The sequence below is a fragment of the Streptomyces platensis genome, from assembly GCF_008704855.1.
GTDB lineage: Bacteria > Actinomycetota > Actinomycetes > Streptomycetales > Streptomycetaceae > Streptomyces > Streptomyces platensis.
Genome location: NZ_CP023691.1, coordinates 4,234,652 through 4,346,681, shown reverse-complemented (window position 1 = coordinate 4,346,681; position 112,030 = coordinate 4,234,652). Strand labels below are relative to the sequence as shown.

Genomic DNA, 112,030 nt, shown 5'->3' with positions numbered 1-112,030 from the left:
GGGCTGGTCCGCGGCCGGCTGGTCGGCGGCCGGCTGGTCGGCCGTCGGCGTTGCGGGCTGCGGCTCGGCCGTCTTGGGAGCTTCCGTCTTCGGGGCGTCCGTCTTGGGCGCTGCGGCCTTCGGCTCGTCCTTGGGCTCGTCCGTCGGCTTTGCCCCGGCCGCGGGCTTTGCCTCGGCCGCCGGCTGCTTCACGGGTTCCGGCGTGGCCGCCACCTCGGGCTCCGCTGCCACCTCGGGTTCCGGCTCGACGGCGTCGGCCGCCGGCTCGGCCTTTGCGGCCGGCTTCGCCTCGGGCTCTGCGACGACCTCTGCCTTCGCCTCGACCTCGGGCTCCGTCTTCGCCTTACCCTCAGCGGCCTCGGCCTCAGCGCTCGGGTTGTCGAAGGCCTGGCTCACGAGATCGGCGACGGTGTCGCCGGTGGCCGGCTCGGTGGCGGGGGCCGGTGCGACGTCCGCCGCGGGCTGGTCCTTGTCGCTCGTACCGGCCGCAACGGCCTGCTCGGCGGAGTCCGACGTGGCCTCGGGCGCAGCCGCCTCCGCCGCAGGCTCCTCAACCGCTTCAACCGCCACGACGGGCTCAGCCGCCTCGACCGCCTCGCCCGATACGGCCGCCGCGGTCTCCTCGGATGCCGCGGCCTCCTCCCGTACCGGGGAGCTCTCCGCCGCCCGCTCTGCCCGCTCCGCACGGTCCGCGCGGCTGCCCTGGGCGGGGAGGGTCGGGGTCGTCGGTGCCGGGTCGGCGGCGGGGGCCTCCGTGGGGGCCGTCCGGGCGGCCGGGACCTCGGCTTCCGGGGCGGCGGGGGCCGGTGTGGACTCCTCGCGGGCCTCCGGGATGGTCGCGGACTCCGGCTTGTCGGCGCCGCTCGGGGCCGCGCCGGTTTCTTCACGGGTCGCCTTGGAGCGACCGAAAGCGTTGCGCAGCAGACTCCGAATGCCCATCGGCGAACCTCTCTTGCGGGTGGTGGGTGCGGCGTATGTCCGTGACGCACGGACATGTCCCTGACCAGGACGGATACGTAAGGGTAGCGGCCGGGACCGGCCTCATCGTGGGACCCCGCGCCTTGTGTGGTGGGCCATCCGGGGGCTGTGGCGGGCCAGCGGGTTTCGGCCGGGGCGCCAGAGTTCCGCCGCGGAGACATCGGTCCTGCGTACGGGGTTGATCACCAGTGCGCACACCGCCGCGGCACATGGCCCCGTGCGGAATTTTCGATACCGGACTGAATCCTTTCCGCGCTCCGCGCCACCGTCGTAGGCGGCTCTTTGCCCTCCCTGGACCTGGGATTGACCCCTCGTACGGTGCCGGGCGGGCCTGCCGTCCCCCCGGATTCACCGCCTGTTCATGTTTGCGTCGTCATGTGGCGGATCGGCCCGTTTAGCGTCACGGCGAACCATGACCGCGAACCGGACGACGGCGCTCGCATCCTTTCGTCCGCGCCGCACACCGTTCGACCTCGTTCGACTCCGCTAAAGAGGGGGAAATGTGCGCAAGTTCCTGCCGTTGATCGGCTCGCATCCTGGTGGGCGTTCGGCCATGACGTGCCGTTACCGCTGTGGTGACGCCTGCTTCCACGAGACGCCGAACACGAGCGGCAACGCCTACGTCGGTGACGTCATCGCCGGGGCGCTGTCCCGGCGTTCGATGGTGCGGGCCGCCGCGGTCGTGACGGTGGCGGCGGCAGCCGGCGGCGCCATGGGCGGCGTGGGGGCGACGCCGGCCGTCGCGGCGCCGGGGGCCGGTCAGGTGTCCCGGGCGGGGAAGAGCCACAAGGCGGCGCGCGGGCTGCGGTTCGCGACCGTGGCGCCCAACACGGCCGACGCGGTGGTCGTCCCCGAGGGGCACGCGCAGAACATCGTCATCCGGTGGGGCGACCCGATTCTGCGCGGGGCGCCGGCCTTCGACCCGGACCGGCAGTCGGCGAAGGCGCAGGCGGGGCAGTTCGGTTACAACAACGACTACATGGCCGTCCTGGACGTGCCGGGTGAGCGGCACCGGCAGCTGATGGTGATCAACCACGAGTACACCGACGAGCAGCTGATGTTCGCCGGGTACGACGCGGAGGCGCCGACGCGGGAGCAGGCCGAGATCGGCTGGGCGGCGCACGGGCTGTCCGTACTCGTCGTCCAGGAGGAGCGGCACAGCGGGCGGCTGACGGCGGTGTCCCGGCACCGGCTCAACCGGCGGATCACCGGCACCACGCCGTTCGAGGTCACCGGCCCCGCGGCGGGCAGCGACCTGCTGAAGACGTCCGCCGACCCCGAGGGGACGCGGATTCTGGGGACGCTCAACAACTGCGGCGGCGGCATCACACCGTGGGGGACGGTGCTGTCCGGCGAGGAGAATTTCAACCAGTATTTCGCCAACGGGGGCAGTGTCACCGATCCGGCGGCGGCGGCCCGTCTCAAGCGGTACGGCATTACCGGCGCCGCGAGCCAGCGTAAGTGGGAGCGGTTCGACAAGCGCTTCGATGTGACGCGGGAGCCGAATGAGCCGCACCGCTTCGGCTGGGTCGTGGAAATCGACCCCCACGACCCCGAGTCGACACCGCGGAAGCTGACGGCGCTGGGACGGTTCAAGCACGAGGCGGCCGAACCGCGGCTTACCGCGGACGGCCGGTCCGTTCTCTACATGGGCGATGACGAGAAGTTCGATTACTTCTACAAGTTCGTCTCCGCCCGGCGGATGAAGCGGGGAACGTCACGGGCCGCGCGGGAGCACAACCGGACGCTGCTGGACGAGGGGACGCTCTATGTCGCCAAGTTCACCGGTGACAGTGCTGCGGGGGAGATCGACGGCTCGGGCAAGCTGCCGAAGGACGGCGAGTTCGACGGGTCGGGGGAGTGGATTCCGCTGGCGAGCGGCGACACCTCGCATGTGCCGGGAATGACGGCCGAAGAGGTCTATGTCTTCACCCGGATGGCCGCCGACAAGGTGGGCGCCACGAAGATGGACCGCCCGGAGGATGTCGAGCCCAGCCCGCGGACCGGGCGGGTCTATATCGCCCTGACCAATAACAGCGACCGTGGGAAGACGGGCAAGGCCCCGGCGGACGAGGCCAATCCGCGCAAGGAGAACAAGCACGGGCAGATTCTGGAACTGAGCGAGCGGTGGGACGATCCGGCGGCGGACCGTTTCGACTGGCGGCTGTTCCTGGTCTGCGGTGACCCGGAGGACCCGGCCACCTATTTCGGCGGATTCCCCAAGGATCAGGTCAGCCCGATTTCCTGCCCGGACAACATCACCTTTGATGTGCACGGAAATCTCTGGATATCGACCGACGGAAATGCGCTGGGCAGCCATGACGGGCTGTTCGGGGTGGCGACCGCGGGAGAACGGCGGGGTGAGGTCCGGCAGTTCCTGACGGTGCCCACGGGGGCCGAGACCTGCGGGCCGGTCGTGCAGGAGCGGCGGGTGATGGTCGCCGTGCAGCACCCGGGTGAGGTGGACGGGGCCAGTGTGGAGCGGCCCGCGTCGCAATGGCCGGACGGGGAAGGTGAGTTGGTCCGTCCCTCCGTGGTGAGCGTATGGCGGAAGGACGGGCGGGACATCGGTATGTGAGGGAAGGCAGGCGCCCATGGGGGCGGGGGCCGGATCCCCCGTGCCCGTGGGCGCTGTCACGAGCCGCGGCCCCACGCTCCGTCCCGCGACGCACCCCGGCGGTCCCTCCCGTCCCGCCACATCACGCCGCGGAAACGATGTGGCAAGAGCAGGGTAAGAAGTGTGTCGCTCAGGTATCCGATGCGCAGGTGTGCCCGTCTTCTCCGGTGACCATTGTCCGGAGCCGTCCGTTGTGCCTAAGGCGGCCGGTTAAGAAGGCAAGAACCCTTCCGAGGGTGACGGGAGATGTGGGCGCATGGGGCTGACCAGTCAGTCGCTCGAATACACGGTGATCGTGCTGGCGGTGCTCTGTGTCGCCGCCACGGTCTGGCTCTGGCCCCGGCTGGCGCGGCGCGGCGTGACGGCCGTCCTCGGCCGGCTGGGCGCGATCGTGGTCACCCAGGTGTCGATCGTGTGTGCGCTCGCCCTCGCCGTGAACACGAACTACGAGTTCTACGGCAACTGGGACGAACTGCTGGGCAACACCGACGAGGCGCCGGCATCCCTGAGCCAGGGCGGCGGCCAGTACGCCTCGGTCGGCAACCTCAAGGGCGGACTGGTCCAGCCGGCCGGTCCGCAGGGGCTCGACCGGGTGAGCGGACTGCCCAAGGGGCCCGCCGACCGGGTGGGCAAGGTCGAGTCCGTGAAGATCATCGGCCGTCGCAGCCGGGCCATCAACCCGGGCTTCGTCTATCTCCCGCCGCAGTACTTCCAGCAGCAGTTCCGCCGCCAGCGGTTCCCCGTCATGGTCGTCATCAGCGGCTACCCCGGCGGGATCATGAACCTCGCACAGCACCTCCAGGTGCCGCAGAACGCCGGCCGGCTGATCGCGCAGGGCAAGATGCAGCCGACGGTGATCGTGATGGTCCGGCCGACGATCGCCCCGCCGCGCGACACCGAGTGTGTGGATGTGCCGGGCGGTCCGCAGGCCGAGACCTTCTTCACCAAGGACCTGCCGGACGCCATGAAGTCGGCCTACCGGGTGGGCCGTGACCCCAGCGCCTGGGGCGCGTTCGGCTACTCCTCCGGCGGCACCTGCTCGTTGCAGCTGGCGATGCGCAACCCGAAGGTCTACACCTCGGCGGTCTCGCTCTCCGGTGACTACGCGATCAAGGACGACCTGACCACCGGCAGCCTCTTCGGCCCCGGCCCGGAGGGCGCCCGGCGCGAGCGCGAGCACGACCTGCTGTGGCGGCTGAAGAACCTCCCCGCGCCGCAGATCTCCGCGCTGGTCGCCAGCAGCCGTAAGGGCGAGGCGGACTACGGCGACACGATGAAGTTCCTGCGGGCGGCCAAGTCGCCGATGACGACCGAATCGATCATCCTGCCGCAGGGCAGCCACCAGTTCACGACCTGGCGGCGGGAGGTCGTGCCGGCCCTTCAGTGGCAGAGCCAGCAGCTGACGTTCCCCCAGGACACGGAGGCGCTCCCGCCGCGCAAGCCGGGCGTGGGCAAGGGCGGCGCCCCGGGGCAGCGCACCACGCCGTCCCCGGCACCGTCCGCGTCCGACGACAACAAGGGCCGCCGGCGGGTGGAGGCGGAGCGCCCCCAGAGGTGAGCCGCGAGTGAGCTGAACAGGGGCGCCGGAGCTGTCCGGCGCCCCTGTTGCCTGTGTGCGCCGCGGGCCGACGGCGGGTGGGGAGCGGACCGTTCCGCATGATCCGGGGTGCCTCGGGTAACCGGAATTCCCTCGGACGCACCGTCCGTCACGCACACCGGGGAGTTCTCGTGGCGCGTACGCGAGAGGGCGAGAAGGCGGCATGGTCACCGGTGGCCGCACGGGCCCCGCTGGCCGTCCGGGTCCTGCTGCTGGTGCTGGCCTTCGCCGCGATGGTGGCGTTCGCGGCGGCGCTGGCGCGGGTCACGCTGACCCCGTCGGCGGCGTCGGTGCCGCTGACCCGCCCCAACCTCCGCCCCGGCGACTCGATCCGGGGCTATCTGGGACAGCCGCACCTGGCCGACACGGTCAAACAGCTCGGCGGCAATGTCGTGCTGGGCCTGCCGTTCGGGGTGCCGGCCGTGCATCCGCGGCGCCGGCACTGGTGGCACCGGATCGGCGGCAAGGGGACGGCGGGGCCGGTCAAGGCCTCCGGGACCGGGCCGGCGTGACGTAGGGCCCGTTCGGCGCCGTGGTGGCGCGCGCCCCGGCCGCGTTACGGGCGGTAGACCATGCCCGGCTGCGGCTTCGCCGGGGAGAGCAGCTGGGAGACCGTGACGATCGTGTAGCCGCGCTTCTTCAGCTCCTTGAGGATGCCGGGGACGGCCGGCACGGTTCCCCGGTAGATGTCGTGCAGCAGGATGATGCCGTCGCGCTCGGTCTGTTCGAGCACCCGCTTGGTGATCAGGGCCGAGTCGTTCGTCTGGTAATCCTTGGCCGTCACGCTCCACAGGACCTGCGCCAGGCCGAGGTCCTTGCTGATTGTGGAGACCGTCTCATCGGTCCGGCCCTGCGGCGGGCGCATCAGCTTCGGCGTCTTACCGGTGATCTTGCGGACCGCGTCCTGGAGGCGGGACATCTCGCGCTTGGCCGATGGGGCGGGAATGTCGGTCAGAATCTGGTGCGACCAGGTGTGGTTGGCCAGCTCATGGCCCTCGGCGTCGATCCGCTTCACCTCGGCGGGGCGCTTTTCCACGTGGTTCTCGCCGAGCATGAAGAAGGTCGCGTGGACCTTCTCCTTCTTGAGGATGTCCAGCAGGCGGTTGGTGTTCTCACTGGGGCCCGCGTCGAAGGTGAGCGCGACGCACTTGGCCTTGCGGCAGTCGACGGGGTCACCGGCCGTGCCCCGCGGGGCGTTGCCGTCCTCGGCCGCGGCGTCCGCGGCGTCCTTCGCCTTGACGTCGGCCGCCGGTGCGTCGGCGCGGGCGTCGGCCGGGGCGGTGACGTCGTAGGTGGCGCAGCCGCTGAGCGCGAGGACCAGGGACGTGGCCGTCAGCAGACCGGCGAGGAAGGTGCGGCGGGCCGCGGATATCGACTTCGGCATACGGGTCTCTCTTCGGGTGCGGTGATTGCGACAGCAGGCCCGTGACCTGCGATTTTGGGCATGCCGAAGTCGACGTGTACGGGGCGTGGCCCCGCCGCGCCGACCGCTCCGGAACAGCTGTCGTAGGAACCCTGGGGACTATACATAGGCAGTACACACTGCATGTATACGCGGGTTGTGTACGTGCCGGATGTACGGGAAGGAGGCGCGGGCGGAGGGGGCGGGAGCGGGTGGGAGGTACGGCGGCGGAGGCCGTCCGCGTCCACCCCGATCGGACGCGTCCGCCGCGACACTCCGCCCCCACCGCGGTGGACTCGTACCGTGACCGCACCGCCGCCGGACGACTGCCTGGCGCACAACGACTGGATCTGCGGCGACTACCTGAGCACCCGTCGGCAGATCCTCCTCGACGCGCTTCTCCAGCACCTCCAGCTGACGGTGTTCTCGGTGGCGCTCGGGCTGGTGATCGCGGTCCCGCTGGCGCTGCTGGCCCGGCGCAGACGCTGGACGGTCGGACCGGTGCTCGGCATCACCACCGTCCTCTACACGATCCCGTCGCTGGCGATGTTCTCGCTGCTGCTGCCGGTCTACGGGCTGTCCGCCACCCTCGTGGTGGTCGGCCTCGCCCTCTACTCGCTCACCCTGCTCGTACGGAACATCCTGGCGGGGCTGGACGGGGTGCCCGCCGAGGCCACGGAAGCCGCCCGGGGCATGGGGTACGGGCCGATGCGCCAACTGCTGACCGTCGAACTGCCGCTGGCCGTGCCGGCGGCGATGGCCGGGCTGCGGATCGCCACGGTCTCGGCGGTCGCGCTCACCACCGTCGGTGCCATCGTCGGATACGGCGGACTGGGCAATCTCATCTACGCCGGCATGAACGCGTTCTTCAAGGCACAGGTGCTCACCGCGTCCGTGCTCTGTGTGGTTCTCGCGGTGGTCTTCGATCTGCTGCTGCTCGGCGTGGAACGGCTGCTCACGCCCTGGCGCCGGGCGAGCCGGCGGGCAGTGCGGTCCCGGGCCGCCACCGGACCGAAGCGCCTGGTCGCGGCCCTCGGGCGGCGGACATGAACACCGTCTCCGCGGTGTGGAGTTGGCTGACCACCGCCGCCAACTGGTCGGGTGAGAACGGCGTCTGGCACCGCCTCGAACAGCACCTCGTGCTCACCTTCTCCTGTCTGGTCATCAGCGCCCTGATCGCGCTGCCGGTCGCCCTGACCCTCGGCCATCTCGGCCGCGGCGGGGCGCTGGCCGTCAACCTCGCCAACATCGGTCGCGCGGTGCCGACCTTCGCCGTCCTCGTCCTGCTGCTGCTCACCCCGATTGGACGACACGGGCAGTGGCCGACCATCATCGCGCTGGTGTTGTTCGCGATTCCGCCGCTGCTGACCAATGCGTATGTCGGGATGCGTGAGGTGGACCAGAACGTGGTGCGGGCCGCCCGGGGCATGGGGATGACCGGCACCCAGCTGGTGTGGCGGGTCGAGGTGCCGCTCGCCGCTCCGCTCGTCCTGACCGGTATCCGGATCGCCGCGGTCCAGCTGGTGGCCACCGCCACCCTCGCCGCGCTGGTGGGCGGCGGCGGGCTCGGCCGGATCATCACCGCCGGGTTCAACCTGGCCAGCACCCCGCAGGTGGTCGCCGGAGCGGTGCTGGTCGCGGTGTTCGCGCTGCTGATGGAGGCCGCCTTCGAGCTGGCCCAGCGGTGGGCGCCGGGGTGGGCCCGCGGACGGGCTCGATGAGGGCCGCTGGTGCGGCCATGGCGGCCGTCGCCTTCCTCGGGCTCGGGGCCTGCACCAGCGGCCCCTCTCTGGAGACCCGCGCCGCGATCACCGCCTCCCCCGGCGACAGCCACGAACTCACCATCGGCTCGGCCGGCTTCACCGAGAGCGAGCTGCTGGCCCAGATGTACGCGGCGCTGCTCGATCACGCCGGCTACCGGACCCATGTGGTGACCGTAGGCAACCGCGAGCTGTACGAACCCGCCTTGGAGGTGGGGCAGATCGATGTCGTACCCGAATACGCCGCCACCTTCGCGGACTGGCTCAATGCCAAGAACAAGGGCTCCAAGGCGGCCCCGGTGGCCTCGCCCGACATCGAAACCACCATGGCGGCGCTGCGCCGGCTCGCCGGCCCACGCGGACTGACCGTGCTCCCGGCCGGCCGGGCCGTCGACCAGAACGCCTTCGCGGTGAGCGCCGACTACGCCCGCAAGCACCACCTCAAGACCCTCAGCGATCTGGGCCGCGCCAAGCTGCCGGTGCGTCTGGCCGCGGGCGATGAGTGCGTCCAGCGGCCGTTCTGCGCGCCGGGGCTGAAGAAGCGCTACGGAATCAACATCACCACCATCGACCCGAAGGGCGTCGGCACCACACCCGCCAAACAGGCCGTGCAGAACGGGCAGGACCAGATGGTGCTCACCACCAGCACCGATGCCACCCTCGACCGGTTCGGGCTGGTGCTGCTCACCGACGACAAGAAGCTTCAGAACGCCGACTACGTCCTCCCCGTCGTCAACCGCGCCCGGGCGGGCGGCGCAGGGCCGGCCGCCGCGCTCAACCGTCTCCACAAGGTCCTGACCACCGCCGATCTGGCGTACCTCAACGAGCAGGTGGACAGCTGGCGGCGGCTGCCGGCGGATGTGGCGCGCAACTACCTGAAGTCCAAAGGGCTGTTGCCCAGGAGCTGATCCCGCCCGGGAGGCGCGGCCGGTGCGGTGGACAGTGACCGTGCCCGTGACGCAAGCGGTGACCGGGCCGGTGTTTCACGTGAAACGCCGCGCAGTGAGGCAGGCCGGGCGTTTCACGTGAAACGCCCCTCCGGCGCATTCACTCCGTGGGCACCGAGTCCACCTCGGCCCGCTCCCGCGGTACCCCCTGCTCGTCCGAACCGATGGTGCGGCGCAAGGCCTCATGGAGCTTGGTCGGGGTGAGGACGCCCAGGAACCGGTGGCCGTCCAGGACCGCGATCCAGCCGGCGTCGTGCTTGAGCATCTCGCTGAAGGCCGCCTTGAGGGTGCCGGTCACCGGCACCCAGGCCTCCATCCGGCGGGCGTGACCGGCGACCGTGCCGTCCCCGCCGGTCAGTTCCTCGGTGGCCACCCAGCCGTGCAGTGCGCCGTCCTCGTCGAGCACCACCGCCCAGCGGGCGCCCTCGGTCCGCAGGCGCGCCCTGGCGTCCGCGGCGGGTTCGCCGAGCCGGACGAACGGCGGGCGTTCGAGGTCACCACGGTCGATACCGGTGACCGACAGCTGCTTCAACGCACGGTCGGTACCGACGAATTCGGCGACATAGGGGGTCGCGGGGGCGCCGAGGACGCTCGCGGGGGTGTCGTACTGCTCGATCCGGCCGGCTCCATAGACCGCGATCCGGTCGCCGAGCCGGATGGCCTCCTCGATGTCATGGGTGACCAGCAGCACCGTCTTGTGCAGATCGGCCTGAAGCCGCAGGAACTCCTTCTGGAGCCGGTCGCGGACGACCGGGTCGACCGCGCCGAACGGCTCGTCCATCAGCAGCACCGGCGGGTCGGCGGCGAGCGCACGGGCCACCCCGACCCGCTGCCGCTGGCCGCCGGAGAGCTGCTCGGGGTAGCGCGGGCCGTAGACGGCCGGGTCCAGGCCGACCAGATCCAGGAGTTCGGCGGCCCGCGCACGGGCCTTGGCCTTCTTCCAGCCGGTCAGAACGGGCACGGTCGCGGTGTTGTCGAGGACGGTGCGGTGCGGGAAGAGCCCGGTCTGCTGGATGACATAGCCGATCCCGCGGCGCAGGGTGACCGGGTCGACGCCGGCGATGTCCGCACCGTCGACGTAGATCCGCCCGTGCGTGGGGTCGATGAGCCGATTGACCATCATCATGGTCGTCGTCTTGCCGCAGCCGGACGGCCCGACCAGCGTCACCAACTCCCCCTCGCCGACCTCGAAGGAGAGGCCGTCGACGGCGGTGGTCCCGTCGGGGTAGCGCTTGGTGACCGAGTCGAACCGGATCATCGCCCCATTGAATCCCCCGGCCCGCGACCGGACCCGTCATGCGGGCAATCGGGTGGGTGCGCCCTGCGCCCGGCGCCCGGCGCCCAGTGTCCGGTGCCCAGCGCCCAACGTCCGGATGCGGGTGACGGCCCCTCAGACCCCCGCCCGCCGGGCACCCGGCTCCGGCTCGCCGCCCGCCCCCGGCCCTTCCGTCCCCGCCCCGTCGGTCATCCGGTACCCGCCGCCCGGCACCGCCTCGATCACCGGCGGGTCGCCGAGCTTGGCCCGCAGGGCGCCGAGGGTGACGCGTACGGCGTTACCGCCGTAGCGGGTGTGTTCCTCCCACACCTCCTCGATCAGCTCCTCGCCGCTGACCACCGCGCCCTGTGCGCGCAGCAGCACTTCGAGCACCCCGAACTCGGTACGCGACAGCGCCAGCGGGTGGCCGTCGCGTGCGGCCACCCCGTGCGCGGTGTCGACGGTGATGCCGGCCCGCTCGATGACCCGCGGCTCCGCGCGGCGGGCGGGCCGGCCCAGCGAGACGACCCGGGCGAGCAACTCCTCGGGGGTGAACGGCTTGGCCAGCCAGTCGTCCGCGGCCGGCGCCGGGCCCGCCGCCCGGTCGTCCGGCCCGGCCGCGGTGAGCAGCAGCACCCGCGTCGGCAGCCGCTCTGTCACCACATACCGGCGGAGGGCGTCGCCGTGCGGTGCGGGCAGCTCGCCGTCCAGGACGAGCACGTCGTACCCGCCGAGCCGCAGTCCGGCCAGTGCCGCGCGGCCGTCGTGGGCGATGTCCACCACGATCGCGGCGCGGCGCAGCTCCGCGGCGATCATGTCCGCGAGGCACTCCTCGTCCTCCACCACCAGAACGCGCATGGCGTCATATGTACCCGAGGCGGAGCCGCCGGCGAGCCGAACTCCGTGCGCCGCGACGCCGGGACCGGGGAATTCACCAGGCTGGCGCCGAGCGGCACCCGGCACCGGCCCACTGCACCGCACCGGTGACGCGGACCGCCGACCGTGCCGCGGCGGCCCGGGCGACCGCGGCACGGTGAACCTGGGCCGGACAGCCCCGGGGCGCGGGGCCGTACGAGTTGCTTCCGCCGCACCGCCTCTCCTCCTGCCGCCTCCGGCCCGGCCGGCGTGCTTACGATCCACTTCGGCCACCGGTCGCAAGGTGGAAGGGAGCGCCACGATGAGAGCCGTAGCAGTCAGCGCATTCGGTGAACAGCCGCAGCTCATGGAGCTGCCGCAGCCCGAACCAGGGCCCGGTGAGGTCTTGGTGCGGCTGGCCGCCGCCGGACTCAACCCCGTCGACTGGAAGCTCGCCGACGGGATGTTCGGCGATGCCGTGCCGGCCGAGTTCCCCCTCGTCCTGGGGTCGGACGGGGCGGGCGAGGTGCTCGCCATCGGCAGCGGGGTGCGGCGGTTCACCATCGGCGACGCGGTGTTCGGCCAGTTCCAGCGGCCGGAGCGGGGCGGGGGGTCGTACTGCGAGCTCGCCGTCGCCGACGAGGAGCGGATCGCGCACGCCGCCCGCAGCGTCACCTACGCCACCTCCGCGGCGGTGCCGACGGCCGGCATGACCGCGTACAACCTGGTCGAGGAGACCCGGATCGCCGAGGGCCGAAGGGTGCTGATCGTCGGCGCGACCGGCGGCGTCGGCACCTTCGTCACCCAGCTCGCGGCCGGCCGCGGCGCCGAGGTGATCGCCACCGCCCGCCCGGCCAAGGCCGAGCTGATGCGCACGCTGGGCGCCGCCGAGACCGTCGACCACACCGCGGGCTCGATCGCCGACCAGGTCCTCGCGAACCATCCGGACGGTGTCGATGTGCTGATCGACATGACCAGCGGCCCCACCGAGTTCGCCGGTCTGACCCGGACCGTGCGCGACGGGGGCACCGCCGTCTCGCTGATCGGCTCGGCCGACGCGGACGAGCTCACCGAGCACAACCTCCGCGGCTTCAACTTCGTCAACCGCCCCTCCCCGCAACTGCTGGAGATCCTCGCCGGTCATGTCGACGCGGGCCGTCTGACGGTCCTCGTGGGCCGTGAGGTCTCCCTGGAAGAGGCGCCGGACGCCCTGGCGACCAGCCGCACCGGCCGGGCACAGGGGAAGACGGTCCTGGCGATCTGAGCGGTGGTCAGGAGCGGGCGCGGGCCGCGGACCGGCGGGCACGCAGCGCCCGGACCGCCGGTGGCCCCGCCGCGGCCAGCGCAGCGGTCAGCGTCCCCGCGCCGATGACCAGCCAGACCCCGGTGCGCAGCGGTCCGGTGAGCGCGTCGGCGTAGGCCCCCGCGGCGGGCCGGGAGACCATGGCGGGCAGCGCGTCCAGGGTGCGGCTGCGGACCAGCGCCAGCGCCGCGGCCAGCAGCCCGGCGGCCGCCGCACAGCCCAGCCCGGCCCAGATCAGCGCCCGCCGCCGGCGCCGCGCCAGCAGCAGCCCGCCGGTCAGACACAGTGCCGCGGCCGGCGGCAGCAGCAGCGCCCCGGTGCGGACGACCTCGTAGACGGCCCGGATCCGGGGCACGTCCGGGGCCTTGAGCAGCACGATCTCCACTCCGGCCCGCGGCACCCGCCGCAGGAGGTCGAGCCCCATGCCGTTGTGGGACAGCTGCCGTTCGACGCGTTCCACGACCGGGGTGAGGTCCAGCGTGACCGGGGACCGGCCGGACGCGGCCAGCCGGCCGTCCAGCGTCCGGTGGGCGGTCCGGTGCACCCCGTTCCACACCGTGCGAAAGCCGCGGCCGGTGACGACCTGCCGCACCTGCTTCTCCACGAACTGGCGGATCCCGCGGGTGAAGTGCCGGCGCACCGCGGGACGCTCGGCGCGCGGTACGGCCTTCAGCAGCCCGTCGAGCCGGACATGCGCCATCACGGCGTCCGTCACATCGTCGACGACCGCCTCCTGGACGGCGGCGTTCCCGGCCAGTGGCGCCACCGCCGCCACATAGCCGTCGGTCTCGGTCAGCTCGGCCCGCGCCCGGATCGCGGCCAGACTCAACGGCAGCAGCACCGCCCCCATCAGCAGCAGCACCCCGCCGGCCAGCGCCCGCACGTGCCGTCGCAGCCCGTGCGAGGACCGCGGTGTCATCCGCCCGCCCGCGCGTACGGGTGCGCTCGCTGACATCGCGTCCGGTCCTTCCTGCACGGCGGCTGGGGCGCGTTCCACGGACCGGCCGGGCCGGCGGAGCTCCGCAGGACGCGCGCTACGGCCATCTCCCAGGCAAAGGGGAACCTCCGCCGCCCGCGACCGGGGCCGGTGCCAATGGGTGACCGGACGCGGCCCTCGCCCCGGCCCGCCCGCGCGGCCCCCGCCTCAGCCCGCCCGCGCGACGCGCTGCCGCCGGACCGCCCGCACCACCCCCGGCCCGAGCAGCGCGGTGGCCCCGGCGCCCACCGCCCACCCCATCCAGCTGCCGCCCTCGCTCTCCGGGGTGCTCTCCGGCAGGTCGTCCACATCGCCCGAGCAGGCCGTGGGGGCGTAGGACTCGCCGACGTAGACACAGACCGTGGCGGCGGGGCGCCGGGTGCCGGGGGCGGCGGACGCGGCGGGGTCGGCGGGTTCGGCGCGGCCGCCGAGCACGGCCGTGGCGGTGAAGACCTGGATGTCGTGCGCGGGCAGATCGGCGCGCCAGATCACCTTCTGCTCGCCCACACCGTGCCCTTCGACGCGGCCGCCGGGTGCGGTCGCCGAGGTCGTGGTGGCCGGCATCCGCTGCTCGATCCGGGCGCCGTGCACTTCCGAGGCGCCCAGGTTGTGCACGGTGATGCGGTAGTCGAGCCGTTTGCCGGACTCGGTGTCGTCGGCGCCGTCGGTCACCGACACCGTGACCGAGACGGCGGGCGGGGCCTTCCGGGCGGACGCGGCGGCGGACGGTGCGTGGAGCGTGGCGGCGCACAGCAGCGCGCAGACAACGGCGGTTCTCATGCCGTCATCCGAGCATCGCGGCCGCCGCGACCGGCGGCAGGCGGCCCGCGCCCGGGCCGGGTTCACCCGAGTGACGGGGACGCGGGAGCGGCGCGCGGCTCCGGCCGCCGCGGCGCACCCACGGCCGGAGGCCGCTCAGTGCCGGTGCGGCCCCGGCCGGTGCACCGGACCGTGCGCGTCCTCGCAGTGGCCGGCCCGCTGCTCCGGGCCGGGACCGGGCCGTGGACTGAGCGTCAGCAGCTCATCGGGTGCGCCCTGTTCGCCGACATGATCGACCTGGAGGGTGGCGTGGGTGATGCCGTACTCCCCGCTCAGCAGCTCCTGAAGGCTGCGGCGGACCTTGTGGCAGTCGCCGCCCGGCGCCACCAGGATGTGCGCGGAGAGCGCCGGCTGCCCGGAGGTGATCAGCCAGATGTGCAGGTCATGTACCTCGACGACCTCGTCCGCGGCCGCCAGGTGATCGCCCAGCGCGTCCGGGTCGATGCCGGCCGGCGCGGCCTCCATGAAGATCCGGCCGGACTCCCGCACCAGCCCCGTACCGGCCCGCAGCATCAGCGCGACGACCACCAGCGAGGCGATCGCGTCCGCCCGCTCGAAGCCCGTGGTCAGCACGACCAGACCGGCGACGGCAGTGGCGACGAACCCGAACAGGTCGGTGAGGATGTGCTGATAGGCGCCCTCGACGTTCAGGCTGGAGCGGTTGGCTTTGGACAGCAGCCAGGTGCAGATCAGATTGACCACGATCCCGGCCAGCGCGGTGATCAGCACCAGCCCGCCGGTCACCTTCGGGGGTGAGATCAGCCGCTCGACCGCCTCGTACGCCAGCCAGACCGACAGCAGCAGCAAGGTGATGCCGTTGGCCTGCGCGGAGAGGATCTCGGCGCGCTTGAGCCCGTAGGTGAAGCCCCCGCGGGCCGGCCGCGCGGCCAGCCGCATCGCGATCAGCGCCAGCACGATCGAGACCGCGTCGGTGAGCATATGGGCGGCGTCCGAGATCAGCGCCAGGGACTGCGCCACCACACCGATGACGACCTCGACCGCCATGTACGCGGTGAGCAGGATCAGCGCGGCCCGCAGCCAGCGCCGGTCCGCGTCCGGTGAGACTCCGTGCGCATGGCTGTGGCTGTGCCCGTGGCTATGGGCGTGCTCGGTCATCGGCGCGCTCCTTCCTGGCTCCTCGCTGCGAAGCAAACCGCACTTCGGCGAAAGATCCAAAGGCTGCACCGGTGACCGTTGTCATTACCGTCGAACGGACGATCGTGCCTGGTCAGAGCGGTGCGGAGGAGGGCGGGAGCGGAAGCGGGAAACGGAGTTCGGCCATCCGCTCCGGTGGGCGCGGTGAGCCGCCGCGGACCCTCCTGCCGGGTAGCATCCGGCGCCATGAGCAACGCTACGGGGGAGACCCGGCGGCCCGCACCCGGCACGGGACAGCTGCTGGCGCCGCTCGGCCTGCTGGCCGCCGTCGCCATCCTGTCCACCCACCACGACGGCCTCACGTTCTGGCTGGGCGCCCTGCTCGGCACCGTCGCCGTCCTCGGCTACCTGGCCTGCTTCGACTCCCCGCGCGGCATCTGGCAGTGGCTGCCGGCGCTGGTGGGCTTCTGTGCGGCGTTCCTGTTCGCGGGCCAGTTCCTGATCGCCCTACTGGCGTGAGGGCGGGGGACCTCCCCGCGGGACGGTGCGAGACGACCGGTCAGTAAAGTTCGGCTCCCGTCCCCCGGACCGGTCCCCGTCCCCTCCCGACCTCGAGGTATCCGGCAGTGAGCCCCGCACCACCCGCCCCGGCCGCTCCTGAACCCCTGTCCGTCGTCGGCATCGGGGCCGACGGCTGGGACGGCCTGCCGCCCGCCTCCCGGCAGGCCCTGAGCGCCGCCGAGGTGCTGATCGGCGGCGCCCGCCAGCTCGCGCTGCTGCCCGCGCAGTGCACCGGCGAGCGCGTCCCGTGGCCGTCGCCCCTGCGCCCCGCCGTCCCCGGCCTGCTCGCCGCGCATGCCGGACGCCGGGTGTGCGTGCTGGCCAGCGGCGACCCGATGTTCTACGGCATCGGACGGACGCTGACCGAGGTGATCCAGGAGCAGGCGGCGACCGGCGCGGGAGCGGCGGCGGGCGGCCCCCCGGCCCCTGAGCTGCGCATCCTCCCGCACCCCTCCTCCGTCTCCCACGCCTGCGCCCGCCTGGGCTGGCCGCTGGAGGACACCGAGGTCGTCACGCTCGTCGGACGGCCCGCCGAGAACCTCCTTCGCGTCCTGTACGACGGCCGCCGGGTGCTGGTGCTGTCCGCCGGCGCCCGGACCCCCGCCGAGGTCGCGGCCCTGCTGCGCGCCCACGGCTTCGGCCCGACCCGGATACGCGTACTGGAGCAGCTCGGCGGCCCCGGGGAGAAGACGGCCGAGGGGACCGCCGAGGACTGGGACCTGCCGCCCGGCGATCCCCTCAACGTCCTCGCCCTCGACTGCCGCCGCGCGCCCGGCACCGTGCCGCTCTCCGCCGTCCCCGGCCTCCCCGACGCCGCCTACGAGCACGATGGCCAGCTCACCAAGCGCCATGTCCGCGCCGCCACCCTCGCCGCCCTGGCGCCCGCCCCCGGTGAACTCCTCTGGGATGTCGGCGGCGGCTCCGGTTCCATCGCCATCGAGTGGCTGCGGGCGCACCGCGGCTGCCGCGCCGTCAGCGTCGAGCGCGACCCCGTACGGGCCGAGCGGATCGGCCGGAACGCGCGCACGCTCGGTGTCCCCGGACTGCGGGTCGTCACCGGCCCCGCGCCCGCCGCGCTGGACGGTCTGCCGACGCCGGACGCGGTCTTCATCGGCGGCGGACTGACCGCCCCCGGCCTGCTGGCCGCGTGCTGGGCGGCGCTGCCCGCGGGCGGCCGGCTGGTGGCGAACACCGTGACGCTGGAGTCCGAGGCGCTGCTCGCCGACTGGTACCGGCAGCACGGCGGCGAGCTGGTCCGGCTCGCGGTCGCGCACGCCGTGCCCGTCGGCGGGTTCACCGGCTGGCGGCAGGCGATGCCGGTCACCCAGTGGTCGGCCCTGAAGCCGCAGGCCACCTCCCCGTCCCCGTCCTCCCTTCCCCAGGAGACCGAGCAACCATGACCGTCCACTTCATCGGCGCGGGTCCCGGCGCCGCCGACCTGATCACCGTGCGCGGCGCCCGTACGCTCGCGTCCTCGGGGGTCTGTCTGTACGCCGGCAGCCTGGTGCCGCGGGAGCTGCTCGCCGAATGCCCGCCCGGTGCCCGGCTCATCGATACCGCGCAGCTGGACCTCGACACGATCACCGCCGAGATGGTGCGCGCCCATGAGGAGGGCCACGACGTGGCCCGGCTGCACTCCGGTGACCCGTCCGTCTTCAGCGCGGTCGCCGAGCAGATGCGCCGGCTGGACGCGGCCGGTGTGCCGTACGACGTGGTGCCTGGCGTCCCCGCGTTCGCCGCGGCGGCGGCCGCCCTCAAGCGTGAACTGACCGTCCCCACCGTCGGCCAGACCGTCATCCTCACCCGCGTCGCCCAGCGCGCCACCCCCATGCCGGAGGGCGAGGACCTCGCCACCCTCGGGCGCAGCGGTGCGCTGCTGGTGCTCCACCTGGCCGCCATGTACGTCGACCGGGTCGTCGCCGAACTTCTGCCGCACTACGGCGCCGACTGCCCCGCCGCGGTCGTCGCGATGGCCTCCCGCCCCGACGAACTCGTCCTGCGCGGCACCCTCGCCGATATCGCGGATCAGGTGAAGGCCGCGGGTGTGGTCCGTACGGCCGTCATCATGGTCGGCCGCACCCTGGGCGCCGAGCAGTTCCGCGACAGCCATCTCTACTCGGCGGACCGCGAGCGGCCGCATCTGCCGTGTGACGGGCCGTCGGACACCGAGCCCGTCACGCCGTCGGACACGCCGGTCACGCCGCCGGTCACGGAGACCCCGTAGCGGACGCGTACGAGGCGTACGCCCGCGCCCGCGGACATACGTGAACCCCGGAACTGGAGGTTCCGGGGTTCACGTATGTCAGGGTGGCCCCGCCGGGCCGGAAAGCGGTGCTGCTCAGAGGCTGTTGGCCTGCACACCGGCCATGGCGCCGAGGTGCGCGCCGGGCAGGTCAGCGGCGATGGACCCGCCGGCGCTGACGGCGGCGTTGCCGATGCTCACGGCGGCACCGTGGCCGGCAACCTCGGCGCCGGCGCCGGCGAGGCCACCGGCAATGTTGTCGAGCTCGGTGTCGGCGATCTCGCAGGTGTCGATCTCAGAGGTGAAGCCGTGACGCATGGCGTGCCCTTCCCTTAAAAGCTATGGATTCCGAACGCACGCGGCCGAATTGCCGATAAGGCGAACAGGGTCGTAAACGGCCCCTGGGCGCCGGAAATGTGACGCCTTGATGACGGCCCGTGTGCAGGTGAAATGCAATCACGCCGCAGTGTGGCGCGGCAACTGGCGATTCATTTATCCACCGGTATGCAATTGTCGGCAGCTATCGCCCTGACCTGCATCTTTGCCCACTTCTTGGTGGTGAATCAACCGTGTGGAGGCTATCGGGAAACTGTCTCGGGAAAGTCCTGCATGAGCGCCCGCCGGGTATATCTGCGGGTACCGTCCGGCGAATCCTCGGTGAGTGTGATGAGGCGAGATGTCGGCATTCCCGGATTTCCGCGGCGGCGTGCCGCTTCGGGTGATTGCCGAGCCCCGCCCGAGGCGTCCCCGCCCGAGGCATCCCCGTCCGAGGAGCCGCCCGTGCGGCGCTGCCACCGACCGCGCGCCACGCCCCCGCCGGGCCCGTCCGGATGGCTCTGCGACCGCATCAGGGTGAATACCCGTTAGCCCCCCACCAGGGGCCGGTAAGGAAGCCTGGACACCCAAGGGGGGCCGAAGCAAAGGAGTACGCCACGATGCGTACCAGACTGGCCGCCGGCGTCGTCGGCGCCGCAGCCCTGCTGACGCTCCTCGGCGGCAACGTCGCCGCGGCCGACGGCAAGGGCCATGTCGCACAGCCGACGGACACCCCGGGGCAGGCGCACGACAGCTCGCCGTGGATGCACGACACCCCGCTCCGGACGAACGACCGGCCGGGCCGCCTGCACGACCGTCGCGAAGGGCGCTACGACCGCCGGGAGGGCCGCTACGAGCGCCCCGGACGGTTCCGCGACAACCCGCTGCGGCTGACCACCTGCGCCCTCGGCACGGCGCTGGGATCGCTCACCGGCAGCTCGGAGGACTGCCTGGCCGGCCGGTTCGGCCGCGGCGACCGGGACTGACGGCTCACGCCGACAGGGGGGAAGCCCGTCACCGCTGCGGGCTTCCCTGCCGGCCCTCCCCCGGACCCCGCGGTTCCGCCCGCCCCACCACCATCCCGGCCCGGTCGATGCAGATGACATCGACCGCGACCGGCGCGCCTCGCAGCACGGCCAGCGACTCGTCCCGCGCCGTCGCCGCCACCAGATCCCCCAGGGGAACCCCCGCCGCCGTGCACAACTGGAGTGCCGCCAGGCCCGTGTTGGCCTCCGCGACCGCCCCCGCCAGCGCCTCGTCCGCGCCGCCCCGCCGCGCGAGCTCCGCCAGGAAACCCTTGTCCACCTGGGACCGCGCCGAGTGCAGATCCAGATGCCCGGCCGCCAGCTTGGACAGCTTGGCGAACCCGCCGCAGATGGTGAGCCGCTCCACGGGATGACGCCGGATGTACTTCAGCACCGCCCCCGCGAAGTCGCCCATGTCCAGCAGCGCGTCCTCCGGCAGATGGTGCAGCGCGACGGCCACCTTCTCCGACGTCGACCCCGTACACCCGGCCACATGCCGCCGGCCCGCCGCGCGCGCCACGTCCACCCCCCGCCGGATGGAGTCGATCCACGCCGAGCAGGAGTACGGGACCACGATCCCGGTGGTCCCCAGGATCGACAGCCCGCCCAGGATGCCCAGCCGCGGATTCCAGGTGCTCCGGGCGATCTCCTCCCCGTGATCGACCGAGATCTCCACCTCGACATCGGCGGTCGCCCCCGTGCCGCCGTGGCGCGCGGCGACCTCCGCGAGATGCTCCCGCATCAGCTGCCGCGGCACGGGATTGATCGCCGGTTCCCCCACGTCCAGCGGCAGCCCGGGCCGCGTCACCGTCCCGACCCCGGGCCCGGCCTTGAAGACGACTCCCGAGCCCGCGGGCAGTGCCCGCACGGTGGCCCGGACGAGCGCCCCGTGGGTGACGTCCGGATCGTCGCCCGCGTCCTTGACGACCCCCGCCATGGCCGTGGTCCGCCCCGGCGCCAGCTCCTCCACCGCCAGGGCGAAGGACGGCGTCTGCCCCTTCGGCAGCGTGATCGTCACCGGATCGGGGAACTCGCCGGTCAGCAGCGCCGTGTACGCGGCCGTGCTCGCCGCCGTCGCACAGGCACCGGTCGTCCAGCCGGGCCGCAGCCCGGTGTGCGCGAGCTGCGCACTACGCCCGCCCGCGGCCTTGCCCGGACCCTGCGGCCCCGTACCCTGCGGTTGCGCCTCAGCCACGGAGGAACCCACATCCCATGCCCGACGCAGCTCGCCCGCCACGCCACGTACTGATCCTCGGCGGTACCACGGAGGCCCGCCGCCTGGCCGCCACCCTGGCGCCGGAGCCCGCCCTGCGCGTGACGACCTCGCTCGCCGGCCGGGTCGCCGCACCACGGCTGCCCGACGGGGAGGTGCGCATCGGCGGGTTCGGCGGCCCCGAGGGCCTCACCCGCTGGCTGCGCGAGCACGCGGTGGACGCGCTCATCGACGCCACCCATCCTTTCGCCGGCACGATCAGTTTCAGCGCGGCCCGGGCCGCCGCCACTGCCCATGTTCCCCTGCTGGCCCTCCGCCGGCCCGGCTGGGTGCCGGTACCCGGCGACGACTGGCACCAGGTCACCTCCCTGGACGAGGCCGCCGCCGCGCTCCCGGGCCTCGGCAGCCGCATCTTCCTCACCACCGGCCGCATGGGCCTCGCCCACTTCGCCCACCTCACCGACCCCTGGTTCCTGGTCCGCTCCGTCGACGCCCCCGAACCCCCGCACCCGCCCCGTATGGAGGTGCTGCTCGACCGTGGCCCCTTCACGGTGGAAGGCGAGCGCGCACTCCTCCGGGCCCACCGCATCGACGTCCTCGTGACGAAGGACAGCGGCGCCGCCGCCACCGCCGCCAAGCTGACGGCGGCCCGGGAGGCCGGGATCCCGGTGGTGGTCGTAGGGCGCCCACCGGTGCCCGACGGGGTGCCGATGGCAGCGAATCCGGACGAGGCCGTGAAGTGGATCCACGCCGTTACCGCTCCGCTTTCAGCGCGGCCGGTTCACACTGAGCCGATTGGCTTCCCGCACCCTCTCGACTAATTCTTCCCGCCGCTTTACGGATTCCTCTTGCCCGTCCTCGGTGCCGGGGTCGTGGGCGGCCGAGGGGTCGCCCGTGTCCTCGCTCATGGGGCGCACTTCCCCACCGCCTGCGCGAGCCGTCGCGCGAGCTGCGGCGGACACCGCCCGAGGTCCACCAGCGGCCGCGGGAAGTCCCCCACCAGCGACACCCCGTCCAGGGCCAGGGACGGCAAGGTGCTGCCGGCCCCCTTCAGCGCCGCCCGCAGCCCGTCCCGCGCCTGCTCGGCATCCCTGATCCTCCCGGCCGCCGCAGACCGCTCCGCCATTCCCATTCTCTTCTCCGTTCGAGTCCTGACTGGTCTGTCAAGGCCCTTTCCCAGTCCTGGAGTTGTCACTCCGGGCCGCTCTCAAAAGGGAGTTGGCGTTGTCGTCGACACGGGCCACAGGGGGGCGGCGAATGGTCGAAAACAATTCCGGCGAGGAAGAGGGCTCGGCCCGCTGGGTCCTCGCCTGTGAACTCCGCCGGCTACGGGAGGCCGCCGGCAGATCACTGGCCCAATGGGCCAAGGACACCCACTACGACCGCACCTACGTCCACCGCCCGGAAACCGGCGAACGCTTCTCGAAACGGTCATGGAGGCGCTGGACACTTCATAGGTGGCGTGAAGGACGGGCGGCTCGGCTGAGCCGGCCGCTAGGGTACGGGTACGTACCCGTACCCTAGCGCTGGGACAAAGGAGCATGAGGATGTCCGATGCCAATGTCCGCATCCCCGAGGAGGCCAAGGACCGGCTCGCCGCGATCGCGGCCGCCGAGGGCCTCTCGCTGCGTGCCTATCTGGCGCGCCTGGCCGAGACCCTGCTGACCCCGGCTGAGCGCGCAGAGCGCGCGGCGAAGGCGCTGGCGGCGCTGAAGAGTTGGAACGGATATGCCCCCACTGCGGCCCAGCAGCAGGACCTGGACAGCGAACTCGACCGGCGCCTGGCCCAGGTGACCGGCCGATGAGCGACGCCCTGCACATCGTCCTGGACGACACCGCGATGATCGCCGCCGGTCAGGGCAACGTCCTTGCCTCCCGCCTCATTCACCGTGCCCATGCCGAACCCGGCTGGTGCCTCTACGCACCGACGTGCGCACTCGTCGAAGCCGACCGCGCACGACCTGGCACGGCCGAGCACCTCGCTGCCCTACCCGGCGTCACCGTCTTGGACCTGGATCTGCCCGCAGCTTTGGCCTTAGCGGGTCAGGAGACCTGGGCCGCAGCCCACAGCCACCACGCAGCCCAGCCCACGCCCGACCGTCCCGACGGAGCGATCGTCGCCACTACCTCCCCGAAGCGATGGCACGGAGAGACGGTCCGCGTCCTGGATCTCAACGCCTGACCGCACCCTCCGGCGCATCCATCCGGGATCATCCGGAGCTGCGCTGCCCACGGGTTGCTGCCACGATCACGAACGTGACGCTGATCAGGAGCGCCCAGGAGCCGAACTTTTCCAGGGCGACCGGTTGCCACCCGTGGAGTTGGTGCGGGTAGCGCCAGGCGCCGAGGTAGGTGGCGATGTTCTCGGCCAGCCACAGGAAGAAGAGCAGTAGTTGCTGTACGCGGGCCATATTCGCGTGCATGCCGCGAGAGACGCGCCCCTGGCGGGAGGGGTTGCCAGGGGTGGATCCGGCGTCGGGCCCGCGCCCCGTACGGGCTCCCGTGCGGCCCCCGGTACGGGCCCACGGCCCCGGCCGGACCCATGCCCCGGCCGGGGCATGGGCACCTGTCACGGCGTGGGCCGGAGCCCCTTACCTGGCGGGTCGGCTCACCCCTCCGGGTACCGCCGCGGCGTCCACACGACCTCGGTGCCGTTGTCGCGCCGTACCGCCTGGGTCTGGGACGAGCCGATGATCAGCAGGGTGCGCATGTCGACCTGGGTGGGGTCCAGGTCGGCGAGGCGGACGGTGCGGACCGACTCCTCGGTGCCGCCGATGTCGCGGGCGAGGATGACGGGGGTGTCCGGGGCGCGGTGTTCCAGGAGGAGTTCGCGGGTCTTGCCGACCTGCCAGGTGCGGCTGCGGGAGCCGGGGTTGTAGAGGGCGAGGACCAGGTCGGCGCCGGCCGCGGCATGCAGGCGTTCGGCGATGACCTCCCAGGGCTTGAGGCGGTCGGAGAGGGAGATGACCGCGTAGTCGTGGCCGAGTGGGGCGCCGACGCGGGCGGCGGCCGCGTTGGCGGCGGTGACGCCCGGGAGAACCCGTACGGGGATGGCGCGGTACGGGTCCTGGCAGGCGACCTCCAGGACGGCGGTGGCCATCGCGAAGACGCCCGGGTCGCCGCCGGAGACCACGGCCACCCGGCGGCCGCGCCGGGCCAGGTCGAGGGCGAGTTCGGCGCGTTCGGACTCGACCTTGTTGTCGGAGGCGTGGCGGCGCTGGCCGGGGCGCAGCGGGACGCGGTCCAGGTAGGTGGTGTAGCCGACGAGGTCCTCGGCGGCGGCCAGGGCGCCGCGTGACTCGGGCGTCAGCCAGAGCGGACCGGCCGGACCGGTACCGACGACCACGACCTCGCCGGGGTGGGGGGAGGAGTCCACTTCGGCGGGGCCGGATGGTTCGCCGGCCGTGGCGGTGGCCGTGGCGGCGGTCGTAGCCGAGGCTGTGGCCGTGGCCGGAGTCGTAGCCGAGGTCTCCGCCTCCGCCGTGGCCTCAGCCTCCGCCGTGGCCGTGCCCGCCGGTGGCAGGTCCGCGATGCGGCTCGGTACGACGCTGACGGAGAAGTACGGGACCGTCTCCGCGTCGATGTCCGCCAGCCGCTCCGTGCGTTCGCCGGACATCGTCGCGCGCTCGACGTAGTGGGCCTCCGGGAGCCGGCCGGCGCGTTCCATGGCGCGGCGGACGGTGGGGAAGGTGCGGCCCAGCTTCATGACGACGGCCGTGTCGGTCGAGGTCAGGCGGGCGGTCAGTTCCTCCTCCGGGAGCGTGCCGGGGAGGATCGTCAGGACCTCGTCGGCCTCGGCGAGCGGCTTGCCGAGGCGGGCCGCGGCGGCGCTGATGGAGGTGACGCCGGGGATGACCTCGGTCGGATAGCGGTGGGCCAGCCGCTTGTGCATGTGCTGATAGGAGCCGTAGAAGAGCGGGTCACCCTCGGAGATGACGGCGACCGTGCGGCCCGCGTCGAGGTGCACGGCGAGGCGGGCGGCCGCGGACTCGTAGAACTCGTCCAGCGCGCCCCGGTAGCCGCCGGGGTGATCCGTCGACTCCGTGGTGACCGGGTAGATCAGCGCTTCCTCGATGTGGCCGTCCCGGAGGTGCTTGGCGGCGATGGAGCGCGCGATGGAGCGTCCGTGCCGGGCGCTGTGGTAGGCGATGACGTCGGCCTCGGCGATGACCTCGACCGCCCGGACCGTCATGAGGGACGGGTCGCCGGGGCCGAGGCCCACACCGTAGAGGCGACCGGTCAGCTGCTGCTCGCTCACGCTCACTCTTCCTCGCTTGCCAGGGCGTTGATCGCGGCGGCGGCCATGGCGCTGCCGCCCCGGCGACCGCGCACGACGATGTGGTCCAGCTCCGACGGGTGGGCGATCAGCGCGTCCTTGGACTCCGCGGCGCCGATGAAGCCGACGGGTATGCCGATGACGGCGGCGGGGCGGGGCGCGCCCTCCTCGATCATTTCGAGGAACCGGAAGAGGGCGGTGGGGGCGTTGCCGAACGCGACGACCGCGCCTTCCATCCGGTCCCGCCACAGCTCCAGGGCGGCGGCGCTGCGGGTCGTCCCCATCCGGGCGGCGAGGTCCGGCACCGACGGGTCGGCGAGGGTGCACAGCACCTCGTTGTCGGCCGGCAGCCGCTTACGGGTGACGCCGCTGGCCACCATGTTGGCGTCGCAGAGGATCGGCGCACCGGCGCGCAGCGCCTCGCGGGCGCGGGCCACCACCTCGGGGGTGAAGGCCAGATCGCGTACCAGGTCGACCATGCCGCAGGCGTGGATCATCCGGACCGCGACCCGGCTGACGTCGGCGGGCAGGCTGCCGAGGTCCGCCTCGGCGCGGATGGTGGCGAAGGACTGGCGATAGATCGCCGCACCGTCCTTCTCGTAGTCGAACGCGGTCACTGTGGCCTCGGGGTTGTCGGGTACGGGACAGTTCTGGAGGTGGGGCATGGCGCTGTGGGTCGTGGGTGGTTCATGGGGGGCATGGCGGTGGGGCCTGGCGCTGTGCGGCGGGCAGTTCTGGCGGTGGGGCCGGGGAATGCGAGGCCGGGTGGCTCATGAGGTGGGGCCGGGGGCCGTGGGGGGTGCCGCCGGGGCGGGTGGGTTCTTCGGCCGGACGACCGACACCCGGTAGCCGTCCGCCGTCGCCAGCACATCGACCCAGGCACCGTGCGGGTGCCCACAGCGACGCTCACATCCGGACCAGTAGACGGGGAGGTGGTGACGGGGGGTCGGGTTGTCCGGTCCCGGTCCCGGTCCCGACGCCGGTCGTGGTCCTGGTCCTGGTCCTGGTCCTGGTTCAGGTTCCGGTCCCGGATTCGGCCCCGGTTTCGGTCCCGGCCTCGGTTCGCCGGGGAGGCGGACGGGATCGGTGCCGGCGCCGAATCCGGGGCCGGTGTCGGTGTCGGTGCCGGATACGGACATGGATACGGGGACGGAGGTGCCCGCCGTGACCGCGGCCGTCGCGTCGGCCCGTACGTCGGTACGGGACTTGGCGCAGCCGGGACGGCCGGTGCAGGCCCCGATGCGGTGCCAGGGGGAGTCCGGGTCGGTGATCAGCCCGGCGCCGGCCAGTTCACGCAGACGGGCGGCCGCCACCTCGGCGGACAACCCCGGGACAACGATGCCGCGCCAGGGAGTGAGCCGGAGAACGCCGTCCCCGTCCGCCTCGGCAACGGCGGCCAGCAGCCGCCACTGAGCGACGGACAGCCGCCCCAGCGGCGCGAGGACAGAGAGCGCCCGGACGCCGTCGCGCCCCTCGATGATGCCGGGGGCGGAGGAGTCGGCGTACGGGACGGGGGTGGGGTACGGCGTGGTGGTCGCGTACGGCGCGGAGGCGGCGGCCAACGCGGAGGTGGCCAACGCGGAGGCGGAGTACGGCGGGGAGCCAGGTGCGACCGGTTCGTCAGACGCGCGCGCCTCGGCCCCAGCCACCTGCGCAGCATCAGCCACGTCCGCCGCCACGACCACATCCGTCGCCCCGGCCACAAACTCAAACCCAACCCCCGCCCCCCGCAGCCGCTCCGCGACGCCCCGGGCCGTCAGGGCATGGCCGGCCGGGAGTTCACGGACCCGCCAGGCGCCGGTGCCGCTCGCCTCAGCGGTAGAAAGGAATGCCTCGGCGGCGGTGAGGGCGGCGCGTGGGGCGTCCGGGCCGGCGATGCGCAGGGCCGCCGGGTCGTCGCCGACCCGCAGCAGGGCACTGCCTCCGGGGCGGGCCGGGTGTCCGGGCCCGGACCGGTCACCGTGGTCAGCCGGTGCCCCGGTCCCGGTCGGTTCTGCGACCAAGCTCACATCGCCGCCGAGCGCCGCCACATCGCCGCGGCCGTCGTCCAGGACGAAGAGGAAACGGCCGGACAGCGCGGTCGCGGACTCGCTCGTGCAGAGCAGTCTGTCCAGCTCACGGGCCCACAACCGCACGTCAGGAGGGGTGTGCCGGTCCAGTCCGGCCAGAGGGGAGGCGAGGATGTTGCGGAGGCGTTCGTGGCGTTCGGAGGGCAGCAGGCCGGCGTCGCGCAGCAGGGCGGCGAGCCGGCTGCCGCAGTCGTCCGGGAGGCCGCGGAGTTCCGCGTTGCCGCGGGAGGTGAGGGAGAGATGGCCGTCCCCGAGCCGGTCCGCGGCGCCGGCCAGCGCCTCGGCCTGACGTGCCGTCAAGTCTCCGGCGGGCAGTCGCACTCGGGCGAGATGTCCGTCGGCGGCGGAGTGCAGCCGCAGCGCTCCCGGGCAGGCGTCACCGCGGTCCCGTATGGGCGGTTCGGACCCGTGGGGCCGTGTCGAGGGGGAGGGCGGCATGGCCGCGAGCATACCCACGGAGGCGGGTGGCCCATCCGGGCCGGATCCGGCCAAGCTCACGGCCCGGATCCGCATACGGAGGCCCGCGCGCCCGTCCCGATACGGGAGGTCCGGAGGCCCGCTTACCTAGCTCGGCCGCAGCCCTTACTATGCAGGTCGGTGGGTCGGACGGCCCGCCGACGCCAGCGACGGCGCAGGGCCTTACGGCCCCAGGGAGGAAGCCCGGTGTGAATCCGGCGCGGTCCCGCCACTGTGAACCCGGCAGCTGCCGGGCGAGCCAGGAACTCCCGCCGTCCATACGACCACCCGGGGCGCGGATACCCCGAGGAAGGCCTGCGCTCGCATGCTTCTGCTGCTGTCGACCTCCGACACCGACCTGCTCAGCGCCCGCGCGGCCACGGGCCCCGTGCCGTACCGGCTCGCCAACCCCGCCCGCCTCGACGTCGCCGAACTCCCCGCGCTGCTGGAGGGCACCGACCTCGTGGTCGTACGCCTCCTCGGCGGCATCCGCGCCTGGGAGGAGGGCCTGGAGGTGCTGCTCGCCGAGGACCAGCACCGGCCGGTCGTCGTGCTCACCGGTGAACAGGCCCCCGACGCCCAGCTCATGGAGCAGTCCACGGTCCCGGTCGGTATCGCGGCCGAGGCGCACGCCTATCTCGCGCACGGCGGTCCCGCCAACCTCGACCAGCTCGCCCGCTTCCTCTCCGACACGGTGCTGCTGACCGGCCATGGCTTCGAGCCGCCGGAGCCCGCCCCGTCCTGGGGCCCGCTGGACTGGGAAGGGCGCAACGACAGCGGCCCGCTGATCGCTGTGCTCTACTACCGCGCCCACCACATGAGCGGCAACACCGCTTTCGTCCGGACCCTGTGCGAGCAGATCGAGGCGGCCGGCGGGCGCGCCCGGCCGCTGTTCGTGGCCTCCCTCCGGGCCCCCGAGCCGGAGTTGATCGAGGCGCTGGGGAGCGCCGACGCCCTGGTCACCACGGTTCTCGCGGCGGGCGGCAGCAAGCCCGCCGAGGCCTCCGCGGGCGGCGACGACGAGTCCTGGGACGCGGGTGCGCTGGCCGCCCTGGACGTGCCGATCCTTCAGGCCCTGTGCCTGACCGGGCCGCGCAGCGCCTGGGAGGAGAACGACGAGGGACTGTCGCCGCTGGACGCCGCCTCGCAGATCGCGGTCCCCGAGTTCGACGGCCGGCTGATCACCGTCCCGTTCTCCTTCAAGGAGGTCGACGAGGACGGACTGCCGGTCTACGTCGCCGACCCCGAGCGCGCCGCCCGGGTCGCCGGGATCGCCGTCCGGCACGCCCGGCTGCGCCACATCCCGGCCGCGGAGAAGCGCCTCGCGCTGGTGCTGTCCGCCTACCCGACCAAGCACTCCCGTATCGGCAACGCGGTCGGGCTGGACACCCCGGCCAGCGCCGTGTCCCTGCTGCGCCGCCTCCGGGCGGACGGCTACGACTTCGGCGACGAGACCGCCGAGCCGGTCCCGGGCCTGGAGTCCGGCGACGGTGACGAGCTGATCTACGCCCTCATCGAGGCCGGCGGCCACGACCAGGAGTGGCTCACCGAGGAACAGCTCGCCCGTAACCCGGTCCGCATTCCGGCCGCCGACTACAAGCGCTGGTACGCCACGCTGCCGCAGGAACTCCGGGACTCCGTCGAGCAGCACTGGGGGCCGCCGCCCGGCGAGATGTTCGTCGACCGCAGCCGGAACCCCGACGGCGACATCGTGCTGGCCGCGCTGCGCCGCGGGAATCTCCTGATCCTCATCCAGCCGCCGCGCGGCTTCGGCGAGAACCCGATCGCGATCTACCACGACCCCGATCTGCCGCCCTCGCACCACTACTTGGCGGCGTACCGCTGGATCGCGGCCTCCGCCGACGACGGCGGTTTCGGCGCGGACGCCATGGTCCACCTGGGCAAGCACGGCAACCTGGAGTGGCTGCCCGGCAAGAACGCGGGCCTGTCCGCGGCCTGCGGCCCGGACGCCGCCCTCGGTGATCTGCCGCTCGTCTACCCCTTCCTGGTCAACGACCCCGGTGAGGGCACCCAGGCCAAGCGCCGGGTGCACGCCACCCTCGTCGACCACCTCGTCCCGCCGATGGCCCGCGCCGAGTCCTACGGCGACATCGCGCGCCTGGAGCAGCTCCTCGACGAGTACGCGGCCATCTCCTCGATGGACCCGGCCAAGCTGCCCGCGATCCGCGCCCAGATCTGGACGCTGATCCAGGCCGCCAAGCTCGACCACGACCTGGGGATGGACGAACGCCCCGACGACGACGGCTTCGACGACTTCCTGCTGCACGTCGACGGCTGGCTGTGCGAGGTCAAGGACGCCCAGATCCGCGACGGCCTCCATGTGCTGGGCGGCGCGCCGAGCGGCGAGGCACGGGTCAACCTCGTCCTGTCCATCCTGCGCGCCCGCCAGATCTGGGGCGGTACGTCCGCCCTGCCCGGACTGCGGGAGGCGCTCGGCCTGGACGAGTCCGCGGCCACCCGTACGACCGCCGACGAGGCCGAGGCCACCGCCCGCGGCCTGGTACAGGCGATGGAGGACGCGGACTGGGACCCGGCAGCGGTGGCCAAGACAGCCGAGGGGCACCCGGCCGCGGTCGCCGACATCCTCGACTTCGCCGCCCGTCAGGTCGTCCCGCGCCTCGCCGCCACCACCGACGAGATCGACCACGCCGTACACGCCCTCAACGGCGGCTTCGTCCCGGCCGGCCCCTCCGGCTCCCCGCTCCGTGGCCTGGTCAACGTGCTGCCGACGGGCCGGAACTTCTACTCGGTCGACCCCAAGGCCGTGCCCTCCCGCCTTGCCTGGGAGACGGGCCAGGCGCTCGCCGACTCCCTGCTGACGCGCTACCGCGACGACAACGGTGACTGGCCGCAGTCCGTCGGTCTGTCGCTGTGGGGCACCAGCGCCATGCGGACGTCCGGCGACGACGTGGCGGAGGCGCTGGCGCTGCTGGGTGTCCGCCCCGTATGGGACGACGCCTCGCGCCGGGTGAACGGGCTGGAGCCGATCCCCCTCGCCGAGCTCGGCCGCCCCCGTGTCGATGTCACGCTGCGCATCTCCGGCTTCTTCCGGGACGCCTTCCCGCATGTCATCGGCCTGCTCGACGACGCCGTACGACTCGCCGCCGGACTGGACGAGCCGGCCGCGGAGAACTTCGTCCGCGCTCACACCCAGGCCGACCTTGCCGACCACGGTGACGAGCGCCGCGCCACCACCCGCATCTTCGGCTCCCGCCCGGGGACGTACGGCGCGGGCCTGCTCCAGCTGATCGACTCCCGTGACTGGCGCACCGACGCCGACCTGGCCGAGGTCTACACGGTCTGGGGCGGCTACGCCTACGGCCGCGGGCTGGAGGGCCGGCCGGCCCGCTCGGAGATGGAGACCGCCTACAAGCGCATCGCGGTCGCCGCCAAGAACACCGACACCCGCGAGCACGACATCGCGGACTCCGACGACTACTTCCAGTACCACGGCGGCATGGTCGCCACCGTCAAGGCGCTCAAGGGCAAGGCGCCCGAGGCGTACATCGGTGACTCCACCCGCCCGGAGACGGTCCGCACCCGCACCTTGGTCGAGGAGACCTCCCGGGTCTTCCGCGCCCGGGTGGTCAACCCCCGCTGGATCGAGGCGATGCGCCGCCACGGTTACAAGGGCGCCTTCGAACTCGCCGCCACCGTGGACTACTTGTTCGGTTACGACGCCACCACGGGCGTGGTCGCCGACTGGATGTACGACAAGCTCGCCCAGACCTACGTCCTCGACCCCGAGAACCGGGCCTTCCTGGAAGAGGCCAACCCCTGGGCCCTGCACGGGATCGCCGAACGCCTCCTGGAGGCGGAATCCCGCGGCATGTGGGAGAAGCCGGACGCCGAGACGCTGGCGGCGCTGCGCCAGGCCTTCCTGGAGACCGAAGGGGAGCTGGAGGGCGAGGACTGACCCACCGCTGGGCGGGCCTGCCATGGCCCGCCCCGGCGGGAGGCCGCGGCCGGTCACGACGGGTGGCCGCGGCCGGAGTCCGGCAGCTGACCGGGGCGGTGGCCGGCCGTCGGACCGGAGCACCGGCTCCGTCAGGCGGGCTTCGCGGTGATGTCCCCGTTGCTGGTGGTCAGCTCCAGGCGGTAGCGGGCCGCCGGGTCCTGGGCGATGCCTATGTGCTCCTCCCCGCTGCTGGTCTCGGCGGCGACCCGGTACGGGCCCTTCGGCAGGCGCAGCCTGATGGCGCCGTTGGAGGTCTTCGCGCGGACGTTCTGCGCGGTGGCGGGGGTGAGGTCGATCGCCCCGTTGGACGTCTCGGCTGAGATCTGCGCGCCCGACAGTCCACGTCCGGTGATCTCGCCATTGGTGGTGCGGGCATCGACCGCGCCGCTCACCCCGTCCAACTGGATGTCCCCTGAGCTGGTGCTCAGCTTCACCGGGCCCACCTTGGCCAGATCCACCGCCCCGGACGAGGTCTTCCCGCTCACCGGGATACCGGCCGGCAGCTCGACCGTGTAGTCCACGGTGCAGCTCTGGCCGCAGCCGGAGAGCACCAGCACACCGTCCTTGACGCGGTGGGTGGCGCCCTGCGGACGGTCGCCGTGGTACGAGACCGCGCGGTGGACCGAGACCGTGCCCCCGCCCTTGCCGCCGTGCACCGTGAGGCCGCCCGAGCCACTGTCCAGGCGGACGGCCGTGATCTTCTTCGAGACCTCGGCGTCGTCCCTGAAGGTCTTCCCGGGCAGCACCCCACAGGCGCTGAGGCTGCCTGCCCCGATGGCGGCCACCGCGACGACGCCGATGAAACGGACCCGCATACGCATGAACTCCCCCGGAAAAATGGCTGGTTGGCGAGGTGCGGGCCGGTGCCGCGCAAGCTCCCCCGCTGTGTCGAGGCTATGGCCGCGATCGCGTCCGGACCATGAGGAAAACCCCCGGATCGAGGTGTGGTGAGCCCCAGGTGCGACTCGCGGACGCGGGTGCGACGATTTTTGTGGGGGGCGGTTCCTGTGCTGCTCATGGGGTGGACGAGGAGGCTTCCGGTGACTGCCACGAAGACATGGAACGCCGAGATCAGCATCACCGAGACCGACAGCGAGGTCAGAGCCGAGGCCAGGCTGCGTGGCAAGGAAGGCGGGCAGATGGTCGGCCAGGGAGCGGCTCGCTGCAATCCCGCCGATGAGAACGTCCCGGCCATCGGCGACGAGCTGGCGGTGGCACGGGCGATGTCGGACCTCAGCCATCAGCTGCTCCAGCGGGCCGCGCACGACATCGAAGTGCACACGGCCCGGCCGGTGGAACGGCTGCGCGCCTGAGGCCCCGGCACACCGGGCGCAGGCCGGACAGGTGCGGCCGGCGCCGCGTCGGCATGCCGGGCCGCGCCCTGCGGCGCGGCCGCGCCCGGACCAGCTGTGTCCCGACGAGCGGTGTCCCGAACCGCGGGGGGCCGGACGCGCCCTAGCGGCCGTCCACCGCGAAGTCCGGCCCGATCGTCAGCGTCACCGCGCCCGGAGCCGCGTCGGCCGACTCCTTCGCCTTGATACCGGGGAGGCGACCGGTGACCACCGCGCTCCGGTCCTTGAGGGCGGCCGGGTAGGTGAGCGTGGTCTTGTCCGTCGCCGGGGCGTTGCCGGTGCCGATGACCGTGAAGCCGAACTTGCGCAGCTGCTCGGCAGCGGCCGCCGCCCGGCCGGGAGTGCCGGTGCCGTTGAGCACCCGGACCTGCACGGAACGGGCGGTCACCGGATTCTTTGCGGCCTCGGCGAGCTTCTTCTTCCCGGCGGCGCCGATCTCCCGGTCGTGCGCGAGATCGCTGAACAGCCCGCCGGCCTGCGGGTATTGCCAGACGACATTGGCCTTGTCGGTGGGGACGTCCGCCTCGCGGTAGTAGTTGGGGACGGTCAGGAAGGTGAGGCGGTCGCTGGGGATGTCCTGGACCGTCGAGGCCAGGTCGTACAGGGGCTTGATGCCGTCCAGGTCCTTGTCGGTGGTGATGGACTCGGTGGCCGCCTTGAGGAAGTCGTAGAGCTCGCCGGGGCTGGTGAGCTTGGACTGCGCCTTGGCGCCGAGCGCCTTCATGAATTCCTGCTGGCGGCCGATACGGCCGAGGTCGGAGCCGTCACCGACGCTGTAGCGGGTGCGGACGTAGCCGAGCGCCTTCTCGTCCCGGACGTTCTGGCAGCCCGCCTCCATGTCGAGGTGGGCCTTCTTGTCGTGGATGGCGTGCTCGGGGCAGACCTCGATGCCGCCGAGGGCGTTGACCATCCCCTTGAAGCCCTGGAAGTCGACCGAGGTGAAGTGGTCGATCCGCAGTCCGGTGTTCTTCTCGACGGTCTTGATGGTGCAGGCCGCGGCCTTGCGGATATCGCCGGAGTCACCGCCGATCGAGAACGCCTCGTTGATCTTGAAGTGGTGGGGGGACGACTTCGAGCCGTTGCCGCGCGTGCAGGCGGGGATCTGCACCCATGAGTCCCGGGGGAAGGAGACCGCGGTGGCCCACTTACGGTTGGCGGCGATGTGCAGCACCATCAGCGTGTCCGACTGCATGGTGGTCAGGTCCTTGCCGTACTTGGCGTTGGCGCCCGCGCGGCTGTCGGAGCCGACCACCAGGACGTTCTTGGAGCCGGGGCTGAGGTTGGCCGGCCGGTCGCCGTCCACGTCGATGTCCACGCCGCGGATGTTGCCGTCCAGTTCCTGGTAGACCCACGCCCCGACGCCGGCCGTGGCGAGCACCAGGATGCCGAGCACACCGCCCGTCCAGGCGAGGATGCGGCCCCGCCGGGTGATCCGGAGCGTGCCCGTCCGGCCTGCCTTACGGGAGCCTTCCCCGGCCGGGCGGTCGGAGCGGGAGGGCTTACGGCGCGAGCGGGGCACGGACGCGTGGGAGCCGTCGGGCGCGCGGGAGCCGTCGCCGGTGGGAGAGGACGAGCCGGGTGCGCCGTCGGCGCCCTGTCGGGCCGTCTGCTGGTGCGTCTTCCTGTCATGCACGCCGATGGCCCTTCTGGTCCTTCTGATGCTGGTGATGCGGGCGGTGCGGTACGGAGGTGGGGGTGATCCGGCCCATGGTCCCGGCTCCGGCGGTCGGTGGGACCGGCGGTGTCTGCGGGGCGAGGCGGATCAGATACCGGCGCTGGGCAGCAGCAGGATGGACTCGGGGTCGTAACGCCGCCACTGCGGACACGCGCCGGGCAGGGCGCGCAGCCGGCACCACAGCTCGCCCGCGCCGTCCGTCCACCAGGCGTTGATCCGGCCCAACGTCCATCCGCCGTCCGGGTATTGGACCTCCACCGGCTGATAGACCCATCGCACCTCCGCCTCTGGAGGCGAGCAGTCCCTGGTCAGGAGTCCGCACCTCGTCGCCATCTCCCCCTCCGGCCACGCCTGTTGCGCATGTGTGCGCACTCTACCGGCAAGGTCTACAGCCTTGTAGAAGTTGTCCGATGTGGAGTGCGTCGGGTCCGGTGGGCCGTGTCCGGCCCGGTGAGGTCAGGGATCAGTGTGCCCTCAGAGCGGCGTTGCCGCCTTCAGAACGACGAACAGCGCAACCGCTGCGTTGAGCGCGGAGATTGCGGAGGCGGCCGTGCCCGCCGCGGCGGCCGGCGCCGCCAGTCCCGCCGGGGTCAGCCGCCGGTCGCCGAGGGACGGGGCCCGTGGGGGGCCGGGCCCGTGCCGGGGTCTGCGGACGCGGCCTGGTGGCCGGTGGTCGCCGGGGCGTCGGCCGGGGCGGGGCCGTCGGCCGTGGCGCGGTCGAGGAGCGCGCGCAGCAACTGCTCGTCGTGCGCGGACAGCGCGGAGACAAAGCTGGCCAGTACGGCGTCCCGGTCCGGTTCGCCGTCCAGTACGCGGCGCATCCGCAGCGCCGCGAGACCGGCCTCGTCGGCGGCCGGGATCCAGACGTACGCGCGTCCGGACCGCTCACGGGTGACGGCCTGCTTGGCGTGCAGCCGGGACAGGATCGTCATCACGGTCGTGTACGCGAGGTCGCCGCCGAGCCGTTCCTGTACCCAGGCGGCGGTGGCCGGGCCCGATGCCTCGTGCAGGGCGGCCAGCACCTGGGCCTCCAGCTGGCCCTGGCCGCGCCGGCGGGCGCGCTCCCGTCCGGAGCCTTCGCGTTCCCCCGGACCAGGGGTGTCCCCGCCGTCCGGCGCCTTCCCGAAGGACTGCCCGCCCACTGTCGTCGCCTCCCGTCGCGCCGGGTGTCCCGCCGCCCGGGACGCCCGGCATCTTACTGAGTGGCCGGATCCGGGCGGTGGTTCGTCCGGCCCGGAGCCTGCCGCGCCGATCCCCGGCGCTTTACTTCTACACTCCTGTAGATTTTGAGGCTCATCCGGAATGCAGGCAACACCTGGAGGGAAGCCATGGGAGTCTCGCTGGGCAAGGGCGGCAACGTCTCCTTGTCGAAGGAAGCACCCGGACTGACCGCGGTCACGGTCGGCCTCGGCTGGGACGTCCGCACGACCACGGGCGCGGACTACGACCTGGACGCCAGTGCGCTGCTGTGCACCGAGGCGGGCAAGGTCGCTTCGGACGCGCACTTCGTCTTCTACAACAACCTCACCAGCCCGGACGGCTCGGTGCGGCACACCGGCGACAACCTGACCGGCGAGGGCGAGGGGGACGATGAATCCATCGACGTCACGCTGTCGGGAGTGCCCGCCGAGATCGCGAAGATCGTCTTTCCGGTCTCCATTCACGAGGCGGAGACCCGGGGGCAGAGTTTCGGCCAGGTCCGCAATGCGTTCATCCGCGTGGTCAACCAGGCGGACGGGGTGGAGCTGGCCCGCTACGACCTGAGCGAGGATGCCTCGGCCGAGACGGCGATGGTCTTCGGCGAGCTCTACCGGCACGGCGAGGAGTGGAAGTTCCGCGCGGTGGGCCAGGGCTATGCGTCGGGCCTGGCGGGCATCGCGACGGACTTCGGCGTCAACGTCTGAGGCGGGACCGCGGGCGGGGGTGGGCGGCCGCCGTCGGCGTCGCCCCTCTCGGGTCCTCTGGCCGGGGCGCCCACGCACACGTCCCATGGCGAGCACTGTCTACAGCCTTGTAGAAGATGCCTGGCCACGGCCCCTCGCCAGGGAGTGCCGGGCTATGACCCTCTATAACGGGATTTGCCCGGCTGGTGCGGGGTACCGTGAAGACACCAAGGGACTCGGGGACCACAACACCGGGCGCGTCGCTGCTGCGGCCCGCCCGAGTGAGGTGAGCACCATGCAGACTCTGTGGACCGTGGTCGTGCTGCTGGCGCTGGTGGCGTTGGGAGCGCTGTTCATCGCCCGGGTCAATGCCCAGGGGGCCGGGCGGATGCAGGCCCATCGGTACGCGGACTGGAAGCAGTCCGTACGGCAGCGGATGCACAAGCGGCCGCATGGCGAGGCCGGCTCCGAAGCACCTGCGGCCGGCCCACCGCCGCCCTCGGGCAAGGCGGGAAGCGACCTGTGACGTCCACCGCCCGCTCCGTCCCGTCGGCGCAGGACTACGACGGGACCTCCCCGTTCCCTGACGACGGCACCGAGTCCCCGCCGAGCAGCGGCCGGCGGATGTACGTCACCGTGACCGGCATCATCGTCGTCGCCCCGTTCGTCGGCCTGGCCGTCGGGATCCCCCTCCTCTGGGGCAGCGTCGTCCGACTCACCGACCTCGTCCTCCTGGCCGTCTTCTACGTCGTCAGCGGTCTGGGCGTCACCATCGGCTTCCACCGCGGCCTCACCCACGGCAGCTATACGGCCGCACCCGCGCTGCGCATCGCGCTCGCCCTCGCCGGCTCGCTCAGCTTCCAGGGCGATGTCATCGACTGGGTCGCCACCCACCGCCGCCATCACGCCTACACCGACCGCCCCGGCGATCCGCACTCCCCCTACCGCTACGGCACCAGCCTGCGCGGTCAGCTGCGCGGACTGGTCCACTCGCACATCGGCTGGCTGTTCGGCGACGACCCCACCTCGCACCGCCGCTTCGCGCCCGATCTGCTCGCCGACCGCGGCATCCGCGCGGTGGACCGGGCGTTCCCCGTGCTGTGTCTGCTCACGCTCGGCCTGCCGTTCGCGCTGGGCTGGGCGCTCGGCGGCTCGTGGGTCACCGCGCTGACCGCCCTGCTGTGGGCCGGGTTCATCCGGATCGCGCTGCTGCACCATGTCACCTGGAGCGTCAATTCGCTCTGCCATGTCATCGGCGAGCGGCCCTTCCGCACCCGGCGCCATGACCGGGCGACCAATCTGTGGCCGCTTGCCCTGCTGTCGTTCGGCGAGAGCTGGCACAACCTGCACCACGCCGACCCGACCTGCGCCCGGCACGGCGTCGACCGCGGCCAGGTCGATGTATCCGCCGCCGTCATCCGGTTCTTCGAGCGTCTCGGCTGGGTCTGGGACGTGCGCTGGCCCGATCCTGAACGGGTGGCGGCCCGCCGCCTCAGGAGCACCGCATGACCACCCCCGGGGACCCTCCCCACCCCGCTCAGACCGAGCATCACGCGCCACCGCCCGTCGCCCGCCTGACCATCGCCCCCCACACCGATACGGCCCGGCGCCTGGACGGTCTCTGGTGGCCGCACTCGACGGATCTGCTGGCCGAACTCCCGGAGCTGCTGGCCGCGTTGCCGTTCGACTGGCCCCGGATCACCCATGCCACGGTGAACGGCACCGGCTGGCCCGCGCTCCCCTCCCACACCCTCGTCGCCGGCCATGTCGTCCGCCTCCGCAGAACCACCGGCCGCCAAGGCCCGGACACCATCTGCCTGGTCTCCTCCGGCCACGGCCGCTGGGACCTGCTGATCATCCCGCCCACCACCCCTGAGCCCGAGGCCGTCCGCATGATGGCGGAGATGGCCCGCACGGGGGAGCCGACACCGGCCTGAGGGGGAAGGCGCGGCAAGCGGGGCACGGCCCCAGGGCCGTCAACTCGCCCTCCTCTGCGGCCGTTTCACGTGAAACCGCGATACCGGCCTGGGGTGATGTGAGGCGGGTCCGAGGCGCCCCCAGGTGCTACGGGGCGGCGCGGGGAGGTGGCGAGCGAGAGCGCCGTACGGCCCTCGGCGGCCGGCCCCTGACGCCCTCAGCCCCGGGCCCGGCTACTGCGTACGGGTGGTGTTCATCAGAAGAACGCCGCTCCGGGGGCGTCGGTACGTGAATCCGCCCATTACGTACTCATCATAAGAAAACGCAACAGAAGCGACGCCATCCAAGTGGTGCACCGGTAGCGGCGCAACTGAAGCGAAGCAACAGAGGAAGCACAACGCAGTAGACGCAACGGATCTCTCGGGGAGATCCCGACCGAAAGCGAGGGGCCATGGCTGCGACCAAGGTCATGAAGTTCTGGGCGGTATGCCTTGCCGTGCTCGGCAAGCTGCTGGCATCACTGGGAGTCTCCGCGGCGGCGTCGGCCGCGCGCCGGGACGCCGCACTGTACGAGCGGACCCTGGGCAAGGGGAACGCGGGCGCCGAGACCCCGGGCGGTGATGCCTCGGAGGCGGAGCGCGCCGCAGTACCGGAGCATCATCCGGAACGGCGGACTCATGCCGTGCCCGCCCCGCGCACCGTACCGCTGTACGGCCAAGCCACCGCAGCACGAAGAGGGTTCGCCCGTCCGGAGCTGCCGCCGACGATCAAGCAGCGCATCAGGGCCGAAGCGCATGGCACCTCGCCGGGGATGCGCAGCCGTCTCGCCTCCGGTACCGAGTCGCTGACCGACGCCGATCACACCGACCCGGCCGGGACCGCGCCGGACGCCGACCGTGCCGACGCGCACGCGCACTCCGCGGTCATTCCGGCGGCCCGCAACCGTGCGCACACCGCCCGCTTCGTCTGAGCCGTACGGCGCACGCACGGCGTGATGCACGCGGCTGCGTACGCACACCACGCGGCAGTCCGGAGACATCAGCCATCACAGCAGCACGCAGCGGTGAGCCCCAGAAACTGACGCTGAAGCAGAGACGGACACCAGCGGCAGAGTTGGGCGCAGCAGCCGAGGCGGACATAGCGACAGAGTTGGACGCACACGCAGAGACAGCCACAGAGACAGCCACAGAGACAGTCACAGAGATAGCCACAGAGGCAGCCACAGAGGCAGACGCAGGCTCGTACGCAGACCTGGATGCAGGTCTGGACGAGCACGTAGAAGCCAGCGTGTTCCACGTGAAACCTACGCAGAGGTGAACGACCCGAAGGCGCCGGGACGGACGAAGACCCGCAACAACGGGCGACCCGGCCGGCGACAGCCGTAGCCAGAGCAGCAGTGACCACCTGAGAGACTGCGCGACCACAGACCTGAACCACCGGTCACACCCCCGGAGTTCTCCCGTTCCGCCCCTGACAGGGGGCCGGTGCCCGGACCTCCACCCAGCTCCCGCCCGAGCTCCGCACACGCATGCGTGTCGGGCTTTCGTCGGCGGTGAGCGGGAATTGCCGCCATTGCGCACCTCCGCTGCGCACCTCCGTCGCGCACCCCCGCGAGCCCGTGATGTGTTTCCGGGCGGCGGTGCGACGCCGATGAGTGCCCCTGAGGGCCCCGGCGACCGTGCGTCCACGTGCCCCGGCTGACCCGGCTTTTCGCTGCGCTGCGCCGGCCCCTCGCGGGCGGTGTCCGCATTGCGCGCATCCCCGCTGAATGATCTCCGGATGACTGGTGAAGACCGGTGGAGGAATCCCCATATTGGTCGACTTCCTCTTGACTGCTTGGTAAAGTCCGAGCACTCATTGTGACTCGGCGATTTGAAGCAGCCGCCCGGGGTCATCCACCGTTCGAAAACCGGAGGGTTTGTGGAATGCCTGAGCTGGCGGACACGGGGAGGCGAATCAAAGAGTTGCGGGTCAGTGCCGGAATGACACAGCACGATCTGGCCGGGCCCGAAATGTCATCCAGTTATATCTCGCTGGTCGAACACGGGAAGCGTATTCCCAGTGGCCGGGCGCTCAAGATTCTGGCCGAACGCCTCGGGGTCGGAGTGGCGGAAATATCCGGAGACCCCGCGCCCGCCGAAAACACCGGTGTCCGCCGGCTCGACCTCGTCGGACGACTGGTGGCGGCCCGCCGGCAATGGGACGGCGGCGACGTCGAAGGGGCCCTGTCGGAATTCCGTGCACTCGCCGACATGGAGCCGGCCCATCGGCAGGACGATGTCTTCACCGAGGCCCAGCTCGCCATCGCGGAAATCCTCGGCACGCTCGGCCGCCCTGACGAGGGCGCCGAGGTCCTGGAGCGGATGCTGACGGAGCTCGCCCCCGAGCCGTACGCCGAGCCCCGGCTGCGCACCCTGATCGCGCTCGCCGACCTGCTGGAGTCGGCCGGCCGGGTCCAGGACGGGCTGCGCCACGCGCTGACCGGCCACCTCGAATGCACCGCCCGGCGCCCCGGCACCGGTTTTCACTCGCTGCTCGCTCTCGATGTGCTCACCCGCTGCGCCTATTGGAGCGGCTGCCCGGACTGGGCGCCCGATACCGACCACGGCCGGCCCTCGGCGGACGGGGTGCTCCCCGGGCCGCGTGCCTCGGTCGATCTGCACCGGGCGCTCGACCTGCGCGACCGGGGCGAGCCGGAGCGCGCCACCGCGCTGCTGGGCGAGTGTGCGCGCCGGGTCACCCCCGCCGCCGGATTCCCGCTGTGGGAGAAGATCAACGGCCATTACGCCCTGCTGTTGCTGCACCGCGGCGAAACGGCGGCGGCCCGCAGCCTCATCGAACGCGGTCTGGTGGTCGCCTCGGTGGCCCAGGAGCCGGGCTTTCCGCTGTGGCTGACGACGGCGGAGGCCGCCGGGGCGGAGGCGGCCGGTGACCCCGCCCGGCTCTTCGCCCTCGGCGAGGAGCTGGCTGCGCTCCCCGACACCGGCCGCAGCCATGAGAAGGCCGCCGCACTCGGCGAGATCGCGGCGGCGTGTGTGCGGGCGGGCGACCGGGAAAGGGCCGCCGGATATTTCCGGGCTTCCGCCGAGCTCTTCCGGCGGGCCCAGGCATACCGCCACGCCGAGCGGGCCCGGGAACGGCTGACGGAGCTCATCGACATGCGGGACTGACGGCCGCCGGGGCAAGCGCCGCGGCGGCGCATATTCCGTTGTTCCGCGTAATGCGTGCTATTTCTTCGTCTTCTTGCCGAGTCCCAGTAAGGCGAAAAGGGCCTCTGCGGCGCCGATGATTGCCAAAATCAGCCCGGCCTTGTGGAGTGAGATCACCGAGTTCTCCACTTCCTCTGTGCTCAGCCAGAGGGCCAGACCTACGATCGCCACAACAATGCCTATGGCAATACCCTTCATGGGTTTTCCTCGTCCCGTGTGATGGTGTCGGACTCCGTGGGCGTATTCCGTGTCGGACTCCGCATCGGACTCCTTGTACGGACCAGGTTCCCGTCCCGCCGACGCATTTGGATCATCCGCAGGTAGGCATTTTCCGCCCGTCGACTGTCACTTTCTATGTACTACCGCTCCGGTCAGGGGCGGATAAGCGTTGTCCCGTAACCGCTCTTCGAGTCGGTGCGACCAAGGTTGGCTGGGGCCTGGTGCACTTGTGAGACTGAAGCGCCGCGTCGGCTACACCACCCTCAGAGTGCCCCAAGACGGCGGGGCCCCAGAGGAACACCGAGCACTCTCGTCCATCGGCGGCCCGTGCGGGTCTGGCTCAACCCAGAGCACGGACGAGACCTGCTCCGGCTCGGCTACGAGCTGTGCTGGGCCACCACATGGATGGCGGATGCCAATCGATGGATTGCCCCGGTGCTCGGTCTTCCCGAACTTTCCTTCGTCGACTTCGGTGACGCCTTGCTTCAAGACCGCCCCGACGCGCCTGCGCGAGGATGACTTCCGGCTCTTGCCGGCTGCGCCCGTTCTTTGGTTACTTCAGGAGCCACCGGCTGAGCCTTTCCTCAGCCCATCGATGAGCTCTGCCGGCGGACTCCGTGATGATTGCGGGACAACTCTTAGACACCGTCGATGTCGCACAAATCGCAAACCACATAGACGCATACATGCCGAGCGGATAGAGTGATCACACTCTTGTGCTTCAGGGGTATGACCGCAAGTACCGCACAACAGGGGGATATTTACATGAAGAACTCCAGGCGTAGTGCCACCCTTGGCGCAGCCATCTCGGCCGTCGCCCTCACCGGTCTCGCCATGGCGCCCGCCGCTCACGCTGAAAACATCAAGTGCGATATTAGCCATATGAAGAGCGGCTACTACTCGGTCTGCAGCCGCCACTTCGGCGATAATCACACAGGCCGGGTGGAGGTCGATATGACGGACAACTCCGAGTGGCGGGCCATGGCATATTTCAACTACAAGACCGGGACGCTCGAACTCTTCAACTACACGGATCGCAAGATTCGCTACATGCTGCAGTGGAAGGACAGCTCCGGGAAAGCCCACACCTCAGTGGATCAGGTGCTCACCCCTGGTAACACCGAGGACTGGCACATGTCGTTCCGCAAGGGTACTCGAATCGGGGTCGCCGTCGGCAGTACCAGTGTGGGTAAGGCAGCCATGGGCAGCTTCCGTGCCGGCTGAAGCAACTTAGCGAGACAGGTAGACGCTCCGTCAGTCCCTGGACTGACGGAGCGTCGTCACGTGACCGGGAATACAAGCAACCGGCCTTTCCTGCCTATCCCAGATGAATGCGAAATGCGCCGGCGCGTTCACGCTTTTTGTGGCGCCAGCCACAAGGGGTCGGGCCAGATTTTCCTGGGCGTGGCCTGGTTTGCTCGGTCACTGGACACCCCACAAGCCACCGGATGAGCACGTCACCACTCCATCAGACAGTTCTGCACCCGGCTCCGCGATCATTGCGGGTCAAGCCTTAGGGGGCGGATAGGGGAGGCCCGGGGAAAATCAGGGGCCGGGCGGGGCCGCTCCTTTGAGAGCGCTCCCTTTTACCCCCGCCCGGCTATCCCGTGCTGCTGCGCCAGAATCGCCGCCTGCACCCGGCTGCGCAGCTTCAGCTTCGACAGGATGCGGCTGGTGTGGGTCTTGACGGTGCCCTCCGCGAGGTCGAGGGTCTCCGCGATGGCGCTGTTGGCCAGCCCGCGTCCGATACAGGCCAGCACCTCCAACTCCCGCTTGGTGAGGGTGTCGAGGGCCTGCGCCGTTTCGGCCGGAAGGGTGGGGTCCGCGGCCGGCCGGCCGGCGAACTCGCTGATCAGCCGTCGGGCGATGGCCGGAGTGAGGAAGCCCTCCCCGTGTGCCACCGCCCGTACCGCGCCGACCAGTACGGCCGGTTCCGCGTTCTTCAGGAGGAAGCCGCCGGCCCCGGCCCGCAGCGCCCCGAAGAGGTACTCGTTGAGGTCGAAGGTGGTCAGCACCAGCACCTCGGCGAGGCCGCGCTCCACGATGCCGCGGGTGGCGGCGACCCCGTTGAGCTGCGGCATCTGGATGTCCATCAGCACGACATCGGGCCGCAGTTCCTCGGCCAGCCGGACCGCGGTCGCACCGTCGCCGGCCTCCCCGACCACGGTGATGCCCGGGTCGGTCTGGAGCAGCAGGACCAGCCCGGACCGTACGGCCGCCTGGTCATCGGCCACCACCACCCGGATGCCCGGGGGCCGGCCCGCCGGATCTTCCGCCGGTGCCGTCGCCGGTCCGCCGCTCGGCTCGTCCGCCGCTGACTCCCTCACTGGCTGTGCCATCTTTCTCGTCTCCTAAGGGTTTTGGGCCAGCGGGAGCACCGCCCGCACCCGCCACCTGCCGGGGGCGGTGCGGTCGGGTCCCGCGTCGAAGCTGCCGCCGACCAGGGCGGCCCGCTCGGACATCCCGGCGAGCCCGGCGCCCGCACCGGTCATCAGCTGCTCCACCGGGCGCTGCCGGGACCGGCCGTCGGGGCGGGCCAGCGGGCTGTCGACCGAGATGGTCAGCTGCTCGCCGCCGGCCTCGCAGCAGATCCGCACCCGCCCCGCCGATGCGTGCTTGAGGACATTGGTCAGCGCCTCCTGCACGATCCGATACGCCGTCACCTCGATCACCGACGACACCTCGGGGAAGGTCTCGGGGAGGTCGGTGTGCAGGGTCAGGGCCGCCGCGTCGGCGGCCGGCCGGGCCTGTTCGACCAGCGCCCCCAGCGCGTTCAACTGCGGCCGGTCCCAGTCGTCGGCCACCCCCCGGTCGGACCGCAGCAGCACCACCATCCGCCGCATTTCGGCCAGTCCCTGCACACTGTTCTCCCGGATCACCGAGAGCGCCTGGAGCACCGGATCCTCCTCCGCCGTACCGTCCTTCTCCCGCTGTGCCTCGGTCAGGGAGAGCACGGCGCTGGAGTGGATGGCGATGGCGCTGAGGTGGTTGGCCACCAGGTCGTGCAGCTCACGGGCCATCCGGGTGCGCTCGGTCTGGAGCACGGTCTTGCGGTCCAGCTCCGCCAGCCGGTCGATCTGGGCGGCCCGCTGCCGCTCGGCATCCGCCCGCTCCTTGTGGTTCCGGATCAGCACCGCGGTCCATACGGGCGAGATGAGCACCAGGGCGATGAGGACGCCGGTCGTCACACCCTCGGAGCGGTCGCCCAGGAGGACCAGGGCGACGGTGGCCGCCAGAGTGGCCGCGATGGTCCCGAACTGAAGGACCCGGCACAGCCACGGGGCTCCGTACAGGGCGGCCGCATAGAGCAGATCCGTATAGACGAGGAGGGGGCCCAGGCCACCGCCGGCGGCCATCTGCACGCCGACGGTGAGCGTGCCGACGGCGACCGCGGCCAGCGGCACGGTGCTGCGGAAGGCCGTCGCGGTGCACAGCACGAGCACCGGCAGCACGGCCTGCCAGACGGGGAGATCGCCCCCCGTGACCCGTGGCCCGCCCAGGACATACAGGATCAGGCAGCCGGCGAAGAAGCCCACTGCCAGGCGCAGGTCACGGAGCGGCAGGGGGCGGCCGCGCGCGTGCGTATTGGTGAAGGGACGTAACCACACACCAGGACAGTACGACGGCGCATGACTCGTTCTCCTGGCCCTCGCGCCGGAATTCGGGCCGGTCCGCCCTACATCGAAGTATGTAGCCCGACATCAGCAGGAGGGATGACCCGAACGCTCCGGGGGGCTGGAAACCTGGGGCTGTCCCGTCCGGTCGATGGAGGCGGAAGAGGGGGGAGGGGCCATCGATATGGCGGGAAGTCACTGACCCGGTAAGGCCTCGGCACCGCTCAACTGCGGAGGACGGAAAGTACGTGGAAACGAACGCCGCTCTTCTCGAACTCTGTCCCCAATCCCCTGACCAGGACGTGGTCGCCCCCCGGCCGCGCCCCGGCCGGGCCCGCCCGGCCCTGCTCGCTCCCGGTCACCCGGACCCCGTCGCCACCCCCGTCCCGGTCTTCGTCGTCCCCGTAGGGCCCGCCGCCGCTCCCCACGGCCCGGGCACGGGGCTCTCCCCCGACGACTGTGCGGGCCTCAACGGCCATTCCCGGGCCACCCTCGGCGGCGCGGCCGGCCGCCGGCTGCGGGACCGGCTCCCCGAGCAGGTGAGCGCCGCGATGGCCGCCGCCGGCCACTGGGAGCTGTACGGAACCCGCGGTCTGCTGGTCGTGGCCTGCGGGGACGACGCCCGACGGATGGGGTTCTCGGTGGAATCGGTCCGCCCCGAGACCTCGCCCCCGTACACCCCGTACGAGGTGCTGACCGCCCATGAGGCGGGCCTGGTGGCCGGCTGCCCCGCCGCCGGGCGCGACCGCCTCGTCACCCGTTACTGGGTCCGTAAGGACGCCGCCCTCCAGGCGGTCGGCCGTGGGCTGTCCCTCGCGCCCGAGCGCATCGAGGCGGGCTTCCCCGGCGACCACGGAACGGTCCGCGTCCCCGGATTCCACGGCGGTGAAGTCCTGGTAGCGGTACGGAACTTCGCCTTTTCCCCCGCCTACGAATGTGCCGTGGCCGTCCCGGAATCCCTCGCGCTCGCCCCGGCCTTCTGCTATTCGGCCGGGTAATTGGCCGGATTCCGCAGGCATCCCGCGGCCACCCGGGTGAAACCTCCGCATGTCGCGGCGCCGCGTCACGGCAAAAACCATATTGCCGGGTTAGTTGGTGCGTGCCCACCGGTCGTGGCGAGTACGGCGTCACGGCGTTGCCGGAGCACTGCGGAGGATTGCCGTCATGCCGTCGCCCCTCGCCAAACGGTCCGTCGAAACGCTCCTGTCCGTGCTGCTGGTCGTGCTGACTGTCCTGGGGGCGGCCGGCCCGAGTGCCGCGGCGGCCGGCTCACCGGCCGGTCCGGGGCCGGATTGGGAGCGCATCGCCGCCTGTGAGAGCAACGGCCGCTGGCACATCAACACCGGCAACGGCTACCACGGCGGGCTCCAGATCGACCCCGCCACCTGGCGCGCCTACGGGGGCCGCCGTTACGCCCCGCGCGCCGACCTCGCCACCCGCGACGAGCAGATCGCCATCGGTGAGCGCATCGTCCGGGACCGCGGGCTGTCCGCCTGGCCCAACTGCGCCCGGACCACCGACAGCGGCGACAGCACCTCCCGTGCCGCGGAGCAGACCCCGCCGGACGATCCGGCCCCGCAAGCGGCCCCCCGCACCCGCAGCCTCACCTCCCCCGGCCACACCACCGCCCGCACCTATGTGGTGCAGCCCGGCGACTGCCTCTCCGTCATCGCCGAACGCGCCCACACCCCGGGCGGTGCCAAGGCCCTGTACGACCTGAACAAGGACACCCTCGACCAGGGTCCCGACCAGATTTACCCCGGGCAGCGGCTGCGGCTGCGGGCCTGAGGGCGGTGCGGCACTCGGCTGCCGGGTGCTCCGGAGGGCCGTCACGGTGAATCCGCTGATCGGTGCGGGTGAATGAGCGGGACGGGCCGTTGCTCAGGCTTGGTGGACGGGGGGATGGCCGGTAGCAAGACCGCGGGGTACCAACCGCGAGGTGCAGGAGCACACAGTGAAGAACATGGCACGCATCAATGTTGTGATCGCAGGAGCTTGCGGTTTGCTCCTGGCGGTCGGCGGGGCGTCGCCCGCCCAGGCCTGGGACGGGCCGTTCGACGGGGACGGCGTGTGGAACAGCGACACCTTTGCCAACTTCCATGCCGGATTCAGCTGCCGCAACCGCGCCAGAATCTGCATCAACGGGCCGTTGAACAGCGGAAACGTCCGGAACTCGCAGAACGTTCACCTGTCCGGCAACAACAGCAACAGCGGTAGCCCGACCAACGTCAACGGCAACACCAACGACGATGCCGGCGGCACGACCGGAGCCGAGAACAAGACCAGCAACAACCTCCAGCACGTCGGACGCGGCGGCAGGCAGAAGCTGTGACCCGCCGCTGATGCGACCCTCCGGCCCCGGCGCGTCCGGGGCCGGAGCCGTGTCCGGACCGCGGGCCGGCGCCGGGGCGCCGCACGGCCGCGGGAACACGGAGAGCGCCCGGCGGAATCCGCCGGGCGCTCGGGGAACGGCTGTCGAAGAGGGGCCGTAGCCGTATCAGGGGGCCGTCCGTATCAGTGGAGGAAGCCTCCCAGGATGCGCTGCACGCTGTTACCGCTGCCTCGCGAGGCGCCGGTCACGGCGTTGCCGCTGTTGGTCGACCCGTTGGTGTTGGCGATGTTGCCGCTGGCGTTCGGGTTGCCGTGGTTGAGGAAGTTGCCGCTGTTGAGGCTGTTCCCGCTGTGTACCGGCCCGTTGATGCAGGGGTGCGGCGAACGGAAGACCGGTGACTTGTAGTTGAAGTCGGCGAGGCGGTTGTTGCAGACGACTCCGGAGACCATGCCGGCCACGGTGCCGACATCGGCGCCCACGATGGTGGCGAGCAGGGAGTCGCTGGGAATCACCTGGGCCCGGGCCACCCCGCTGCCGAGCAGCACCAGCCCGCACGCCCCGACGATGCTGCCCGCCTGCGCAATTTTTCTCACGTCGCTCCTCGCCTCTTCGTCCTTCGGATGCCAGACGTATCGTGCTGCCGCGGTCAGTCCCCATCGGCGTTCAACCCGCGGGAGTGAAACCCCCGGGGGCCACAATCAGCCGGGTGGCCCAACACCTCGCGGAGCTTTGGGGGACGGTTCGGCCGGGGGCAGGCGCCCGGCCGTGCGCGCGCAGGCGAAGATCATCGGTGGCGGTGCCCGGGGCGGGCGGGGCCGCCACGGTGCCCGGGGCAGGCGGGGCCGCGGCAGGGCATGCCACCGGGAGCCGGCCGGTCATCCGGCGGCCGGCACACCGGGGCTCAGAGCACCAGCCGCTCCGGCATGGGCTGCTCGACACCGTCCAGCTCCAGCGTGCACCGGGGCATGGAGGGGACGAGATGCGGCTGGCGCAGCAGGACCCGGAAGGGGTGGGCGGGCTCTTCGGGGAGTTCGCCGGTCAGCACGTTCATTCCGGCGCGGTGTTCCTTCTGGTACGCGACCACCTTGCCGTCGACCAGGAGCTCGATCTCGCCGGACCGGCCGGGTCCGACGTTCACGGTGATCGAGTGGTCCCCCTGATCCAGATGGAAGTGGTGTCTGTGCCCCATGACGACCTCCGGCAGTTCGTCGGTCACGACCGGCCGCGCCGTCGGTACCCACCGCGAGCCGGTCCGTTCTTCCAGCGTAAGGGGCCTCCCCCCGGGTTCCGCGAGCGACAATTGGGGTGAGTGCCGGGCGGCCGGTTCACGGAGCGCGGGTCGGCGAGACCTGCCCGGGAAACGGGCGCCGGGCCGGCAGGAGACGACCATGAACGGCTCGGTCCGGGTGGGACAGGTGGTCGGGGTACCACTGCGTATGCACTGGAGCGTGCCGCTGCTGGTGGGCCTGTTCGCGTACGGACTCGGCCGGCAGGGCCTGCCGGTCTGGACGCCGGGCCGCTCGGACGCCGTGTACGCCGTCGGCGGGGTCGCGGGGGCCGCGCTGCTGATGGGCAGCCTGCTGCTGCACGAGACGGCGCACGCCGCGACCGCCCTGCGGAAGAAGATCTCGGTGCAGGACGTGACGCTGTGGGCGCTGGGCGGGACGACCCGGATGGGGCGGCCGCCCGATGCGGCGGCGGCCTTCGCGGTGGCGGTCAGCGGGCCGCTGATCAGCCTGGTCATCGGCGGTGTCGCACTGGGGGCCGGGATCGGGCTGCACGGGCTGTCCGGCTGGGCGGTGCCCTCCGTCGTGCTGGCCTGGCTGGGCTGGGCGAATCTGTTCCTGGGAGTGTTCAATCTGCTGCCCGCGGTGCCGCTGGACGGCGGCCGGGTGGTGCAGGCGGTGCTGTGGTGGCGCACGGGGGACCGGGAGCGGGCGGACCTGGCGGCCTCCCGGGGCGGCCAGATCATGGGCCTGCTGCTGGTGGCCGCCGGCTGGATCTCCGTGCTGCGCGGGGCGCCGGGCGGGCTGTGGATCGTCTTCATCGGGCTCTTCATCATGATCGTCGCCGGTGCGGAGCGGCGCCGCGCGGCCCTGCACCGGGCACTGCGGGGACTCCGGGTCGGCGAGGCGATGACCGGTCCGGTGGCCACCGGCGCCGACTGGCTGACCGTCCAGCGCTTCATCGACGAGGTGGCCGTGCACTCCCGGTACTCCGTGCTGCCGCTGCTCGACTTCGAGGGCCGCCCCAGCGGCATCGTGCAGCTGCGCCGGCTCGCGACGGTACCCGCCGCCGGACGGGAGACGCTGCGGGTGCGCGAGGTCGCGACCCCGCTGTCCCAGTGCGCGGTCGCCGCGCCGGACGATCTGCTGACCGAGGCGCTGGACAAGCTCAGTCTGCGGACCGGCGCCCGCATCCTCGTCGTGGACGCGGGGCATCTCGTCGGGATCGTCACCGGGAAGGACATCTCCCGTCTGATGCAGCGCGAGACCCTGGGCGGCAAAGAGAGCGCCTGACCGGCCTCCCGGGGCGTCGCGGCGGGCGCGCGCCGCCGTCCGCCGGCGCCCACAATGGTGGTACGGAACGCCCCCGGGGGATACGGGGCCTGCCGGAGCGGAGGCCCGGAACGGGACAGGGGTATGGAGTACGTCACCGTGACCGCGCTGAGCCACCCCGGGCTGCTCCGCGAGCACAACGAGGACAGCCTGGTGGCCGGCCCCTGGACGCTCTGCGCCACCATGACCGAGAACCCGCAGACCCTGGTCTTCCCGCTCGGCACCCCGCTGGTCGTCGCGGTCGCCGACGGCATCGGCGGGCAGCCGGCCGGTGAAGTGGCCAGCGCCCTGGCCGTGCGCCAACTGGCGGCGCTGGGCCCGTCACTGGACACCGGGGAAGCCGTCCGGGACGCCCTGAACCTCTGCAATGACGCGGTGTACGCGGCCGGCCGGGACCCGGAGCTGAACACCATGGGCACCACGGTCGCCGGCGCCGTCGTCCTGGCGGAGTCGCTGCTGGTGTTCAACGTCGGCGACAGCCGGGTGCTCGACGCGACGGCGGACGGGCTGCGCCAGGTGAGCGTGGACGACAGCCCGCCGCTGTCGCCGGGGCGGCGCACCACCTCGCTCGTCACCCAGGCGCTCGGCGGCACCCCGGACTTCAGCGCCATCACCCCGCATGTCCGGGAAGCACCGCTGTCCGCGGGCGACCGCTATCTGGTGTGCACCGACGGGCTGACCGACCCCGTCCCGGAGGACGCCCTCAACGACCTGCTGCAACTTCACAGCGGCGGCCGGGCCGCCTTCGAACTGTGGAAGTCCGCCATCGAGGCGGGCGGCCCCGACAACATCACGCTGGCGCTCATCACCATCGGCGAGTAGCACGACCGGACCGGCCCGAACGGCCCACGGTCCGCGGCGACGCATCCTCTGGTTAACCCCACCCCCGAGGTCATGGCTGCCGGATGGGCAGCGGTGAACCGCTCAACCACCCTTGCCCCATGACGACTTACGCCCATCGCGCCTTTCTTCTGGCGCTCTCCGTCGCCACCCTCGCCACCACGGTGACGGCGGCCGCCCCGGTGGCCCGCGCCAATGCTCCCGGCACCAACGGGCCCGCCCTCACCTGGCGGCCCTGTGCCGAGCCCGGTGGCCTCAGCGGCCAGGAGTGCGCCCAGCTGCCCGTACCGCTCGACTACCGCGACCCGGACGGCCCGCAGATCGGCCTCGCCGTGACCCGGGTGCGCAGCGAGCGGCCCGCGGCGCGGCGGGGAACGCTGCTGGTGATCCCCGGCGGACCGGGCGAGTCCGGTCTGCGCCGGCTGAAGACCGAGGGGCCGGCGCTCCGGAAGGCGATGGCGGGGGCGTACGACCTGGTCAGCTTCGATCCGCGGGGGTTGGGCGGGAGCACCCGTACGGGCTGCGCCCTCGACGCCGCCGACCGGCACCTGGTCACCCTGCGGTCCTGGCCGGGGCCGGACGGCGAGATCGCGGCGAATGCCGCCCGCTCCCGGCGGATCGCCGAGGCCTGCCGCCGCCACGGCGGCGCGGTGCTGCGCAGCTTCAGCACCGCGAACGAGGTGCGCGACATCGACCGCCTCCGCCGGGCCCTGGGCGAGGAGAAGCTGTCGGCCTGGGCGCACTCGTACGGGACCTACGTCGGTTCGGTGTACGCGCAGAAGTACCCGCGGCACACCGACCGTTGGGTACTGGACAGCATTGATGACCCCGACCCGTCCCGGGTGGGGCGCGGGTGGCTGGCGAACATAGCGGCGGGCGCGGACGACCGCTTCCCCGACTTCGCGGCCTGGGCCGCCGATCCGGCACGGGAGAGCGAGGGGCTGCGGCTGGCGCGGCGGCCCGAGGACGTCCGGCCGCTGTTCCTCGCGCTGGCGGCGAAGCTGGACCGCGAGCCGAAGGAGTCCAGCACGCCGGGCGTCCCGCTGACCGGCAACCGGCTGCGGCAGGCGCTACAGAACGCCCTGCAGAGCGACGGTCTGTTCGCCGAGGTGGGCCGGCTCGTCCGGCAGGCCCAGGACCCGGCCGCCGAGCCGGTGCTGCCCGCCGCCGTCGCCGGGCCGATGCCGGACCAGGATGCGGCGGTCGTGATGGCGACCGTCTGCAACGATGTGCGCTGGCCGGCGCCGTCGGTCCCCGCCCACCGGCGCGCGGTGACCGCCGACCGCGCCCGGCACCCGCTCACGGCCGGGATGCCGGTCAACATCACGCCCTGTAACTTCTGGAAGGCCCCGGCGGAACGGCCCACCCGTATTACCGCCGACGGCCCGTCCAACATCCTGATGGTGCAGAACCGCCGGGACCCCTACTCGCCGTACGCCGGCGCGCTGAATATGCGCCGGTCCCTCGGCGACCGGGCCCGGCTCGTCACGCTCGAACACGGGGGTCACGGTGCCTACTTGTCCCACGGCACCGCCTGCGGCGACCGCACCGTCACGGCCTTCCTGACGACGGGCCGCCGCCCGCAGACGGACACCCGCTGCACCGACTGAGCCCCGGTGCGGCGGACAGGGCTCTAGGGCGTGCCTTTCGGATCACCCCGGGGCCGCGACGTCTGGCACGGCACCTCGCGGCGTTGTCGCCTCACCCGAGTACGCCCAGTACGCGGCAGAGGCTCCGCCTTGCGATGCACCGCACCAGACGCCGCGGCCTGATCCGGGCTGATCCAAAAGACACACCCTAGGCGTGGAGCCGGACGCCCTCAAGGGCGGTGTCGAAGACCGGCCGGTAACGGCTCCACTGGTCGTTCGGGGCGCACAGGTAGACCACGTACTGGGTGCCGTTGGAGCCGCTGAAGGCCACCTCCACCGCCCGGAACTCCCGTGCCGAGCCGTTGAAGGTGAACTCCCAGTAGCCCGCGGGCCGGCCGCGGAACGTCGTGGGGTCCATCCGGACCCGCTCATAGCCCGGGTTTTCCCGGCGCGTCTGGTCCTCTTCGGTCTCCCGCCAGTGCTGGACCGGAGCCTTCGCGCCGGCGAATGGGACGATGTTGATCCGCAGGCCCACCTTTCCGGACGGGTCCACGTAGGCGACGTCACCGCCCGGAGGATGCTTGCGGGTCCAGCCGTCCGGTACGGGGAGGGAGAAGCCTTTGCCCGGCTTCTGGATGTGGTATCCGGAGGGCACCGGCGGAGGTGCAGAGGGGCGGGGAGCCGAAGGGTGGCCGGCGGTCTTGGAGCCGGGCGGGGTGGCGCTCGTCGCCTCGGCACCGCCCCAGGGCCACAGCAGCACGCCACCGGTCACGGAAGCGGCGACCGCCATGGCCGCGGCACTCCACAGCGCCGTACGGCGGCCGCGCCTGCCCTTGCGGGCGGGAACCGCGGGGACCTCGGCGCGCTGCGTCCTGGTGGGCTGGTCGTCGAGCAGGATCCCCGTGCCGGTCGTATGGGCGCGCAGGAGGCGCTCGGCCTCATGAGCGGCCATGCGCTCCCCGGGTTCCTTCACGAGCAGACCCGCGATCACCGGGGCCAGGTCACCGGCGTTGCGCGGGGGCGGGTACTCCTCGGCGGCGATGGCGTACGCCGTCTCGATGGCGGTGTCCCGGCTGAACGGGGGCCGCCCCTCGACCGCCTGGTAGAGCGTCGCCCCGAGGGACCACAGGTCACAGGCCGGGCCGGGTTCGGCGATGTTGCTGCGGAGGCGTTCCGGCGCGAGGTACTGGATCGACCCGACCAGTTCGCCGGTCCGGGTCAGGGAGGGCGTGCCGGACTGCACGGCGATGCCGAAGTCGGTCAGCACGATCCGCCCGTCGTTCCCGAGCAGCACATTGGCGGGCTTGACGTCCCGGTGCAGCACCCCGGCGTCATGGGCGGCGCGCAGCGCGGCGGCCATGCTGGAGCCGATCCGGGCCGCTTCGGCGGGCGGCAGCGCCCCCTTGCTCTTCACCAGGTCGCCCAGGGTGACCGAGGGGATGTACTCCATGACGATGCACGGCAGGCCCTCGTCGTCGACGACGTCGTGCACCACGATCACATGGGGGTGGGTGATCCGGGCGGCGCTGCGGGCCTCGCGGCGGGTGCGCTCGTAGAGCGTCTCGATCTCGTCGTCGTTCAGATGCGGCGGTACCAGCAGCTTCTTCACCGCGACCGGCCGCCCGAGCAGCTCGTCCTCGGCCCGCCACACCGTGCCCATGCCGCCACGGCCGACCCGCTCCACCAGCCGGTACCGCCCGGCTACGAGCCGTCCCAGATCGGACACCGTGAGTTCGCCTCCCCCGCACGGGTTGAACAGTCTGCGGGAGCACCATAGCCCGCCTGTTCGAGCGTGCCGAGGGGTGGCGTTCCCGGGTTCCGGAGCTTGGGCGGGGCCTGCCCGGCAAGGCCGCCGGGCGCGGGGGCAACTGCCGCGGGAGCCGCCCTCGTTCGGCACCGGGCAGGCGGGCGGGGGACCGCCGGCGCCCCGCGAAGGGCAGTACGCGGAAGGCGCATGGTGCCGTGCGTGACGCCACGATGGCGCCAGTGGTGCCATTCCTGCGCCACGATGGCTTGCGGTGGCGCCATCATGGTGCCATGATGGCGTCATGGACCTCACGCCCTACGTCGACAATCTCCGGCACGAGCTCGCGGTCGCCGCGGACACGGGCGGAGAAGAAGCCCGCGCCCTGGCCGAGCGGCTCACCACCCCCCTGGAGTCGGCCGTCCGGCTCACGCTGCTGAACGCCCTCTCCTCCGCCATGACCGAGATCACCCGCGATCTGGCCCCCGGATCGGTCGATCTGCGGCTGCGCGGGCTCGACCCCGAGTTCGTGGTGACCGCACCGCCGGTCCAGGAGCCGTACGGGCAGCCGGAGTTGCACGAGTCGGCGGCGAGCGAGCCGCGGGCGGTCGCGCCCCCGGCCGTCGCGGACGCCGACGAGGGCGGCACCGCCCGGATCAACTTCCGCCTTCCCGCCCCGCTCAAGGCCCGCGTCGAGGAGGCCGCAGGACAGGAAGGCCTCTCGGTCAACGCCTGGCTGGTGCGGGCCGTCGCCTCGGCCCTGGAGCCCGGCGCCCCCAGCCGCCCGGGCGGCCGCGGCCCCCGCTATGCGGGCAAGCAGGGCTACACGGGGTGGGTCCGCTAGGGCTCGCTCGCCGCACGCTGACTCACCCATCCACCCGCGCACTCACTCCTCCATTCCTCCATTCCTTCACCCGCCCGTTCGGCGGGAACACCCACCAGCCATGAGGACGGCACAGCCATGCCTGCTTTCGACACACCCGAACCGCTCTCCGTCACCGTCGAGATCGACCTCGGCTCCGTCCGGATCGCCGCGAGCAAGCGCACCGACACCGTTGTCGAGGTGCTGCCGGGCGACGCCACCGCGGAGGCCGATGTACGGGCCGCGCAGCAGACCAAGGTCACCTGCTCCGGCGGCAAGCTGCTCGTCAAGGGTCCCAAGAAGCGCTCCCTCTTCGGCAAGTCCGGCTCCGTCGCCGTCACCATCGAGCTGCCGACCGGGTCGGACGTCCTGGGCACCTCGCCCATGGCGGACTTCACCGTGGATGGCCGGCTCGGCGAGTGCCGGCTCAAGACCTCGCTCGGTGACCTCCAGGTCGATGTGGCGGAGGCCGCCAATCTGCGGACCCAGTACGGCGACATCCGGCTGGACCGCGTGGCGGGCGACGCCGAGATCTTCGGCTCGGGCCGGATCGAGGTCGGCGAGATCGCGGGCGCGGCGCTGGTCAAGAACAGCAACGGCGCGACCATGATCGGCGAGGTCACCGGCGCCCTGCGGGCGAGCGCGTCCAACGGCCTCATCTCCGTCGGTGTCGCCCACGCCGGAGTCGAGGCCAAGTCGGCCAACGGTGCCATCCGGATCGGCGAAGTGGCCCGTGGCCAGGTCGTACTCCAGGCCGCCGCCGGTGATCTGGAGGTCGGCATCCGTGCGTCCACCGCCGCCTGGCTGGACGTGACCACCGGCCTCGGCAGGGTGCACAACGACCTCGGCGCCGCGGAGGGCCCCGGGGACAGCGCCGAGACCGTAGAGGTACGCGCCCACACCAGCATCGGCGACATCCTGATCCGCCGCTCCTGAGCTCCTGACCAGGTCCGGCCGCTGGCGGCCGGCCACCACCACATCCAGAACGCGGAACTCTCATGATCACGACGTCCACGACCGCCGTCGCGACGGCGATCGACGCCACGGGGTTATCCAAGTCCTACGGCGACAAGGTGGTGCTCGACGGCATCGACCTGCGCATCCCCGAAGGCACGGTCTTCGCCCTGCTCGGGCCCAACGGCGCGGGCAAGACCACCACCGTGCAGATCCTCTCCACCCTCATCCCTGCCACCGCCGGCCAGGCACGGGTCGCCGGCCATGACCTGGTCCGTGAGGCGGACGCCGTACGCGCCGCGATCGGTGTCACCGGCCAGTTCGCCGCGGTGGACAACCTGCTCACCGCCCGGGAGAACTTGCTCCTCATGGCGGACCTGCACCATCTCGACCGCCGCGAAGGCCGACGGCGCGCCACCGAGCTGCTGCGCCGCTTCGACCTCACCGAGGCCGCCACCAAGCCCGTCGCCACCTTCTCGGGCGGTATGCGCCGCAAGCTCGACCTCGCGATGACCCTGGTCGGGAATCCGCGCATCATCTTCCTCGACGAACCGACCACCGGACTCGATCCACGCAGCCGGCGCACCATGTGGGAGATCATCCGCAGCCTGGTCGCCGACGACGGCGTCACCATCTTCCTGACCACGCAATATCTGGAAGAAGCCGACCAACTCGCCGACCGTATCGCCGTCCTGGACCACGGAAATCTGGTCGCCGAAGGCACCGCGGACGAGCTGAAGCGACGGATCCCCGGCGGCCATATCCGCCTCCGCTTCGCCGACACGCCCCAACTCGACGCTGCCGCCGCCCTCTTCAGCGCCACCGCACACGACAGCGAAGCGCTCACCCTGCACGTCCCCGGAGACGGCAGCGTGCCCGCCCTCCGCGCCGTCCTCGACGCCCTGGACCAGGCGTCGGTCCGCGCCGAGGAACTGACCGTGCACACCCCCGACCTCGACGATGTCTTCCTCACCCTCACCGGCCGCGACCGGTCCGCCAGCGAGGCCAACTCCCCGAAGGAGAACGCCCGATGACCACCCTGACCTACGCGGCCCGCGATGCCCGGACGATGCTGCGGCGCAATCTGAAGCACGCTCTGCGCTACCCCTCCATGACGATCTCGGTCGTCGCCATGCCTGTCCTGATGCTGCTGCTCTTCACCTATGTCTTCGGCGGCGCCCTGGGGACCGGTATCGGCGGGACGGCCAGCGGCAGCGCCGACTACATCGACTATGTGGCCCCCGGCATCATCCTCATGGCCGCGACCTCGGGCGCCCTGGTCACCGCGGTCGGCGTCTGTTCCGATATGACCGAGGGCATCGTCAACCGCTTCCGCACCATGGCGATATCCCGGGCCTCGTTCCTGACCGGGCATGTCGTCGGCAGTGTGCTCCAGACACTGGTCAGCATCGCCTTCGTCATCGGCGTCGCGCTCCTCATGGGCTTCCGGCCGCACGCCACCCCGCTCGGGTGGCTCGCCGCCGCCGGCCTGCTCACGCTGCTCACCCTGGCGCTGACCTGGCTGTCGGCCGCCATCGGCCTGGTGGCCAAGAACGTCGAGACGGCCAGCAACATCCCCTTGCCGATGCAGTTCCTCCCGTTCCTCGGCAGCGCCATCGTTCCGCCGGAGTCCATGCCCACCGGGCTGCGCTGGTTCGCCGAGTACCAGCCCTTCACCCCGGTCATCGAGACCCTGCGGGGCCTGCTGATGGGCACCGAGGTCGGCGGCGCCGCGATAGGCGCCGTGGCCTGGTGCGTCGGCCTCACCCTGGTCGGCTACCTGTGGGCCCGTACGGCCTTCCGCCGCAGCGCCACCCGCTGAACGGGCGCTCCAGAACCCGCTCCAAAGACCGCTCCACAAGCCTCTTCGCACGCATCACACGCTCCACGGGGCACTACACCCATCACGCGTCGCGCACTCACCGCGTACTCATCGCGGACGCACCGCGGCTCGCAGCCCGACTCACCGTGAGCGCCCGCACTTCACCGCGGGCCCACCGCAGTTCGCCGGGGGCCCGCAGCCCGCCCTCACCGCGCGCTGCACCGCATTCCTCATCGCGCTCTTCACCCTGCACTCCGCCCGGCAACGCTTCGCCGTGCCGTCATCCTTCATCGGAGGACCTCATGCAGCACGAACAGATCGCACCGTCTGACCTGTCCGCACCATCTGACCTGTCCGCACCCGCGACCGGGCAGACCGCTCATCAAGCGGCGGCGCAGCCCGAGCCGGTGACCCTGCCGCTGACCCGCGCCGCGGGCTGCCCCTTCGATCCGCCCGCCGAGCTGGCGGAACTGCGCGAGCAGCAGCCGCTGCGCCCGATGCGATACCCCGACGGGCACGTCGGCTGGCTGGCCACCGGCCACGCCGTGACCCGGGCGATCGCCGCCGACCCCCGCTTCAGCTCCCGGTACGAGCTGCTGCGCCTCCCCCTGCCGGGCGGGCCTCCCGGTCCGCTGCCCCCGGCACAGATCGGCGACCTCACCGGGATCGACGCACCGGAGCACACCCGCTACCGGCGGCTGCTCGCGGGCAAGTTCACCGTCCGCCGGATGCGCCTGCTCACCGAGCGGGTCGAGCAGATCACCGCCGACCACCTCGACGCCATGGAGCGCCAGGGACCCGTGGTCGATCTGGTGCAGGCGTTCGCGCACCCGGTCCCGGCCCTGATGATCTGCGAACTGCTCGGTGTGCCGCAGTCCGACCGCGCGGGATTCCAGGAGCACGCCGCGGTGCTGAGCAGTCCGGATGCCGGCCTGGAGGCGCAGATGGCCGCCCTGACCGCGCTCACGGAATGCGTCGGCGAACTGGTGCCGGCCAAGCGCGCCCACCCCACCGATGACCTGCTCAGCGATCTGACCACCAGCGAACTGACCGATGAAGAACTCGCCGGTATCGGCGGCTTCCTGCTGGCCGCCGGTCTCGACACCACCGCGAACATGCTCGGGCTCGGCACCTTCGCCCTGCTGAGCCACCCCGAGCAGGCCGCCGCCCTGCGCGCCGATCCCGGCCTCGCCGACCAGGCGGTGGAGGAACTGCTCCGCTATCTGAGCATCGCCCACACCGGCGTACGGGCGGCCCTGGAGGACGTCGAGCTGGACGGCCAACTGATCAAGGCCGGCGACACCGTCACCGTGTCCGTGTCGGCCGCCAACCGCGACCCGCTGAAGTTCCCCGACCCCGACACCCTCGATCTTCAGCGGAAGGCGACCGGGCATCTGGCCTTCGGCCACGGCGCCCACCAGTGCCTGGGCCAGCAGCTGGCGCGGGTCGAGATGCGGGTCGCCTTCCCGGCGCTGTTCCGCCGCTTCCCGACGCTGCGGCTGGCCGTCCCGCCCGAGGACGTGCCGCTGCGCGACGCCATGAACATCCACGGGGTGTACCAACTCCCCGTCACCTGGGACAAGGAGTAGTCCGGTGCATCTGAGCATCGACCGCGACCGCTGTATCGGCGCCGGGATGTGCGCCCTGACCGCCCCCGAGGTGTTCGACCAGGACGCCGAGGACGGCCTGGTCGTGCTCCGGACCGCCGCGCCGCCACCGGGTCTGCACGCCGGGGCCCGGCTGGCCGCCGGACTCTGCCCGGCAGCCGCCCTCACCGTCACCGAGCAGGACGGGGCGGGCAGTTCGCCTCCGGGCGAGCAGTAGTGGTCCGCCGCGTCGCACGCCGCCGCGCCGCCGCGGGGCGGGGAACCCGTCCGCTCTCCCGTACGTCTTCCGGCGTGTTGGCGTGATCGGTCCCTGGAGGAACCCGGTGGAACACAGGATGTTGGGGCAGCGGTACGAGCTGGTGGAGCAGCTCGGGCACGGCGGGATGGGGACGGTGTACCGCGCCGTCGACCACCGGCTGCGCCGCACCGTCGCCGTCAAGACCCTCTCCGCCGAGCTGGCGATGCAGCCCGAGTTCCTCACCCGCTTCCAGCGGGAGGCGCATGCCGCCGCCGCGCTCAACCACCCCGGTGTGGCCACCGTCCATGACGTGGGTGAGGACGCCGGCGGTGGTGCGGCCGAGCCCTATCTGGTCATGGAGTACGTGGCGGGCCGGACCCTCAGCCAGGTGCTGAGGGACGGCCCGCTGGCCGTGGCGCAGGCGGTCGACATCACGGGCCAGGTGCTGGCGGCGCTGGACCACAGCCACCGGCACGCCATCGTGCACCGGGACATCAAGCCCGCGAACGTCATGCTCACCGCTTCCGGCGCGGTGAAGGTCGTCGACTTCGGCATCGCCAAGGCGCTGAGCGAGGTGGCCACCCGGCTGACCGGGACGGGCGTGGCGGTCGGCACCCCCGCCTATCTCGCCCCCGAGCAGATCAACGGGGCCGCGACCGACCACCGCACCGATCTGTACGCCGTGGGCTGTCTGCTGTACGAGCTGCTGACAGGGCGTCCCCCGTACACCGGCGACTCACCGTTCTCCGTCATGCACCAGCATCTGGCCGCGGAACCGGTACCGCCCTCCCGGCTCCGCCCGGAACTCCCGCCCGCAGTGGACGCGGTGATCGCCCGCGCACTCCACAAGCGCCGGGAGGACCGCTTCGCGGACGCCGCCACCATGCGCACGGCCCTCACCGCGGCCCCTCACGCCGCCCCGGCGCCCCCTGCCCTCGCCCCGACCCCCACCGCACTCGATCCCGCGGCGGCGGGGCCTGCCCCGGCGGTGGGCCCCGCCCCGCTCGCGCAGCCCACCCCGGACGCAGCCTCCGCCCCAGCCGTGGACTCCGCCCCAGCCGTGGACTCCGCCCGGGCAGTGGCTCCGCCCGCGCCCGCCGGGAGCGCACCGTCGCCGCGGCCCGTCCGCCGCCGACCGGCGCGCGTGGTGTTCCGGCCGACGGCCGAAGGCGCGGTCGCCCTGCTCGGCTGCCTGCTGTGCCTGGTGATATCCCGGACCGACATGATCGAGGTCGGCCAGTTCTCCCGGGTCGCACTGCTCGCCGCCGTCGCCGGATCGGTGCTGCTGCTGTGGTCGGCCCGGCTCGCCTGCGCGGTGGCCTGGGGCCCGGTGGCGGAGGCCGTGGCCGTGTGGTCCGAGCTGGCCCGCGCCAACATCGGCTGGGAAACCCACTACGTCATCATCGCCCTGGTCCTGGGCGTGGTCTCCGCACTGTGCCTCGCCGCCGGTTACAAGGACGAACACACCGGCGGCTTCGCGCTCATCGCCTTCTGGTTCACGTCCCTGGCCGCCCTCTGGTTCTTCCTCGACGACCTCCGCAAAATCGGCGTCTTCTACGTCCTGCTCCTGGCCGTCACACTCGCCATCGCCGCCCAGGTCCTCAAGACCCGCACCCGGCCGACGCCGTCGGAGCGCGGCGACGCGGCCGGTCCGCCCGGCGCGGAGCCGGGCGGGGGCGCCACACCCGCGGGCGCCCCGGCCGCAGCGGCCTCCGGAGGCCGCGGAAGGCGGCGGACCGGCTAGCCGGCCCCGAGGCACCGGCATCAGCCGACGCACACCCGTCCCGGGGGCCTTCTTGGAGTGTCCGGCCCCTCCGGCTCCGTACACCGGCTCACCGGCCGGGCCCCGGCCTGTCGGCTCAGCCGACGCACACCAATCCGAGCAGACACACATCCGTCGGCGTGGAGGGCTCGGCCTCCGGTGCGGACGGGCTGGTCGGCGCCGTGCGCGACGGCGAGGTGTTCCCGCCTGAGCCGCCTGAGTCGCCAGAACCTCCGGAGCTGCCGGAACCTCCGGACGCGGCCGGGGCGCTCGTCGCGGGCGCTGCGGCGTCGGTGTGGGCGGGGTGCGCCGCCCTGTCCTGCGTGGCCTCGGTGGGTGCGGCCGGGAGCGGGGGTGCGGCGGTGTGTGACGGGGTGACGGACTGCGGCTGCCGGGCCGTCGTGGCGGGCGGCGGCGTGTTGGCGTCGCGGCGTGCGTGCCGGCCGGACGGGAGCGACGGGCGGGCGCCGGGGTGCCTGGAAGCCTGGCTGTCCGACCGGTCCGTCGACGAGGCGGCGGGCTCCGTCCGGGGCGTGGTCACGCTCTCCGGCTCCGGCATCGAGGACGCGTGGGTGCCGTTGGTGGCGGGCTTGTTCTGGAGCATGCTGACGGTCAGACCGCCGCCGACCAGCGCGAAGGCAGTGGCGGCCGCAGCCCGGCGCCGGTGCTTCTTCCACCGCGCCAGCTGCCGGCGCCGGGCCGCCCGGCCCTGCCCGGTGGGTGCGGGGATCTCGGCGTCGCCGGGCGCCTCCGCGTCCGCGGCGGCAGCGATTTCCGCCGTATCCGCCGGCGCGGCTGCGGAGGCGCCACCGGCGAACGGCGCGTCACCGGCGCCCGGCGCGGCATCGGCGTACCGACCCTGCCGGGGCCCCGGGGCGGGGGCTTCCTCCGGCGGCCAGGACTCCCACATCGCGGCGGCGCCCGTCGCGCTCTGCCGACGGTGGCTGGGCGGGGCTATGTCCGGGGCGTAATCGCCGCATCCTGGACATACGAGCGCCCCGTTGAGGCTTCGGCGGCACGACGAGCAGTAGTCCATCTGCGATCTTTCTGTGCTGGCTGCGCCGCCAGGGACGCCGGCGATCTGATCGAGCTGATCCAGTTCGCACGCGGGATCGAGCGGGCAGTAACGCTAACGACACCCGTCGAGGGCGACGCGAAGGCCATGTGACGCTTCGGTGCAGATTCCCGGGTGGCCCGTCCCGCACTCCGGACATGTCACGACGCGCCCCCGGTCGAGGGCCGCACCCCCCAGCCGACCGGACGGAATCGAAACCCCTAATCAAGTTTGACTAAGGCTGAGGTGGGGCATACCCTCCACCATTCATCACTAGTCAAACTTGACGACTGGTTTGGTCCGGGATGGGGCTCTCGCCCACGCGCCACACCCCCGGCTGCCGAACCGAAGACCGTGAGGAGTCCGTATGACCTTCCTGCCGGATGCCGGCTATGTCCCGACCGCCGAGGACCGTGCGAGCCTGGACGCCTGGTTCGCGGAGTACGACGCACAGAGCGCGCAGCGCGACGTCCAGCGCATGGCCGACATGGCGGTGTTCCCCCTCAACCTCGTGAGTGACGACGCGGCCGGCAACGCCCGGTCGGCGCAGTGGGACCGCGAGCAGTACATCGCGACGATGGCGCAGGTCATGGGCGACGGCAGCGACGACATCAGCTTCGAGTCCACGCGGACGCCCGTCTTCCTCTCGTCCGCCATGGCCGTGGTCTTCTCGGACTCGACCATGACGATGGCCGGCGAGACCCGGCAGCTGCGCTACGCCGACATCCTGGTCAGGCGGGACGGCACGTGGGCCTTCCAGACCATGATCCAGAGCGGTTGGGGAGCCAACCTGTAACGCCGGGGCCGCTACCGCTCCATGCCCCCGAAGAACGCACCAGCCGCTGCGGCAACGCAAGCCCCGCCTGGCCCAGTTGGCGCGGAATCGGGAGACCCCGGTCACCTCCTCGGCCGGGAACACACCAGCCCAGGTCGCCGACCTGGGCTGGTGCCATGGAGCGGCTGGGGAGCGTGGCCCGCCCCGGGAGCAGCCCCCCCGAATATCCGCATGCGGGTGCCCGGCGCCCGCTGCTAGCTTCTCGGGCATGGCAGTCTTCAGCAATTTTCTCTGACGGGTTCGTCGGCAGACGCCGCGCGCCGTTGGCCAGTGGCCCGGCGTCGGTGGCGTCTGCGCGTCGTCGCGTCGCTGCGTGCGCCCGGTGCGGACGAGCGGCGGTGTCCTGAACCACCGAGCCGAGAAAAGAGCTCTAGCTGTGCCTGTTCAGCCTTCTTCCCGCACCGTGCTTGCCGATTGGTTCCGTGAGCACGCCACGACCCTGACCACCCTTGATCCGGATCAGCCCCTCGACGACCTCGAAGGGCTCCGGGAGATCGTCGGCGACGCCCGGGTGGTCGCGGTCGGTGAGGGCGCCCACTTCGTCGAGGAGTTCTCCCGCGCCCGCCAACGGGTGCTGCGGTTTCTCGCCGAGCGCTGCGGATTCACCGTCTTTGCCATGGAGTTCGGCTTCAGTGAAGCCTTCCCGCTCGACCGGTGGCTGCGCGGCGAGGGGGACGACGGCGACCTGGCGACCGTGAGCCGGGCCGCCGCCGAGTGGGGCGCCGCAGATCTCATGCGGTGGTTGCGCCACCACAATCGCACCAGCGCCCACCCCTTGCGCTTCGCCGGCATCGACGTCCCCGAAGCCGGCGGGGCGCTACGGCCCGCCCTGGAGCCGGTGGCCGACTATCTGCGCGAGGTCGACCCCGACGCACTGCGTCTCGTCGAGACGGCCCTGGAGGTCAGCGACCGGTTCCTCAGGGGCTGCGGATCCGGCGCCGCGGCCGGGCCGGCGTGGGCCGGCCTCCCGGAGGCTGAGCAGAACGAGCTGACCGCCACACTGGCGCGGCTGTTGCTACGGCTGCGCGCCGCCGAACCGCTCTACGTCTCCCACAGCGGCCGGCGCCGTTTCGACATCGCCAGGCGCCGGGTGGAAGCGGCCTGCCACACCGACTACATGTTCCAGGCGATGCATGCCCTGCTCTCCGGCCGGGGCTTGACGGCGGACCTGTCGGTGCGCGAGATCTACATGGCGGAATCGGTGCGCTGGCATCTGGAGCGCGCCGAACCGGGGGCGCGCATCGTCCTCGCGGCGCACAACAGCCACATCCACAAAACCGAGATGCAGTTCCCCGGCGGCCTCACCGCGTTGCCCATGGGCCAGCACCTTCAGCGGATGCTCGGCCCGGACTACCGCACCGTGGCCCTGGTCCACACCGCCGACCATGTGCCGGAGATGTACCCCGACCAGAGCGCCGCGGTGGGCTTCACCCTCGCCGATGCCCGCCTTGAGCCCGGCGAGCCCGGCAGCGTGGAGGGCGCCCTCACCGACGCCGGACTCGCCGGCCGGATCACCCTGACCGACCTGCGCCACTCACCCCGCGACGCCCAGGGAAGGCCGCTGCTCCACAGCATCCGCTCCCAGAGCTCCTCCCTGAGCACCCCGGTCCCTGAAGCGTTCGATGCGGTCATCGCCGTCCCGACCGTCACCCGGGACCGCACCGTGCGCTTCTGACCGGCCCGAACCCCCTCAGGTGGGGCTTCCGTACGGAGGCCCCGCCTGTCTGTCCCGCCTGCGCCCGTGCGACGCCGCCCACCCGGACCGTGCGAGACGTTCCTCGGTGCTACGACGCCGACTCGGGTGCGACCGGCGACTCCGGTCCTTCGTCGCCGGCGGACCCGGTGGCGTCGGCGGTGTCGTCGTCCTTCGGCTTCTCGGAGGTCAGATGGAGTCCGACCACACCGCCGATGATCACGAGAATGCAGAGCATCTTGCCGAGCGTGATCTGTTCGCCGTAGAGCAGCGCGGCGAAGAGGACGGAGCCGACGGTGCCGATGCCCGTCCAGACGGTGTAGCCGATGCCGACGTCGAGGGTTTTCAGGGCGAGGCTGAGCAGATAGACCCCGCCGCCGCCCGCTACGACGGTGATGACGGACGGCACCAGCTTGGTGAAGCCGCCGTTCGCGGCCGAGCCGAGCGCGAAGATCACCTCGAAGACGGCGGCGACCAACAGCCAGGCCCAGGCGGCCGGGAGACTCTGCTTCTTCTCCGCGCCCGTGTTCTCCCTGGTCATCGTCACACCCCCGCGAGCGACTTGAGACCGACGACCCCGCCGATGATGGCGATGAAGCAGAACACCTTGGCCGGCGTGATCTTCTCCTTGAAGATCAGCGCTCCGAAGATCACCGTGCCGACCGCGCCGGCCCCGGTCCAGATCGGGTAGCCGACCCCGACATCCAGCGTCTTGAGGGCAAGGCTGATGAAGTAGATGCCGCCCACGACGCCGACCACGGTGATCAGGGACACCTTCAGCTTGGTGAAGCCGTGTGAGGCGCTCGCGCCGAGCGCGAAGACGATCTCGAAGACGACCGCGAGGGATAAGTAGATCCAGGCCATGGTGGAAGAAAGTCCAACAGGAGTCGAAGAGGACGTCGTCATACGCGCCGTGGTCCTTGACGAATTCCATCCGGGTGGCGCCACGCGCACAGCGCCTCCCGCAAGCGTGATCAAGAACCACGTCCGCTCCAACAGTGCCTGACGCCACCGGATTCCCAGCCGGGAGCCGGGCGGCGCCTTCAGACGGGAGGCAGGAAGGGCTTCCCGTCATATACGGCCACAGCTGTCGTCCACACTGCGAGATGCGGTTCCCAGATCCCGAGACGCCTCCTAAAGTCATCCATACCGTCACGGCGGCCCCCACGTCTTCCGGGGGCCTGCCGTATCGCTGACCCGCGACCGCGGGGACGGATGACGACGGCGTAGCCCGGTGACGGTGTTCATCGGCCGTGGCCCAACGGCCCCCGGCCGGGCAGGACGAGGGGAGAGACGGGTATGGCCACGTACACCCACGGACAGCATGAATCGGTACTGCGCTCGCACCGCTGGCGCACCGCGCAGAACTCCGCGGCGTATCTGCTCGGTCATCTGCGTCCAGCCGCACGGCTCCTGGACGTCGGCTGCGGGCCGGGCACCATCACCGCCGACCTGGCCGAGCTGGTCGCCCCCGGCCGGGTGACCGCCGTCGACGCGGCTGCGGGCGTGGTGGAGTCGGCGGCGCAGGTCGCCGCCGAACGCGGGCTGGACAACATCGAGTTCGGCACCGCCGATGTGCACGCGCTGGAGTTCGCCGACGACACCTTCGACGTGGTCCACGCCCATCAGGTGCTCCAGCATGTGGCCGACCCGGTCCAGGCGCTGCGCGAGATGCGCCGGGTGTGCAAGCCGGGCGGCATCGTGGCGGCCCGGGACGGGGACTACCACGGCTTCGTGTGGTACCCCCAACTGCCCGCCCTGGATGAGTGGATGGACCTCTACCAGCGGTGCGCACGGGCCAACGGCGGCGAGCCGGACGCCGGGCGGCGCCTGCTGGCCTGGGCGCGGGCCGCCGGGTTCACCGACATCACCCCGAGCACCAGCACCTGGTGTCACGCCGACGACGCGGACCGCGCCCACTGGGGCGGCATGTGGGCCGACCGCATCCTGGACTCGGCCATCGCCGACCAGGCCCGCCGCGACGGCCTCGCCACCGAGGACGACCTGCGCCGCATCTCGGCGGCCTGGCGTACCTGGGCCGCCGACCCGGACGGCTGGCTGAGCGTCCTGCACGGCGAGATCATCTGCCGCGCCTGAGCTGCTCCGGACAGCGAACGAGGCCCAGGTCCCCGACCTGGGCCTCAACTACTGGATTGCCATGGCACGGAGGCCTGCGCCGCCGAATCGGCCGCCTCCGTTAGACCCGCGCCCCCCACGCCCCGTCAGGTCGCGGCCGAATCCGATGCGGACGCCTCCTGGAACGCCGCGAGCATCTCCGGGGACCAGGTCAGGCTTCCGTCCCGCAGATCGCTGAGCACTCCCTGTAGCCAGCGTTCCTCGGCGACGAGGACGGCGAGCCGGTATTCGTTCTCGATCAGCGTGATGCGCGGCAGCCCGGTGGGGGCTTCGGCGGACTGGCGCTCCAGTTCGGCGCGTTCGCCGGCGAGCCGCGCGGCCCGTCGTTCCAGGATCGGTGCCGCCTCGTCCGGGCTGAGCAGCAGCATGTTCGACAGCGCCGCCGGGAACACGGGGAACTCCGCCTTGGGCACCGCCAGCATCTGCTCCAGCCACTCACGGGTGACCGCCCGGCCCTCCTCGGTGACCTCGTAGACGGTCCGCTCGGGGTACTGCTGGTCGCGCTCGGTCTGCCGGACGGCGATCAGCCCGCCGGCCTGTAGCCGCTCGATGGTGCGGTACAGCCCGGCCCGCTGGCCGACGTTGACGACCTGCTCCTTGCCCCACTGCTTGAGCAGTTGCTGGATGCCGTAGGGGTGCAGCGGCCGATGGTGCAGCAGCGCCAGCACGGCCAGTCCCAGCGGCGAGCTCTTCACGGAGGCGGTCATGCAGGCATCGTAGGCAATGGAGAACTAGTTGCATTGTTACTAGTTTCCTTGCCACTATGAGTGCAGCGTCATACGGCGCATCCACATGACCCATGGGAGGGGTTATGAGCGACAACCGCGGCCACGGCTCCGGCGTACGGACGGCACTGGTCATCGGGGGAGGTGTGGCGGGCCCGGTTTCGGCACTCGCGCTGCACAAGGCGGGCATCGCGGCGACGGTCCACGAGGCGTATCCGAGTGCGGCGGACGGCGTCGGGGCCTGGCTGGGACTGGCGCCGAACGGTCAGGCGGCGCTGGCGGCGATCGGTGCCGACGCGGCGGTGGCGGCCCTCGGACAGCCGGTGCCCGGCATGGTGATGGCGGACGGCCTCGGCAATCAGCTCACCGGCTTCGGCGGCTTCCCGGAACTGCCCGCCACGCTGACGCTGCCGCGCGACCGGCTGTACCGCGCGCTGACCGACCAAGCGGTCGCCGCGGGGATCCGGTTCGCGTACGGCAAGCGGCTGGTCGCCGCCGAGGAGACACCGGGGGGCGTCACCGCCCACTTCGCCGACGGAACCTCCGCGACCGCCGACATCCTGATCGGTGCCGACGGCATCCGCTCCACCGTCCGCACCGTGATCGACCCGCACGCACCCGATCCCGAGTACGGCGGCGTGCTGAGCTTCGGCGGCTACGCGACGGTCGGCAGCGAGGCCGGTGCCGCACCGGGCACCATGTACTTCGCGTTCGGCCGCGCCTTCATGGGCTACTGGCAGGGCCCGGACGGGCGGATGATCTGGTTCGCCGGCCTGCCCACGGACACCCCGCCGAGCCCGGCCGACCTGGCGCGCGTCCCCGGCGCCGAGTGGCTGAGCCGGCTACGCGATCTCTACACCGGTCATGTCCCGGGCGAGCGGCTGCTGCGGCACACCGCCCCCGACGACCTGATGGTGGTCGGCCGGATGGAACGGATGCCGTCCGTACCGCACTGGTACCGCGGCCGGATGGTGCTGGTCGGGGACTCGGCGCACGCCCCCTCCTCCAGCTCCGGGCAGGGCGCCTCGCTCGCCATCGAGAGCGCGGTCGAACTGGCCCGCTGCCTGCGCGATCTGCCGTCGCCGGGCGAGGCGTTCGCCGCCTACGAGGCCCTGCGCCGCCGGCGTGTGGAGGCGATCGGCCGCAACGCCGCGGCCGTCAACAAGGTCAAGTCAGGCAAGAGCGACACTCCCGTCCCGGCGTTCCCCAGCCTTGCGGAAACCCTCCGCCCGCTCCACTTCCATCGCATTGCGTGGGAAGCGGAGGTCACGGGAACGGTGAGCGCCACGGACTGACGGCACCGGAAACGGGAAGTGCCGCCGGGCAGCGGTAGGTCCCGACGGTGGAAGAGAAACGAATTCCCGCGCGCTGAGCAGTGGCGCTCCGGCACGATGGGCCGCGTGACATATGTGGTGAGCGTGGACACGCGCCTTCCGGCCGGTGCAGCGGAACTGGACGCTCTTCAGCGGGAGGGTGTCATCTTCCTGCTCCGGAAGGGCCTCGATGCGATCGAGGCCGTCGAGGGGCCGGGCGACGTGGAAATCGAGATCTTCGATTCCATCCTGGCCGCTCACCCCGGTGGGGTCCTGCTGAAGCTGTTCGTGGATGCGCCTGCCCTGGAGGTCGCCGAGGACGCGATGCGGGAAGTCGTGGGCGAGGTCCTGGAGCAGTCGGAGTTGCTCAGCGAATGGCAGATCACCAAGTGCGAGGTCGAGCTGCACCCGGAATTCGCTCAGCAGAGTCTGGATGCCGCGGACGGCCCGGACGCGCCGCCGGCCGATCCGGTGGTACGCGCTGCTCAACACGCTGAGGCGCGGGCCGAGGCCACGGCGGTGCGGCTTCCCGGCGAAGAGGTCGAAGCGATGCGTGCCACGGTCCGCGCCATGGCGCCTCGCCTCACCGCATTCGGGCTCGACTCCTTCGGCTGGTGCGAGGACGACGAGGAGTCCGGCGTCGACCGGGAACACGCGGAACTGGCCGCCGGGGCCTTGGTGTACGCCATCGATCTCCTGGTGGACCAGCTTTTCCACGATGTGCAGACGCTCAGCGAAGCGAAGAAGTCCGTCGAGGAATGCGACGGGCTCGTTTGGTACCTCGACGATCTGCCGGAACAGTTCGCCGAGCAATACACCGTCCTTTTCGCCCGCCGCTTCCTCGTCACCGCCGTCTCGCTCACCGCACGCCTCACCCGCGACGACTTCATGCAATTGGGCTGTGTGGCCGAGCAATTCCTGCTGAATTTCCTGCTGCGGGAGGCCGGGGTGGTGCTGGATGGCTACGGCCTTTTGAGCGACGGGGTCGCCGCCGCCTGGGAAGCCTTTGCGGGTGAGATGCTTGGCGAAGTCGATGACGAGCTGCGGTACGAGACGGCCGGGGGTGGCGACGAGGAAACCGGCGCAGCGACGTCGGAAGGCGGGTCGTTGGACGTCGATCGCTGGTTCACGCCATTCGATGAAAGGTGCTTCGTCCACCCGTACGCGGCTGATGAAGCCGGGGGACGGGAGAGTTCGGCGTAGCGGGCGCCGGCTCTCCACCGCTCGTTCGGCGGTGGAGGCGCCGGTGGAGTCCGCCGCTCCCGCCGTGGCCTCGTCGGCCGTGCCGGGACGCCGTGCGCGGCTCCGTCCTTGGTGCGTCGGGGCCTGTGCAGGGGCCCGGGCCGCAGCCGGGTGTGACACTTTCGCGCGGCGCGCCGCAGTGGGTGGTGCCGATCGTTTTCGGTCGCGCGGTGCCTTGATGATTGCGGTCCCCCCGCTTCAAATCGCCGTGCGTGGCGCGGGCGGCCCCCAGTCGGGCCGCCCGTGTCATCGGCCTGCCGACTGCGAAGTGGCGGGCCAAGAACAACGATGTGAAATAGCCGTGAAGGGAGTTTCAGAATCGGCCGGCGGGAAATGCGCGGCACCGTGAGTTACCTCAATGACGGCGCACCGCAAAACCGTCCATACGGCCCCAGTTCGCACTCTCCCTACCGCGGTGGATCACACCCGCCGGAGGCTGGTGATACGGCTCCGCTGCCGAATGCCGGGGCGCACGCTCCGTATCCCAGCAATTCACCTTCGCCGTACCCTCCCGCCCCCGCGGATCCGTACAACGCCGTTCCGCCGCCGGCCCCCCAAGCCAGCAGGGGAAGTGGGCGAGGAAACCGGAGAGGTGTCGGAGCGGATCGACTCGCTTTGATCATTCACAGCCTCGCGGATATCGCCGCGGGATTTCTCGGGCTGTGGATCCTGCTGTATCTGCTCGAAGCCAATCACGCGAATGTCTTCGTCGACTTCGTGCACGGTATGGCCGACTGGCTCGCCGGCTGGTCGCAGGACATCTTCATGATGGACACGGAAGGGCTGCGGGTCTTCTTCAACTACGGCCTCCCCGCGCTGATTTACCTGGCCGTCGGCCATGGCGCAGCCGCCTGGCTGCGACGCCTCTGACGGTGCCTGGCCGAGCTCAGGGGGCGCAGCCCGCCCCGTGTCCCCTGAGCGACGGGGTTCAACTGCCGGCGGTCACCGGCGGGCAGGTGCGGTCCCGGACCCAGGCGGCGCCGGCTGCGGCGGTGCCGATCATCGCGGCCGGCGCCATGGGGGCGATGAACAAGATCTGGTAGGTCCCGATCACGCGGTCCCCGAAGTAACAGATCGCGACGGCCAGTACGGCCGCTGCCGCGAGAATGGCGGGAAGCGCCTTGGTCAGGTTCCGCATGGTCGCTTCGATCGCGGGGGCGTGGTGGTACTGGAGCGTCCCGCGCACGGCACGCCGGATCAAGAAGAAGGCGGCAACCACGCATATGGGCAAGCCCACCCACATCAAAGGAACGCCGGGATTGGGGAAATGACGTATCTCCCGCACCACATGCCCGTCGAGCGTGGTCGTCATGGATTCGCTGCTGGGGTCCAGGAGGTGGGACACGTTCACGAACCAAAAGGCGAGGGCGGCAAGGGCGGGCAGCACGGCGCCCTGGGCCGCCGCGACGGCGGTCTCCTTCAGATGCGGGCGCACCGGCACCAGGCCGCGTTCGTCCGCCCAGGAGGTGGCCAGCGCCTCGACGTCCCCGCCCATGTAGTCGGCGACCGACCGGCCGTCCGACGAGGCGGCAGTCAGATCCGCGGCCAGCTCCTCGGCCATCTCCTCGGCCGCCGCCCGTTCGACGCCGAGGCGGCGCCAGGTCTCCGTGGCCGTGTGTATCGCGTCGTCGACGGTCAGTGTCATGATTCCTCCCGCGCAGGTGGGCCGATGATGGTGTGGATGCTCGTCGCGAATTCGCCCCAGTCGCGTCTCGACGACCGGAGCATCCGCATCCCCGCTTCGCTGGGCATGTAGTAGGTACGGGCCGGGCCCCCGCCCCCGCTGCGGCGTTCGACCGTGACCAGCTCGCGTTTGCGCAAGCGCGCCAGCGCCGGGTAGATCGAACCGTCCGCGACATCGAGCCCGGCCTTGGCGAGCCGGACGGTCATCTCGTAGCCGTAGACCGGGGCCTCCGCCATCAGGGCCAGCAGGCACATATCCAGCACCCCTCGCAGCCACTGGGCGCGGGGGGAGGACGTCTCTTCCATGGCCAGTACCTTACACAGCAAGAGTCATGCACTACAGGGTAGTGCGGTGCAAGGTAGTGCGGTGCGACGGGGGCACACGAGGGTGCGGGACTCCAGGTGCGCTGTTCGGCGGGCGGCGAGGCAACCCGATCAGGGCTGAGCCCTCACCCCTTGGCCGGGCCCAGCTGGACGCAGCACTCCCCGGGGCGCGGGGCGAGCGTCGCCTCCACGCTGCTGACCTCCAGGCCCTCCAGGTAGCCGGTGATGAAGGCGTGATTCATGCCGCACACCAGGTCGGGGGCCTTGGCCGCCAGCGGGTGGAACGGGCAGTTGTGCAGCCGGAGTTGGGTGGGGGTCTCACGGACGGGCTCGAAGCCGTGCTGGTCGAGCATCCGCTCGCAGACGCTCAGTCCGCGTTCCGCGCCGAGCCGGCCGGGACGGGTCTCTTTCCGCTCGCTCTCGCCCAGTTCGCGGCCGCGCCGGCCGGCGGTGCGCAGGGCTGCGTGGGTCGCGGATTCGCCGTCGTCCTCGGTCAGGACGGCCTCCATCAGGAGGTCCGCCAGCAGTTCGTGACGGCGGTCGGGGATGCTGACGTGGATATGACTGTCGGTGGGTTCGTAGACCTTGGGCTGACGGCCGACCTTCCGGATCCCGCCGGGTGATCCGTACCGGGCGCGCAGCAGGCCGGCGTCGACGAGCTTGTCGAGGTGGAAGGCCGCGAGCTTGCGCGAGATGCCCACGCTGGCGGCTGCCTCGTCCCGGGTCACGGGGCGGCGCTGGCGCCGGATGAACGCGAACATCTGCCGCCGGGAGTCCTCGCCGAGGACGCTGACGGATTCGATCGCGGCGTCACCTGCGGGAGCCTGCGGCGTTGCGTCAGAGGTCACCGCTCCACGGTAACGCGTACACCGATAGGTGCAACCAGCGAACCTCCGTGCGAGGCGGTGCCGAGCTGGGCACCTTGACGGCTCCGATGAATAAGACCAAGATTTGTTGGTGAAACTGGAGGTGGTCGTCATGGTGGATCCGTCGCCTGAGCAGGCCAAGCGGCCGGTGAGTGCCGCGCTGGCCGGACCGTACGGGCACCCCTTCCACCCGATCCTGGTCACCGTTCCGATCGGGGCATGGGTGGGCAGCCTGGTCTTCGACATCGCCTCGCGTCTCGTACGTGATCCGGACTTCCTGGTCCGGGGGGGCGAGGTGGCTGATCGCGCTCGGGGTGCTCGGCGCACTGGCCGCGGCCCTGGTCGGCTTCCTGGACCTGTTCGCCATTCCGCCGGGAACCCGGGCGTTCCGCGTCGGCCTCGTCCATATGACGCTGAACCTGCTGGTCACCGCCGCCTACGCGGCCAATTTCCGGTGGCGGGACGCCGGTCACCGGCACGATGCCGGCGTCGGAGGCGGAATGCTCGCGCTGAACGCGGTGAGCCTCGCGGCCCTGGGCGTCTCCGGCTACCTGGGCGGAAAGCTCGCCTACCGCTACGGCGTGCGGGTCGCCGACGAGAGCACCCAGGCCGAGGGCTTCGTCGCCACCCACCGCCCGCCGGACCCAACCGGCTGATCACCTTCACCAGCGTGGTCGCGCGCAGTCGCGGCCGCGGTGGGTTCGCCCTTCACCACAAGGAGTCCTCATGGACATCGCCGCACTGATCGCCTGGGTGATCACCGCTCTCGGCGGCTTCTACATGCTCGGCAGCTGGCTCTCCCGCGGCGGAGCCAAGGCCGGCCACAGCCGCCTGCCGGTCCCCGTCCTCTTCGGGCACTTCGCGCTCGCCGCGGTCGGCCTGGTCGTCTGGATCGGCTACGTGCTCACAGAAAAGGCCGCCCTGGCCTGGACCGCCTTCGGTCTCCTGGTGCCCGTCGCCCTGCTCGGCTTCACGATGCTGGCGCGCTGGCTCCCGGTCCACCGGGCCCGTACCACCGCGGCCACCGGAGCAGCCGCGGGGCAGCAGCCCGAGCCCGCCGAGCGGTACTTCCCCGTACCGGTGGTCGCAGGCCACGGCCTCTTCGCCGTCGTCACCGTGGTCCTGGTCCTGCTCACCGCCCTCAAGATCGGTGGCAGCTGACATGACCCAGCATCCCCACACCGCCCTGCACCTGGCGCCCGGCGACTCCGGCATACCCGCACCCGCACAGCCCGCGCTGCGCGTGGTCCAGGAAACCGACGCCGTCGACCTGGCCGCCGCCGAACGCGCCGCCGGACAGTTCCTGCACGCACTCGGCATCAGCACCGAAACCGAGAGCTTGCGGGGAACGCCGGGGCGGATGGCCCGCGCCTACGCCGAACTGTTCAGCCCCCGCCCGTTCGACCTGACGACCTTCCCCAACGACGAGGGCTATGACGAGCTCGTCCTGGCCCGCAGCATCCCCGTGCGCTCGGTGTGCGAACACCATCTGCTGCCGTTCGTCGGCACCGCCCACGTCGGCTACCTGCCCGGCCGGCGCATCCTCGGCCTGTCGAAACTCGCCCGCGTCGTCGAGCACTTCGCCTGCCGTCCGCAAGTCCAGGAACGCCTCACCAAACAGGTCGCCGACTGGCTCCAGACCCAACTGGAGCCCAAGGGCGTGGGCGTCGTCATCGAAGCCGAACACAGCTGTATGACCCTGCGCGGCGTGCAGGCCACCGGCTCCAGCACCCTGACCTCCACCCTCCTGGGAACCCTGCGCAACGACGCACGCTCGCGCGGCGAATTCCTGGCCCTGGCCGGCCTCACCTGACCTCACCCGGCGGGGCACCGCTTCGCCGGACAGAACCGAAAGACACCCACCCCATGGAAATCTGGATCAACCCCGCCTGTTCCAAGTGCCGTTCGGCGCTCTCGCTGCTCGACGCCGAAGACGCGCAGTACACGGTGCGGCACTACCTGGAAGAGCCGCCGACGGCGGACGAACTCGACGCGGTCCTGCGGCGCCTGGCCCTGGAGCCGTGGGACATCACCCGCCTCGGCGAACCGATTGCCGCCGAACTGGCCCTGGCGACCTGGCCGCGCGAAGCGGCGGACCGCACCCGGTGGATCGAGACGCTGGCCGCCCACCCCGCGTTGATCCAGCGGCCGATCATCACCGCCGACGACGGGACGACCGTACTGGGCCGGTCCCCGGAGTCGGTGCGGTCCGTTCTGCCCCAGCACCGGGACACCCTCAGCACCGCCGCGGAGCAGTAGCCACGAAGAGGCTTACGGACGGTTACGGGTGGCTACGGGTGGTACTTCTCCTCGACCGTCTCGGCGGCGCCGGACTTGGTGTCCATGGTGACGCGGACGGTCACGCTGCCGGTCTTCGCGGCCTTCTCCAGCTGTTCCACGGTGCACTTCGACGTGCCGTAGCCGTCCCCGCCGATGGACACGCTGCCCGCGTCATCGGAGCAGATCGCGGCCGCGCCGAGGACCGTGGTGGCGTTGGCGACGAAGAATGCCTGGTCCGTGCCGCCGCCCTGGGGCTTGACGATCAGCTTGCCGGGCGCGAGGTACTCCAGCGTGCCGACGATCGTGCGGCGGTTGCCCGCGTGGGCGACGCCGCCCCCGCCGGAGCCGGACCCGCCACCGCTCTTGGCGGACTTGCCGCCGTTCTGACCCTGCGAGCCGTTCTGACCCTGCGAGCCGGACGGGCCCTGCGAGCCCTTCTGACCCTGCGAGCCGGAGTTGTCCGAGGAGGATCCGTTCGTGGGCCGGGCCGAGTCCGGCGCGTGCTGTGCGCCGGACGCGGCCGAAGAGTCCGAGGAACCCCCGGCGCCCGCCGCCCCGGTGTCTTCTCCGCAGGCCGTGGCCCCCAGGCCCAGCGCCGCCGCGGCGACGATGGCGGTGGCGAGGCGGCGGCCGGCGCGGCCGCGGAAGCGCTGGGTGAAGGTGGCGGTGCTCATCGGATCTCCTGTAGCTGTGTTCTCTCGTCCTGCTCCCGGACGATCATCAGCTTCCAAGATCGAATTGGCGTTCCACTAACAGACGGCTAATACGGTCTTGTCGTAGGTGTCGACCACGAAGTCCTTGCCGCCGTCGAGGACGACATTGCTTATCTCGACCTCCCCCTGGCTCTCGCCCGCGTAGGCACCGGGGATGGCGAAGCCGGCCAGCGCGGCGACGGCGGGGAGCAGTTGAAGCGCAAAGCTTAAGGCGGCCCCTTCGCTCTCCGGCGTGGAGGGCATCCGGACCTTTGGCCGGCCCCACTGGACGTTGCACACAGGGCCCCACCTATCGGACGTATCGCTCGGCCGGGTAACGCTACGGCGTCCCGCGACGCAGAACCGCATACGGGCGCGCGATCGCCCTACGACGCGATCACGGCCAGGGTGACTCCTGTGGGGGGTGGCCATCCTGGCCGTGACCGCTGTGGAAGGCGCGGTCAGCTGTGCCGCTGCTCCTTCTTCCCCGTCACGGTGAAGTCGCCCCGGATGCCGTTGCCGACCATGCCGGGCTTGCAGGCCGTGGCGTAGGAGCCCGCCTTGTCGGTCTTCACGGTCATGGTGCGGGACGTGCCGGGGCCGATGCCCTCGACCTCGCCGGCCACCTTGCCGTCCGGGGCGTAGAGGTAGAACTCGGTGATCCTGCTGCCCTCGTTGACGACCTTGAAGGAGACGGGCCCCGCCGGTGCGGATGTACGGGACAGCTTGCAGGTGTCATCCGTGGCCTGGACCCTGATGGCTCCCGACTTCGCGCCGCTGCCGCCGCTGCCGCTCTTCCCCGCGCAGGCGGCCAGCAGGGCGAGCGGGCTCATAGTGAGGAGGGTCATGGTGGCGGTCCGGGTCAGGCGAGAGGGCATGACGGCTCCTGGTGCGAGACGGGGAACGAAGCGGGCGCGGTGCAGTGGGCAGAGCGCCTGCCTGTCCAGATATTGACCATGGCACTGAACCTCAGCGCCCACTGATGGCATTTCAACTACCGCTGGAGCAGGGGCGATGTCCCCACGCTGCCCGTTATGCGATATATATCCGTATCGAGAGACGGCTTGACGGGCACACGGCGGCCACTTAGGTTCGCCTCACCTTACTTCCGATCGAAGGTTTTCGGCCATGCCCGGGTTCCGTACCCCGCTGCGTTCGCTCTCTCGGGCCGTCCCGCTCGCCCTCGCCCTCACTGCCTGCGGTGGCGCCGATTCCGGCCACAGCCCCGCCAAGGGCCAGGCGAAGGAGACCGCACCGGCCGGGGTGGCGCACCAGTACACCGTGCTGAAGGCGGAGATCGCGGCGAACGGCGGTGAGGCCCGCGCCGGCGCGTACCGCATCGGCTACGTCGTCGAGGCGGCCGAGCCCTGGTTCCACTCCGCGCACGGTGGGCACGGGAAGCTGGTCAGCCGTGCCCCGGCCAAGGGCGAGACCCACCACATCGAGATCATCCCGAGGGAGGCGAAGACCGGCCGGATCGTCCCTGACGTGCCGATCCGCCTGGAGGTCGTCGACAGCAAGGGTAAGGCCGTCCAGGCGCAGGACCTGAACTTCTACTACGCCGAGTTCTTCCACTACGCCAACAACTTCTCCATCCCCCAGGCCGGCAAGTACACCCTGCGCGTCACGCTCCAGCCGCCGACCTTCCTGCGGCACGGCGCCAGTGGCGAGCAGCCCGCGCTCAGCGAGAAGACCACCGCCACGTTCCGCAACGTGGAACTCAAGGCGGCGAGCTGACCCATGGCACCGATCTCCGACGGGCCGACGGCTGCCACGGCTCCCCAGCCCGTCGGGGTGCCGCGGTGGGCCGCGCCTGACGACGCCGCGGTCCGCGAGAAGCCGCCGACACCGCTGTGGGCGCTCGCCGCCCTGGCCGTCCTGAGCACCGCCGCCCTGGCGGCCGCCTGCTGGGTGGCCGGTCACCTGCACGCCGACCCGCCGCTCCAGATGGCCGCCCGCTTCCTGCATCTCGTGGCACTCGTCGTCGGGCTGGGCTCCGTACTCGCCGTCGACTGGTTCGCCCTGCTGTGGATGCTCGGCCGGCGCCCCCTGCCCGACGTCCTGCGCACCGCCTGCACACTCCAGGTCCCGATCTGGCTCGGACTGTCCGGCTTGGTGGTCACCGGCCTGTTCCTCCGCCCGGACCTGGCCTCCCCCCTGACCCTGCTCAAACTCGGCCTCGTCCTGACCATCACCCTCAACGGCCTCTACGCCCACCGGCTCGCACAACGCCTCGCCCATTGCGTCACCGCCTCGGTGCCCCGCGCCCTCCGCCTCCAATCAGGCACCGCCGCCACGGTGAGCCAGCTCGGCTGGTGGGGCGCCACCCTGATCGGCTACCTCAACAGCCAGTCCTGAACGGTCGGCCGGGGGTGGGGGGCGTAGTGGGATGCTGCGTGCTGCGAGCCATGGTGCCTGGGGCGTCTGTGGGTGGCAACTGGGCGCGGCCAGGAGGGCACCGAACATCCCCCGGCCTACGCGGAGTTCCTCATCACCTGGCCGCAGTGATCACCACGTGGCGAAGTCTGATCCGTCGAACTCGCCACACCTGCTGCCGGGACACCCGCAGTCGCACCTGATGGCCTACTGGCCAAGTCTCTTGCCGACAAAATCAGCCAATCCCTTCCTTTGGGCGCCTTGTCCGGAGCATGCCTATCTGTCGCCCTAGATCAGTCTTGATAGTCACGTGCCACCCGAAGTGCGACGAAAAGTTCCGGTCGCCCCCCGGTCCGAACGCTTGATCGCTTGCGGGTGAGGTTTGTACGTTCTGGCGCGTGCAAGGGAGCGTTCCGGCGGCAGTGCTGGAACGTTCATCCAGGGAGGGGTTGCACCAGAGCACTGTTTACAGCGGTCACGGGGGCAGGGGCACGTCGCTCCGCACCTGCAACTGGGTGCCGGACAACGACGACGAATGCAGCAAGTTCAACCGCGGCTGACGCAGTATCGGGTGGCTTGAACGCCCAGCCGCCCCGATACAGGAGTTAAGGATCAAAACGCAGGAGGGGCGGCGGATTCCGCCGCCCCTCCTCCTTGTCGTGCCGGGTTATTGCCTGGCGAGGAATTCTCCAGGGGGCAGGCAATGGACGGCACAGCAACGGACGATCCGATGCTGGCAGTAAAAGGTCTTCGGTACGAGATCGCTGACCGCGTGCTGCTCGACGGTGTGGACCTACGGGTGTCCGCAGGGGAGTCGGCCGCGGTGGTGGGGCCAAGCGGGAGTGGCAAGAGCACGCTGCTCGGCTGCGTTCTGGGGCTGATCCGACCGTCGGCGGGATCGGTGCAGGTAGCCGGTTCAGACATCGTCAAGATGCGACAACGGACGTTGGAGCGGCATCGCAGCAGGCACATGGGAGTGGTATTCCAGTTCGGGGAGCTGTTACCTGAACTGACCCCGGTGGAGAACGTCGCGTTGGCGGCTCTACTGGGCGGGACCGGGTCCCATCAGGCGTACCAGCGCGCCGAGGAACTGCTGAACGAACTCGCTGTGCCGTACCAGGGAGTGCCTACCAGCCGGCTCTCCGGCGGAGAGCGGCAGCGCACCGCGGTCGCGCGAGCTCTGATCAATGAACCGGCCGTACTGCTGGCCGACGAGCCGACCGGGGCACTTGATGCCGCCACCCGCGACAGCGTTGCCGACGTGCTGTTCACGGTACCCGAACGCCGTGGCTGTGCCCTGGTCGTGGTCACTCATGATGCCGAGGTGGCCGACCGGGCAGACCATTGCTGGGAACTCAAGGACGCCACGCTCGTGCAGCGTGTTCCGGGAGTTCTGTCATGAGGGAGCCCTCGCTGTCCCGGCAGCTTCTGCGTATGGGGTGGGCCTCGGGACTGCGGGCTGGTGGCGGTCATGTCCGAGCGGTTGCCCTGCTGCTGGCCACCGCAGTACTGGCACTTGGCCTGACGTCGATGATTGCGGTCCACGCCACGTACGAAGGTATCGAGCGCCGCTCGGCGAGCCGGGCCTTGCAGTTCAAGGATGCCTTCCCTGACCGCCACCCAGTGGCGTTGGGCAAGAACGACTTCGACGAGATGCAGGGCCGGCAATTCAGCCTGATCTATCTTCGCCCGCTGACCAAGAACATGCCGCTCCCCCCAGGTGTTGATCGGTGGCCGGCTCCGGGCGAAGCGTTGCTGTCTCCGGGCCTCGTGCGGGCTCTTGGCTCAGAGGGAGCAGTGGACCGGTATGGCAAGTTGGTCGGAACGATTCGTGACGAGGGGCTGGCCAGTCCGGGGGAACGGTATGGCTACGTCAATCCCACCGACCAGCAGTTGGACAAGAAGGCAGCACTTTCCATCGTCGGATTCGGCGCGGAGAAAGGGATGCGGACCGGCGATCCGCTCTTCATCTCCGACGAAGGGAAGTTCCTGACAGCCCTTTACCTGATCCTGCTGCCTGCTGGAGCTCTCGCTGTCATCGCTACACGCATGGGATCGACAGGACGCGACAAACGCACGGCGCTGGTGAGTGCTCTGGGCGGTGGCCGGCGGCATCGGGTATTGCTCAATGTCGGGGAGTCGGCCGCGCCGATTCTCATCGGCGCGGCACTGGGGACGCTCCCGGGCCTGTGCATGACGGCCGCAGGGAACCTCCGGCTTCCCTGGATCAACTACTTTGTTTCGTCAGCTGATCTGCAACGCTGGTGGTGGGCATTCCCCATGGCGGGATGCATCGCTGCCGTTGCCCTGCTCCTGCTTGTGTGCGCATTGCACCGCACGGGACGGCGCCGGAGGGTACGTGCCACGCGGCTTGCCGCCCACACGGGGCAGATGGTGCGTTGGGCTGCTCTTGCCTGCCCACTGCTGGTGATTGCCACCGTCTGGGGGCCGGCTCAGCTGGACCCTGCGCAGTATTCCGATCTCAGAATGAAGCTGTACAACGGCGGTGTGGTGGCTGCTCTGGCGACCTTGCCGTGCGCGGTCGCAGTCGGCGCCGCGGCTCTCGGTGCTCGGCTGGCCCGTTCATCGCGGCGCACCGGAAGTGCGGGCGCTCTTATTGCCGGCCGCCACGCCGCCGCACACCCGGGAGTAGTTGCTCGTCTGGTCGCCGGGGTCGGCATTGTGGTGGTACTGGTGAGTCAAGTGCAGCTGAAAAACTCTCAGTTCGGCGCGAGTGCGAGGGCTGCACAAGACGCTGTGAACCGGGTCGGAAACAGCATGCTGCTCATGCACATTGATTCCGAGAGCTTGGCACGGCAGCAGTTGAATTCTGTTCTCCATCGCCTCCCGCAGGGAACGCAAATGATTGCTCTGTATCCGCCTGCGGGGTCAGCCTCTGGTGCCACCGTTCGGTTTCAGGGGTCTTGTCAGGCCCTGCGGGCTGTGAAACTCAGCTGCTCACGGGAGCCCACTACCGCCGCCGTGAACAGCGCCGACCCACGGATCACCGAAGCCATCCGCTGGACCAGCCCCGACAGCGATCGACTCGCGGTACGGCAGGGGGCTGTGCTGCCGGCCAGGATGGACAGCGCTCCGCGGACCGTCGTGCTGGCCTCTTCTGACGGCAAGAACCTTCCTGAAGCGCAGATCAACCAGCTCTTGAGGGACGCCTTGCCGCTGGCTGCGGTCACCGTCGAATCGCCAGGTGGTTCATGGCTGGTGGGCGCCAATAATTCAGTTGCCCATGGCCGCTGGGTCATCTTCTTCGGGTTGCCCGGCGTACTGATCGTCGCCCTCGCCATCGTCCTCGCCAACCTCGCCGAATTCCTGCGGTTCAGCCGCATGGTCGCGCCCCTGAGCGTGCTCATGGGTGAACGGAGGATCTACTACTCCACGGCCATGTGGGCGTTGCTCGTCCCGCTGCTCGCGACGATCGTCACGAGTGTGATCGTGGCGTCCTGGCTGGCCGTGCCTCAGGTAAGCGCAGCCAACGGTGTGGAGCTTTCCAACGGGATGCTCACGGCGACAGCCGGAGCCCTTGCGGTGCTCGCCGTACTGACGTGGTGGTGGGGTGCCCGTGCAGCGCAGCATCAATCGTCGCTGTGGCGTCCGCATGGCGAGTAACGGGCAGCAGGCGCAAGGGAGGCCGGACAAGCAAAGACAGGCTGTGACCGCGGACAGTCAACTGTCCACGCCCGATCAGCCACGTCCTCAGAGTCGTGCGGTCGATATGCGGCACAGCCGCATATCCATCTTCGCCGTTCCGGCTGTTCTCTCGCTCGCTCTCGGGCTGTGGGGCATCACGCGCGAGCACAGCATGTGGCGGGATGAGGCGGCAACGTGGCCCTGGCTCTCCTGGCGCTTCTCCCGATCGAGCTCCGCCTGCGTACCGAACAGAGCCGCGTCGACGACGTACTCACCGCGGCAGCAACGGTCGGCCACTTCCGCGACGCTGCTGCCGGCGTTCAAGGGATCGTCCTCGGACCGCAGCAGGCTTGAGGAAGCGACCGTGTGCCGACCGGCGGTCCTGTCACTGCCGCTCGACGGTGAATGCGCTCGCCTGCATTTCGGTCAGGCTGCTGCGAAAGGTTGAGGAGCGGGCCTTTCGGCGACCGCGGAGGAGCTGTACCGCAGGCTCCTGCGGCCGCACATCCTGCCCGTCTTCGACATGAACCTGACGAGATCACGCCGCCCGGTGTGCGCACCTGGCGGGCCGAGCGCTGAGCGCGGTCCAGACAACAACCAAGGCCCAGGTCGCTGACCTGGGCCTCAACTTTGGAGCGGGTGACGGGAATCGAACCCGCGCTCTGAGCTTGGGAATCAGGGGGCTTTCGCAGGCTAAGAGGGCCCCTGAAGCGCCCGAGTTTCGGTCGTGCTGGTCCGAGACTGTGAAACCCCGCTTCTGACGGGCGATGACGGAGGGCGGCTCGCGGTCCGGTGTGCGGGGGGAGGGGAAAAACGCGCGGACTGTCTTCGAAGAGTCTCCCGTCGAACGGCGCTGAACCGGAGCCCGAGGATATGGCCGCGCCGTTGCCACGATGATCACGTACCGAAGTGCGCAGTCGCAGGCAAGCTTGCACCACCAGCCAGCCTCGGACCGGAGAGGGTACGTACAACTCAACGTGGGCGAACTCCAGTGCCGGAAGGATGGCCTCGCCCCGGGGTGGGTGACGCCGCAGGCCGGCACCAGGGCGTGGCGGCGGACCGAGCACGGTTCGACACACGCGCACTGCGGACACACGATTCCCGAACACGCTATTCGGCAGTCACATTTCTGGCGACACGGATCGGCAGTCGCATGTTCGGCAATCGCCCTGAAGGCATGCACACTTCGGCCTCGTAGAAGCCTGACAAATGTCATCAGTGTTGATGAGACGGGTCGTTCTGCGGGAGGACGGCGGGGACGGCAGCCGGTCGAGAGAATCAAGGCGACCAAGATCGCTTTATGTGATCGACCGCAGTGCAGGAAGTTGTCACGGGAGACTCCATGCCCTTGCCCCGCCCGGTCCGCCGTCGTACCCGGGTCGCCGCTACCGCCACGGCCGTTCTGCTCTCGCTGACGGCAGCGGCGGTGCCCGCACGGGCCGCAACCGCCCCCGCGCCCGGCGCCCACGCCGCGGGAACGACGGCCCACCCGGGCCATCTCGACCACAAGGCACTGGACAAGAAGCTGGCGGCGCTGCACACAGCAGGTATGTACGGCAGTTACGCGGCCGTCCGGGAGGGCCGGGACGAATGGCGGGGCGCGGCCGGTGTCGCCGACATCGCCACCAACCGTCCGGTCGGGCCCCAGATGCGGCAGCGCGTGGGCAGCATCACCAAGGCGTTCACCTCCGTCGCCGTACTACAGCAGGTCGGCGCGGGCCGGATCGATCTGGACGCCCCCATCGCCCGCTACCTCCCCGACCTCGTCCCCGGTGAACGCGGCCGGCAGATCACCGTCCGCATGCTGCTCAACCACACGAGCGGCATCGCCGATTACATACCTGGCGCCTTTCCCTCCCTCCTCAAAGGGAGCACCGAGAGCATCGACGCCAACCGTTACCGGCACTTCGACCCCGAGGAACTGGTCCGCTTCGGCCTGCAGGCGGCACCCACGGGCAAGCCCGGCGAGAAGTGGTCCTACGCCAACACCAATTACGTCATCGCGGGGATGCTGCTGCAGAAGGTCACCGGCGAGAATCCTCAGGAGTACATCACCCGCAACGTCATCCGTAAGGCCGGGCTGAAGCACACCTACTTCCCGGCCTCCGCACGGATATCCGGGCCGCACTCCAAGATGTACGAATCCTTCTACGGGCTGATCAGCCCGGCCCGCGACTACAGCACGTACGACCTGTCCTGGGCCGGCACCGCCGGGGCGCTGGTCGCGACAATGGAGGACGTGAACGACTTCTACCGGGTGCTGCTGACCGGCAAGCTGCTCGCCCCCGCCGAACTCCGCCAGATGCAGACCACCGTCGAGGCCAAGGACGAAAAGGGCGATGTGCTGATGCACTACGGCCTCGGCATCGGCGCGATCGACACCGTGTGCGGGCGCTTCTGGGGACACACCGGCTCGGTATGGGGCGCCGAGACGGTGACGTACTCGACGCCCGACGGCAAGCGCCAGATGACGATCGGGTTCAACCGCGCCAAGTACCAGCAGGTCGACGCGACGGGGCACGTCAAGCCGGGGCCGATCGACGCCGCGATCGGAGCCTTCCAGGCGAAGGCGATGTGCGACAACGATGCGCCCGCCCGGCCGGGCACCAAACCGGGACCGTCCGCGCCCCCGGCTGCACCCGCACCGAAGACTCTCGCGGAGCAGCCCGTCCCGCTCACCCAGCCGCGGGCTCTGGTGTTGCCGGGCCGCTGACCCCGGCGACATCCCGCTGACTGCCGTACCTCATACGGGGGTTGGGGTACGGCAGGCGGCAGCCCGGGCGGGCGCCGCGGGGCGCGGTCAAACGTGCTCCGGAGACATCGGCTGCTCCTGAGCGGCTTCGTGCTGCCCGCGGCCGAGGCGCGCCTAACGCGGGACGACAAGAGGCCCGGGTCTCCGACCCGGGCCTTCGTCTTTGGAGCGGGTGACGGGAATCGAACCCGCGCTCTGAGCTTGGGAATCAACGGGGGCTGGGCGGACGATGTGCTCCTGACCTGCGGGAAGTCGATTTCCTGGGGCTTTGGATGGCTTCCTGTTGCACCCTGGGAGACCGTTGTTGTCCGGTCGGGAGGGCACGAGTGGGGCACGGCTGTCGTAGGTGCCCCACCCGCATCTGATGCCGCCGCCACGCGAGAGGTGCGCCGTGATCTTTGGTCAGGGGCTCCCGGCGTCGGCTTGCGGGTGCATGCATCCCTTCATTTCGCGGCCGACGGGAGCCCGTGCGGCGATGCCTGGGCTACTTCCGGGGGGAGCAGGGGTCGCAGCAGGACGGTGCCGGTTCGACGCATACGGCAACGGTGTCGGTGTTGTTGGTGGGGTCGGGGTCCTTTTCGTTGCTGGTGGCTGTGGCGGTGTTGCTGATCAGGCCGGCCGTGGTGGCCTTGGCCCGGAGCACGAGGGTGGCCGTGGCGCCCGCAGCCAAGTCACCCACGGCCCACTGGCCGGTAGCCGGGTCGTAGCTTCCGGACGTGGCGTCGGCGGACAGGAAGGTGAGGCCGTCCGGGAGCTGGTCGGTGACGGTGACGCCGGTGGCCTGATTCGGACCGGCGTTGTGCACGGTGACCCGGTAGGTCACGGTCTGTCCGACGGTGACGGTGGTCTCGTCGGCCGACTTCGTCACGGTCAGGTCGGCGGCCGGCTTGACCTGCGTGATCTGCTCGTTGGACGTGGACGTCAATGGCTCCGGTGTATCGCCGAGCTGGTTCTCGTAGGAGGCGGCCGCGGTGTTGCTGATCTGCTTGCCGCCGCTGGCCCGGTCGATGGTGACCCGGTATTCCACCGTGGTTCCTGTCGGCAGGGTCTCGGTGTTCGGCAGGCTGCCGCCTGCCGAGCCGGTGGCGCCGTTGCCGAGTTGGAAGGTGACTGTATTGGCTTGGGCGTCGTAGGACGCCTGGTCGTCGCCTTGCGCATCGGTTTTCGCGCCGGTATTCGGACCGTCGACGATGCGCAGGGAACCGGGCAGGTACGTGGTGCCTGCCGGGATGGCGTCGGACAGGACGAGCTTCTCGGCAGCGCCGCCGCCCTCGTTCTTGGCGGTGATGCGGTAGGTGACGACGTCGCCCACGTCCAGCGGCCCCGCAGGAATCGCGGTCTTGTCGAGCACTACATAAGGGGCGGTGCCGAAGAAGATGCCGTCGAGGAAGTTGCCGATGCCGCGGTTGCCGCCGGCGGCGGAGATGGACCGGAAGGCGAAGCGAGTCAGTGTCTGGCCCGCCGGGACGGTATAGGTTCCTGTGTAGTAGCCCCAGGCGGTGGTGCCGTCGGTGAAGCGCTTCTGCTCCATCGTGGTGCCCGGCGCGCCGATGTCCAGCGCCATGGTGTCGTCCCCCAGGCGGCCACGGTGGTACAGCCGCCAGTACAGCTTCGTGCCGGGCGTGGTCGGCAGGTCCTGATAGAGCGTGGAGACCTCATTCGCGTTGAGCTCCGCGAACTGGGCGCCGTCGGCTGACGGCACACCGTTGAAGCCCGACTGCCACAGCTCGATCTTGTGGTCGGAGGCGGTGGTGAGCCAGCCCGGGACCCACTTGGACGTCTGCGTCTGTGAGGCGTCCGGCAGGATCTCCACGCCTGTCACGGTGGGCTGTTCGAAGCTGCCGTTGACCAGGGCGACCCGGAGCGGAGCAGGAGGTGTGGCCATGTTTCCCCTCGAAGTTGACGCTGTGGGAGTGCACCGCCGACCGGGCAGGTAGGCGGAGACCGCGAGCAGCACAACGTATGCACATGAACACGTAAAGCGACGGGTGGTGAGGATCGGTCAACCCGGCGCGACAGGATTGCCGGGCCCGGCACCGGAGAACGCTCGCCACGCGGTCACCCGTACCGATCTCGGCGCAGTGCTCTCGCCACACCCGCCTCCCGGCTCCCTCCCACCCGCGCCTGTCGTGACCGAAAGCCCCCACTGACCCCTCTCCTTTGCCGCCGACAAGGGTGAAACGCTTACCAGTGAAGTTGACGCTCATGGCACAGCGTCGGAAGCCACGGAGGAACTGACGTCGCGATGCAGCGAAAGGTGAGGCATCCAAGAGTTGGCCTGCTCTCGCTGCCCTGTCCTCTACAGCTGGTCCCCTTGCGCCAGTAACGTTGTGTGCTCACTCGATGCGGATACGGGACTTCGGGGGCGTGCCCAGTGGCGGGAAGTGAACTCGCACTCGGTAAGACGATCGCCAAGGCGCGCAGGCGCAAGGGATGGCCGCAGCGGGACCTGGCCGCGCTGATCGACCGGTCGGAGAGCTGGGTGTCTCAGGTCGAGCGGGACGTCATCCCGGTCAACAGCCTGGATGTACTCCGTCAGATCTCTGATGCCTTGGATATCTCCCTGTCCGACCTTCTCGCTGCTGCGCCGCCCGGGCCGGCGCCGGTTCTTGAAAGGCAGTGGGAGGTTGCCGGAGGGCTCGATCAGATGGTGCGGGCCGCTCGGGTGAAGGGCGCTGAGCAGCCCAACGGGGGGTCAGGTGGGGCGGAGGTGGTGCGCGGCGCCTGAATCGGTCTGGACAACACGAAGGCCCAGCTTGGGGGTTGCACCCCTGAGCTGGGCCTGAGTTTTTGGAGCGGGTGACGGGAATCGAACCCGCGCTCTGAGCTTGGGAAGCTCATGTTCTACCATTAAACTACACCCGCGTAATCCCGCCTCGGATCGAGAGCGGAACATCGTCGCACACTCTACCCCATCGCCGCCCCGCGGTGCATTTGGCGTGCCCGGATGCCGTGCGGCGGGTGTTCGGTGGGGGTGCCGGGCGGGGTGTGAGCCCGTGGTGTCGGGGGTGGGATGCGGGTGCGGGGTGCGGGAGTTGGGGCGTACGGTTGGGCGTCGGAGTGCCGCGTGTGAGAGCGCCCAGTTCATCCCCTAATGTGGCTTTTGTTGTCCACGCAGTTGGGAGAGGGACTTGATGGAGCGCACCGTCGTACGTTGTGCCGAGGGCCACGTGTTCAGCACCGCTTCGTTCCCGATGCAGACCACCGACCGGCTCGGTCCCGGACGGCTGTTGCGCTGCCCGCGCTGTGCTCGGCTGAGGCACTCGGTGCCCGTCGAGCACGCGAAGCGGTAGTGAGTAGCGAGCAAGGAAGAGCGATAGCGATCAAGGGGAGTGCCGTAGTGGTCAAGAAGGCCGCGGTGCTTCGCTGAGAGCGGCGGTCCGCCTCGGGTGAGAGGCAGTGGCCGGCAGCAGACGAGAAGTGGGCGAGGCCCGGCTTCCCTGGTGGGGGGCCGGGCCCTCGTCGTGCGGGCGCGTATCCTCGTCTGCGTGCTTCTCTCAGACAAGGACATCCGGGCCGAGATCGATGCCGGCCGGGTGCGCATCGACCCCTACGAAGAGTCGATGGTGCAGCCGTCCAGCATCGACGTACGCCTCGACCGCTACTTCCGGGTGTTCGAGAACCACCGCTACCCGCACATCGACCCCGCCGTCGAGCAGCAGGACCTGACCCGTGAGGTCGTGCCCGAGGGCGAAGAGGCGTTCATCCTGCACCCGGGTGAGTTCGTGCTCGCCTCGACGTACGAGGTCATCACGCTGCCCGATGATCTCGCGTCCCGGCTCGAGGGGAAGAGCTCGCTGGGGCGGCTGGGGCTGCTGACGCATTCGACCGCCGGTTTCATCGACCCGGGGTTCAGCGGCCATGTGACGCTGGAGCTGAGCAATGTCGCCACGCTGCCGATCAAGCTGTGGCCGGGCATGAAGATCGGGCAGCTGTGCATGTTCCGGCTGACCTCGCCGACCGAGCACCCGTACGGCAGTGAGAAGTACGGCTCCCGCTACCAGGGGCAGCGCGGTCCGACGCCGTCCCGGTCGTTCAAGAACTTCCACCGCACGCAGGTATGACACAGCCGCGGCGGTGTGGGCGGCGCGCTCCACAGGGCGGGCGCGCGGCAGAGGGTGTGGACACAGAAGGTCTGAGAGAGATACGTGAGTGACGTGCGGGAGAACCTGACGTACGAGCGGTTCGGCGGGGCGATCCGTGAGCTGGCGCAGACGATCGCGGATGACGGGTACGAGCCCGATGTCGTGCTGTCGATCGCCCGTGGCGGGGTGTTCGTCGCCGGGGGGCTGGCGTACGCGCTGGACTGCAAGAACATCCACCTGGTGAATGTGGAGTTCTACACCGGGGTGGGCACCACCCTGGAGATGCCGGTCATGCTGGCGCCGGTGCCGAACGCGATCGACTTCTCCGAGAAGAAGGTCCTGATCGCGGACGATGTCGCGGACACCGGCAAGACGCTGAAGCTGGTGCACGACTTCTGCCAGGGGACGGTGGCGGAGGTCCGCAGCGCGGTGATCTATGAGAAGCCGCACTCGCTGGTGAAGTGCGAGTACGTGTGGAAGCGCACGGACGAGTGGATCAACTTCCCGTGGAGCGTCGAGCCCCCGGTGGTGCGGCGCGCGGGGCAGGTGCTCGACGCCTGAGGTGGCCCCGGCCGGCCGATCGCCTTTCCCCGTAAGGGAGTTGGCGGTCGGCCGGCTTTTTGTTGTGTCGCTTTCGGCCAATCGCGTTCCGGGTGTTCCGCCGTTGCCTACCTCCGAGTAGAACCCGCGGTAACTGGAGACCGGAGGGGAGGCCTCATGGTGCGTGTGAGACGTGGGCGAGGGGCGTTAGGCGGGCGGAGTGCGGGTTACGGGGCGCGTGCGGGGGGTGGGCGGCGGCTGAGGGCTGTCGTGGTGACCTCGGCGGCGGCCTTGAGCATGGTGTGCACCGTGGCGGTGGGTGGGGCGAGCGCTGCGCCCGGGGCCGCGGGTGCCGACGGTGCCACGGCCGCCAAGCCGCTGTCGGACGGGCTGGAGAAGATCCGGGCGCGGGAGGCGGACCGGCTCTACGGGGATCCGGGCATGCGGCCCCTCGGGGAGCGCAAGACCTCGTTGATCTCACTGGGGGACAGCGAGATCTCGGGCGAGGGCGTCGGGACGTACGAGCCGGGGACGGACGGGCCGGACAACTGGTGCCACCGGTCGCCGGACGCGGCGATCCACCGGACCGGGATCGGCGCGGAGGTCACGTACAACGCCGCCTGCTCGGGTGCGGGCAGCGGCAACATCGTGCTCGGCGGCAGCAAGCAGTACGCCGATGAGCTGGTGCAGAGCGACAGTCTCGCCATCGCGGCCCGTAACACCCGGCTGAAGATGGTGCTCCTGGTGGCCGGCGCCAATGACGATCTCCAATTCGGGCCGGTGATGACGGACTGCGTCACCCGGTGGTTCCTGTTCCAGGGGACCTGCGAGCCGAAGTACCAGCCGGGCTGGCAGGCGCGGGTCGACGGGCTTGTGCCGAAGGTCGAGCGGACGGTCGGTGATCTGCGGACCGTGATGCGGGACGCGGGGTACGCCGACGGCGACTACCGGCTCGTGGTGATGTCGTATCCGAGCCCGATCGGGCCGGATGTGGAGGACAACCCGCGGTATCCGGGGAAGCTGCCGGGCGGCTGCACGGGCTACACCTCCGATGCGGGCTGGGGGCGCAATGCCGCCGTGCCGGCGTTCGAGAAGGGGGTGCGGAAGGCCGCGCGGGACAGCGGCGCGACCTATCTGGACGCCTCGCGGCTGTTCCACGGGCACGAGGTCTGCATGGAGGACACCTGGGCCCGCGGGCTGTATGTGAACCTCACCAATCCCTTCCCGCCGAACTCGAATTCGGTGCGGCAGTCCTTCCACCCGAACGCCCGCGGGCACGGCGCGTTCGCGTCCTGTCTGACCCAGCTGTACGCGGCCGGGCTGCGCGAGGCGGCCTGTGCCGACCCGGCGAGCACCGGGCAGCCGAAGCTGTACCCGGAAGCCTGGGACGACGCGTACCGGCCGCTGAAGAACGCCGGGACGGGGAGCTGTGTGGATGCGACCGGGGGCGCCAGCCGTAATGGCACGGTGGTCGGCGGCTGGGACTGTCATGGTCAGCGCAACCAGGGCTGGTGGTACGACCCGGAGCAGCGGTCGCTGCATGTGGAGCTGACCCAGGACCGGTGTCTGGACGTGCCGGGCGGGCGGTATGCGGCCGGGGCCGGGCTGGTGCTGTGGAACTGCTCCGGCGCCGGTAACCAGCGGTTCGTACGGGCCGACGGCGGCACCCTCCGGCCGGCCGCCGTGCCGTCGCTGTGCCTGACCCTGGCCGGGGCCAAGGAGCCGCTGCGGTTGCAGAGCTGCGACGGGTCGGCCGGGCAGCGGTTCGCCTGAGGGGTGAGCCGTGCGGCTGAGGCCCGGGCGGTTCGCCTGCGGGCTCGGGCGGTGCGGCTGAGCGGGCGGTGCGACGGAAGCCCGAGGGGTGCGCCGGACGGCCGGGGGAGAACCCTCCGTACGGCAAGGGGCCCGCTCCGGAGCCGAGTGCTCCGGGGCGGGCCCCTTGCTGTGGCCGGTGTGGTCCTACAGCGTGCCGAGCTTCACCAGGGCGAGCAGCGCGACCAGCTGGATCGCGGCGGAGCCGAGCGCCTTGGGCCACGGAAGATCGTGCGACTTGCTGACCATGGAGGTGAGCAGATAGCCGGTGGCGAGCCAGGTCAGCCAGCCCAGGACCTGGACCAGGGTGCTGTCGCCGCCGAGGAACATCGCGAACAGCAGCCGCGGCGCATCCGAGATCGTCATGATCAGCATGGCCAGGCCGATGGTCGGCTGCCAGGCGCCGTCACCGCCCAGCTGGCGGGCCATGGTGTGGGTGACCGCGCCCAGGATCAGGCTGCCGATGATGAACATCACAGCGGTGATCAGCAGCCAGATGATGCTGTTGGAGAGCGTGGAGTTGAGCACGTCCTCGCGGGCCTTGTCGAAGCCGAAGACCGCGAGCAGGCCGTAGATGAAGGTGACGATCAGCGCCGGGCCCCAGACCTGGTGGTCCCGCATCTGCCAGAACGTGGCGTCGGGGCGCAGCACGATGCCGGGCAGCAGCTGCTTCCAGTGCAGCCGGGGGCCGGCCGGGGGCGCGCTGGTCTGGCCGGCGCGGTAGGTGTCGCCCGCCCCGTACTCGTCGGAGCCGCCGTCGTACCGGCCGGCGGGCGCACCGTAGGCGTCCGGGGCGTCACCGACGCTGAACTGCTGGGTGTGACCAGGGTTGTTGTCGTTCGAATACGGTGCGTAGGACTGCTGGGGTTGGTAGCCGCCGTCGCCGAAGTACTCGGGCTCGCCGTGCTGCCCGTGCGGCTGCGGCTGCCCCTGCGGCCCGCCGCCGAACTGCTGCGGTGCCTGCTGCCATTGCCCAGGGGGCGAGGGGGGCTGCTGCCCGTACGGCCCTTGCTGCCCGTACGGAGCCTGCTGCCCCTGCTGTCCCTGCTGTCCGTTCTGCGCGGGGCGGGCATCCCGTCCGCGACCCATCCTGAATCCAGCCACGTACTCGAAAGTACCTGGTCCGCGTGGATCGGGTGGCGGAGCCGGGGGATCGGGCCCCGCTTTGCTGCCGACCTGTGACATCCCCTAGGGGGTGCCCCGAGGGGGTACGGGGCCGGGAGCCGGGGTCCAGCGGAGGGTGAGGTCCGGCAGGTTCTCCATGTTGGCGCTGCCGTCGTTGACGGCCACGACCCGGAAACCGTGGTGGGCGTAGAACGCCCTTGCACCGGTGTTGAGTTGAAAGACATGCAGGTACAGGCCGTCGGGGCGGTGCCGTCGCACCTCGGCGAGGAGAAGGGAGCCGATGCCCGCGCGCCGGACATCGGGACGGAGATAGAGCTGTTCGAGCAGTTCCCCCTGGAGGGACGCATAGCCGAGGAGCTCCGTGCCACGGACGGCGACGAGGGTGTGACTCTGCGGCAGCACGATCTCCCGTATCCAGCGGGTGACCTCCTCGTGGGTACGGCGCTGGGGCGGCAGGTAGGGCATGGTGGCCTGCCGTGATGCCTGGTGGACGGCGGCGATCGCGGGGGCATCGGTGGGGAGGGCGAGCCGGACCCTGACGGGCGGGGCGGGCGGCGTCTCGCGTGCGGCGGGGCGTGCGAACGCGCTCGGATCGTCGGCCGTGGCCCTGCCCGTGTCTGTGTTCATGGCGTCATGCTCGGATGCGGTCCGCGCCGGGACAAGTGTATTAGCCACCGGCCACAAACAACTGGCGGGCCGTCAGGGAGCCCTGAAATCCGCCGTGGTGAAGGAGGAGGCGGGCCGCGCGGCGAGTCCTGACGGACCGCCGGGCAGGACCGTCACCTTGTCGTGGGTGCCGTCGCGCCGGGTGAGCAGGACGAGGTCGGCGCGGTGATCGCCGTCGAAGTCGGTGAGGGCGAGGACCGTGGAGTGCGGGCGTCCCGAACCGGGCAGGCGGGGCACGGGCAGGCGGCGGGCGGTCGTGGACAGTCCGTTCGCGGTGCCGCTCAGCAGGGCGGGGCGGCTGCCGGCCACGACGAGATCCAGATTTCCGTCGTGGTCCACATCACCGGCGGCGAGGGTGGGTATTCCGCCCGTGCCGGTACGGATGCTGCCGGGGCGGCCGCCGACGGAGAGCAGACCATCGGTGTCGGCGGTGACGGAGGTCACCGCACGGGCGCCCCTGGTGAAGCGGCCGAAGACCGTGGCGTAGCCGGGCGGGTAGGCGCCCCGGCCCGCGCGGACCGGGCCCCGGGGGCCGCCGAGGGCGAGCCGGCCGCGGGCCCGGCGGCCGGGGTCGGCGGCCCGTACGAGGAGGTCGTCGGCGCCGTTGCCGTCGAGGTCGGACGACGACAGGGGTGCGGTCGGCGCGAGGGCGGTCCCGGGGATGTCGACGGGTGCGCCGGCCGCCTTGGGGGCACCGCTGCGGGTGAACGGGCCGCGCAGATAGCTGATCCGGGGGCCGGAGGCGGTGACGGCCAGGTCGGGTGCGCCGTCGCCGTCGAAATCGCCGCAGACCGGCTGGTCGGGCCATTCGTTGCCGAATCTCGCCCGGTCCGGGATACGGAGCTTCACGGCGCGGGCGGCGCCGAGGCCGTGCGGTGAGCCGAAGAGGAGCTGGACGGGGACGGGCGGGCGGCCGACGCCGTCGTACGGCGGGTCGGTGGTGACGACCAGATCGCTGAAGCCGTCCCGGTCGAGGTCACAAGCCGTCTCGGCGTCGAAGGACGCGGGGACGGTGCCCGCTGTGGGGGCGGCATGGCGGGCCGGGGTGAGCAACTCCCGTGTGGCCGGGGCGAGTCCGCGCGCGGAGCCGTAGACGATGCCGATTCCCGGGTCGTCGTCATGGCCGCCGGCCCGCGCGAGCAGGCTGTCGAGGACGAGATCGGGGTGGCCGTCGCCGTTGAAGTCCTGGGCGGTCCGGCTGCCGTGGCCGGCCGGCACGGGGCGCGCCCGCGGCAGCGTGGAGGCGCGGTGCGGCGCGGCGGGACGCGCGTCGCCCGAAGGGGAGAGCAGCCCGCAGGAGCTGAGCAGGAGGGCCAGCCCCAGCCCCGCCGTCGCGGCGATCCGTCGTCCCATGCCGTCCCCCACCCCACCCGTAACCCTGTTGTCGTCGTCCATCGCAGCTTCCGATGCTTCCCGGTCGCCCGCCGCCCCGCAACGTCCACGCACAGCCTGTGGACAACGCCGGCGGCCGGCCCCTGCGAGGGGACCGGCCGCCGGTCAACGCTGCTTCCCGGGCCGCTACTTCACCGGCTCGGGCTCCGGGGTGTCTTCCTGCTCCGTCTCGCCCGCCGGGTCGACGGGGGTCTTGACGGAGTCCAGCAGCAGCTGGGCCACGTCGACGACCTGGATGGACTCCTTCGCCTTGCCGTCGTTCTTCTTGCCGTTGACCGAGTCGGTCAGCATCACGAGGCAGAAGGGGCAGGCCGTCGAGACGATGTCGGGGTTGAGCGACAGGGCCTCGTCGACGCGCTCGTTGTTGATGCGCTTGCCGATGCGCTCTTCCATCCACATCCGGGCACCGCCGGCGCCACAGCAGAAGCCGCGCTCCTTGTGGCGGTGCATCTCCTCGTTCCGCAGGCCCGGCACCTTGGCGATGATCTCGCGCGGGGGCGTGTAGACCTTGTTGTGGCGGCCCAGGTAGCAGGGGTCGTGGTAGGTGATCAGACCCTCGACCGGGGTGACGGGGGTGAGCTTGCCCTCGTCCACCAGGTGCTGGAGCAGCTGGGTGTGGTGGATGACCTCGTACTCGCCGCCCAGCTGGGGGTACTCGTTCGCGATGGTGTTGAAGCAGTGCGGGCAGGTCGCGACGATCTTCTTCGACGCCTTCGGCTTCTTGGTCGACTCGTCCTCGTCGTCCTCACCGAAGGCCGCGTTCAGCGTCGCGACGTTCTCCGCGCCGAGCTGCTGGAAGAGGAACTCGTTGCCCAGACGGCGCGGCGAGTCACCGGTGCACTTCTCGTCGCCGCCCATGATCGCGAACTTCACGCCCGCGATGTGCAGCAGCTCCGCGAAGGCCTTGGTGGTCTTCTTGGCGCGGTCCTCCAGGGCACCGGCGCAGCCGACCCAGTAGAGGTACTCGACCTCGGTGAGGTCCTCGATGTCCTGGCCGACGACCGGAACCTCGAAGCCGACCTCCTTGGTCCAGGCCAGACGCTGCTTCTTGGCCAGGCCCCAGGGGTTGCCCTTCTTCTCCAGGTTCTTGAGCATCGTGCCCGCCTCGGACGGGAACGAGGACTCGATCATGACCTGGTAGCGGCGCATGTCGACGATGTGGTCGATGTGCTCGATGTCGACCGGGCACTGCTCGACACAGGCGCCGCAGGTGGTGCAGGACCACAGGACGTCGGGGTCGATGACGCCGTTCTCTTCGAGGGTGCCGATCAGCGGGCGCTCGGCCTCGGCCAGCGCGGACGCCGGGACGTCGGCGAGCTGCTCGGCGGTCGCCTGCTCGTTGCCCTCCATGTCCTTGCCGCCGCCGGCCAGCAGATACGGCGCCTTGGCGTGCGCGTGGTCGCGCAGCGACATGATCAGGAGCTTCGGGGAGAGCGGCTTGCCGGTGTTCCACGCGGGGCACTGCGACTGGCAGCGGCCGCACTCGGTGCAGGTGGAGAAGTCGAGCAGGCCCTTCCAGGAGAAGTGCTCGACCTGGGAGACGCCGAACTGGTCCTCCTCGCCCGGGTCCTCGAAGTCGATCGGCTTGCCCTCGCTGGTCATCGGCTGCAGCGCGCCGAGCGCCACGCCGCCGTCCGCCTCGCGCTTGAACCAGATGTTGGGGAAGGCGAGGAAGCGGTGCCAGGCCACACCCATGTCGGTCTTGAGGGAGACCGTGATCATCCAGATGAAGGACGTCGCGATCTTGAGGGCGGCGAAGAAGTAGGTGAGGTTCTGGACGGTGCCCAGGCTCATCCCCTTGAAGGCCACGACCAGCGGATACGAGACGAAGTACGCCGGCTCGTAGTGGTCGACGCCGTGCTGGGCGCCCTCCAGGGCGTGCAGCGTGACGATGCAGAAGCCGACGATGAGGATGACGGTCTCGACGAAGTACGCCTGGCCGGTGTTCGAGCCCGCGAAGCGGGACTTGCGGCCCGCCTTGCCGGGCCGGCTCAGCTGGCGGATGACGATCAGGACGATGATGCCGACGGTCGTCAGCGTGCCCATCGCCTCGACGTACATCTCCCACGGCAGCCAGTCGCCGATGAACGGGATCAGCCAGTCGGCCTGGAAGAGCTGGCCGATGGCGTTGACGATCGTCAGCAGCAGGGTGAGGAAGCCCACCGCCACGAACCAGTGCGCCACGCCGACGACGCCCCAGCGGTTCATGCGGGTGTGGCCGACGAACTCCTTGGCCAGCGTGACGGTCCGCTGGGCGGGCGCGTCGGTCCGGGTGCCCGCAGGCACCGGCCGGCCCAGTCGCATGTGCCGGTAGATCTGGAGGAGGGCGCGGCCGAACAGCGCCGCGGCGACCGCGATGAGCACCAGCGACACGATGATCGCGGCGAGTTGCATGGGAGGCTCCTCGTACCTGCGAGAGCGGAAAACAGTGGGGGACTACTAAGCAGTAACTTTTTTGGTCTGCCGCTGAGGTTACCCATTCTCCTCCGCCCCATGAAGCCGCCCGGCCGGTGATCTGCGTCGCGAAGGCAACCCTGTGCGGGGCCCCGGCGTCCTGTGGTGCAGCCGTGGTGACGATAAGAGCCGTATAAAACTTGAGCGTGTCCGACTCAGGTCTGTTGACAGGTTTTCTTTGGTACTGCACTCTTGAGCCTGTTCCACTCAAGTCAGCTGGAGGAATTGAAATGGCACGTGCGGTCGGCATCGACCTGGGCACGACGAACTCCGTCGTCAGTGTTCTCGAAGGCGGTGAGCCCACCGTCATCACCAACGCCGAGGGCGCCAGGACCACGCCGTCCGTTGTCGCCTTCGCCAAGAACGGCGAGGTGCTGGTCGGCGAGGTCGCCAAGCGTCAGGCGGTCACCAACGTCGACAGGACCATCCGGTCGGTCAAGCGCCACATGGGCACCGACTGGAAGATCGACATCGACGGCAAGGGCTTCAACCCGCAGCAGATGAGCGCCTTCATCCTGCAGAAGCTCAAGCGCGACGCCGAGGCGTACCTCGGTGAGAAGGTCGTCGACGCGGTCATCACCGTTCCGGCCTACTTCAACGACTCCGAGCGCCAGGCCACCAAGGAGGCCGGTGAGATCGCGGGCCTCAACGTCCTGCGTATCGTCAACGAGCCCACCGCGGCCGCCCTGGCCTACGGCCTGGAGAAGGACGACCAGACCATTCTGGTCTTCGACCTCGGTGGCGGCACCTTCGACGTCTCGCTGCTGGAGATCGGCGACGGCGTCGTCGAGGTGAAGGCCACCAACGGTGACAACCACCTCGGTGGTGACGACTGGGACCAGCGCGTCGTCGACTACCTGGTCAAGCAGTTCCAGAACGGCCACGGCGTCGACCTGGCCAAGGACAAGATGGCGCTCCAGCGCCTGCGCGAGGCCGCTGAGAAGGCGAAGATCGAGCTGTCGTCCTCCACCGAGACGACGATCAACCTTCCCTACATCACCGCCTCCGCCGAGGGCCCGCTGCACCTGGACGAGAAGCTCACGCGCTCGCAGTTCCAGCAGCTCACCTCGGACCTCCTGGACCGCTGCAAGACGCCGTTCCACAACGTGATCAAGGACGCGGGTATCAACCTGTCCGAGATCGACCACGTGGTCCTGGTCGGCGGCTCCACCCGTATGCCCGCCGTCGCCGAGCTCGTCAAGGAGCTGACCGGCGGCAAGGACGCCAACAAGGGCGTCAACCCGGACGAGGTCGTCGCCATCGGCGCCACCCTCCAGGCCGGTGTGCTCAAGGGTGAGGTCAAGGACGTCCTCCTGCTGGACGTCACCCCGCTGTCCCTCGGTATCGAGACCAAGGGCGGCATCATGACCAAGCTCATCGAGCGCAACACCACGATCCCGACCAAGCGCTCCGAGATCTTCACGACGGCCGAGGACAACCAGCCGTCCGTGCAGATCCAGGTCTACCAGGGCGAGCGCGAGATCGCGGCGTACAACAAGAAGCTCGGGATGTTCGAGCTGACCGGTCTGCCGCCGGCCCCGCGCGGGGTCCCGCAGATCGAGGTGTCCTTCGACATCGACGCCAACGGCATCATGCACGTGACCGCGAAGGACCTGGGCACGGGCAAGGAGCAGAAGATGACCGTCACCGGCGGCTCCTCGCTGCCGAAGGACGAGGTCGACCGGATGCGCCAGGAGGCCGAGCAGTACGCGGACGAGGACACCAAGCGCCGCGAGGCCGCCGAGGCCCGCAACCAGGCCGAGCAGCTCGTCTACCAGACCGAGAAGTTCCTCAAGGACAACGAGGAGAAGGTCCCGGGCGAGGTCAAGACCGAGGTCGAGGAAGCCCTCACCGAGCTGAAGGAAAAGCTCAAGGGCGAGGACACCGCCGAGATCCGCACCGCCACCGAGAAGGTCGCGGCCGTCTCGCAGAAGCTGGGTCAGGCGATGTACGCCGACGCCCAGGGTGCGGCCGGTGCCGAGGGCGCTGCCGGTGCCGAGGGTGCCGAGCAGGCCAAGGCCGATGACGATGTCGTCGACGCCGAGATCGTCGACGACGAGAAGCCGAAGAAGGATGGTGCCGCGTGACGGAGGAGACCCCGGGCTTCGATGAGAAGCCCGACGTCCCTTCCGACGCCGCTCCCGAAGACGCGGCGCAGGCCGAGTCCGCCGACAAGGCGGGCTCGGCCCCGGCCGGGGACGTACCGGACGTAGCGCTCCAGGCGCAGCTGGACCAGGTGCGTACGGCGCTCAACGAGCGCACGGCGGACCTCCAGCGGCTCCAGGCGGAGTACCAGAACTACCGCCGTCGGGTGGAGCGGGACCGGATCACGGTCAAGGAGATCGCCGCGGCGAACCTCCTGTCCGAGCTCCTTCCCACCCTCGACGACGTCGGCCGGGCCCGCGAGCACGGCGAACTGGTCGGCGGCTTCAAGTCGGTGGCCGAATCGCTGGAGACCGTGGTCGCCAAGCTCGGTCTGCAGCAGTTCGGCAAGGAGGGCGAGCCCTTCGACCCGACGATCCACGAGGCGCTGATGCACTCGTACGCACCGGATGTCACCGAGACGACGTGCGTGGCGATTCTTCAGCCCGGGTATCGCATCGGTGAACGAACGATCCGCCCCGCGCGGGTCGCCGTCGCCGAGCCGCAGCCGGGTGCGCAGGGCACCAAGTCCGGATCCGATGACGACGCCAAGGGTGCCAAGGCTTCGGACGAGGAGAGCGGTGGCCCGGAAGAGGGCTGACGTGAGGACAGAAACGAAAACCGCGCGGAAGGAGGGACGTCGGGGATGAGCACCAAGGACTTCGTCGAGAAGGACTACTACAAGGTCCTCGGCGTCCCGAAGGACGCCACCGAAGCGGAGATCAAGAAGGCGTACCGGAAGCTCGCCCGCGAGTTCCACCCGGACGCCAACAAGGGCGACGCCAAGGCCGAGGAGCGCTTCAAGGAGATCTCCGAGGCGAACGACGTCCTGGGTGACGCCAAGCGCCGCAAGGAGTACGACGAGGCGCGCACGCTGTTCGGCAACGGCGGCTACCGGCCGGGACCGGGCGGCGGCGGCAACTTCAACTTCGACCTGGGCGACCTCTTCGGGGGCTCGCAGGGCCAGGGCGGCGGCGGAGGCTTCGGCGGCGGGCTCGGGGACGTCTTCGGAGGTCTGTTCAACCGCGGCGGCGCCGGTACCCGTACCCATGCGCGCCGGGGCCAGGACATCGAGTCCGAGGTGACGCTCAGCTTCACCGAGGCGGTCGACGGGGCCACGGTCCCGCTGCGGATGTCCAGCCAGGCGCCGTGCAAGGCGTGTTCCGGCACCGGCGACAAGAACGGTACGCCGCGGGTCTGCCCGACCTGTGTCGGCACCGGTCAGGTCAGCCGGGGCGCGGGCGGCGGCTTCTCGCTCACCGACCCGTGCGCCGACTGCAAGGGCCGGGGCCTGATCGCCCAGGACGCCTGCGAGGTCTGCAAGGGCAGCGGGCGGGCGACCAGTGCGCGCACGATGCAGGTCCGTATCCCCGCGGGTGTCTCGGACGGGCAGCGCATCCGGCTGCGCGGCAAGGGCGCCCCGGGCGAGCAGGGCGGCCCGGCGGGCGATCTGTATGTGGTCGTGCATGTCGACGCCCACCCGGTCTTCGGCCGGAAGGGCGACAACCTCACCGTCACGGTGCCGGTCACCTTCCCGGAAGCCGCCCTGGGCGGTGAGATCAAGGTGCCGACGCTGGGCGGTCCGCCGGTCACGCTGAAGCTGCCGGCCGGCACCCCCAACGGGCGCACCATGCGCGCCCGGGGCAAGGGTGCGACCCGTAAGGACGGCACCCGGGGGGATCTGCTGGTCACCATAGAGGTGCTGGTCCCCGGTGACCTCAGCGACAAGGCGAAGGAGTCGCTGGAGTCCTATCGCGAGGCGACCGCGGGCCCGGACCCGCGGGCAGAGCTGTTCCAGGCCGCGAAGGGAGCTTGAGATGGACAGCCGGGGCGGGCAGCGTCGTAACCCCTATGAACTGACCGATGAGTCGCCGGTGTATGTCATCTCCGTCGCGGCTCAGCTCTCCGGCCTGCATCCGCAGACCCTTCGACAGTACGACCGGCTGGGGCTGGTCTCGCCCGACCGCACGGCCGGGCGGGGCCGCCGCTATTCGGCCCGGGACATCGAACTGCTCCGTACGGTGCAGCAGTTGTCCCAGGACGAGGGCATCAACCTCGCCGGCATCAAGCGCATCATCGAGCTGGAAAACCAGGTCGCGGCCCTCCAGCAGCGGGTCGTCGAGCTCCAGGGCGCCCTGGAGGGCGCGGCCAGCGCGATGCAGCAGCGGGAGGCGGCGGTGCACGCCTCCTATCGGCGCGATCTGGTGCCGTATCAGGATGTGCAGCAGACCAGCGCGCTGGTGGTCTGGCGCCCCAAGCGGCCGGAGTGACGGCCGCGGCCGGGGCGCGGACGCCCGGCGTATGACGTGCGGAAGGGCCGGGGAGACCCGGCCCTTCTCGCGTTTCCGTATCCGCCCGCGCGCCCGGCAGCGGGCCGTTCAGCAGCCGTTGTATCCGGCCGTCGGCATCGACAGCCGCCGGTGCACCTGCGACTTCATCGCCAGGGTGTAGACCGGCTCGTCGAGGTCGGCGGTCTCCAGGCGGACGCCGGCCGCGGCGCACCGTTTGGTGAACTCGTCCGCGCCGGCGATGGCGTTCTCCAGCGCCCGGCGGTTGGGCGCCACGAACACATCGACCAGGCCCTCTTCGACGTCCCGCCACAGCGCGCTGTGGTCGGCGCGCAGCTGGTGCAGGCTGAGCTGGCAGGTCAGGTGGTAGTCACGGGCCGCCGCCCACTGCTTGCACATGTCGTGCTGGCTGCGGTCATCGACCAGGAACGGATCCTCGTCCAGCTCGGACAGCGGCATCAGGCAGGCGATCGCCGTGACTCGGACCGAGTTCATCGTGCCCTCCGGGGCGTGGCGACTGTGGGGGCGACGATACCCCCGCGAGCGGCCCGTGGAGGAGGGGCTGTACCGGGCGGCGAGGCATAGCCGCAGGCGTGGCAGATCTTCCAGCCGTCCTGATTGACCGCGAGCTGGCCGCCGCAGCGCGGGCAGAGCTCGGCGTGCGGATGCGGCCGGGCGGGGGACGGACGGCGCGGAACGGTCGTCACGTTGCACACTGCCGACGCCATACGGCCTCCAGCTGCTGTCTTTTGCAGGGACAGGTCCGGTGTCGTCCGTGATTGCGCGGAGCTGTTCGGTTCCTGTCGCTCTTGAGTACCAGGTGGGTGGCCCGGAGCGGATCCGGAGGGACCGTTTCCGGCCAGCGGGCGAGCGGGTCGCGGTCAGCGGGCCGGAGGCGCCCCCCGCGGGAGGGGAGCGGCTCTCGGGCCGGCGCTCAGGCCCGGCCCATCGCCCTGGTCACCGCGATCTCGATCATGACGCGATCGGGGTTGGGCGTCGGCGTCCGGCCGTACCGCTCGGCGTACCGGCGCACCGCGTCGGCCACCGACTCGGCGTCCGTACGCACCCGGGCGCGGCCCTCCAGCGTCGCCCAGCGCCCCTTGTCGACCTGGCACACGGCGACGGTGGCACCGTCCGCCCCGGCGGCGAGGACGTTCTTGACCTTGGCGCTGTCCTTGCGGGTGATGATCCGCGCGATCCGCTGCCCGGCGTCGTAGGTGACGCCTACCGGAACGACATGGGGCGTCCCGTCCGTACGCAGCGTGGTGAGGGTCGGCATCAGATACTCGCCCCAGAAGGCGAGGTATTCCGGGCTGAGGGCACTGAGGTCATGGGCCATGGGGGCCAGGGTAGTTCGGGGCCCGGGATTCAGAGGAGGTCGATGGTTTCCAGGTCGAAGGAGAAGGGGTCGGGGAGGGGGAGGGATTTGCCGATGGGGGCGGTGTTGTGCCCTTCGTAGTCGTCCCCGGAAGGCTCGCTGAACAGCGTGAGGGTGGACTTGCCGCGGTCCACGAGCAGGTAGAGCGGGATGCCGGCGCGGGCGTAGCAGTGCCGTTTGGCGACGCGGTCGCGCTCCGGATTGCTCGATGTCACCTCGACGACCATGGCGACTCCGTCGCTGGGCATCCAGGGATCCGCGCCGCGGAACAGGCGGATCTCACGGGGGGCGACGGTGGCATCCGGGATCACATGATTCTTGGGACACCTGCCGCCGCGCGGCATGGTGAGCCCTTTGTAGCCGGAGACATCCATGTCCACCGCGGACTTTCGCATGATCTGCGAGACGACCCCGCTGAAGCAGTGCTCATGGGTGCCGTCCGTCGGCGGTGTCACAACAATTTCCCCCTCGATCAGCTCGGCTCGGAAGCCCGTGGGCGTATCCAAGGCGAGGAAGTAATCCAGGAGGGTTTCTTCGTCGGTGGGCATAGGCGCGTGTGCCATAGCCGTCATGCTGCACCTCCTTGTGGTCGAAGGCCAGTGTCGGCGGGTGGCGCGGGCGGTGGCGGGGCGATCAGCCCCGATTCCCTCGCACGAGTGAGCGAGGAACGGGCGAGGGGGCTCGCTTCCGCAGTCTTGAGTGGAATAGACTCAACTTATCGCACGTTGGTATGTGCAGGATGTGCCGGAGTGGGGCCAGACGGGGCACTGAGGCCGGGCAGGACGAGTCGAGGAGGATCACGAGCAACGTGGACGCCGAGCTGACCAACAAGAGCCGGGAGGCACTGAGCGCCGCCAATGATCGGGCGGTCACCTCCGGGCACGCGGACATGACGTCCGCGCATCTCCTGCTCGCGCTGCTGGCCGGGCAGGACAACGAGAACATCATGGACCTGCTGGCCGACGTCGAGGCGGACGCCGCCGCGCTGCGCAACGGCGCCGAGCGTCAGCTGGCCGCGCTGCCCAGCGTGCAGGGCTCGACGGTCGCACCGCCGCAGCCGGACCGCGATCTGCTCTCCGCCATCGCCGACGCCACCCAGCGCGCCAAGGAGCTCGGTGACGCGTATGTCTCCACCGAGCACCTCCTCATCGGCATCGCCGCCAAGGGCGGGCGCACCGGCGAGCTGCTGGAGCAGCAGGGCGCCTCCGCCAAGAAGCTGCTGGCCGCCTTCGAGGCGAACCGCGGCGGGCAGCGGGTGACCAACGCGGACCCGGAGGGCACCTACAAGGCGCTGGAGAAGTTCGGCACGGACTTCACCGCGGCCGCCCGCGAGGGCAAGCTCGACCCGGTCATCGGCCGGGACCACGAGATCCGCCGTGTGGTGCAGGTGCTCTCCCGCCGTACGAAGAACAACCCGGTGCTGATCGGTGAGCCGGGCGTCGGCAAGACCGCCGTCGTCGAAGGGCTGGCGCAGCGGATCGTCAAGGGTGACGTGCCCGAGTCGCTGCGCAACAAGCGGCTGGTCGCGCTGGACCTCGGGGCGATGGTCGCGGGTGCCAAGTACCGCGGTGAGTTCGAGGAGCGGCTGAAGACCGTCCTGGCGGAGATCAAGTCCAGCGAGGGCCAGATCATCACCTTCATCGACGAGCTGCACACCGTCGTCGGCGCGGGCGCCGGCGGCGACTCGTCCATGGACGCGGGCAACATGCTCAAGCCGATGCTGGCCCGCGGTGAGCTGCGGATGGTCGGCGCCACCACCCTCGACGAGTACCGCGAGCGGATCGAGAAGGACCCGGCGCTGGAGCGGCGCTTCCAGCAGGTGCTGGTCGCCGAGCCGACCGTCGAGGACACGGTGGCCATCCTGCGCGGGCTCAAGGGCCGCTACGAGGCTCACCACAAGGTGCAGATCGCGGACTCCGCGCTGGTCGCCGCGGCCTCGCTCTCCGACCGCTACATCACCTCCCGCTTCCTGCCCGACAAGGCCATCGACCTGGTCGACGAGGCCGCCTCCCGCCTCCGTATGGAGATCGACTCCTCGCCCGTCGAGATCGACGAGCTCCAGCGTGCCGTCGACCGGCTCAAGATGGAGGAGCTGGCGCTGCGGAACGAGACCGACGCCGGCTCCGTCCAGCGCCTGGAGAAGCTGCGCAAGGACCTCGCCGACAAGGAGGAGGAGCTGCGCGGTCTGACCGCCCGCTGGGAGAAGGAGAAGCAGAGCCTCAACCGCGTCGGCGCCCTCAAGGAGAAGCTCGACGAGCTGCGCGGACAGGCCGAGCGCGCCCAGCGCGACGGCGACTTCGACACCGCCTCCAAGCTGCTCTACGGCGAGATCCCGGGCGTGGAGCACGAGCTGGAGGAGGCGGCTGCCGCCGAGGCCGAGCAGGAGGCGTCCAAGGAGTCCATGGTCAAGGAGGAGGTCGGCCCCGACGACATCGCGGATGTGGTCGGCGCCTGGACCGGTATCCCGGCCGGCCGCCTCCTGGAGGGCGAGACCCAGAAGCTGCTGCGTATGGAGGAGGAGCTCGGCAAGCGGCTGATCGGCCAGACCGAGGCCGTCCGCTCCGTCTCCGACGCCGTACGCCGCACCCGCGCCGGAATCGCCGACCCGGACCGCCCCACCGGCTCGTTCCTCTTCCTCGGCCCGACCGGCGTCGGGAAGACGGAGCTGGCCAAGGCGCTCGCGGACTTCCTCTTCGACGACGAGCGGGCGATGGTCCGTATCGACATGTCGGAGTACAGCGAGAAGCACAGCGTCGCGCGGCTGGTCGGTGCGCCGCCCGGCTATGTCGGCTACGAGGAGGGCGGCCAGCTGACGGAGGCGGTCCGCCGCCGCCCCTACTCCGTCATCCTGCTGGACGAGGTGGAGAAGGCCCACCACGAGGTCTTCGACATCCTGCTCCAGGTCCTCGACGACGGCCGGCTCACGGACGGCCAGGGCCGCACCGTCGACTTCCGCAACACCATCCTCATCCTGACCTCCAACCTCGGCTCCAACTTCCTGATGGACCCGCTGCTGAAGGAGGAGCAGAAGAAGGAGAAGGTGCTGGAGACCGTCCGGACCGCCTTCCGGCCCGAATTCCTCAACCGGCTCGACGACGTGGTGGTCTTCCACCCGCTCGGCACGGACCAGCTCCAGCGGATCGCCCGTATCCAGCTCGGCCATCTCCAGCGCCGCCTCGGCGACCGCCGGCTGACGCTGGACGTCACCGACCGCGCCCTGACCTGGCTCGCCTGGCTCGGCCAGGAACCGCTCGCCGACGCCCCCGCCCCGGACCTGTCCTACGGCGCCCGGCCGCTGCGCCGCCTGATCCAGACGGCCATCGGCGACCAGCTCGCCCGCGCCATCCTGGCCGGCGAGGTGCTGGAGGGGGACACCGTGCGGGTGGACGTGGACGGCGACCAGCTGTCGGTGGAGGCGGCCGGGAGGCCCGCGGGCTGACCGCCGCCGTGGCCGGGTGCGGCCTGCCCGGCCCACGGGCTTACCGACCGCCGTGGCCGGGTGCGGCCTGCCCGGCCCACGAGCTGACCGCGGCCGTGGCCCGGAGCCGGCCCGCCCGGTCGATCGTTGCCCCGGGCGACACCTTGCCCGCATCCTCCCCGTCCGGGTTGCCACGACGGGGCGGATGTGGGGGAGGATGGCAGGGACCATACGAAGGGAATTCCACGGTGAGCATCGACCCGTCCTCGATTCCGAATTTCGGGGGCCAGCCCGAACCCGAGCCGTCGGGGCCTGATGGTCCCGTCGTGCCAGACCAGGACCTGGTCAAGCAGCTCCTCGACCAGATGGAGCTGAAGTACGTAGTCGACGAGGAGGGTGACCTCGCCGCCCCGTGGGAGCAGTTCCGCACGTACTTCATGTTCCGGGGCGAGGAGGAGCAGCAGATCTTCTCCGTCCGTACGTTCTATGACCGCGCCCACGGCATCGACGAGAAGTCGAAGCTGCTGGAGGCGATCGACGACTGGAACCGCCGGACGCTGTGGCCCAAGGCCTACACCCACACCCACGACGACGGCACGGTCCGTCTGATCGGTGAGGCATCGATGCTGATCGGCACCGGCGTCTCGCTCGAACACTTTGTGTCGAGCACGGTCAGCTGGGTCCGCGCCTCCATCGAATTCGACAAGTGGATCGTCGAGCAGCTCGGCCTGGAAGCCGAGATCGAAGGCGACTCCGACGAGAAGCCGGGTGACGACGAGGCCTGAGCCCCGTCCGTCCCACACCCACCCTGCTGCGCGGGCCCCGGAGCTTGATGGCTCCGGGGCCCGCGTCTGTCCGAAAGCCCCGGAAAGAGCGGAATACGTGAGCTTCCCGGAGACCGTTATCCCTCATTACGCCTCGGACCGGCGGGTGGCCGGTTTCTTCAGTGGGGCGCTGAACGTCGAATTCATCGACGACATCCACACGATGAAACCGGGGGCGGTCGGGAAGACTCCGTACGCCCGGCACCTCAAGGAAGCGCTGGAACACCTGCTGAGCGAGCGGCCGGCCGGCTCGACGGACTGGGCGCTGATGACGGGAGTGTCGTTCTGGGAGGACGACCGGCTGTACTCCTATCTGAAGGACCTCTACGACTACTTCTACGGCGACCGTGAGGAGCCGCCGGTGGCCCCGGACGCGGAGGCACCGCCGCCGGAGAAGTACTGGAGGTAGCGGCGGTCCGACGGCGTCACAGCCGCTTCAAGCGGTCCGCTGCCTCCTGGAGGACGTCGGTGCGCTTGCAGAAGGCGAAGCGGACGTAGGGGGCGCCCTGGTCCTTGTGGTCGTAGAAGACGGCGTTGGGGATGGCGACGACGCCGGCGCGTTCGGGGAGGGTGCGGCAGAAGGCGAAGCCGTCGTCGTGGCCGAGGGGGCGGATGTCGGTGGTGATGAAGTAGGTGCCCGAGGGGCGGAAGACCTGGAAGCCGGCGTCGGTGAGGCCGGTGGCGAGGATGTCGCGCTTGGTGCGCAGGTCGTCGCGGAGTTCCGTGAAGTAGCTGTCGGGGAGGGCGAGGGCCTCGGCGACGGCGTACTGGAAGGGGCCGGCGGAGACGTAGGTGAGGAACTGCTTGGCGGAGCGGACTGCGCTCACCAGTTCCGCCGTTGCGGTGACCCAGCCGACCTTCCAGCCGGTGAAGGAGAAGGTCTTGCCGGCCGAGCCGATGGTGACGGTGCGTTCGCGCATTCCGGGGAACGACGCGAGGGGGAGGTGCTCGCCCTCGAACACGAGGTGCTCGTAGACCTCGTCGGTGAGGACGAGGAGATCGCGCTCGCAGGCGAGGCGGGCGATCTCCGCGAGCTCGTCGCGGGACAGGACGGTGCCGGTGGGGTTGTGCGGGGTGTTGAGGAGGATCAGGCGGGTCTTGTCGGTGATGGCGTCGCGCAGTTCGTCCAGGTCGAGGCGGTAGCTGCCGGATTCCGGGTCCGCGCGCAGGGTCACCGGGACGCGGCGGCCGCCCGCCAGCGCGATACCGGCGGCGTACGAGTCGTAGTACGGCTCCAGCGCGATGACCTCGTCGCCGGGCTCCAGCAGCGCCAGCAGGGAGGCCGCGAGGGCCTCGGTGGCGCCCGCCGTGATCAGGACCTCGGTGTCGGGGTCGTAGGAGAGGCCGAGCCGGCCGTAGAAGCGCTGTTGATGGGCGGCGACGGCGGTGCGCAGTTCGGGGATGCCGGGGCCGGGCGGGTACTGGTTGCCGCGGCCGTCGCGCAGCGCGCGCACCGCCGCCTCCCTGACCTCTTCGGGACCGTCGGCGTCGGGGAAGCCCTGGCCGAGGTTGATGGAGCCGGTCCGTACGGCGAGCGCCGACATCTCGGCGAAGATCGTCGTGCCGAATTCGGCGAGGCGGCGGTTGAGCAGCGGTCGGTCCATGGACGCCATCCTCCGACGAACCTCTGGACTTCCTCAACTGTGCTTTGAGACGCCGGGGCCGGGGCATCAGCCCCGCACGAAGGAATGAGACGGTCGTCGACGAAGACGGCCCACGGTGCCGGACGGCGCCGGAGCGGCGCACCGGGCGCCGGACGGAGCGGATGCGCCCCCACTGCCTGAAGGGCGTGGGAGGTGCCCCCACGCTTCGGGGGATGAAAAGGAGTGTGAGGCATATGGGGATTGTGGTTTTCCTGGTGATCTGCGCGGGGGTAATCGGCCTGGTGGCCCTGGCCTCGCGGGGCGGTTCGGGTGGCAGGGGCGGACGGGGCTCCGGCGGCGCGGGCGGCGGCAGCTGGTGGGCCGGCGGTGACGGGGGTTCGGGCGGCCACCACCACGGTGGTGGGCACCACGGCGGATGCGGCGGCGGATCCTCCTGTGGCGGGTCCTCCTGCGGTGGCGGCGGTGGTGGTGGCGGCTGCGGTGGTGGCGGTGGCGGCGGCTCCTGAGCCGAGGGCGCGCCGCGCCAACTCCATATGTGCGGATGGCTAGTTGCTTGTCGCATATGCGCCCAGCGGGTGCTGGTCGAAGGGCCAACACCCGCTGGGCGCTTGGTCGTTGAACAACTGAACTGCAAGGCCCCCGAGCGGATGGAAACCCGGAGAGGATGGGTAAAAGCGCTGTGGGCGACGGGCCTTTCATGATTCCCTCTCCCCAGAGAATCCCCCACGTTCTCCGACCCCACGTGGGCACGAGCCGGCAGGCAGTCGTATATCCCTGATCCTTTTCGGGCGGGCCGGCCCACCATTCCACTGCGTGCTTGCGGAGCCGACCCATGCTCACCTCTTTGACGACGGCGTACACCGATACCCGTGCCTCCGACCTGGCCTGGGCGCTGGGCAGGGAACCCCTGCCGGCCCTTGCCGTACTCGATCTCCAACTCCAGGACGCCCAGGTGCAGTTGAGGCTGCTCGGCGCCTCTCACCAGGTGCTTCTCGAGGAGGAGCACGGCACCTGTTCCGAAACGGTCGCCTGTATGCCGGGCAGCAGTACACCGCTGCCGCTCGGGGTGGCGAAGCGGCTGGGGGACTGGGAGTACGAATTCGCCGCCCATGTGGAGACCCTCTCGCGCGGCTCGTTCGCCGGGCGGGCGCAGGAGCTGCTCGCGCTGGTGGCCGAGCATCCGCACGGTCTCGCCGGTACGTTCCCCGGCTCGCCGCACGCCTTCACCGCGATGCTGGCGCAGCGTCAGCAGGGGCAGGTGCGCTGGCGGACCTGGCACGCGTATCCGCAGGAGGGTCGCCTGGTGGCCACCCGTACCCGCGTGGGCGTACGGGCGAGGGTCGCGGCGGTCTAGCGGGGCCGGTCGCCGGTGACCGGTCCGGTCGGCCGGAGGGCGTGGGGAAGTGCGGGGTGCGAGGGGCGCGGGGCCTGGGCGCCGGGGGCGTGGAGGTTCGTGAGGGCGCGGACGGTGCGGTGTGCGCGGCCTGGGCGATGCGATGTGCCCTCGCACCCCACGCTTCGTCAACGCCCCGACCGAGGGGTGTGGCCTGCGAGGTCTACTCGTGTGGGTGACGGAGCGCCACAGAATCGTCACGTAGCGTTCAATTTATGATCGACCCGCCAGAGACCGCCCGCGCCGGCGCTCCCGGCCCGCCGGACGACCTGACACCGGCGCGACTGCCCGTGCCGGCCGGGCTCGGCCGGCTGCTCGTCCTCGCCGTCGTCTTCGTCTGCGCCGCCTGCGGTCTGGTCTACGAACTCGAACTGGTCGCCCTGGCCACGTACTTGGTGGGCGACTCCGTCACCCAGGCGTCGGTCGTGCTGTCCGTCATGGTCTTCGCGATGGGGGTCGGCGCGCTGCTCGCCAAGCGGCTGCGCTGCCGGGCGGCGGTCGGCTTCGGCGCGGTGGAGGCCGGTCTCGCGCTGGTCGGCGGCACCTCCGCGATGGCGCTCTACGCCTGCTTCGCCTGGTTCGGGCAGTCCCGCTCCGCGCTCGTCGGCTTCTCGCTGGCCATCGGCATCCTGATCGGGGCCGAGGTACCGCTGCTGATGACGCTGATCCAGCGGGTGCGCCGGCAGGACGCGGGCGGCGCGGTCGCCGATCTCTTCGCCGCGGACTATGTCGGAGCGCTCGTCGGAGGGCTGGCCTTTCCGTTTCTGCTGCTGCCGGGCTTCGGCCAGCTGACCGGTGCGCTGCTCACCGGCGCCGTCAACGCGGTGGCCGGCGCCGTGCTGGTGCTGTGGCTGTTCCGCCGGGACCTCAGCGCCCGTGCCCGCTGGGCGCTCTTCGGAGCCAATGCCCTGGTCCTCGCGCTGCTCGCCGCGGGCGTGGTGCTGGCCACGCCGTTCGAACGGGCCGCCCGGCTGGCGGTGTACGGCTCGTCGGCCCGGGTCGCGGTGCAGACCGGTGTCCAGGAGGTGGTGATGACCGGCGGGACGGGCGCCGGAGCCGGTGCGGGGCACGGGAGGAAAGGTTCCGGCGGACCGCTGGCGCTGTATCTCGACGGCCGGCTCCGCGTCAGTGCGGAGAACGAGTTCCGCTACCACGAGGGGCTGGTGCACCCGGCGATGGCGGGCGGCCCGCACGGCCGGGTGCTGGTGCTCGGCGGCGGCGACGGCCTCGCGGTGCGCGAGATCCTCCGCTACCGCGCGGTCCGCTCGGTGACCGTCGTCGAACTCGACCCCGGCGTGCTGCGGTTGGCGCGCACCGACCCCGGCCTCACCCGCCTCAACCGGCACTCGCTCGCCGATCCCCGGGTGCGGACGGCG

Annotated in this window: 109 protein-coding genes, 1 tRNA gene, 4 pseudogenes and 1 riboswitch (2 of these 115 cut by a window edge); of the genes and pseudogenes, 69 read left to right on the top strand and 45 right to left on the bottom strand. The window is 70.9% G+C overall.

Annotated elements, in window-relative coordinates:
• A protein-coding gene (locus CP981_RS19215) for a vWA domain-containing protein (protein ID WP_085923760.1) crosses the window boundary here: on the bottom strand, positions 1–939 show its 5' portion. 756 nt of this gene lie to the left of the window's left edge; 939 of the gene's 1,695 nt are visible here — the first part of the coding sequence; the start codon lies at positions 937–939; the stop codon falls past the left edge of the window.
• A 541-nt stretch (positions 940–1,480) separates the two neighbouring features.
• Here CP981_RS19215 and CP981_RS19210 point away from each other — a divergent pair.
• From CP981_RS19210 to CP981_RS19200, 3 genes are all read left to right on the top strand, one after another.
• A complete protein-coding gene (locus tag CP981_RS19210; RefSeq protein WP_085923761.1) occupies positions 1,481–3,556 on the top strand; it encodes a PhoX family protein in 2,076 nt (691 codons plus the stop codon).
• Positions 3,557–3,851: 295 nt separating this feature from the next.
• Entirely contained in the window at positions 3,852–5,153 is a 1,302-nt protein-coding gene (locus CP981_RS19205; RefSeq protein ID WP_085923762.1) for an alpha/beta hydrolase, read from the top strand.
• Positions 5,154–5,323: 170 nt separating this feature from the next.
• A complete protein-coding gene (locus CP981_RS19200; protein ID WP_244329705.1) occupies positions 5,324–5,704 on the top strand; it encodes a VanZ family protein in 381 nt (126 codons plus the stop codon).
• Positions 5,705–5,748: 44 nt separating this feature from the next.
• On the opposite strand, the gene CP981_RS19195 is transcribed toward CP981_RS19200, so the two are convergent.
• Positions 5,749–6,576 (bottom strand): polysaccharide deacetylase family protein, encoded by an 828-nt coding sequence (locus tag CP981_RS19195; protein WP_085923763.1) that lies wholly within the window; start codon positions 6,574–6,576, stop codon positions 5,749–5,751.
• A gap of 321 nt (positions 6,577–6,897) precedes the next feature.
• Here CP981_RS19195 and CP981_RS19190 point away from each other — a divergent pair, with 321 nt between their 5' ends.
• From CP981_RS19190 to CP981_RS19180, 3 genes are read left to right on the top strand one after another with little or no spacing between them, the layout of a single operon-like run.
• On the top strand, positions 6,898–7,644 hold the full coding sequence (locus CP981_RS19190) for an ABC transporter permease (protein ID WP_085923764.1): 747 nt from the start codon (positions 6,898–6,900) through the stop codon (positions 7,642–7,644).
• The gene (locus CP981_RS19185; protein ID WP_085923765.1) at positions 7,641–8,315 is read left to right on the top strand and encodes an ABC transporter permease; all 675 of its coding nucleotides are present in this window, start codon (positions 7,641–7,643) and stop codon (positions 8,313–8,315) included. Before CP981_RS19190 ends, CP981_RS19185 begins: the two co-directional genes overlap by 4 nt.
• Positions 8,312–9,262, top strand: a complete 951-nt coding sequence (locus CP981_RS19180) for an ABC transporter substrate-binding protein (protein ID WP_085923791.1) — start codon at positions 8,312–8,314, stop codon at positions 9,260–9,262. Before CP981_RS19185 ends, CP981_RS19180 begins: the two co-directional genes overlap by 4 nt.
• Before the next feature lie 139 nt (positions 9,263–9,401).
• On the opposite strand, the gene CP981_RS19175 is transcribed toward CP981_RS19180, so the two are convergent.
• Both CP981_RS19175 and CP981_RS19170 read right to left on the bottom strand, forming a co-directional pair.
• The gene (locus CP981_RS19175; protein WP_085923766.1) at positions 9,402–10,559 is read right to left on the bottom strand and encodes an ATP-binding cassette domain-containing protein; all 1,158 of its coding nucleotides are present in this window, start codon (positions 10,557–10,559) and stop codon (positions 9,402–9,404) included.
• A gap of 132 nt (positions 10,560–10,691) precedes the next feature.
• Positions 10,692–11,414 carry a response regulator transcription factor gene (locus tag CP981_RS19170; RefSeq protein ID WP_085923767.1) on the bottom strand — a complete coding sequence of 241 codons (723 nt, stop codon included), beginning with the start codon at positions 11,412–11,414 and terminating at the stop codon, positions 10,692–10,694.
• A gap of 319 nt (positions 11,415–11,733) precedes the next feature.
• Between CP981_RS19170 and CP981_RS19165 the strand changes: the two genes are divergently transcribed.
• Positions 11,734–12,675, top strand: coding sequence for an NADP-dependent oxidoreductase (locus CP981_RS19165; protein ID WP_190840108.1), 942 nt, complete (start codon positions 11,734–11,736; stop codon positions 12,673–12,675).
• 7 nt (positions 12,676–12,682) lie between these two features.
• Here the strand turns inward: CP981_RS19165 and CP981_RS19160 are convergent, their stop codons facing one another.
• The 3 genes from CP981_RS19160 to CP981_RS19150 all read right to left on the bottom strand — a co-directional run bounded on the left by CP981_RS19160 (position 12,683) and on the right by CP981_RS19150 (position 15,625).
• Positions 12,683–13,669 carry a hypothetical protein gene (locus CP981_RS19160; RefSeq protein ID WP_167536115.1) on the bottom strand — a complete coding sequence of 329 codons (987 nt, stop codon included), beginning with the start codon at positions 13,667–13,669 and terminating at the stop codon, positions 12,683–12,685.
• Positions 13,670–13,858: 189 nt separating this feature from the next.
• Positions 13,859–14,470 (bottom strand): hypothetical protein, encoded by a 612-nt coding sequence (locus tag CP981_RS19155; RefSeq protein WP_085923769.1) that lies wholly within the window; start codon positions 14,468–14,470, stop codon positions 13,859–13,861.
• Positions 14,471–14,605: 135 nt separating this feature from the next.
• On the bottom strand, positions 14,606–15,625 hold the full coding sequence (locus CP981_RS19150; protein ID WP_085923770.1) for a cation diffusion facilitator family transporter: 1,020 nt from the start codon (positions 15,623–15,625) through the stop codon (positions 14,606–14,608).
• A gap of 225 nt (positions 15,626–15,850) precedes the next feature.
• Here CP981_RS19150 and CP981_RS19145 point away from each other — a divergent pair, with 225 nt between their 5' ends.
• From CP981_RS19145 to cobM, 3 genes are all read left to right on the top strand, one after another.
• Positions 15,851–16,123, top strand: a complete 273-nt coding sequence (locus CP981_RS19145; protein ID WP_042151247.1) for a hypothetical protein — start codon at positions 15,851–15,853, stop codon at positions 16,121–16,123.
• 107 nt (positions 16,124–16,230) lie between these two features.
• Entirely contained in the window at positions 16,231–17,565 is a 1,335-nt protein-coding gene (gene cbiE, locus CP981_RS19140) for a precorrin-6y C5,15-methyltransferase (decarboxylating) subunit CbiE (protein ID WP_085923771.1), read from the top strand.
• Positions 17,562–18,389, top strand: a complete 828-nt coding sequence (cobM, locus tag CP981_RS19135) for a precorrin-4 C(11)-methyltransferase (protein ID WP_085923772.1) — start codon at positions 17,562–17,564, stop codon at positions 18,387–18,389. The genes cbiE and cobM overlap by 4 nt, the downstream gene beginning before the upstream one ends.
• Before the next feature lie 114 nt (positions 18,390–18,503).
• Here cobM and CP981_RS19130 read toward each other — a convergent pair whose 3' ends face one another.
• Positions 18,504–18,725, bottom strand: coding sequence for a hypothetical protein (locus tag CP981_RS19130; RefSeq protein ID WP_085923773.1), 222 nt, complete (start codon positions 18,723–18,725; stop codon positions 18,504–18,506).
• Between the two features lie 617 nt (positions 18,726–19,342).
• Here CP981_RS19130 and CP981_RS19125 point away from each other — a divergent pair.
• Positions 19,343–19,708 (top strand): hypothetical protein, encoded by a 366-nt coding sequence (locus tag CP981_RS19125; RefSeq protein WP_085923774.1) that lies wholly within the window; start codon positions 19,343–19,345, stop codon positions 19,706–19,708.
• Positions 19,709–19,736: 28 nt separating this feature from the next.
• On the opposite strand, the gene CP981_RS19120 is transcribed toward CP981_RS19125, so the two are convergent.
• Complete coding sequence (locus CP981_RS19120) at positions 19,737–20,942, bottom strand: cobalt-precorrin-5B (C(1))-methyltransferase (RefSeq protein ID WP_085923775.1); 1,206 nt, start codon at positions 20,940–20,942, stop codon at positions 19,737–19,739.
• Between the two features lie 17 nt (positions 20,943–20,959).
• On the opposite strand from CP981_RS19120, the gene CP981_RS19115 reads away from it, so the two are divergent.
• On the top strand, positions 20,960–21,781 hold the full coding sequence (locus CP981_RS19115; RefSeq protein ID WP_085923776.1) for a cobalt-precorrin-6A reductase: 822 nt from the start codon (positions 20,960–20,962) through the stop codon (positions 21,779–21,781).
• Positions 21,782–21,864: 83 nt separating this feature from the next.
• On the opposite strand, the gene CP981_RS19110 is transcribed toward CP981_RS19115, so the two are convergent.
• Positions 21,865–22,086 (bottom strand): hypothetical protein, encoded by a 222-nt coding sequence (locus CP981_RS19110; RefSeq protein ID WP_425282138.1) that lies wholly within the window; start codon positions 22,084–22,086, stop codon positions 21,865–21,867.
• A gap of 131 nt (positions 22,087–22,217) precedes the next feature.
• On the opposite strand from CP981_RS19110, the gene CP981_RS39395 reads away from it, so the two are divergent.
• Genes CP981_RS39395 through CP981_RS19095 form a run of 3 tightly spaced genes read left to right on the top strand, consistent with a single transcriptional unit; the run spans position 22,218 to position 23,142 of the window.
• Entirely contained in the window at positions 22,218–22,484 is a 267-nt protein-coding gene (locus tag CP981_RS39395) for a helix-turn-helix domain-containing protein (protein WP_341873682.1), read from the top strand.
• Between the two features lie 23 nt (positions 22,485–22,507).
• Complete coding sequence (locus CP981_RS19100) at positions 22,508–22,765, top strand: hypothetical protein (RefSeq protein ID WP_085923778.1); 258 nt, start codon at positions 22,508–22,510, stop codon at positions 22,763–22,765.
• Positions 22,762–23,142, top strand: a complete 381-nt coding sequence (locus CP981_RS19095) for a hypothetical protein (protein ID WP_208852953.1) — start codon at positions 22,762–22,764, stop codon at positions 23,140–23,142. Before CP981_RS19100 ends, CP981_RS19095 begins: the two co-directional genes overlap by 4 nt.
• A gap of 28 nt (positions 23,143–23,170) precedes the next feature.
• Here the strand turns inward: CP981_RS19095 and CP981_RS19090 are convergent.
• The 4 genes and pseudogenes from CP981_RS19090 to CP981_RS19075 form a co-directional block, all read right to left on the bottom strand.
• Positions 23,171–23,353: pseudogene (locus tag CP981_RS19090) on the bottom strand (DUF817 family protein); the annotation flags it as partial.
• Between the two features lie 215 nt (positions 23,354–23,568).
• Entirely contained in the window at positions 23,569–25,224 is a 1,656-nt protein-coding gene (locus CP981_RS19085; RefSeq protein ID WP_085923779.1) for a precorrin-2 C(20)-methyltransferase, read from the bottom strand.
• Positions 25,221–25,901, bottom strand: a complete 681-nt coding sequence (locus CP981_RS19080; protein ID WP_208852952.1) for a precorrin-8X methylmutase — start codon at positions 25,899–25,901, stop codon at positions 25,221–25,223. The genes CP981_RS19085 and CP981_RS19080 overlap by 4 nt, the downstream gene beginning before the upstream one ends.
• Positions 25,902–26,006: 105 nt before the next feature.
• The gene (locus CP981_RS19075; RefSeq protein WP_244329704.1) at positions 26,007–27,743 is read right to left on the bottom strand and encodes a cobalamin biosynthesis protein CobG; all 1,737 of its coding nucleotides are present in this window, start codon (positions 27,741–27,743) and stop codon (positions 26,007–26,009) included.
• A gap of 214 nt (positions 27,744–27,957) precedes the next feature.
• A riboswitch (cobalamin riboswitch) is annotated at positions 27,958–28,030 on the top strand.
• Positions 28,031–28,086: 56 nt separating this feature from the next.
• On the opposite strand from CP981_RS19075, the gene cobN reads away from it, so the two are divergent.
• Complete coding sequence (cobN, locus tag CP981_RS19070) at positions 28,087–31,698, top strand: cobaltochelatase subunit CobN (RefSeq protein WP_085925491.1); 3,612 nt, start codon at positions 28,087–28,089, stop codon at positions 31,696–31,698.
• A 131-nt stretch (positions 31,699–31,829) separates the two neighbouring features.
• On the opposite strand, the gene CP981_RS19065 is transcribed toward cobN, so the two are convergent.
• The gene (locus tag CP981_RS19065) at positions 31,830–32,555 is read right to left on the bottom strand and encodes a DUF4097 family beta strand repeat-containing protein (protein ID WP_244329703.1); all 726 of its coding nucleotides are present in this window, start codon (positions 32,553–32,555) and stop codon (positions 31,830–31,832) included.
• Between the two features lie 225 nt (positions 32,556–32,780).
• Between CP981_RS19065 and CP981_RS19060 the strand changes: the two genes are divergently transcribed.
• The gene (locus CP981_RS19060; protein ID WP_018092780.1) at positions 32,781–33,053 is read left to right on the top strand and encodes a DUF1876 domain-containing protein; all 273 of its coding nucleotides are present in this window, start codon (positions 32,781–32,783) and stop codon (positions 33,051–33,053) included.
• 142 nt (positions 33,054–33,195) lie between these two features.
• Here the strand turns inward: CP981_RS19060 and CP981_RS19055 are convergent, their stop codons facing one another.
• The 3 genes from CP981_RS19055 to CP981_RS38675 form a co-directional block, all read right to left on the bottom strand.
• Positions 33,196–34,524 carry an LCP family protein gene (locus tag CP981_RS19055; protein ID WP_085925577.1) on the bottom strand — a complete coding sequence of 443 codons (1,329 nt, stop codon included), beginning with the start codon at positions 34,522–34,524 and terminating at the stop codon, positions 33,196–33,198.
• Positions 34,525–34,854: 330 nt separating this feature from the next.
• Positions 34,855–35,046: a hypothetical protein gene (locus CP981_RS19050; protein WP_085925493.1), complete on the bottom strand. Its 192-nt coding sequence runs from the start codon at positions 35,044–35,046 to the stop codon at positions 34,855–34,857.
• A 311-nt stretch (positions 35,047–35,357) separates the two neighbouring features.
• Positions 35,358–35,909 carry a BlaI/MecI/CopY family transcriptional regulator gene (locus tag CP981_RS38675; protein WP_244329702.1) on the bottom strand — a complete coding sequence of 184 codons (552 nt, stop codon included), beginning with the start codon at positions 35,907–35,909 and terminating at the stop codon, positions 35,358–35,360.
• A 186-nt stretch (positions 35,910–36,095) separates the two neighbouring features.
• On the opposite strand from CP981_RS38675, the gene CP981_RS19035 reads away from it, so the two are divergent.
• From CP981_RS19035 to CP981_RS19010, 6 genes are all read left to right on the top strand, one after another.
• On the top strand, positions 36,096–36,671 hold the full coding sequence (locus CP981_RS19035) for a TerD family protein (protein WP_085925494.1): 576 nt from the start codon (positions 36,096–36,098) through the stop codon (positions 36,669–36,671).
• A gap of 274 nt (positions 36,672–36,945) precedes the next feature.
• Positions 36,946–37,176: a hypothetical protein gene (locus tag CP981_RS19030; RefSeq protein WP_229894085.1), complete on the top strand. Its 231-nt coding sequence runs from the start codon at positions 36,946–36,948 to the stop codon at positions 37,174–37,176.
• Positions 37,173–38,159 (top strand): acyl-CoA desaturase, encoded by a 987-nt coding sequence (locus tag CP981_RS19025; protein WP_085925496.1) that lies wholly within the window; start codon positions 37,173–37,175, stop codon positions 38,157–38,159. The genes CP981_RS19030 and CP981_RS19025 overlap by 4 nt, the downstream gene beginning before the upstream one ends.
• Positions 38,156–38,587 carry a DUF5994 family protein gene (locus CP981_RS19020; RefSeq protein ID WP_085925497.1) on the top strand — a complete coding sequence of 144 codons (432 nt, stop codon included), beginning with the start codon at positions 38,156–38,158 and terminating at the stop codon, positions 38,585–38,587. The genes CP981_RS19025 and CP981_RS19020 overlap by 4 nt, the downstream gene beginning before the upstream one ends.
• A 431-nt stretch (positions 38,588–39,018) precedes the next feature.
• A complete protein-coding gene (locus CP981_RS19015; protein ID WP_085925498.1) occupies positions 39,019–39,537 on the top strand; it encodes a DUF6344 domain-containing protein in 519 nt (172 codons plus the stop codon).
• A gap of 955 nt (positions 39,538–40,492) precedes the next feature.
• On the top strand, positions 40,493–41,737 hold the full coding sequence (locus CP981_RS19010) for a helix-turn-helix domain-containing protein (protein ID WP_085925499.1): 1,245 nt from the start codon (positions 40,493–40,495) through the stop codon (positions 41,735–41,737).
• Between the two features lie 57 nt (positions 41,738–41,794).
• Here CP981_RS19010 and CP981_RS19005 read toward each other — a convergent pair whose 3' ends face one another.
• Entirely contained in the window at positions 41,795–41,974 is a 180-nt protein-coding gene (locus tag CP981_RS19005; protein WP_085925500.1) for a DUF5708 family protein, read from the bottom strand.
• A gap of 190 nt (positions 41,975–42,164) precedes the next feature.
• On the opposite strand from CP981_RS19005, the pseudogene CP981_RS38670 reads away from it, so the two are divergent.
• Positions 42,165–42,496 (top strand): annotated as a pseudogene (locus CP981_RS38670) (hypothetical protein); the annotation flags it as partial.
• 228 nt (positions 42,497–42,724) lie between these two features.
• A complete protein-coding gene (locus CP981_RS18995) occupies positions 42,725–43,219 on the top strand; it encodes a hypothetical protein (protein ID WP_143658900.1) in 495 nt (164 codons plus the stop codon).
• Positions 43,220–43,581: 362 nt separating this feature from the next.
• Here the strand turns inward: CP981_RS18995 and CP981_RS18990 are convergent, their stop codons facing one another.
• Both CP981_RS18990 and CP981_RS18985 read right to left on the bottom strand, forming a co-directional pair.
• Positions 43,582–44,334, bottom strand: coding sequence for a response regulator (locus CP981_RS18990; protein ID WP_085925502.1), 753 nt, complete (start codon positions 44,332–44,334; stop codon positions 43,582–43,584).
• Between the two features lie 12 nt (positions 44,335–44,346).
• Entirely contained in the window at positions 44,347–45,603 is a 1,257-nt protein-coding gene (locus CP981_RS18985) for a sensor histidine kinase (RefSeq protein ID WP_208852951.1), read from the bottom strand.
• Between the two features lie 254 nt (positions 45,604–45,857).
• Here CP981_RS18985 and CP981_RS18980 point away from each other — a divergent pair, with 254 nt between their 5' ends.
• The 3 genes from CP981_RS18980 (at position 45,858) to CP981_RS18970 (ending at position 47,941) form a co-directional block, all read left to right on the top strand.
• Complete coding sequence (locus CP981_RS18980) at positions 45,858–46,607, top strand: 4'-phosphopantetheinyl transferase family protein (RefSeq protein WP_143658902.1); 750 nt, start codon at positions 45,858–45,860, stop codon at positions 46,605–46,607.
• A 166-nt stretch (positions 46,608–46,773) separates the two neighbouring features.
• Positions 46,774–47,397: a LysM peptidoglycan-binding domain-containing protein gene (locus CP981_RS18975; RefSeq protein ID WP_085925504.1), complete on the top strand. Its 624-nt coding sequence runs from the start codon at positions 46,774–46,776 to the stop codon at positions 47,395–47,397.
• A 166-nt stretch (positions 47,398–47,563) separates the two neighbouring features.
• Positions 47,564–47,941, top strand: a complete 378-nt coding sequence (locus CP981_RS18970) for a hypothetical protein (RefSeq protein ID WP_085925505.1) — start codon at positions 47,564–47,566, stop codon at positions 47,939–47,941.
• A 182-nt stretch (positions 47,942–48,123) separates the two neighbouring features.
• Here the strand turns inward: CP981_RS18970 and CP981_RS18965 are convergent, their stop codons facing one another.
• Positions 48,124–48,534, bottom strand: coding sequence for a hypothetical protein (locus tag CP981_RS18965; RefSeq protein WP_167536114.1), 411 nt, complete (start codon positions 48,532–48,534; stop codon positions 48,124–48,126).
• A gap of 308 nt (positions 48,535–48,842) precedes the next feature.
• A complete protein-coding gene (locus CP981_RS18960; RefSeq protein ID WP_085925580.1) occupies positions 48,843–49,130 on the bottom strand; it encodes a hypothetical protein in 288 nt (95 codons plus the stop codon).
• 199 nt (positions 49,131–49,329) lie between these two features.
• Between CP981_RS18960 and CP981_RS18955 the strand changes: the two genes are divergently transcribed.
• The 3 genes from CP981_RS18955 (at position 49,330) to CP981_RS18945 (ending at position 52,949) form a co-directional block, all read left to right on the top strand.
• On the top strand, positions 49,330–50,460 hold the full coding sequence (locus CP981_RS18955; protein WP_085925506.1) for a site-2 protease family protein: 1,131 nt from the start codon (positions 49,330–49,332) through the stop codon (positions 50,458–50,460).
• Positions 50,461–50,583: 123 nt separating this feature from the next.
• The gene (locus CP981_RS18950; protein WP_085925507.1) at positions 50,584–51,321 is read left to right on the top strand and encodes a PP2C family protein-serine/threonine phosphatase; all 738 of its coding nucleotides are present in this window, start codon (positions 50,584–50,586) and stop codon (positions 51,319–51,321) included.
• A gap of 119 nt (positions 51,322–51,440) precedes the next feature.
• Positions 51,441–52,949, top strand: coding sequence for an alpha/beta hydrolase (locus CP981_RS18945; RefSeq protein WP_085925508.1), 1,509 nt, complete (start codon positions 51,441–51,443; stop codon positions 52,947–52,949).
• Between the two features lie 187 nt (positions 52,950–53,136).
• On the opposite strand, the gene CP981_RS18940 is transcribed toward CP981_RS18945, so the two are convergent.
• Positions 53,137–54,654 (bottom strand): serine/threonine-protein kinase, encoded by a 1,518-nt coding sequence (locus CP981_RS18940; protein ID WP_085925509.1) that lies wholly within the window; start codon positions 54,652–54,654, stop codon positions 53,137–53,139.
• Positions 54,655–54,976: 322 nt separating this feature from the next.
• Between CP981_RS18940 and CP981_RS18935 the strand changes: the two genes are divergently transcribed.
• The 7 genes from CP981_RS18935 to CP981_RS18905 all read left to right on the top strand — a co-directional run bounded on the left by CP981_RS18935 (position 54,977) and on the right by CP981_RS18905 (position 61,899).
• Positions 54,977–55,516: a hypothetical protein gene (locus tag CP981_RS18935; RefSeq protein WP_085925510.1), complete on the top strand. Its 540-nt coding sequence runs from the start codon at positions 54,977–54,979 to the stop codon at positions 55,514–55,516.
• Positions 55,517–55,633: 117 nt separating this feature from the next.
• Positions 55,634–56,470, top strand: a complete 837-nt coding sequence (locus CP981_RS18930; RefSeq protein ID WP_085925511.1) for a DUF4097 family beta strand repeat-containing protein — start codon at positions 55,634–55,636, stop codon at positions 56,468–56,470.
• Between the two features lie 62 nt (positions 56,471–56,532).
• Positions 56,533–57,522: an ATP-binding cassette domain-containing protein gene (locus CP981_RS18925; RefSeq protein WP_085925512.1), complete on the top strand. Its 990-nt coding sequence runs from the start codon at positions 56,533–56,535 to the stop codon at positions 57,520–57,522.
• Positions 57,519–58,310, top strand: a complete 792-nt coding sequence (locus CP981_RS18920; RefSeq protein ID WP_085925513.1) for an ABC transporter permease — start codon at positions 57,519–57,521, stop codon at positions 58,308–58,310. The genes CP981_RS18925 and CP981_RS18920 overlap by 4 nt, the downstream gene beginning before the upstream one ends.
• Before the next feature lie 302 nt (positions 58,311–58,612).
• Positions 58,613–59,899, top strand: coding sequence for a cytochrome P450 (locus CP981_RS18915; protein ID WP_244329700.1), 1,287 nt, complete (start codon positions 58,613–58,615; stop codon positions 59,897–59,899).
• Positions 59,900–59,903: 4 nt separating this feature from the next.
• Complete coding sequence (locus CP981_RS18910; protein ID WP_085925514.1) at positions 59,904–60,134, top strand: ferredoxin; 231 nt, start codon at positions 59,904–59,906, stop codon at positions 60,132–60,134.
• 106 nt (positions 60,135–60,240) lie between these two features.
• Positions 60,241–61,899, top strand: coding sequence for a protein kinase domain-containing protein (locus CP981_RS18905; protein WP_143658904.1), 1,659 nt, complete (start codon positions 60,241–60,243; stop codon positions 61,897–61,899).
• A 115-nt stretch (positions 61,900–62,014) separates the two neighbouring features.
• Here CP981_RS18905 and CP981_RS18900 read toward each other — a convergent pair whose 3' ends face one another.
• The gene (locus tag CP981_RS18900; protein ID WP_143658906.1) at positions 62,015–62,953 is read right to left on the bottom strand and encodes an SCO2400 family protein; all 939 of its coding nucleotides are present in this window, start codon (positions 62,951–62,953) and stop codon (positions 62,015–62,017) included.
• Between the two features lie 385 nt (positions 62,954–63,338).
• On the opposite strand from CP981_RS18900, the gene CP981_RS18895 reads away from it, so the two are divergent.
• Together CP981_RS18895 and CP981_RS18890 are read left to right on the top strand one after the other, a co-directional pair.
• On the top strand, positions 63,339–63,767 hold the full coding sequence (locus CP981_RS18895; protein ID WP_085925517.1) for a DUF4440 domain-containing protein: 429 nt from the start codon (positions 63,339–63,341) through the stop codon (positions 63,765–63,767).
• 415 nt (positions 63,768–64,182) lie between these two features.
• Positions 64,183–65,481 (top strand): erythromycin esterase family protein, encoded by a 1,299-nt coding sequence (locus CP981_RS18890; protein WP_244329699.1) that lies wholly within the window; start codon positions 64,183–64,185, stop codon positions 65,479–65,481.
• Between the two features lie 109 nt (positions 65,482–65,590).
• Here CP981_RS18890 and CP981_RS18885 read toward each other — a convergent pair whose 3' ends face one another.
• Both CP981_RS18885 and CP981_RS18880 read right to left on the bottom strand, forming a co-directional pair.
• Complete coding sequence (locus tag CP981_RS18885) at positions 65,591–66,040, bottom strand: DMT family transporter (protein WP_085925519.1); 450 nt, start codon at positions 66,038–66,040, stop codon at positions 65,591–65,593.
• 2 nt (positions 66,041–66,042) lie between these two features.
• Entirely contained in the window at positions 66,043–66,405 is a 363-nt protein-coding gene (locus tag CP981_RS18880; RefSeq protein WP_244329698.1) for a DMT family transporter, read from the bottom strand.
• 393 nt (positions 66,406–66,798) lie between these two features.
• Here CP981_RS18880 and CP981_RS18875 point away from each other — a divergent pair, with 393 nt between their 5' ends.
• A complete protein-coding gene (locus CP981_RS18875; protein WP_085925521.1) occupies positions 66,799–67,596 on the top strand; it encodes a methyltransferase domain-containing protein in 798 nt (265 codons plus the stop codon).
• 125 nt (positions 67,597–67,721) lie between these two features.
• On the opposite strand, the gene CP981_RS18870 is transcribed toward CP981_RS18875, so the two are convergent.
• Positions 67,722–68,342 carry a PadR family transcriptional regulator gene (locus CP981_RS18870; RefSeq protein ID WP_085925522.1) on the bottom strand — a complete coding sequence of 207 codons (621 nt, stop codon included), beginning with the start codon at positions 68,340–68,342 and terminating at the stop codon, positions 67,722–67,724.
• A gap of 104 nt (positions 68,343–68,446) precedes the next feature.
• Here CP981_RS18870 and CP981_RS18865 point away from each other — a divergent pair, with 104 nt between their 5' ends.
• The 3 genes from CP981_RS18865 (at position 68,447) to CP981_RS18855 (ending at position 71,785) form a co-directional block, all read left to right on the top strand.
• Positions 68,447–69,655 (top strand): FAD-dependent monooxygenase, encoded by a 1,209-nt coding sequence (locus CP981_RS18865; protein ID WP_085925523.1) that lies wholly within the window; start codon positions 68,447–68,449, stop codon positions 69,653–69,655.
• Between the two features lie 105 nt (positions 69,656–69,760).
• Complete coding sequence (locus tag CP981_RS18860) at positions 69,761–70,876, top strand: hypothetical protein (RefSeq protein ID WP_085925582.1); 1,116 nt, start codon at positions 69,761–69,763, stop codon at positions 70,874–70,876.
• A gap of 492 nt (positions 70,877–71,368) precedes the next feature.
• Positions 71,369–71,785, top strand: coding sequence for a hypothetical protein (locus CP981_RS18855; RefSeq protein WP_425282214.1), 417 nt, complete (start codon positions 71,369–71,371; stop codon positions 71,783–71,785).
• A gap of 58 nt (positions 71,786–71,843) precedes the next feature.
• Here the strand turns inward: CP981_RS18855 and CP981_RS18850 are convergent, their stop codons facing one another.
• The 3 genes from CP981_RS18850 to CP981_RS18840 all read right to left on the bottom strand — a co-directional run bounded on the left by CP981_RS18850 (position 71,844) and on the right by CP981_RS18840 (position 73,770).
• Entirely contained in the window at positions 71,844–72,560 is a 717-nt protein-coding gene (locus tag CP981_RS18850) for a hypothetical protein (protein ID WP_085925525.1), read from the bottom strand.
• Positions 72,557–72,904 (bottom strand): PadR family transcriptional regulator, encoded by a 348-nt coding sequence (locus CP981_RS18845; RefSeq protein WP_085925526.1) that lies wholly within the window; start codon positions 72,902–72,904, stop codon positions 72,557–72,559. The genes CP981_RS18850 and CP981_RS18845 overlap by 4 nt, the downstream gene beginning before the upstream one ends.
• A 143-nt stretch (positions 72,905–73,047) precedes the next feature.
• Positions 73,048–73,770 carry a helix-turn-helix transcriptional regulator gene (locus CP981_RS18840; RefSeq protein ID WP_085925527.1) on the bottom strand — a complete coding sequence of 241 codons (723 nt, stop codon included), beginning with the start codon at positions 73,768–73,770 and terminating at the stop codon, positions 73,048–73,050.
• A gap of 130 nt (positions 73,771–73,900) precedes the next feature.
• Here CP981_RS18840 and CP981_RS39390 point away from each other — a divergent pair.
• From CP981_RS39390 to CP981_RS18820, 5 genes and pseudogenes are all read left to right on the top strand, one after another.
• A pseudogene (locus tag CP981_RS39390) lies at positions 73,901–74,017 on the top strand (DUF2231 domain-containing protein); the annotation flags it as partial.
• 34 nt (positions 74,018–74,051) lie between these two features.
• A complete protein-coding gene (locus CP981_RS18835) occupies positions 74,052–74,444 on the top strand; it encodes a DUF2231 domain-containing protein (RefSeq protein WP_244329697.1) in 393 nt (130 codons plus the stop codon).
• 70 nt (positions 74,445–74,514) lie between these two features.
• Positions 74,515–74,949, top strand: coding sequence for a hypothetical protein (locus CP981_RS18830; protein WP_085925528.1), 435 nt, complete (start codon positions 74,515–74,517; stop codon positions 74,947–74,949).
• Position 74,950: 1 nt separating this feature from the next.
• Positions 74,951–75,601 carry a GTP cyclohydrolase I FolE gene (gene folE / locus CP981_RS18825; protein ID WP_085925529.1) on the top strand — a complete coding sequence of 217 codons (651 nt, stop codon included), beginning with the start codon at positions 74,951–74,953 and terminating at the stop codon, positions 75,599–75,601.
• A gap of 53 nt (positions 75,602–75,654) precedes the next feature.
• The gene (locus CP981_RS18820) at positions 75,655–76,047 is read left to right on the top strand and encodes an ArsC/Spx/MgsR family protein (protein ID WP_085925530.1); all 393 of its coding nucleotides are present in this window, start codon (positions 75,655–75,657) and stop codon (positions 76,045–76,047) included.
• 32 nt (positions 76,048–76,079) lie between these two features.
• Here CP981_RS18820 and CP981_RS18815 read toward each other — a convergent pair whose 3' ends face one another.
• From CP981_RS18815 to CP981_RS18805, 3 genes are all read right to left on the bottom strand, one after another.
• Entirely contained in the window at positions 76,080–76,742 is a 663-nt protein-coding gene (locus CP981_RS18815; protein WP_085925531.1) for a hypothetical protein, read from the bottom strand.
• Positions 76,743–76,817: 75 nt separating this feature from the next.
• Positions 76,818–77,024 carry a hypothetical protein gene (locus CP981_RS18810; protein ID WP_085925532.1) on the bottom strand — a complete coding sequence of 69 codons (207 nt, stop codon included), beginning with the start codon at positions 77,022–77,024 and terminating at the stop codon, positions 76,818–76,820.
• Between the two features lie 197 nt (positions 77,025–77,221).
• Complete coding sequence (locus tag CP981_RS18805) at positions 77,222–77,638, bottom strand: cupredoxin domain-containing protein (protein WP_244329696.1); 417 nt, start codon at positions 77,636–77,638, stop codon at positions 77,222–77,224.
• 250 nt (positions 77,639–77,888) lie between these two features.
• Here CP981_RS18805 and CP981_RS18800 point away from each other — a divergent pair, with 250 nt between their 5' ends.
• The 4 genes from CP981_RS18800 to CP981_RS18785 all read left to right on the top strand — a co-directional run bounded on the left by CP981_RS18800 (position 77,889) and on the right by CP981_RS18785 (position 82,760).
• Positions 77,889–78,497: an iron transporter gene (locus tag CP981_RS18800; RefSeq protein ID WP_085925533.1), complete on the top strand. Its 609-nt coding sequence runs from the start codon at positions 77,889–77,891 to the stop codon at positions 78,495–78,497.
• Positions 78,498–78,500: 3 nt separating this feature from the next.
• Complete coding sequence (locus tag CP981_RS18795; RefSeq protein WP_085925534.1) at positions 78,501–79,118, top strand: hypothetical protein; 618 nt, start codon at positions 78,501–78,503, stop codon at positions 79,116–79,118.
• Positions 79,119–79,839: 721 nt separating this feature from the next.
• Positions 79,840–80,538: an ABC transporter ATP-binding protein gene (locus CP981_RS18790; protein WP_085925535.1), complete on the top strand. Its 699-nt coding sequence runs from the start codon at positions 79,840–79,842 to the stop codon at positions 80,536–80,538.
• On the top strand, positions 80,535–82,760 hold the full coding sequence (locus tag CP981_RS18785; RefSeq protein WP_085925536.1) for a hypothetical protein: 2,226 nt from the start codon (positions 80,535–80,537) through the stop codon (positions 82,758–82,760). The genes CP981_RS18790 and CP981_RS18785 overlap by 4 nt, the downstream gene beginning before the upstream one ends.
• Positions 82,761–82,847: 87 nt before the next feature.
• Here the strand turns inward: CP981_RS18785 and CP981_RS37765 are convergent, their stop codons facing one another.
• Positions 82,848–83,105, bottom strand: a complete 258-nt coding sequence (locus CP981_RS37765; RefSeq protein ID WP_158092657.1) for a hypothetical protein — start codon at positions 83,103–83,105, stop codon at positions 82,848–82,850.
• 130 nt (positions 83,106–83,235) lie between these two features.
• Here CP981_RS37765 and CP981_RS38665 point away from each other — a divergent pair.
• A pseudogene (locus CP981_RS38665) lies at positions 83,236–83,357 on the top strand (tyrosine-type recombinase/integrase); the annotation flags it as partial.
• Between the two features lie 766 nt (positions 83,358–84,123).
• Positions 84,124–85,494, top strand: coding sequence for a serine hydrolase domain-containing protein (locus CP981_RS18770; RefSeq protein WP_244329695.1), 1,371 nt, complete (start codon positions 84,124–84,126; stop codon positions 85,492–85,494).
• A gap of 523 nt (positions 85,495–86,017) precedes the next feature.
• Here CP981_RS18770 and CP981_RS18765 read toward each other — a convergent pair.
• On the bottom strand, positions 86,018–87,418 hold the full coding sequence (locus tag CP981_RS18765) for an isopeptide-forming domain-containing fimbrial protein (protein ID WP_208852950.1): 1,401 nt from the start codon (positions 87,416–87,418) through the stop codon (positions 86,018–86,020).
• Positions 87,419–87,907: 489 nt separating this feature from the next.
• On the opposite strand from CP981_RS18765, the gene CP981_RS37760 reads away from it, so the two are divergent.
• Positions 87,908–88,261: a helix-turn-helix domain-containing protein gene (locus CP981_RS37760; RefSeq protein WP_158092658.1), complete on the top strand. Its 354-nt coding sequence runs from the start codon at positions 87,908–87,910 to the stop codon at positions 88,259–88,261.
• Positions 88,262–88,324: 63 nt separating this feature from the next.
• On the opposite strand, the gene CP981_RS18755 is transcribed toward CP981_RS37760, so the two are convergent.
• Positions 88,325–88,398 (bottom strand) — tRNA-Gly (locus tag CP981_RS18755).
• A gap of 623 nt (positions 88,399–89,021) precedes the next feature.
• Here CP981_RS18755 and dcd point away from each other — a divergent pair.
• The 3 genes from dcd to CP981_RS18740 all read left to right on the top strand — a co-directional run bounded on the left by dcd (position 89,022) and on the right by CP981_RS18740 (position 91,931).
• The gene (gene dcd / locus CP981_RS18750; protein WP_085925586.1) at positions 89,022–89,597 is read left to right on the top strand and encodes a dCTP deaminase; all 576 of its coding nucleotides are present in this window, start codon (positions 89,022–89,024) and stop codon (positions 89,595–89,597) included.
• Positions 89,598–89,681: 84 nt separating this feature from the next.
• Positions 89,682–90,179, top strand: coding sequence for a phosphoribosyltransferase (locus tag CP981_RS18745; protein ID WP_085925539.1), 498 nt, complete (start codon positions 89,682–89,684; stop codon positions 90,177–90,179).
• Positions 90,180–90,455: 276 nt separating this feature from the next.
• The gene (locus CP981_RS18740; protein WP_085925587.1) at positions 90,456–91,931 is read left to right on the top strand and encodes a ricin-type beta-trefoil lectin domain protein; all 1,476 of its coding nucleotides are present in this window, start codon (positions 90,456–90,458) and stop codon (positions 91,929–91,931) included.
• 186 nt (positions 91,932–92,117) lie between these two features.
• Here CP981_RS18740 and CP981_RS18735 read toward each other — a convergent pair whose 3' ends face one another.
• From CP981_RS18735 to CP981_RS18720, 4 genes are all read right to left on the bottom strand, one after another.
• The gene (locus tag CP981_RS18735) at positions 92,118–93,059 is read right to left on the bottom strand and encodes a Yip1 family protein (RefSeq protein ID WP_085925540.1); all 942 of its coding nucleotides are present in this window, start codon (positions 93,057–93,059) and stop codon (positions 92,118–92,120) included.
• Between the two features lie 99 nt (positions 93,060–93,158).
• Complete coding sequence (locus CP981_RS18730; protein ID WP_085925541.1) at positions 93,159–93,722, bottom strand: GNAT family N-acetyltransferase; 564 nt, start codon at positions 93,720–93,722, stop codon at positions 93,159–93,161.
• 72 nt (positions 93,723–93,794) lie between these two features.
• Entirely contained in the window at positions 93,795–95,114 is a 1,320-nt protein-coding gene (locus CP981_RS18725; RefSeq protein ID WP_085925542.1) for an FG-GAP repeat domain-containing protein, read from the bottom strand.
• A gap of 165 nt (positions 95,115–95,279) precedes the next feature.
• A complete protein-coding gene (locus CP981_RS18720; protein WP_085925543.1) occupies positions 95,280–97,547 on the bottom strand; it encodes a (Fe-S)-binding protein in 2,268 nt (755 codons plus the stop codon).
• A 290-nt stretch (positions 97,548–97,837) separates the two neighbouring features.
• Here CP981_RS18720 and dnaK point away from each other — a divergent pair, with 290 nt between their 5' ends.
• From dnaK to CP981_RS18700, 4 genes are read left to right on the top strand one after another with little or no spacing between them, the layout of a single operon-like run.
• On the top strand, positions 97,838–99,694 hold the full coding sequence (gene dnaK / locus CP981_RS18715; protein ID WP_085925544.1) for a molecular chaperone DnaK: 1,857 nt from the start codon (positions 97,838–97,840) through the stop codon (positions 99,692–99,694).
• Positions 99,691–100,350: a nucleotide exchange factor GrpE gene (gene grpE, locus CP981_RS18710; protein WP_085925545.1), complete on the top strand. Its 660-nt coding sequence runs from the start codon at positions 99,691–99,693 to the stop codon at positions 100,348–100,350. Before dnaK ends, grpE begins: the two co-directional genes overlap by 4 nt.
• A 45-nt stretch (positions 100,351–100,395) precedes the next feature.
• Positions 100,396–101,565: a molecular chaperone DnaJ gene (gene dnaJ, locus CP981_RS18705; protein ID WP_085925546.1), complete on the top strand. Its 1,170-nt coding sequence runs from the start codon at positions 100,396–100,398 to the stop codon at positions 101,563–101,565.
• 1 nt (position 101,566) lies between these two features.
• Positions 101,567–102,019 carry a heat shock protein transcriptional repressor HspR gene (locus CP981_RS18700; RefSeq protein WP_085925547.1) on the top strand — a complete coding sequence of 151 codons (453 nt, stop codon included), beginning with the start codon at positions 101,567–101,569 and terminating at the stop codon, positions 102,017–102,019.
• Positions 102,020–102,127: 108 nt separating this feature from the next.
• Here the strand turns inward: CP981_RS18700 and CP981_RS18695 are convergent, their stop codons facing one another.
• From CP981_RS18695 to CP981_RS18680, 3 genes are all read right to left on the bottom strand, one after another.
• Positions 102,128–102,532 carry a hypothetical protein gene (locus CP981_RS18695; RefSeq protein WP_042151435.1) on the bottom strand — a complete coding sequence of 135 codons (405 nt, stop codon included), beginning with the start codon at positions 102,530–102,532 and terminating at the stop codon, positions 102,128–102,130.
• Positions 102,533–102,971: 439 nt separating this feature from the next.
• Positions 102,972–103,376, bottom strand: coding sequence for a pyridoxamine 5'-phosphate oxidase family protein (locus tag CP981_RS18685; protein ID WP_085925549.1), 405 nt, complete (start codon positions 103,374–103,376; stop codon positions 102,972–102,974).
• Positions 103,377–103,405: 29 nt separating this feature from the next.
• On the bottom strand, positions 103,406–103,987 hold the full coding sequence (locus CP981_RS18680) for a Uma2 family endonuclease (protein ID WP_085925550.1): 582 nt from the start codon (positions 103,985–103,987) through the stop codon (positions 103,406–103,408).
• A gap of 236 nt (positions 103,988–104,223) precedes the next feature.
• Here CP981_RS18680 and clpB point away from each other — a divergent pair, with 236 nt between their 5' ends.
• The 3 genes from clpB (at position 104,224) to CP981_RS18665 (ending at position 108,066) form a co-directional block, all read left to right on the top strand.
• Positions 104,224–106,854 carry an ATP-dependent chaperone ClpB gene (gene clpB / locus CP981_RS18675; protein WP_085925551.1) on the top strand — a complete coding sequence of 877 codons (2,631 nt, stop codon included), beginning with the start codon at positions 104,224–104,226 and terminating at the stop codon, positions 106,852–106,854.
• Positions 106,855–107,081: 227 nt separating this feature from the next.
• Entirely contained in the window at positions 107,082–107,618 is a 537-nt protein-coding gene (locus CP981_RS18670) for a YbjN domain-containing protein (RefSeq protein ID WP_085925552.1), read from the top strand.
• 97 nt (positions 107,619–107,715) lie between these two features.
• Positions 107,716–108,066, top strand: coding sequence for a hypothetical protein (locus tag CP981_RS18665; RefSeq protein ID WP_244329694.1), 351 nt, complete (start codon positions 107,716–107,718; stop codon positions 108,064–108,066).
• Between the two features lie 16 nt (positions 108,067–108,082).
• Here CP981_RS18665 and CP981_RS18660 read toward each other — a convergent pair whose 3' ends face one another.
• The gene (locus CP981_RS18660; protein ID WP_085925588.1) at positions 108,083–109,261 is read right to left on the bottom strand and encodes a pyridoxal phosphate-dependent aminotransferase; all 1,179 of its coding nucleotides are present in this window, start codon (positions 109,259–109,261) and stop codon (positions 108,083–108,085) included.
• A 233-nt stretch (positions 109,262–109,494) separates the two neighbouring features.
• On the opposite strand from CP981_RS18660, the gene CP981_RS18655 reads away from it, so the two are divergent.
• From CP981_RS18655 to CP981_RS18645, 3 genes are all read left to right on the top strand, one after another.
• Positions 109,495–109,767, top strand: a complete 273-nt coding sequence (locus CP981_RS18655; RefSeq protein WP_085925554.1) for a hypothetical protein — start codon at positions 109,495–109,497, stop codon at positions 109,765–109,767.
• Between the two features lie 326 nt (positions 109,768–110,093).
• The gene (locus CP981_RS18650) at positions 110,094–110,615 is read left to right on the top strand and encodes a DUF2617 family protein (protein ID WP_085925555.1); all 522 of its coding nucleotides are present in this window, start codon (positions 110,094–110,096) and stop codon (positions 110,613–110,615) included.
• A gap of 254 nt (positions 110,616–110,869) precedes the next feature.
• Positions 110,870–112,030, top strand: partial view of a polyamine aminopropyltransferase gene (locus CP981_RS18645; protein WP_085925556.1) — the 5' portion only. The gene runs 561 nt beyond the window's last position; 1,161 of the gene's 1,722 nt are visible here — the first part of the coding sequence; its start codon is at positions 110,870–110,872; its stop codon lies beyond the right edge, outside the window.

Coding starts and splice junctions, on each gene's coding strand:
- CP981_RS19205 (WP_085923762.1), top strand. CDS start 3,852: ATGGGGCTGACCAGTCAGTCGCTCGAATACACGGTGATCGTGCTGGCG.
- CP981_RS19195 (WP_085923763.1), bottom strand. CDS start 6,576: ATGCCGAAGTCGATATCCGCGGCCCGCCGCACCTTCCTCGCCGGTCTG.
- CP981_RS19185 (WP_085923765.1), top strand. CDS start 7,641: ATGAACACCGTCTCCGCGGTGTGGAGTTGGCTGACCACCGCCGCCAAC.
- CP981_RS19180 (WP_085923791.1), top strand. CDS start 8,312: ATGAGGGCCGCTGGTGCGGCCATGGCGGCCGTCGCCTTCCTCGGGCTC.
- CP981_RS19175 (WP_085923766.1), bottom strand. CDS start 10,559: ATGATCCGGTTCGACTCGGTCACCAAGCGCTACCCCGACGGGACCACC.
- CP981_RS19170 (WP_085923767.1), bottom strand. CDS start 11,414: ATGCGCGTTCTGGTGGTGGAGGACGAGGAGTGCCTCGCGGACATGATC.
- CP981_RS19165 (WP_190840108.1), top strand. CDS start 11,734: ATGAGAGCCGTAGCAGTCAGCGCATTCGGTGAACAGCCGCAGCTCATG.
- CP981_RS19160 (WP_167536115.1), bottom strand. CDS start 13,669: ATGTCAGCGAGCGCACCCGTACGCGCGGGCGGGCGGATGACACCGCGG.
- CP981_RS19155 (WP_085923769.1), bottom strand. CDS start 14,470: ATGAGAACCGCCGTTGTCTGCGCGCTGCTGTGCGCCGCCACGCTCCAC.
- CP981_RS19150 (WP_085923770.1), bottom strand. CDS start 15,625: ATGACCGAGCACGCCCATAGCCACGGGCACAGCCACAGCCATGCGCAC.
- CP981_RS19145 (WP_042151247.1), top strand. CDS start 15,851: ATGAGCAACGCTACGGGGGAGACCCGGCGGCCCGCACCCGGCACGGGA.
- cobM (WP_085923772.1), top strand. CDS start 17,562: ATGACCGTCCACTTCATCGGCGCGGGTCCCGGCGCCGCCGACCTGATC.
- CP981_RS19130 (WP_085923773.1), bottom strand. CDS start 18,725: ATGCGTCACGGCTTCACCTCTGAGATCGACACCTGCGAGATCGCCGAC.
- CP981_RS19125 (WP_085923774.1), top strand. CDS start 19,343: ATGCGTACCAGACTGGCCGCCGGCGTCGTCGGCGCCGCAGCCCTGCTG.
- CP981_RS19115 (WP_085923776.1), top strand. CDS start 20,960: ATGCCCGACGCAGCTCGCCCGCCACGCCACGTACTGATCCTCGGCGGT.
- CP981_RS19110 (WP_425282138.1), bottom strand. CDS start 22,086: ATGGCGGAGCGGTCTGCGGCGGCCGGGAGGATCAGGGATGCCGAGCAG.
- CP981_RS39395 (WP_341873682.1), top strand. CDS start 22,218: ATGGTCGAAAACAATTCCGGCGAGGAAGAGGGCTCGGCCCGCTGGGTC.
- CP981_RS19100 (WP_085923778.1), top strand. CDS start 22,508: ATGTCCGATGCCAATGTCCGCATCCCCGAGGAGGCCAAGGACCGGCTC.
- CP981_RS19095 (WP_208852953.1), top strand. CDS start 22,762: ATGAGCGACGCCCTGCACATCGTCCTGGACGACACCGCGATGATCGCC.
- CP981_RS19080 (WP_208852952.1), bottom strand. CDS start 25,901: ATGCCCCACCTCCAGAACTGTCCCGTACCCGACAACCCCGAGGCCACA.
- CP981_RS19075 (WP_244329704.1), bottom strand. CDS start 27,743: ATGCCGCCCTCCCCCTCGACACGGCCCCACGGGTCCGAACCGCCCATA.
- cobN (WP_085925491.1), top strand. CDS start 28,087: ATGCTTCTGCTGCTGTCGACCTCCGACACCGACCTGCTCAGCGCCCGC.
- CP981_RS19065 (WP_244329703.1), bottom strand. CDS start 32,555: ATGCGGGTCCGTTTCATCGGCGTCGTCGCGGTGGCCGCCATCGGGGCA.
- CP981_RS19035 (WP_085925494.1), top strand. CDS start 36,096: ATGGGAGTCTCGCTGGGCAAGGGCGGCAACGTCTCCTTGTCGAAGGAA.
- CP981_RS19030 (WP_229894085.1), top strand. CDS start 36,946: ATGCAGACTCTGTGGACCGTGGTCGTGCTGCTGGCGCTGGTGGCGTTG.
- CP981_RS19020 (WP_085925497.1), top strand. CDS start 38,156: ATGACCACCCCCGGGGACCCTCCCCACCCCGCTCAGACCGAGCATCAC.
- CP981_RS19015 (WP_085925498.1), top strand. CDS start 39,019: ATGGCTGCGACCAAGGTCATGAAGTTCTGGGCGGTATGCCTTGCCGTG.
- CP981_RS19010 (WP_085925499.1), top strand. CDS start 40,493: ATGCCTGAGCTGGCGGACACGGGGAGGCGAATCAAAGAGTTGCGGGTC.
- CP981_RS19005 (WP_085925500.1), bottom strand. CDS start 41,974: ATGAAGGGTATTGCCATAGGCATTGTTGTGGCGATCGTAGGTCTGGCC.
- CP981_RS18995 (WP_143658900.1), top strand. CDS start 42,725: ATGACCGCAAGTACCGCACAACAGGGGGATATTTACATGAAGAACTCC.
- CP981_RS18990 (WP_085925502.1), bottom strand. CDS start 44,334: ATGGCACAGCCAGTGAGGGAGTCAGCGGCGGACGAGCCGAGCGGCGGA.
- CP981_RS18975 (WP_085925504.1), top strand. CDS start 46,774: ATGCCGTCGCCCCTCGCCAAACGGTCCGTCGAAACGCTCCTGTCCGTG.
- CP981_RS18960 (WP_085925580.1), bottom strand. CDS start 49,130: ATGGGGCACAGACACCACTTCCATCTGGATCAGGGGGACCACTCGATC.
- CP981_RS18955 (WP_085925506.1), top strand. CDS start 49,330: ATGAACGGCTCGGTCCGGGTGGGACAGGTGGTCGGGGTACCACTGCGT.
- CP981_RS18950 (WP_085925507.1), top strand. CDS start 50,584: ATGGAGTACGTCACCGTGACCGCGCTGAGCCACCCCGGGCTGCTCCGC.
- CP981_RS18945 (WP_085925508.1), top strand. CDS start 51,441: ATGACGACTTACGCCCATCGCGCCTTTCTTCTGGCGCTCTCCGTCGCC.
- CP981_RS18935 (WP_085925510.1), top strand. CDS start 54,977: ATGGACCTCACGCCCTACGTCGACAATCTCCGGCACGAGCTCGCGGTC.
- CP981_RS18930 (WP_085925511.1), top strand. CDS start 55,634: ATGCCTGCTTTCGACACACCCGAACCGCTCTCCGTCACCGTCGAGATC.
- CP981_RS18925 (WP_085925512.1), top strand. CDS start 56,533: ATGATCACGACGTCCACGACCGCCGTCGCGACGGCGATCGACGCCACG.
- CP981_RS18920 (WP_085925513.1), top strand. CDS start 57,519: ATGACCACCCTGACCTACGCGGCCCGCGATGCCCGGACGATGCTGCGG.
- CP981_RS18915 (WP_244329700.1), top strand. CDS start 58,613: ATGCAGCACGAACAGATCGCACCGTCTGACCTGTCCGCACCATCTGAC.
- CP981_RS18900 (WP_143658906.1), bottom strand. CDS start 62,953: ATGGACTACTGCTCGTCGTGCCGCCGAAGCCTCAACGGGGCGCTCGTA.
- CP981_RS18895 (WP_085925517.1), top strand. CDS start 63,339: ATGACCTTCCTGCCGGATGCCGGCTATGTCCCGACCGCCGAGGACCGT.
- CP981_RS18885 (WP_085925519.1), bottom strand. CDS start 66,040: ATGACCAGGGAGAACACGGGCGCGGAGAAGAAGCAGAGTCTCCCGGCC.
- CP981_RS18880 (WP_244329698.1), bottom strand. CDS start 66,405: ATGACGACGTCCTCTTCGACTCCTGTTGGACTTTCTTCCACCATGGCC.
- CP981_RS18875 (WP_085925521.1), top strand. CDS start 66,799: ATGGCCACGTACACCCACGGACAGCATGAATCGGTACTGCGCTCGCAC.
- CP981_RS18870 (WP_085925522.1), bottom strand. CDS start 68,342: ATGACCGCCTCCGTGAAGAGCTCGCCGCTGGGACTGGCCGTGCTGGCG.
- CP981_RS18865 (WP_085925523.1), top strand. CDS start 68,447: ATGAGCGACAACCGCGGCCACGGCTCCGGCGTACGGACGGCACTGGTC.
- CP981_RS18850 (WP_085925525.1), bottom strand. CDS start 72,560: ATGACACTGACCGTCGACGACGCGATACACACGGCCACGGAGACCTGG.
- CP981_RS18845 (WP_085925526.1), bottom strand. CDS start 72,904: ATGGAAGAGACGTCCTCCCCCCGCGCCCAGTGGCTGCGAGGGGTGCTG.
- CP981_RS18830 (WP_085925528.1), top strand. CDS start 74,515: ATGGACATCGCCGCACTGATCGCCTGGGTGATCACCGCTCTCGGCGGC.
- folE (WP_085925529.1), top strand. CDS start 74,951: ATGACCCAGCATCCCCACACCGCCCTGCACCTGGCGCCCGGCGACTCC.
- CP981_RS18820 (WP_085925530.1), top strand. CDS start 75,655: ATGGAAATCTGGATCAACCCCGCCTGTTCCAAGTGCCGTTCGGCGCTC.
- CP981_RS18815 (WP_085925531.1), bottom strand. CDS start 76,742: ATGAGCACCGCCACCTTCACCCAGCGCTTCCGCGGCCGCGCCGGCCGC.
- CP981_RS18810 (WP_085925532.1), bottom strand. CDS start 77,024: ATGCCCTCCACGCCGGAGAGCGAAGGGGCCGCCTTAAGCTTTGCGCTT.
- CP981_RS18805 (WP_244329696.1), bottom strand. CDS start 77,638: ATGCCCTCTCGCCTGACCCGGACCGCCACCATGACCCTCCTCACTATG.
- CP981_RS18800 (WP_085925533.1), top strand. CDS start 77,889: ATGCCCGGGTTCCGTACCCCGCTGCGTTCGCTCTCTCGGGCCGTCCCG.
- CP981_RS18795 (WP_085925534.1), top strand. CDS start 78,501: ATGGCACCGATCTCCGACGGGCCGACGGCTGCCACGGCTCCCCAGCCC.
- CP981_RS18790 (WP_085925535.1), top strand. CDS start 79,840: ATGGACGGCACAGCAACGGACGATCCGATGCTGGCAGTAAAAGGTCTT.
- CP981_RS18785 (WP_085925536.1), top strand. CDS start 80,535: ATGAGGGAGCCCTCGCTGTCCCGGCAGCTTCTGCGTATGGGGTGGGCC.
- CP981_RS18770 (WP_244329695.1), top strand. CDS start 84,124: ATGCCCTTGCCCCGCCCGGTCCGCCGTCGTACCCGGGTCGCCGCTACC.
- CP981_RS18765 (WP_208852950.1), bottom strand. CDS start 87,418: ATGGCCACACCTCCTGCTCCGCTCCGGGTCGCCCTGGTCAACGGCAGC.
- CP981_RS18740 (WP_085925587.1), top strand. CDS start 90,456: ATGGTGTGCACCGTGGCGGTGGGTGGGGCGAGCGCTGCGCCCGGGGCC.
- CP981_RS18735 (WP_085925540.1), bottom strand. CDS start 93,059: ATGGGTCGCGGACGGGATGCCCGCCCCGCGCAGAACGGACAGCAGGGA.
- CP981_RS18730 (WP_085925541.1), bottom strand. CDS start 93,722: ATGAACACAGACACGGGCAGGGCCACGGCCGACGATCCGAGCGCGTTC.
- CP981_RS18725 (WP_085925542.1), bottom strand. CDS start 95,114: ATGGGACGACGGATCGCCGCGACGGCGGGGCTGGGGCTGGCCCTCCTG.
- CP981_RS18720 (WP_085925543.1), bottom strand. CDS start 97,547: ATGCAACTCGCCGCGATCATCGTGTCGCTGGTGCTCATCGCGGTCGCC.
- dnaK (WP_085925544.1), top strand. CDS start 97,838: ATGGCACGTGCGGTCGGCATCGACCTGGGCACGACGAACTCCGTCGTC.
- dnaJ (WP_085925546.1), top strand. CDS start 100,396: ATGAGCACCAAGGACTTCGTCGAGAAGGACTACTACAAGGTCCTCGGC.
- CP981_RS18700 (WP_085925547.1), top strand. CDS start 101,567: ATGGACAGCCGGGGCGGGCAGCGTCGTAACCCCTATGAACTGACCGAT.
- CP981_RS18695 (WP_042151435.1), bottom strand. CDS start 102,532: ATGAACTCGGTCCGAGTCACGGCGATCGCCTGCCTGATGCCGCTGTCC.
- CP981_RS18685 (WP_085925549.1), bottom strand. CDS start 103,376: ATGGCCCATGACCTCAGTGCCCTCAGCCCGGAATACCTCGCCTTCTGG.
- CP981_RS18680 (WP_085925550.1), bottom strand. CDS start 103,987: ATGACGGCTATGGCACACGCGCCTATGCCCACCGACGAAGAAACCCTC.
- CP981_RS18660 (WP_085925588.1), bottom strand. CDS start 109,261: ATGGACCGACCGCTGCTCAACCGCCGCCTCGCCGAATTCGGCACGACG.
- CP981_RS18655 (WP_085925554.1), top strand. CDS start 109,495: ATGGGGATTGTGGTTTTCCTGGTGATCTGCGCGGGGGTAATCGGCCTG.
- CP981_RS18650 (WP_085925555.1), top strand. CDS start 110,094: ATGCTCACCTCTTTGACGACGGCGTACACCGATACCCGTGCCTCCGAC.